General features: G+C 74.0%; 75 protein-coding genes and 6 tRNA genes. 50 read left to right on the top strand and 31 right to left on the bottom strand.

Going from position 1 to position 88092, the window contains the following annotated elements; translation table 11 throughout:
• Positions 1-113: 113 nt before the first annotated feature.
• Positions 114-1589 carry an aminopeptidase P family protein gene (locus tag ABZW10_RS28015; RefSeq protein WP_355370942.1) on the bottom strand — a complete coding sequence of 492 codons (1476 nt, stop codon included), beginning with the start codon at positions 1587-1589 and terminating at the stop codon, positions 114-116.
• A 232-nt stretch (positions 1590-1821) separates the two neighbouring features.
• Between ABZW10_RS28015 and ABZW10_RS28010 the strand changes: the two genes are divergently transcribed.
• From ABZW10_RS28010 to ABZW10_RS27990, 5 genes are read left to right on the top strand one after another with little or no spacing between them, the layout of a single operon-like run.
• A complete protein-coding gene (locus ABZW10_RS28010) occupies positions 1822-3576 on the top strand; it encodes an ABC transporter substrate-binding protein (protein ID WP_355370939.1) in 1755 nt (584 codons plus the stop codon).
• 14 nt (positions 3577-3590) lie between these two features.
• Positions 3591-4550: an ABC transporter permease gene (locus ABZW10_RS28005; RefSeq protein ID WP_355370936.1), complete on the top strand. Its 960-nt coding sequence runs from the start codon at positions 3591-3593 to the stop codon at positions 4548-4550.
• Complete coding sequence (locus tag ABZW10_RS28000; RefSeq protein WP_355370934.1) at positions 4547-5533, top strand: ABC transporter permease; 987 nt, start codon at positions 4547-4549, stop codon at positions 5531-5533. The genes ABZW10_RS28005 and ABZW10_RS28000 overlap by 4 nt, the downstream gene beginning before the upstream one ends.
• The gene (locus ABZW10_RS27995) at positions 5533-6534 is read left to right on the top strand and encodes an ABC transporter ATP-binding protein (RefSeq protein WP_355370932.1); all 1002 of its coding nucleotides are present in this window, start codon (positions 5533-5535) and stop codon (positions 6532-6534) included. Before ABZW10_RS28000 ends, ABZW10_RS27995 begins: the two co-directional genes overlap by 1 nt.
• A complete protein-coding gene (locus ABZW10_RS27990; RefSeq protein WP_355370930.1) occupies positions 6531-7526 on the top strand; it encodes an oligopeptide/dipeptide ABC transporter ATP-binding protein in 996 nt (331 codons plus the stop codon). Before ABZW10_RS27995 ends, ABZW10_RS27990 begins: the two co-directional genes overlap by 4 nt.
• A 348-nt stretch (positions 7527-7874) precedes the next feature.
• On the opposite strand, the gene soxR is transcribed toward ABZW10_RS27990, so the two are convergent.
• Positions 7875-8381: a redox-sensitive transcriptional activator SoxR gene (gene soxR / locus ABZW10_RS27985; protein ID WP_355370927.1), complete on the bottom strand. Its 507-nt coding sequence runs from the start codon at positions 8379-8381 to the stop codon at positions 7875-7877.
• A 47-nt stretch (positions 8382-8428) separates the two neighbouring features.
• Here soxR and ABZW10_RS27980 point away from each other — a divergent pair, with 47 nt between their 5' ends.
• Positions 8429-9895: an MFS transporter gene (locus ABZW10_RS27980; RefSeq protein ID WP_355370925.1), complete on the top strand. Its 1467-nt coding sequence runs from the start codon at positions 8429-8431 to the stop codon at positions 9893-9895.
• 131 nt (positions 9896-10026) lie between these two features.
• Here the strand turns inward: ABZW10_RS27980 and ABZW10_RS27975 are convergent, their stop codons facing one another.
• Positions 10027-12405, bottom strand: a complete 2379-nt coding sequence (locus ABZW10_RS27975) for an immune inhibitor A domain-containing protein (RefSeq protein ID WP_355370922.1) — start codon at positions 12403-12405, stop codon at positions 10027-10029.
• 272 nt (positions 12406-12677) lie between these two features.
• On the bottom strand, positions 12678-14756 hold the full coding sequence (locus tag ABZW10_RS27970) for a prolyl oligopeptidase family serine peptidase (protein ID WP_355370919.1): 2079 nt from the start codon (positions 14754-14756) through the stop codon (positions 12678-12680).
• A gap of 93 nt (positions 14757-14849) precedes the next feature.
• Here ABZW10_RS27970 and ABZW10_RS27965 point away from each other — a divergent pair, with 93 nt between their 5' ends.
• A complete protein-coding gene (locus ABZW10_RS27965) occupies positions 14850-16019 on the top strand; it encodes an aminotransferase class V-fold PLP-dependent enzyme (protein ID WP_355370916.1) in 1170 nt (389 codons plus the stop codon).
• Between the two features lie 35 nt (positions 16020-16054).
• Here ABZW10_RS27965 and ABZW10_RS27960 read toward each other — a convergent pair whose 3' ends face one another.
• On the bottom strand, positions 16055-16387 hold the full coding sequence (locus ABZW10_RS27960) for a metalloregulator ArsR/SmtB family transcription factor (RefSeq protein WP_355370913.1): 333 nt from the start codon (positions 16385-16387) through the stop codon (positions 16055-16057).
• A gap of 42 nt (positions 16388-16429) precedes the next feature.
• The gene (locus ABZW10_RS27955) at positions 16430-16804 is read right to left on the bottom strand and encodes a hypothetical protein (protein ID WP_344322143.1); all 375 of its coding nucleotides are present in this window, start codon (positions 16802-16804) and stop codon (positions 16430-16432) included.
• Positions 16805-17067: 263 nt separating this feature from the next.
• Here ABZW10_RS27955 and ABZW10_RS27950 point away from each other — a divergent pair, with 263 nt between their 5' ends.
• Positions 17068-19941, top strand: a complete 2874-nt coding sequence (locus ABZW10_RS27950; protein WP_355370959.1) for a DEAD/DEAH box helicase — start codon at positions 17068-17070, stop codon at positions 19939-19941.
• On the opposite strand, the gene ABZW10_RS27945 is transcribed toward ABZW10_RS27950, so the two are convergent.
• From ABZW10_RS27945 to ABZW10_RS27930, 4 genes are all read right to left on the bottom strand, one after another.
• Positions 19923-20363, bottom strand: a complete 441-nt coding sequence (locus ABZW10_RS27945; protein WP_355370910.1) for a transcriptional regulator — start codon at positions 20361-20363, stop codon at positions 19923-19925. The two genes, ABZW10_RS27950 and ABZW10_RS27945, sit on opposite strands and share 19 nt — an antisense overlap.
• Complete coding sequence (locus ABZW10_RS27940) at positions 20360-21154, bottom strand: hypothetical protein (protein WP_355370907.1); 795 nt, start codon at positions 21152-21154, stop codon at positions 20360-20362. The genes ABZW10_RS27945 and ABZW10_RS27940 overlap by 4 nt, the downstream gene beginning before the upstream one ends.
• A 133-nt stretch (positions 21155-21287) precedes the next feature.
• A complete protein-coding gene (locus ABZW10_RS27935; protein ID WP_355370956.1) occupies positions 21288-22187 on the bottom strand; it encodes a 5'-3' exonuclease in 900 nt (299 codons plus the stop codon).
• A 58-nt stretch (positions 22188-22245) separates the two neighbouring features.
• Positions 22246-23319 carry a cation diffusion facilitator family transporter gene (locus ABZW10_RS27930; RefSeq protein WP_355370904.1) on the bottom strand — a complete coding sequence of 358 codons (1074 nt, stop codon included), beginning with the start codon at positions 23317-23319 and terminating at the stop codon, positions 22246-22248.
• Between the two features lie 183 nt (positions 23320-23502).
• Between ABZW10_RS27930 and chrA the strand changes: the two genes are divergently transcribed.
• Positions 23503-24720 (top strand): chromate efflux transporter, encoded by a 1218-nt coding sequence (gene chrA, locus ABZW10_RS27925; protein ID WP_355370901.1) that lies wholly within the window; start codon positions 23503-23505, stop codon positions 24718-24720.
• Between the two features lie 48 nt (positions 24721-24768).
• Here the strand turns inward: chrA and ABZW10_RS27920 are convergent, their stop codons facing one another.
• A complete protein-coding gene (locus ABZW10_RS27920) occupies positions 24769-25506 on the bottom strand; it encodes a gamma-glutamyl-gamma-aminobutyrate hydrolase family protein (protein WP_355370898.1) in 738 nt (245 codons plus the stop codon).
• Between the two features lie 246 nt (positions 25507-25752).
• Here ABZW10_RS27920 and ABZW10_RS27915 point away from each other — a divergent pair, with 246 nt between their 5' ends.
• From ABZW10_RS27915 to ABZW10_RS27900, 4 genes are all read left to right on the top strand, one after another.
• Positions 25753-27117 (top strand): glutamine synthetase family protein, encoded by a 1365-nt coding sequence (locus ABZW10_RS27915; protein ID WP_355370954.1) that lies wholly within the window; start codon positions 25753-25755, stop codon positions 27115-27117.
• Complete coding sequence (locus ABZW10_RS27910; RefSeq protein ID WP_355370896.1) at positions 27114-28514, top strand: aldehyde dehydrogenase family protein; 1401 nt, start codon at positions 27114-27116, stop codon at positions 28512-28514. The genes ABZW10_RS27915 and ABZW10_RS27910 overlap by 4 nt, the downstream gene beginning before the upstream one ends.
• A 117-nt stretch (positions 28515-28631) precedes the next feature.
• A complete protein-coding gene (locus tag ABZW10_RS27905; RefSeq protein ID WP_355370951.1) occupies positions 28632-29387 on the top strand; it encodes a 3-oxoacyl-ACP reductase in 756 nt (251 codons plus the stop codon).
• A gap of 108 nt (positions 29388-29495) precedes the next feature.
• Positions 29496-30662: a DUF2510 domain-containing protein gene (locus ABZW10_RS27900; protein ID WP_355370893.1), complete on the top strand. Its 1167-nt coding sequence runs from the start codon at positions 29496-29498 to the stop codon at positions 30660-30662.
• Positions 30663-30799: 137 nt separating this feature from the next.
• On the opposite strand, the gene ABZW10_RS27895 is transcribed toward ABZW10_RS27900, so the two are convergent.
• From ABZW10_RS27895 to ABZW10_RS27885, 3 genes are all read right to left on the bottom strand, one after another.
• Positions 30800-31720, bottom strand: a complete 921-nt coding sequence (locus tag ABZW10_RS27895) for a lytic polysaccharide monooxygenase (RefSeq protein WP_355370890.1) — start codon at positions 31718-31720, stop codon at positions 30800-30802.
• A gap of 271 nt (positions 31721-31991) precedes the next feature.
• The gene (locus tag ABZW10_RS27890) at positions 31992-32414 is read right to left on the bottom strand and encodes a hypothetical protein (RefSeq protein ID WP_355370887.1); all 423 of its coding nucleotides are present in this window, start codon (positions 32412-32414) and stop codon (positions 31992-31994) included.
• A gap of 79 nt (positions 32415-32493) precedes the next feature.
• Positions 32494-33738, bottom strand: a complete 1245-nt coding sequence (locus tag ABZW10_RS27885) for an amino acid deaminase/aldolase (RefSeq protein WP_355370884.1) — start codon at positions 33736-33738, stop codon at positions 32494-32496.
• A gap of 100 nt (positions 33739-33838) precedes the next feature.
• On the opposite strand from ABZW10_RS27885, the gene ABZW10_RS27880 reads away from it, so the two are divergent.
• A complete protein-coding gene (locus ABZW10_RS27880) occupies positions 33839-34612 on the top strand; it encodes an SseB family protein (RefSeq protein ID WP_355370881.1) in 774 nt (257 codons plus the stop codon).
• A 58-nt stretch (positions 34613-34670) separates the two neighbouring features.
• Here ABZW10_RS27880 and ABZW10_RS27875 read toward each other — a convergent pair whose 3' ends face one another.
• The gene (locus ABZW10_RS27875; RefSeq protein ID WP_355370878.1) at positions 34671-35048 is read right to left on the bottom strand and encodes a DUF1844 domain-containing protein; all 378 of its coding nucleotides are present in this window, start codon (positions 35046-35048) and stop codon (positions 34671-34673) included.
• A 460-nt stretch (positions 35049-35508) separates the two neighbouring features.
• Here ABZW10_RS27875 and infC point away from each other — a divergent pair, with 460 nt between their 5' ends.
• From infC to ABZW10_RS27830, 9 genes are all read left to right on the top strand, one after another.
• The gene (gene infC / locus ABZW10_RS27870; RefSeq protein ID WP_355370948.1) at positions 35509-36234 is read left to right on the top strand and encodes a translation initiation factor IF-3; all 726 of its coding nucleotides are present in this window, start codon (positions 35509-35511) and stop codon (positions 36232-36234) included.
• A 139-nt stretch (positions 36235-36373) separates the two neighbouring features.
• A complete protein-coding gene (rpmI, locus tag ABZW10_RS27865; RefSeq protein ID WP_045701618.1) occupies positions 36374-36568 on the top strand; it encodes a 50S ribosomal protein L35 in 195 nt (64 codons plus the stop codon).
• 109 nt (positions 36569-36677) lie between these two features.
• Positions 36678-37073, top strand: coding sequence for a 50S ribosomal protein L20 (gene rplT / locus ABZW10_RS27860; protein WP_030395970.1), 396 nt, complete (start codon positions 36678-36680; stop codon positions 37071-37073).
• A gap of 98 nt (positions 37074-37171) precedes the next feature.
• Positions 37172-38038: an RNA methyltransferase gene (locus ABZW10_RS27855; protein WP_355370875.1), complete on the top strand. Its 867-nt coding sequence runs from the start codon at positions 37172-37174 to the stop codon at positions 38036-38038.
• Between the two features lie 116 nt (positions 38039-38154).
• Positions 38155-39258, top strand: coding sequence for an ATP-binding protein (locus ABZW10_RS27850; RefSeq protein WP_355370872.1), 1104 nt, complete (start codon positions 38155-38157; stop codon positions 39256-39258).
• A 248-nt stretch (positions 39259-39506) separates the two neighbouring features.
• A complete protein-coding gene (pheS, locus tag ABZW10_RS27845) occupies positions 39507-40628 on the top strand; it encodes a phenylalanine--tRNA ligase subunit alpha (RefSeq protein WP_355370869.1) in 1122 nt (373 codons plus the stop codon).
• Entirely contained in the window at positions 40628-43129 is a 2502-nt protein-coding gene (gene pheT, locus ABZW10_RS27840; protein WP_355370867.1) for a phenylalanine--tRNA ligase subunit beta, read from the top strand. Before pheS ends, pheT begins: the two co-directional genes overlap by 1 nt.
• A gap of 185 nt (positions 43130-43314) precedes the next feature.
• Positions 43315-44160 (top strand): chitosanase, encoded by an 846-nt coding sequence (locus ABZW10_RS27835; RefSeq protein ID WP_355370864.1) that lies wholly within the window; start codon positions 43315-43317, stop codon positions 44158-44160.
• A gap of 107 nt (positions 44161-44267) precedes the next feature.
• Positions 44268-44999 (top strand): hypothetical protein, encoded by a 732-nt coding sequence (locus tag ABZW10_RS27830; protein ID WP_355370861.1) that lies wholly within the window; start codon positions 44268-44270, stop codon positions 44997-44999.
• A 427-nt stretch (positions 45000-45426) separates the two neighbouring features.
• On the opposite strand, the gene ABZW10_RS27825 is transcribed toward ABZW10_RS27830, so the two are convergent.
• Complete coding sequence (locus ABZW10_RS27825; protein WP_355370859.1) at positions 45427-46302, bottom strand: 3-hydroxybutyryl-CoA dehydrogenase; 876 nt, start codon at positions 46300-46302, stop codon at positions 45427-45429.
• Positions 46303-46597: 295 nt separating this feature from the next.
• Here ABZW10_RS27825 and ABZW10_RS27820 point away from each other — a divergent pair, with 295 nt between their 5' ends.
• Positions 46598-47416, top strand: coding sequence for an SDR family oxidoreductase (locus ABZW10_RS27820; protein ID WP_355370856.1), 819 nt, complete (start codon positions 46598-46600; stop codon positions 47414-47416).
• Positions 47417-47486: 70 nt separating this feature from the next.
• Here ABZW10_RS27820 and ABZW10_RS27815 read toward each other — a convergent pair whose 3' ends face one another.
• Together ABZW10_RS27815 and ABZW10_RS27810 are read right to left on the bottom strand one after the other, a co-directional pair.
• Positions 47487-48485: a 2-dehydropantoate 2-reductase N-terminal domain-containing protein gene (locus tag ABZW10_RS27815; protein ID WP_355370853.1), complete on the bottom strand. Its 999-nt coding sequence runs from the start codon at positions 48483-48485 to the stop codon at positions 47487-47489.
• 50 nt (positions 48486-48535) lie between these two features.
• The gene (locus ABZW10_RS27810) at positions 48536-49432 is read right to left on the bottom strand and encodes a polysaccharide deacetylase family protein (protein ID WP_355370851.1); all 897 of its coding nucleotides are present in this window, start codon (positions 49430-49432) and stop codon (positions 48536-48538) included.
• Positions 49433-49710: 278 nt separating this feature from the next.
• Between ABZW10_RS27810 and ABZW10_RS27805 the strand changes: the two genes are divergently transcribed.
• From ABZW10_RS27805 to ABZW10_RS27795, 3 genes are all read left to right on the top strand, one after another.
• On the top strand, positions 49711-50598 hold the full coding sequence (locus ABZW10_RS27805) for an SAM-dependent methyltransferase (RefSeq protein WP_355370848.1): 888 nt from the start codon (positions 49711-49713) through the stop codon (positions 50596-50598).
• Positions 50595-51140, top strand: coding sequence for an HD domain-containing protein (locus ABZW10_RS27800; protein ID WP_355370845.1), 546 nt, complete (start codon positions 50595-50597; stop codon positions 51138-51140). Before ABZW10_RS27805 ends, ABZW10_RS27800 begins: the two co-directional genes overlap by 4 nt.
• Before the next feature lie 105 nt (positions 51141-51245).
• The gene (locus ABZW10_RS27795; RefSeq protein ID WP_355370842.1) at positions 51246-51755 is read left to right on the top strand and encodes an FBP domain-containing protein; all 510 of its coding nucleotides are present in this window, start codon (positions 51246-51248) and stop codon (positions 51753-51755) included.
• 69 nt (positions 51756-51824) lie between these two features.
• Here the strand turns inward: ABZW10_RS27795 and ABZW10_RS27790 are convergent, their stop codons facing one another.
• The 3 genes from ABZW10_RS27790 to ABZW10_RS27780 all read right to left on the bottom strand — a co-directional run bounded on the left by ABZW10_RS27790 (position 51825) and on the right by ABZW10_RS27780 (position 53033).
• Positions 51825-52076 (bottom strand): hypothetical protein, encoded by a 252-nt coding sequence (locus ABZW10_RS27790; RefSeq protein WP_355370839.1) that lies wholly within the window; start codon positions 52074-52076, stop codon positions 51825-51827.
• Between the two features lie 146 nt (positions 52077-52222).
• Positions 52223-52597: a S4 domain-containing protein gene (locus ABZW10_RS27785; RefSeq protein ID WP_355370836.1), complete on the bottom strand. Its 375-nt coding sequence runs from the start codon at positions 52595-52597 to the stop codon at positions 52223-52225.
• Positions 52598-52628: 31 nt separating this feature from the next.
• Complete coding sequence (locus ABZW10_RS27780; RefSeq protein ID WP_355370833.1) at positions 52629-53033, bottom strand: VOC family protein; 405 nt, start codon at positions 53031-53033, stop codon at positions 52629-52631.
• 105 nt (positions 53034-53138) lie between these two features.
• Here ABZW10_RS27780 and ABZW10_RS27775 point away from each other — a divergent pair, with 105 nt between their 5' ends.
• The 17 genes from ABZW10_RS27775 to cobA all read left to right on the top strand — a co-directional run bounded on the left by ABZW10_RS27775 (position 53139) and on the right by cobA (position 74756).
• Positions 53139-54362 (top strand): methyltransferase, encoded by a 1224-nt coding sequence (locus ABZW10_RS27775; protein WP_355370830.1) that lies wholly within the window; start codon positions 53139-53141, stop codon positions 54360-54362.
• A gap of 100 nt (positions 54363-54462) precedes the next feature.
• The gene (argC, locus tag ABZW10_RS27770) at positions 54463-55491 is read left to right on the top strand and encodes an N-acetyl-gamma-glutamyl-phosphate reductase (protein WP_355370828.1); all 1029 of its coding nucleotides are present in this window, start codon (positions 54463-54465) and stop codon (positions 55489-55491) included.
• The gene (argJ, locus tag ABZW10_RS27765; RefSeq protein WP_355370825.1) at positions 55488-56660 is read left to right on the top strand and encodes a bifunctional glutamate N-acetyltransferase/amino-acid acetyltransferase ArgJ; all 1173 of its coding nucleotides are present in this window, start codon (positions 55488-55490) and stop codon (positions 56658-56660) included. The genes argC and argJ overlap by 4 nt, the downstream gene beginning before the upstream one ends.
• A gap of 88 nt (positions 56661-56748) precedes the next feature.
• Positions 56749-57624, top strand: a complete 876-nt coding sequence (gene argB, locus ABZW10_RS27760; protein WP_355370945.1) for an acetylglutamate kinase — start codon at positions 56749-56751, stop codon at positions 57622-57624.
• On the top strand, positions 57621-58883 hold the full coding sequence (locus ABZW10_RS27755) for an acetylornithine transaminase (protein ID WP_355370822.1): 1263 nt from the start codon (positions 57621-57623) through the stop codon (positions 58881-58883). Before argB ends, ABZW10_RS27755 begins: the two co-directional genes overlap by 4 nt.
• A gap of 17 nt (positions 58884-58900) precedes the next feature.
• The gene (locus ABZW10_RS27750) at positions 58901-59449 is read left to right on the top strand and encodes an arginine repressor (RefSeq protein WP_350545237.1); all 549 of its coding nucleotides are present in this window, start codon (positions 58901-58903) and stop codon (positions 59447-59449) included.
• A gap of 187 nt (positions 59450-59636) precedes the next feature.
• Complete coding sequence (locus ABZW10_RS27745; RefSeq protein ID WP_355370819.1) at positions 59637-60830, top strand: argininosuccinate synthase; 1194 nt, start codon at positions 59637-59639, stop codon at positions 60828-60830.
• Positions 60831-60916: 86 nt separating this feature from the next.
• Positions 60917-62350, top strand: a complete 1434-nt coding sequence (gene argH, locus ABZW10_RS27740; RefSeq protein WP_355370816.1) for an argininosuccinate lyase — start codon at positions 60917-60919, stop codon at positions 62348-62350.
• 113 nt (positions 62351-62463) lie between these two features.
• Positions 62464-62721 (top strand): hypothetical protein, encoded by a 258-nt coding sequence (locus tag ABZW10_RS27735; protein ID WP_355370814.1) that lies wholly within the window; start codon positions 62464-62466, stop codon positions 62719-62721.
• A gap of 406 nt (positions 62722-63127) precedes the next feature.
• Positions 63128-63628 (top strand): GNAT family N-acetyltransferase, encoded by a 501-nt coding sequence (locus tag ABZW10_RS27730; protein WP_355370811.1) that lies wholly within the window; start codon positions 63128-63130, stop codon positions 63626-63628.
• Positions 63629-64198: 570 nt separating this feature from the next.
• Positions 64199-65239, top strand: a complete 1041-nt coding sequence (locus tag ABZW10_RS27725) for an ATP-binding cassette domain-containing protein (RefSeq protein WP_355370808.1) — start codon at positions 64199-64201, stop codon at positions 65237-65239.
• A complete protein-coding gene (locus tag ABZW10_RS27720; protein WP_355370806.1) occupies positions 65236-65979 on the top strand; it encodes a methionine ABC transporter permease in 744 nt (247 codons plus the stop codon). The genes ABZW10_RS27725 and ABZW10_RS27720 overlap by 4 nt, the downstream gene beginning before the upstream one ends.
• Before the next feature lie 59 nt (positions 65980-66038).
• Positions 66039-66869: a MetQ/NlpA family ABC transporter substrate-binding protein gene (locus ABZW10_RS27715; protein ID WP_355370803.1), complete on the top strand. Its 831-nt coding sequence runs from the start codon at positions 66039-66041 to the stop codon at positions 66867-66869.
• Between the two features lie 205 nt (positions 66870-67074).
• Positions 67075-67740 (top strand): GNAT family N-acetyltransferase, encoded by a 666-nt coding sequence (locus tag ABZW10_RS27710; RefSeq protein ID WP_355370800.1) that lies wholly within the window; start codon positions 67075-67077, stop codon positions 67738-67740.
• 226 nt (positions 67741-67966) lie between these two features.
• The gene (cbiE, locus tag ABZW10_RS27705; RefSeq protein ID WP_355370798.1) at positions 67967-69262 is read left to right on the top strand and encodes a precorrin-6y C5,15-methyltransferase (decarboxylating) subunit CbiE; all 1296 of its coding nucleotides are present in this window, start codon (positions 67967-67969) and stop codon (positions 69260-69262) included.
• A 471-nt stretch (positions 69263-69733) separates the two neighbouring features.
• Positions 69734-73405 (top strand): nicotinate-nucleotide--dimethylbenzimidazole phosphoribosyltransferase, encoded by a 3672-nt coding sequence (cobT, locus tag ABZW10_RS27700; RefSeq protein WP_355370795.1) that lies wholly within the window; start codon positions 69734-69736, stop codon positions 73403-73405.
• Positions 73406-73502: 97 nt separating this feature from the next.
• Positions 73503-74756, top strand: coding sequence for a uroporphyrinogen-III C-methyltransferase (gene cobA, locus ABZW10_RS27695; RefSeq protein ID WP_355370792.1), 1254 nt, complete (start codon positions 73503-73505; stop codon positions 74754-74756).
• Positions 74757-75010: 254 nt separating this feature from the next.
• On the opposite strand, the gene ABZW10_RS27690 is transcribed toward cobA, so the two are convergent.
• Positions 75011-77782 carry a SpoIIE family protein phosphatase gene (locus ABZW10_RS27690; RefSeq protein WP_355370789.1) on the bottom strand — a complete coding sequence of 924 codons (2772 nt, stop codon included), beginning with the start codon at positions 77780-77782 and terminating at the stop codon, positions 75011-75013.
• Between the two features lie 98 nt (positions 77783-77880).
• On the opposite strand from ABZW10_RS27690, the gene ABZW10_RS27685 reads away from it, so the two are divergent.
• Entirely contained in the window at positions 77881-78690 is an 810-nt protein-coding gene (locus ABZW10_RS27685) for an RNA methyltransferase (RefSeq protein ID WP_355370786.1), read from the top strand.
• A 365-nt stretch (positions 78691-79055) separates the two neighbouring features.
• Here ABZW10_RS27685 and ABZW10_RS27680 read toward each other — a convergent pair whose 3' ends face one another.
• Positions 79056-81266, bottom strand: a complete 2211-nt coding sequence (locus ABZW10_RS27680) for a protein kinase (protein ID WP_355370784.1) — start codon at positions 81264-81266, stop codon at positions 79056-79058.
• A 442-nt stretch (positions 81267-81708) separates the two neighbouring features.
• Here ABZW10_RS27680 and ABZW10_RS27675 point away from each other — a divergent pair, with 442 nt between their 5' ends.
• The gene (locus ABZW10_RS27675) at positions 81709-81909 is read left to right on the top strand and encodes a hypothetical protein (RefSeq protein ID WP_355370781.1); all 201 of its coding nucleotides are present in this window, start codon (positions 81709-81711) and stop codon (positions 81907-81909) included.
• Between the two features lie 326 nt (positions 81910-82235).
• Here the strand turns inward: ABZW10_RS27675 and ABZW10_RS27670 are convergent.
• From ABZW10_RS27670 to ABZW10_RS27645, 6 genes are all read right to left on the bottom strand, one after another.
• Positions 82236-82307 (bottom strand) — tRNA-Val (locus tag ABZW10_RS27670).
• 41 nt (positions 82308-82348) lie between these two features.
• Positions 82349-82420: transfer RNA gene (locus ABZW10_RS27665), tRNA-Val, on the bottom strand.
• 58 nt (positions 82421-82478) lie between these two features.
• A tRNA-Val gene (locus ABZW10_RS27660) sits at positions 82479-82550 on the bottom strand.
• Positions 82551-82577: 27 nt separating this feature from the next.
• Positions 82578-82652: transfer RNA gene (locus tag ABZW10_RS27655), tRNA-Val, on the bottom strand.
• A 34-nt stretch (positions 82653-82686) separates the two neighbouring features.
• Positions 82687-82760: transfer RNA gene (locus ABZW10_RS27650), tRNA-Cys, on the bottom strand.
• Between the two features lie 40 nt (positions 82761-82800).
• A tRNA-Gly gene (locus ABZW10_RS27645) sits at positions 82801-82873 on the bottom strand.
• Between the two features lie 292 nt (positions 82874-83165).
• Here ABZW10_RS27645 and ABZW10_RS27640 point away from each other — a divergent pair.
• From ABZW10_RS27640 to ABZW10_RS27630, 3 genes are all read left to right on the top strand, one after another.
• A complete protein-coding gene (locus tag ABZW10_RS27640) occupies positions 83166-84227 on the top strand; it encodes a chorismate-binding protein (RefSeq protein ID WP_355370778.1) in 1062 nt (353 codons plus the stop codon).
• A 106-nt stretch (positions 84228-84333) separates the two neighbouring features.
• A complete protein-coding gene (locus ABZW10_RS27635) occupies positions 84334-85164 on the top strand; it encodes an aminodeoxychorismate lyase (protein ID WP_355370776.1) in 831 nt (276 codons plus the stop codon).
• Positions 85165-85258: 94 nt separating this feature from the next.
• A complete protein-coding gene (locus tag ABZW10_RS27630; RefSeq protein ID WP_355370773.1) occupies positions 85259-86101 on the top strand; it encodes a GNAT family N-acetyltransferase in 843 nt (280 codons plus the stop codon).
• Between the two features lie 4 nt (positions 86102-86105).
• Here ABZW10_RS27630 and ABZW10_RS27625 read toward each other — a convergent pair whose 3' ends face one another.
• Complete coding sequence (locus ABZW10_RS27625) at positions 86106-86606, bottom strand: DsbA family protein (protein ID WP_355370771.1); 501 nt, start codon at positions 86604-86606, stop codon at positions 86106-86108.
• 167 nt (positions 86607-86773) lie between these two features.
• Here ABZW10_RS27625 and ABZW10_RS27620 point away from each other — a divergent pair, with 167 nt between their 5' ends.
• Positions 86774-87298: a hypothetical protein gene (locus ABZW10_RS27620; RefSeq protein ID WP_355370768.1), complete on the top strand. Its 525-nt coding sequence runs from the start codon at positions 86774-86776 to the stop codon at positions 87296-87298.
• 16 nt (positions 87299-87314) lie between these two features.
• Here the strand turns inward: ABZW10_RS27620 and ABZW10_RS27615 are convergent, their stop codons facing one another.
• Positions 87315-87884 carry a CGNR zinc finger domain-containing protein gene (locus tag ABZW10_RS27615; RefSeq protein ID WP_355370765.1) on the bottom strand — a complete coding sequence of 190 codons (570 nt, stop codon included), beginning with the start codon at positions 87882-87884 and terminating at the stop codon, positions 87315-87317.
• Positions 87885-88092: the final 208 nt, after the last annotated feature.

The following is an 88092-nucleotide window of genomic DNA, read 5'->3' as shown; positions in this document are numbered from 1 at the left end:
TCGTGGGCTCCGCCGTTGGGGGGGGGGGGGGCGGCCGGGGGGCGGGGCTGTACACGGCGGGGGGGGGGGGGCCGGGGGGGGGGGGCGCCCGGCGGCCCGCTCGACCGCGGTGCTCAGCCGAGCAGGTCGGCCATCCAGGCCTCGATGGCCGGCACCGTGCGGGGCAGCGCGCCGGACATCAGGCGCGCGCCGTCGGCGGTGATGACGAGGTCGTCCTCGATCCGGATGCCGAGGCCGCGCAGTTCGGCCGGCAGCGTCTCGTCGTCGGGCTGGAGGTAGAGGCCGGGCTCGACGGTGAGCACGTGGCCCTCCTCCAGGACGCCGTCCAGGTACGTCTCGGCGCGGGCCTTGGCGCAGTCGTGGACGTCCAGGCCGAGCATGTGGCCGGTGCCGCAGAGCGTGTAGCGGCGGTAGAGGCCGCTGTCGTCGGCGAGCGCCTCCTCCGCGCTGACCGGCAGGATGCCCCAGTCGGCGAGGCCCTCGGCGATGACCCGGGCGGCCGCGCTGTGGAAGTCGCGGAAGCGGGCGCCGGGGCGCAGCGCGTCGATGCCGGCCTGCTGGGCGGCGAGCACCAGCTCGTAGGCCTGCCGCTGGACGGGGGTGAAGGTGCCGCTGAGCGGCAGGGTACGGGTGATGTCGGCGGTGTAGAGGGTGTCGGTCTCCACACCGGCGTCGAGCAGCAGCAGGGCGTTGGGGTCGAGGGCGCCGTCGTTGCGGATCCAGTGCAGGACGCAGGCGTGGGCGCCGGTGGCGGCGATGGTCTCGTAGCCGATGCCGTTGCCCTCGGCGCGGGCGCGCAGGTTGAACACGCCCTCGATCCAGCGCTCGCCGCGGTGGTGGCGCAGCGCGGTGGGCAGGGCGCGCACGACGTCCTCGAAGCCGAGCACGGTGTGGTCGACGGACAGCTGGAGCTGCTCGACCTCCCAGGTGTCCTTGACCAGCCGCAGCTCGGACAGCACGGCGGCGAACAGGCCGTCGCCCTGGACGAGCTCGGGGGCGCCGGGGCGGTTGGTGGCGCCGTCGAGCGCGGGGTCGACGCCGGTGAGGACGCGGGTGGCGGGCTGCGGGCCGGTGAGCAGCTTGTCCAGCTCGTCGAGGTGCTCGACGCGCACGCCGGTGAGCCGGGCGGCCTCGTCGAGGTCGGGGCGGCGGCCGACCCAGAACTCGCCGTAGCGGCGGTCGCGGAAGAACTCGGCGCCGCGCACCGGGTCGCCGCCGCGCGGGGAGCGCGGGCGCAGGTAGAGGACGGGCTCGTGGCCGTCGGGGCCGGTGGGCTCCAGGACGAGGACGTGGCCGACCTGGTCCTCGCCGGTGAGGCCGGTGAGCCAGGCGTAGGCGCTGTGCGGGCGGAAGCGGTAGTCGACGTCGTTGCTGCGGACCTTGAGCTGGCCGGCCGGGACGATCAGGCGCTCGCCGGGGAAGGCGGCGGACAGGCGGCTGCGGCGGCCGGGGGTCACGGCGTACCCGGGGACGCGGTCCTCGGCGGGGAGCGGCGTGGCCGCCCAGGAGGTGCCCATGAAGGCGTTGAGGGCGGCCGAGACGGGGAGGTCGTGGCTTCCGGTGTTGAGGCCGGTCTGACGGAGAGTCACCGGGTGGCTCCTAAGCGGATGGTGCGGATGAGGGGGAGGTGGGGGGCTGCACGGACACATCTCGGTAACGGGCGGCGTCACCTCTTGTGCAGTGCAATTTCACATTACTATGTTACGGGTCACACCGCGGAGCGGCTAGACCCCCTGAGGTCGCCCTCCACGGCTGGTCCCGGATCCACCCCCGGGGCGGACGACGGGCCTTCACGGCGGCCCCCCACTGCGGAGATCAGATATGAACAGGCGTACCCAGACCGCCATCGCGGCGGCCATCGCGGCGGCACTCTCCCTCGGTCTCGCGGCCTGCGGCGACAAGGACAAGAGCGACACCTCGGACGGCGGCACCGCCGCCTCCACCAAGGCCCCGGGTGCCGCGGCCGGCTCGGTCGTCGGCGGTACGCCGGTCAAGGGCGGCACCCTGCACGTCCTCACCAACCAGGACTTCGCGCACCTCGACCCGGCCCGCAACTGGGTGCTGCCGACCATGGACTTCGGTACCCGGCTGCTCTACCGCACCCTGGTCACCTTCAAGGCCGAGCCGGGCCCCGCCGGCAGCGAGATCGTCCCGGACCTCGCCACCGACGTCGGCCGCCCCTCCGACGGCGGCAAGACCTGGACCTTCACCCTGAAGGACGGCGTCAAGTACGAGGACGGCACCCCGATCAAGTCGGCCGACATCAAGTACAACGTCGAGCGCTCGTTCGCCGCGGACCTCACCGGTGGCCCCGACTACGCCGCGCAGTACCTGGCCGGCGGCGAGAACTACAAGGGCCCGCTGACCGGCGAGCACCTGCCGAGCATCGAGACGCCGGACGACAAGACCATCGTCTTCCACCTCAAGCGCCCGGTCGCCGAGTTCTCCTACACCGCGACGCTGCCCACCTTCGCGCCGGTCCCGCAGTCGCAGGAGAAGGGCACCCAGTACGACCAGCGGCCGTTCTCCTCCGGCCCGTACAAGATCGACACCTATGACCGCGGCAAGCAGCTGGTGCTGGTCCGCAACAGCAACTGGGACACCTCCACCGACACCGTCCGCAAGGCATACCCGGACAAGATCGTGGTCACCCAGGGCATCAAGGGCGGCCAGGCCGACGACCGGATCATCGCCAGCGACGGCGCCGACGCCAACGCGATCGAGATGCCGTGGATGCGCCCCGAGTCGGTGCCGAAGGTGCTGCCCAAGGAGGACGTCAAGTCCCGCATGATCGCCGAGGTGACCGGCTGTACCGACAGCCTCTACCTCAACACCGCCAAGGCGCCGTTCGACGACCCGAAGGTCCGCGAGGCGATGATGTGGGCGGTCGACCGCGAGGCCCAGGTCACCGCGTTCGGCGGCCCGACGATGGCCGACGTCGCCACCACCTTCCTGCCGCCGTCGCTGGCCGGCGGCGTCAAGGGCGACCCGCTGAAGGTCCCCGCCGCCGGTGACCCGGAGAAGGCGAAGGCGATGCTGAAGGAGGCCGGCAAGACCGACCTCAAGCTCCAGCTCACCGTCTCGCTCGGCGACAAGGTCCGCGCCGAGGCCATCCAGCAGTCGCTCTCCAAGGCCGGCATCCAGGTCACCGTCAACACGGTCGACCCGTCCGCCTTCGCCGACACCATCGGCGACATCAAGAACGCCCCCGAGCTGCTGATCCAGGGCTGGTGCCCGGACTACCCGTCCGGCTCGACCTTCGCCCCGTTCCTGTTCGACGGCCGGACGATCAAGGAGAAGGGCAACCAGGGCAACTACAGCCAGTTCAAGGACCAGGCCACGATGGACGAGATGGACCGCATCGCGGGCCTGACGGACGTCGCGGAGGCCAACAAGGCCTGGCAGAAGCTGGACGAGGACATCATGAAGAAGGCCCCGGCGGTCCCGCTGATGTGGGAGCGCCGCCCGCTCCTGGTCGGCACCAACGTGGCCGGCGCGTTCGGCAACTCCGGTTACGCCGGGATGCTCGACATGGCCGTCATCGGCCTCAAGGACCCCTCGAAGAACCAGGGCTGAGGGGCCGTCGCCAGATGAGTACTACCACTGAGCCCGCCGCCGCGCCCGTCGCGGCGGCGGGCCCCGCGAAGCCCTCCGGGCGCGGGCCCTGGCGGCTGGTCTGGGACCAGCTGTGGGCCAAGGGCTCGGCCCGGTTCGGGCTGATCACCGTCGCCCTCCTGATCCTGATGGCGGTGCTGGCCGGCCCGCTGAGCTCGCTCGGCGGCTGGTCCCCCGAGGAGTTCGACAAGCGCGCCGTGGACGCCTACCTGGGCGGTCTGCCCAAGGGCGACTTCGGCGGCATGGGGGCGCGGCACTGGTTCGGCGTCGAGCCGGTCACCGGCCGCGACCTCTTCGCCCGGGTCCTGCACGGCGGCCAGGTGTCGCTGCTGATCGCCTTCACCGCCACCGCCCTCGTCGTGATCGCCGGCACCCTGGCCGGCATCGCGGCCGGTTACTTCGGCGGCCGCGTCGACGGCGTGCTGTCCCGGCTGATGGACCTCACGATGTCCTTCCCGTCGCTGATCTTCATGATCGCGATGATGTCGGTGGCCAAGGACGTCAACCGCATCCTGCTGATGACCACGGTGATCGGCCTGTTCGGCTGGCCCGGCATCGCCCGCGTGGTCCGCGGCCAGACCCTGTCGCTCAAGCACCGCGAGTACGTCGAGGCGGCCAAGGTCGGCGGCGCCCGCTCCTGGCGCATCCTCACCCGGGAGATCCTGCCGAACGTCTCCGGCCCGATCATCGCGTACACCACGCTGCTGATCCCCGGCATGATCGCCACCGAGGCCGCGCTCTCCTACCTCGGTGTCGGCGTCCGCCCGCCGACGGCCTCCTGGGGCCAGATGATCGCCGAGTCGATCGTCCACTACGAGACCGACCCGACGTACTTCATGATCCCGACGGTCTTCCTCTTCATCGCCGTGCTCGCGTTCACGCTGCTCGGTGACGCGCTGCGCGACATCCTCGACCCGAAGGGGGGCCGGTCGTGATCCTGTACCTCGGCCGCCGGCTGATCGGCGTGGTCGGCATCCTGCTGGCCATCTGCGCCATCACCTTCACCATCTTCTACCTGCTGCCCAACGACCCGGCGGCGGCCGCCTGCGGCAAGACCTGCAGCCCCGACCGGCTCGCCGAGGTCAAGGCGGCGATGGGCCTGGACAAGCCGGTCTGGGAACAGTTCGGCGCCTACCTGGCCGGCATCGTGGCCGGCCGCGACTACGGCACCGGCCCCAGCGCCGCCCACTGCGGCTTCCCCTGCCTCGGCTACTCCTACGAGTACTCGCTGCCGGTCTGGGACCTGCTCGTCGACCGCCTGCCGGTCTCCGTCTCGCTCGCCCTCGGCGCGGCGGTGCTCTGGCTGGTCCTCGGCCTCGGCGCCGGCGTCTCCTCGGCGCTGCGCAAGGGCAAGCCGACCGACAAGATCCTGATGGTGCTCTCGGTCGGCACCGCCTCGCTGCCCGTCTACTTCACCTCGATCATGCTGATCTGGGGCGTCGTGCGCAGCGCGGGCCTGCTGCCCTACCCCTCGTACCACAAGTTCACCGACAACCCGCTCGAGTGGGGCTCCAACCTGCTGCTGCCCTGGATCGCGCTGGCCCTGCTGTACGCGGCCCAGTACGCGCGGCAGAGCCGCAACTCGATGATCGAGGCGATGTCCGAGCCGTACATCCGCACCGCCCGCGCCAAGGGCATGCCGTCCCGCACGGTCACCGTCAAGCACGGGCTGCGCTCCGGCATGACGCCGATCCTCACCATCTTCGGCATGGACCTCGGCGGCCTGCTCGCCGGCGCCGTCATCACCGAGTCCATCTTCGGTCTGCCCGGCATCGGACGCCTCTTCTACGACGGGCTGCTCCGCTCCGACCAGCCCGTCATCCTCGGCGTCACGCTGCTCGCGGCCTTCTTCATCGTGGTCGCGAACCTGCTGGTCGACGTGCTCTACGCATTCGTCGACCCGAGAGTGAGGTACTGATGACCGCCCTTCTGGAGGTCGAAGACCTCAAGGTCTCCTTCAACACCCCGCGCGGCATCGTCCGGGCCGTGGACGGCATCAACTTCACCGTCGAGGCCGGGAAGACCCTCGGCCTGGTCGGGGAGTCCGGCAGCGGAAAGTCCGTCACCTCGCTCGCCGTCATGGGCCTGCACCGCGGTGCCGAGGTCGGCGGCTCGATCCGGCTGCACGGCCAGGAGCTCAACGGCCTCAGCGAGAAGGCCCTCGGCGCTGTCCGGGGCCGGCGGATCGCGATGATCTTCCAGGACCCGCTGTCCAGCCTGCACCCCTTCTACACCGTCGGGGAGCAGATCGCCGAGCACTACCGGGTGCACTTCAAGGCCTCCCGCAAGGCCGGCCGCCAGCGTGCGATCGAGATGCTCGCCGAGGTGGGCATCCCCGAGCCGGCCCGCCGGGTCGACGAGTACCCGCACCAGTTCTCCGGCGGCATGCGCCAGCGCGTGATGATCGCGATGGGGCTCGCCTGCGAACCCGAACTGCTGATCGCCGACGAGCCGACCACGGCGCTCGACGTCACCGTCCAGGCCCAGATCCTCGATCTGATCGCCAAGATCCAGCAGGAGCGCGGCCTCGGCGTCGTGATGATCACCCACGACCTGGGCGTGGTCGCCCGGGTCGCCCACGAGGTGCTCGTCATGTACGGCGGCCGCGCCGCCGAACAGGCGACCGTGGACCGGCTGTTCGCCGACCCGGCGCACCCCTACACCCGAGGGCTGCTCGACTCGCTGCCCCGCCTGGACGACACCGACGACGCCCCGCTGCGGGCCATCCCCGGCAGCCCGCCGTCGCTGATCGCCCCCGCCCCCGGCTGCTCCTTCGCTCCGCGCTGCGCCCGCACCACCGCCGCCACCGCCGAGGAACACGCCCGCTGCCTGTCCGAGCGCCCGCAGTTCGGTCCGCTCTCGCCCGGCCACCAGGCCGCCTGCCACCTGCCGCTGGTGCCGGAAGGAGCCCTGGGATGACCGCGACGACCGATTCGGCCCAGCCCCTGCTGTCCGTCCGGGACCTGGTGAAGACCTTCCCCGGACGCCGTTCGCGCACCGGCAAGGCCGGCGCCCCGATCCGCGCGGTGGACGGGGTGAGCTTCGACGTCGGCGCCGGCGAGACCCTCGGCCTGGTCGGCGAGTCCGGTTGCGGGAAGTCCACCACCGGGCGCATGATCGTCCGGCTGAGCGACCCGACCTCCGGAACCGTCACCTTCGACGGCACCGAGATCGGCGGCCTGAGCCAGGCCCAGCTGCGCCCGCACCGCAAGCACCTGCAGATGGTGTTCCAGGACCCGTACTCCTCGCTCAACCCCCGCCAGACGGTGGCCCGGATCATCTCCGAGCCGCTGCTGGTCCAGGGCACCGGCGCGGCCGACGCCCGCAAGCGGGCCGCCGAGCTGATGGAGCTGGTCGGCCTCATCCCCGAGCACCTGGACCGCTACCCGCACGAGTTCTCCGGCGGCCAGGCCCAGCGCATCGGCATCGCCCGCTCGCTGGCCACCTCGCCCCGGCTGGTGGTCGCCGACGAGCCGGTCTCCGCGCTGGACGTCTCCATCCAGGCCCAGGTGGTCAACCTGATGGAGCGGCTCCAGGACGAGCTCGGGCTGGCGTACATCTTCATCGCGCACGACCTCTCGGTGGTCAAGCGGGTCTGCGACCGGGTCGCGGTGATGTACCTCGGCCGGATCGTCGAGATCGGCGACAAGCACCAGGTGTACGGCAACCCCGCGCACCCGTACACCAAGGCGCTGCTCTCCGCGGTGCCGCTGCCGGACCCGGCGGCGGAACGGGAGCGCGAGCGGATCGTGCTGCTCGGCGACCCGCCGAGCCCGGCCGACCCGCCGTCCGGGTGCAGCTTCCACCCGCGCTGCCCGAAGGCCCAGGAGATCTGCCGCACCGAGCGTCCGCTGCTGCAGATCGCCGGTCCGGGCGGCCGTGAGGCGGCCTGCCACTTCCCGGAGAACTGAGCCGGGGCACGGTCTCGCGGCCGCGAGCGCCCGCCGATGGGCGCGCTCCCGGCCGCGGTTCGACCGCCGTACCGTCCGGCCACCCCCACGACGGGCGGTACGGCACCACCCGCGTGCGGAGCACCGTCTCCGCGCGCCCCACAGAACGCCCGGTCGGGCGCGGCGGGGAGCCTGATGAGGGCCGCGTCCGACCGGGTCCACCCGGCCACCTCCTGTGGCCGGGTGCGCCGGGCCTGCCGGACCGACCTGGGTCGTCGGTTCCGGCGGGCCCTTCGGCGTTCGCGGGCCCGGTGTTCAGGGCCCCGGCGTCCACGGCTTCGGCGTCCACGGCCCCCGGTGCCCACGGCCTCAGCCGGGGGCGGGGCCGGACTCCTCGGAGGGCAGCCGGCGCGGGCCGGGCCCGTCGGCGGCGAGCGCGTCCCGCGGGTTGAGCACCCGGCAGCGGCGCAGCGAGAGGCAGCCGCAGCCGATGCAGCCGGTCAGTTCGCTCTCCAGCCGCTCGATCTCCCGGCGCCGGGCCGCGAGCAGCGCCGCCCAGCGGCGCGAGATCCGCTCCCAGTCCCGCTTGTCCGGCATCCGGTCGGCGGGCAGCCCGGCGAACACCTCGGCCACCTCGGCCAGCGGGATGCCGAGCCGCTTGGCGACCAGGATCAGCGAGAGCCGGCGCAGCACGTGCCGGTGGTAGCGGCGCTGGTTGCCGGAGGTCCGTTCGGAGGCGATCAGCCCCTGGTCCTCGTAGAACCGCACGGCGGAGGCGGCCACACCGGCCCGCCGGGCGACCTCGCCGACGGTCAGCAGATCGGCCGGGCGGGGTCGGGGCTCCGGGCCCCCCGGGAGGTCCGCGGCGCCGTCCATGAGCCTCCTTGACTTCAAGTTCTCTTGAGCTACTAGCGTACCGAAGCGTGACCGAATCCTCGCCCGCCCAGACCGCCTCCACCCCCTCCGACCAGGGACGTCACCCTCCGGACACGGGGCCGCCGGCCTCCTCCGGCGGCTGGGGCGAACTGTTCTCCCGGCAGTTCGCCGCCCAGGCCTCGATCCTCGCCGGCGGTGTCGCCCTGTACGCGATGAACCTCTACTTCACCGCCGCCCTGCTGCCCTCGATCGTCGAGGACATCGGCGGTGCCCGCTACTACGCGTGGGTGGCGACCGGCTTCCTGATCTCCGCGGTGATCTCCGCGATGCTGGTCAGCCGGCTGCTGGCCCGGCTCGGGCCCTCGCGCGCCTATCTGGCCGGGTTCCTGGTGTTCGCCGGCGGCGCCGGGCTGACCGCGGCCAGTCCGTCGATCGAGGTGCTGATCGCCGGCCGGGTCGTCCAGGGCCTGGGCGGCGGGCTGATGGCCGGCCTCGGTTACGCGGTGATCCGCACCGCGCTGCCGGAGCGGCTGTGGACCAGGGCGGCCGGGCTGGTGTCGGCGATGTGGGGCGTCGGCACGCTGGTCGGCCCCTCGCTGGGCGGCCTCTTCGCCGAACTGGGCCTGTGGCGCGGGGCCTATCTGCTGCTGCTGGCGGCGGCCGTGGTGCTGGCGGTGCTGGCCCGGCGCTCGCTGCCCGGGCCGTCCGGGCCGGGGCGGGCGACCGAGCCGCTGCCGCTGGCCTCGCTGCTGCTGCTGACCCTGGCGGCGGCCACCTTCAGCATCAGTTCGACCGTGCCGCGCGGCTGGGCGACCGTGCTCTGCATCGTGCTGGGCCTGGCGCTGCTGGCCGGCTTCGTGCTGGCCGAGCGCGGCGGCGCGGCGACCGTCCTGCCGAAGCACACCTACCGGCGCGGCAACCACCTGAAGTGGATCTACCTGACCGTCGCGGTGTACTGCACGGGTGTGATGACCGAGACCTTCATCCCGCTGTTCGGCCAGGAGCTGGGCGGGCTGAGCCCGCTGGCGGCCGGGTTCCTGGGGGCGACGGTGTCGGTGGGCTGGACGTCCGCGCAGCTGTTCAGCGTCAACATGGGCTCGGAGCGGGCCCGGGAGCTGGCGATCCGGTGCGGCCCGGCGGTGCTGACGGCGGGCCTGCTGGCGTACGGCCTGCTGCAGACGGGCTCGGCCTCCGGCGGGCGGGTGCTGCTGTGGGCGCTGGTGCTGGTCGCGGGCGGGACGGGCATCGGCATCGCCTTCCCGCACCTGAGCGTCACGGCGATGCGCAGCACGGACGACGAGGCGGAGGGCGCCAAGGCGGCGGCCGGCCTCAACACCACCCAGCTGATCGCCTTCTCGGTGAGCTCGGCGCTGGCCGGGACGCTGGTGAGCATCGGCGGGGACTCCACGCTGGACGGCGCCCGGTACATGGTGTTCGGGCTCGGCGCGCTGACCGTGTTCGGCACCGTCACGGCCGCGATGAGCCTGCGGCGGGGGCGTGCGGAGGCGCGCTGAGCGGCAAGCGCGGCCGCCCCGGCCCTCCGTGGGGGAGGACCGGGGCGGCCGTTTCTTCCGTGGTACCTGTCTTCCACGGGAGACCCGGTGCTCAGGACACCGGGGGTACTGGGTGCGTCAGAACGCGCGGGTCAGGAGGCCGGGCCCACCCGGACGGTGGTGATCCGCCCGCCCTGGGCCTCGCGGACGACCTCGATCTTGGTGTTGGTGTCCGGGACGTTCACCGCGAGCTGCGGGGTGGCCGGGTCCCGGTAGACGCCGCTGTGGTCGTTGAAGACCGGGACGGCGGGCTTGGACTCGATCCGCACCGGGACGCCCGCCTTGTGCAGGGTGAACGCGGTGGTCGGCTTGAGCGAGAAGGTCGCGTCGTAGGTCTGCGCCCGGCCGTTGACCAGGGTGCCGTCGGCGAAGCGGACCGGCGTCGGACGGGCGTCGATCGGCAGGATCTGGCCGCCGCCCAGGTGGTCCTTGGTGTTGTTGTCGCCGTAGGCGGTGTCCCAGAGCCAGATGAGCACGCCCTCCTGGTAGGGGTAGTTGTCGACGATGTCCTTCTTGCCGTCGACGCCGGAGTAGCCGAAGTTGTACGGCCCGGTCTTCAGGAACTCGCCGTAGCCGGTGTAGCGGCGGTTCTCCACCAGGTAGGCGCGCGGGTGCTGCTGGACGAAGGTGCGGCCGGTGACGATGGTGAAGCCGGTGCTGACCCAGCCGGCCGTGCCGTTCTCGGCGCCGTCGGCGAACAGCTCGGTGCCGCCGGCGGTGATCTTCACCGCGTCGACCAGGACGCCCTTGCCGTGGGTGTTGCCGTCCGAGGTGACGTGGAAGCGCAGCCGGACGTTCTTCCCGGCGTAGCCGTCCAGCGGGATGTGCAGCTGCCGGTAGGCGCCGGACGTGCCGCTCAGGCCGGGGACGTTGGCGCTGGTGCTGCCGATCGGGGCGCCGTCCACGGTGCCGGGCAGGGCCGTCCAGCGCTGGCCGCCGTCGGTGGAGGCCTCGACGGTCAGGAAGTCGTAGTCCTGCTCGATGTCGTACCAGACGGCGGCGTCGAGCGCGGCCGGGCCGGTGACCGCGGTGAGGTCGACGTCGCGGGCCAGCGCGTTGTCCAGGTTGTCACCGGTCTGGCTCCACCACTGCTTTCCGCCCTCGCGCGGGTCGGCGAGGTCGGTGCTGGTGGTGCTGTCCGGCAGGTGGACCAGGACGGCCTGCGCCTGGTCGGTGTTGTAGCCGCTGACGCCGAGGGCGTGGCTGGAGCGGGTGGCGGCCTGCGCCTCGTCGTAGTTGAGCCAGCCGAACTGGAGCTTGCTCCAGGCGTCGAGGTCACCGGGGTAGGCGCCGGTGGTGTTGCGGCCCTTGCCGAGGTAGGAGCCGGAGGACATCAGCGACCAGAAGTTGACGCTGTTGTCGCCGCCGGTGGTGCTGTAGAGGTCGGGCAGACCGAGGTTGTGGCCGAACTCGTGGGCGAACAGGCCGACGCCGCTGTTCTCGCCCGCCTGGACGTAGTCGTAGACGTACAGGCCGGTGTCGCCGACCGGTGCGCCGCCGATCTTGTTGCCCTCCGGGCCGGTCTGGCCGGTCGGGTCCGGGAAGGTCCAGCTGCGGTGCGCCCACAGTGCGTCGCCGCCCTGGGCGCCGCCGCCCCAGGTCTCGTCGACGCCCGCGTGCACCACGATGACGTTGTCGAGGTAGCCGTCGGGCTGGGCGAACTCGCCGTTCTTGTCGTGGTCGTAGCGGTCGTAGACGTCGTACTGGGCCAGCTCGGCCTTGACGTCGGCGGCCGTGCGGCCCTTGGCGATCTCGCCGTCGTACCAGGCCTTGACGGCGTCCCGGATGAACTCCTGGCCCTGGGTCCAGGCGCCGGAGCCCTGCGGGCCCTTGTTGGAGCCGTAGCGGGCCTCGTTCCACGGCACGGTGACCCAGTCGCTGACGGTGCCCTCGACGTCGTAGCGGCCGGAGGACTGGGTGCGGTAGTAGTTGCGCATCGAGACCGCGCCGGGCGTGTCGTCGAAGAACATCTTCTGGTAGTACTGCCGGTTGAAGTCCTGGCTCCAGAGCGTGTGGTTGTCGCCCTTGCCCGGCTTGGGGATGCTGTTGTGCTGCGGCCCGGGCGTGCCCGCGTAGCGCGGCTGGCCGTTGTAGAGGGTGGAGTTGTCCACCTGGTCGCCGAACTGGGCGAGGATGACGAAGACCTTGTCCTTGCGCTGCTGCGCGAGCTGGACGTAGTCGTTGCCGACCCGCACCTTGGCGGGCGCCCGGCGGTCGGTGGTCTTCGCCACGGCGCCCTTGTTGACCTGCTCCAGCGCCTTGGTGCGCAGCGACTGGCGCTCGCGCTCCTGCGGGGCGAGCGGGGCGGGCGGGGCTTCGAGGCCGCCGGCCTCGGCGCCCGTGCCGCTCTCGGCGGTGAGGGCGGGCGTGGGGGAGGGGGTGGCGGCCTGGGCGGTGGTGGACCCGAGGAGGGTCGCCGCTATCGCGCTCGTGGTGAGCGCGGCCGCGAACGCCGCGGACAGTCTGCGCAACTGACCGGTCCTTTCCGGACGGGGGTGGTCGGGTGAGCGCAGGTAATATTTCACATGTCATGGGTCACACGGAAGGGCTTCGGGCGAGCCCTCGGTGCGCGGACGCGAGAGCGCCGCACGGCCCGGACGGGGGCCGTGCGGCGCTCGGGGGCCGTGGAGGGTCGGCCGGTCGTGTGCTCCGGTGCGACGCCGACCGGCGCCGGCACGCCGGACAGCAGCCCCGGGGCAGTTCCGGCGCCCGCCCCGGGGCTGCTTCGGCACGCGGCCGCGGATCAGCCCAGGGAGGCCCGCAGGAAGGCGAGTTCGGCCTGCGCCAGCTGCTCGTTCACGCCGCCCGGGGTCATGTGGGTGACGCCGGGCAGGGCCAGCAGGCTGTGCGGGCGGCCGGCCCGGGTGAGCGCCTGGGAGAGCAGCAGGGTGTGCGAGGGGTGCACGTTGTCGTCGGCCAGGCCGTGGATCAGCAGCAGCGGACGGGTCAGTGACGGTGCGTCGTCCACCAGGCAGTCGGCCGCGTAGCCCTCCGGGTTCTCCTGGGGCAGGCCGAGGTAGCGCTCGGTGTACGCGGTGTCGTAGAGCCGGAAGTCGGTGGGCGGGGCGCCCGCGCAGGCCGCGTGGAAGACGTCCGGGCGGCGCAGCACGGCCATCGCCGCGAAGTAGCCGCCGTAGGACCAGCCGCGCACGCCGACCCGGCCGAGGTCGAGGTCGGGGTGCTCGGCGCCGAGCGCGAGCAGCGCGTCCACCTGGTCCTCCAGCGCGACCTCGGAGAACCGGCGGAAGATCGTCCGGGAGAAGTCGGGGGAGACGAACGGGGTGCCGCCGTTGTCGACGGTGACCACCGCGAAGCCCTGATCGGCCCACCACTGCTTGAGCTGCCAGCGGCGCGGCTCGTTGGCCACCGCCTGGTAGCCGGGGCCGCCGTAGACGTCGAGCAGGACCGGCAGCTGCCGGCCGGCGACGTGTCCGCGCGGGTAGACCACGGCACTGGGCAGCGCGCGCGCGGTGACCCGGGCCAGCCGCGGCCGCACCCGGTAGGGCAGCGCGGCGGCGCGGTCCGTCAGGGCGGTCACGCCCTGCGGGGTGAGGGCCTCGCGGCGCACGCCGTCCTGGTCGGCCGAGGTGAGCAGCAGGGTGTCGCCGGCGGCCAGCGCGCTGTGCACGCCGGGGCCCTCGGAGATCCGCTCGGGGGCGCCGCCGTCGGGGTCGACGAGGTGGACGTGCTGGTCGAACGGGTCGCCCTCGCCGGTCTCGCAGAGCAGCTTGCCGCGCAGCCGGCCGACCACCCGGCGGATCTGCAGGCCGTCGGTGTCCAGCGGCTTGCCGTCCAGGGCCAGGCCGCGGGTGCCGGGGGTGTCGTGGACGGTGAGCAGCCGGCCGTCGTCCAGCCGGGCGGGGGTGCCGGGCAGGTCGTCGACCCAGAACTCGTCGGTGGTGCGGGAGAGTTCGACGGTGTTGCCGGTGGCCGGGTCGGCGCTCAGCAGCAGCACGTTCTGCTGCAGCCGGTCGGCGACGGTGAGCAGCAGCTCGTCGTCGCCGGCCCATTCGGCGGCGCACAGGTAGGGGAAGGCGACGGTGTCCCAGTCGAGTTCGACCCGGGTGCCGTCCAGGCCGAGCACCCAGAGCCGGACGTCGGCGTTGGCGCCGCCGGCCTGCGGGTAGGCGAACTGCTCGGGGGCCTGCTCGGGGTGGGCCGGGTCGGCGAAGTGGCGCGGCGGGACGGCGGACTCGTCCACCCGGGCGGCGAGCACGGCGGTGCCGTCCGGGCGCCACCAGTGGCCGCGGTGGCGGCCCAGCTCCTCGGCGGCGGCGAACTCGGCGACGCCCCAGCGGGCGCCGTCGTCCGGGCTCAGCCGCTGGCGGCCGGGCACGTCGGCCGAGGCGACGTAGAGCGCGTCGTCGGCGACGTAGGCGACGAGCTCGCCGGTCGCGTTCGGGCGGGGGTCGAAGGCCGGGCCGGCGGTGGGGAGCTCGGTGGTGCGGCCGGTGGCGGTCTCGGTGCGGAAGAGCCGGCCGTCCAGGGCGAACACGGCGACGGCGAGGTCGGGGGTGGCGGCGTAGGTGCCGATGCCGGCCGCGGTGAGCCGGCTGCGCTCGCGCAGCCGTCGCTCGACGGGCGGAAGGTCGGAGGTGGCGCCGGTGCGGCCGGGGGCGAGGGCGGTGGGGTCGGCGACCTCGCGCTCCTCGCCGGTGGCGAGGTCGAGGAGGTGGAGCCGGTCGAACGCGTCCTCGGGGCCACTGGAGCGCAGCAGCAGCAGGCGGGTACCGTCCTGGTTGAGCGAGATCGCTCGCGGGGCACCGAAGCTGAAGCGGCCGGTCCGGGCGCTGAGGGAGAGGTAGGAGTCGGTGATGGTCACCGCCCGATGGTCGCCGCGGGACCGGCTCGCCGACCAGTGGAACGACATGTGAAATGTCACACATCACGTGATCCAGGTAACAGGAGGAACGCAGTGACCGAGACCCCGCAGGCCGTCGCACCCCCCGAGCCACTGCCCGGAACCGAGGCGCTGTTCTCGCTGGACCCGGCGGTGATCCACCTCAACCACGGCTCCTTCGGCGCCCTCCCCGTCCCGGTCCAGGACCTCCAGCGCCGGCTGCACCGGGAGCAGGAGGCCGACCCGGACGGCTTCTTCGCCGACCTGCCCGAGCGGGTCGGCGCCGCCCGCGCCCGGATCGCCGCCGCCCTCGGCACCGAGCCCGAGCTGCTCGCCCTGGTGCCCAACGTCACCGACGCGATCGCCGTCACCCTGGCCAACGTGCCGCTCGCCGCCGGGGACCACGTCCTGGTCACCGACCACGGCTACGGCACCGTCACCGAAGCCGTCCGCCGGCGCGCCGAGGACGCCGGGGCCGAGCTGCGCACCGTGCGGCTGCCGCTGGACCTGCCCGACGGGGACGCGGTGCGCGAGGCGGTGCTGGCCGCGGTGACCGACCGCACCGCGCTCGCCGTCCTGGACGGCATCACCTCGCCGACCGCCCGCCGGATCGCCACCCCCGACCTGCTGCGCGCCCTGCGCGGGCGCGGCGTGACCACCGTGGTGGACGCCGCGCACGAGCCCGGCATGCTGGCGGGCCCGGTCCCGGCGGAGGCCGACTTCTGGTTCGGCAACCTGCACAAGTGGGCCTTCGCCCCGCGGGCCACCGGCGTCCTGGTGGTCCGCCCGGAGTGGGCCGGCAAGATCCGCCCGCTGATCCTCTCCTGGGAGGACCACCAGGGCTACCCGGCCTCCGTCGAGTGGCGCGGCACCCTGGACTACACGCCCTACCTGGCCGCCCCGGCGGGTCTGGACGTACTGGAGGCCTTCGGCCCGGGAGCGGTGCGCGCGCACAACGAGCAGCTGGTCGGGTACGGCGCCGCGCTGGTCGCCGCTCGCACCGGGCTGGCGCCGCTGCCGTCCTCGGCGGGGCTGTCGATGCGCGCGCTGCGGCTGCCGCCCGGGGTCGCCGAGACGCTGCCGCAGGCGCAGGAGCTGATGGCCGCGATGTGGCGCCGGCACGCCGTGCGGACGGTGGCGCGCCCCTGGCCGGGCGGCGGGGTGCTGCGGCTGTGCGGGCAGCTGTACAACCGGGCGCCGGAGTACGGGGTGCTGGCGGACGGGCTGGCCGGGCTGCTCGGGTAGCCCGGCGCCGGGCGCCCGCTGCCCGCCCGCCCGGCTCAGTCGGCGGCGGCGCGCAGCTCGGCGAGCAGCACGTGCTGGTCGGCGATGAGCCCGGTGAGGATCCGCCGCGCCGCCCGCAGCAGGTCGGCGACGTCCCCGCCGGCCAGCGCGTACACCACCGCGCTGCCCTCCCGGGTGGCGGTGACGATGCCGGACCGGCGCAGCACCGCGAGCTGCTGCGAGAGGCGGGAGGGCTCGACCTCCAGCGCCGCCAGCAGCTCGCGCACCGGCGTCGGTCCGGCCTGCAGCAGCTCCAGGACCCGGATCCGGACGGGATGGCCGAGCATCCGGAAGAACTCGGCCTTGGCCTGGTAGAGCACGACCGCCACGGCGCTCCCTCCCTGTTCGCCTCACCGGTGCGTCCCCGGCCGTCAGATCTCCAGCGCCGTCTCGATCCGCTTCAGCTGGTGGCGGGCCATCGCGAGGTTGGCGCGGCCGCGGTTGAGCGCGAGGAAGAGGAACAGGCCCCGGCCGCCCTGCGTGGTGAGCGGGCGGAGCAGGTGGTACTGGCTGGTCAGGGAGACCAGGATGTCCTCGATCTCGTTGTCGAGCAGGTTGAGGTGCTCCATCGCCCGCATCTTGGCCCGCACCACGTCGGTATTGCCCGCCGCGGCGACGTTGAGGTCCAGTTCGCCGCCGTCGCCGAGCGTGCCGAGCGCCATGCCGCTGCCGTAGTCGACCAGGGCGACGCCGATCGCGCCCTCGATCGCCATGGCCTCCTTGAGCGAGGTCTCCAGGTTCGCCATCGTCCGCACCTCCCGTGGGCCCGGTGGGTGTCACCGGGATGTGACACCGAATGTAGGCAGGCCGCACGGCGTGTCACCGTGGATGACCGGAGTCGTTCGAAGCTGGCCGTCCGATGACCGCTTGCAGACATTTGCAACTATGGATGTGAGAGAGAAGCGATCTCTTCCCCGGGAAAAACGGTGCTATCGATGTCAGCCCCGCCGGGTAACCTCTCGCTGAGATGCGAGATCACACCACCGACCCCCGCGACCCCCGGACGGCGATGAACACCCCTGAGCGCGAGTCCTCCGACGGCCGGGACCCCTCCGACGAGCGGGAACTCAGCCCCGCCGAGGCCTTCGCCGCCTCCCGCCGCCGGGCCAAGGAGCAGGCCACCGCCCTGTACGGCTTCCAGGAGCTCTACGACTTCCCGCTGGACGACTTCCAGCTGGAGGCCTGTCGCGCCCTGGAGGCCGGCGAAGGCGTCCTGGTCGCCGCGCCCACCGGCTCCGGCAAGACCATCGTCGGCGAGTTCGCCGTCCACCTCGCCCTCCAGGGCGGGCGCAAGTGCTTCTACACCACGCCGATCAAGGCGCTGTCCAACCAGAAGTACGGGGACCTCGTCCGGCGCTACGGCGCCGCCAAGGTCGGCCTGCTCACCGGTGACAACACCGTCAACGGCGACGCCCCGGTCGTGGTGATGACCACCGAGGTGCTCCGCAACATGCTGTACGCGGGCTCCAGCACCCTCGACGGCCTCGGCTACGTGGTCATGGACGAGGTCCACTACCTCGCCGACCGCTTCCGCGGCGCCGTCTGGGAGGAGGTCATCATCCACCTCCCCGAGTCCGTCACCCTGGTCTCGCTCTCCGCGACCGTCTCCAACGCCGAGGAGTTCGGCGACTGGCTGGACACCGTCCGCGGCGGCACCCGGGTCATCGTCTCCGAGCACCGGCCCGTCCCGCTCTGGCAGCACGTGATGGCCGGCAACCGGATGTACGACCTGTTCGCCAGCCCCGACCGGGACGGCCGCCCCAAGGGCAACGTGCGCAACCCCGGCAAGGCCGTCAACCCCGAACTGGTCCGCCTCGCCCGCAGCGAGCTCGACCGCAACCCGCGGGACAAGTTCGGCCGCGGCCGCGGCCGTTCCATGCCGAACGGCCGCCCCGGCCGGGTCTGGACCCCGGGCCGGGTCGACGTCATCGACCGGCTCGACGCCGAGGGCCTGCTGCCCGCGATCACCTTCATCTTCAGCCGGGCCGGCTGCGAGGCCGCCGTCCAGCAGTGCCTCTCCTCCGGCCTGCGCCTCAACAAGGACGTCGACCGCGCCCGGGTGCGCGCCCTCGTCGAGGAGCGCTGCGCCGACATCCCCGACGAGGACCTGCACGTCCTCGGCTACTTCGAGTGGCTGGACGGGCTGGAGCGCGGCATCGCCGCCCACCACGCCGGGATGCTGCCCCGGTTCAAGGAGGTGGTCGAGGAGCTGTTCGTCAAGGGACTGGTCAAGGCCGTCTTCGCGACCGAGACCCTGGCCCTGGGCATCAACATGCCCGCGCGCTCCGTCGTCATGGAGAAGCTCGTCAAGTGGAACGGCGAGACCCACGCCGACATCACCCCCGGCGAGTACACCCAGCTCACCGGCCGGGCCGGGCGGCGCGGCATCGACGTCGAGGGCCACGCCGTGGTGCTCTGGCAGCGCGGCCTCGACCCGGAGGCGCTGGCCGGCCTGGCCGGCACCCGCACCTACCCGCTGAAGTCCTCGTTCCGGCCGTCCTACAACATGGCCGTCAACCTGGTCGCCCAGTTCGGCCGGCACCGCTCGCGCGAACTGCTGGAGACCTCCTTCGCGCAGTTCCAGGCCGACCGCTCGGTGGTCGGCATCGCCCGCCAGGTCCAGCGCAACGAGGAGGGCCTGGAGGGCTACCGCGAGTCCATGACCTGCCACCTCGGCGACTTCGAGGAGTACATGTCGCTGCGCCGGCAGCTCAAGGACCGCGAGAACGAGCTCGCCCGCGAGGGCAGCAGCCAGCGCCGCGCCGCCGCCGTCGAGTCCATCGAGCAGCTCAAGCCCGGCGACGTCATCCACGTGCCCACCGGCAAGTTCGCCGGCCTCGCCCTGGTCCTCGACCCCGGCCTGCCGCCCGTCAGCCGCTCGCCGCGCGGCGGCCCGCGCCACCCCGACTACCAGGACGGGCCGCGCCCGGTGGTGCTGACCGCCGAGCGTCAGGTCAAGCGGCTCGCGATGATCGACTTCCCGCACCCGGTCGCCGCGCTGGACCGGCTGCGCATCCCCAAGTCCTTCAACCCGCGCAGCCCGCAGTCCCGCCGCGACCTCGCCTCCGCCCTGCGCACCAAGGCCGGCCACCTGGAGCCCGAGCGGTTCCGGCGCGGCCGCGCGGCCGCCGCCGACGACCCCGAGATCAGCCGGCTGCGCGCCACCCTGCGTCAGCACCCCTGCCACGGCTGCGACCAGCGCGAGGACCACGCCCGCTGGTCCGAGCGCTACCACCGGCTGCACCGCGACACCGAGCTGCTGGAACGCAAGATGCGCTCCCGCACGCACACCATCGCCCGCACCTTCGACCGGGTCTGCGGCCTGCTCACCGACCTCGGCTACCTCAGCGGCGACACCGTCACCGACGACGGCAAGCGGCTCGGCCGGCTCTACGGCGAACTCGACCTGCTCGCCTCCGAGTGCATCCGCGAAGGCGTCTGGAGCGGCCTCGCCGCCGCCGAACTCGCCGCCTGCGCCTCCGCGTTGGTGTACGAGGCCCGCCAGTCCGACGACGCCACCGCCCCCCGGGTCCCCGAGGGCGAGGCGAAGACCGCCCTCGGCCAGATGGTCCGCATCTGGGGCCACCTCGACGCCCTGGAGGAGCAGCACCGCATCAACACCGCCGAGGGCGTCGGCCAGCGCGAACCCGACCTCGGCTTCGCCTGGGCCGCCTACCGCTGGGCCCTGGGCCACTCGCTGGACTCCGTCCTGCGCGACGCCGACATGCCGGCCGGCGACTTCGTGCGCTGGACGAAGCAGCTGATCGACGTCCTCGGCCAGATCCAGGACGCCGCCGGCGAGGACGTCGAGCTCCGCAGGACCGCCCGCAAGGCCGTCGACGGCCTCCGCCGCGGCATCATCGCCTACTCCTCCGTCAGCTGACCCACCCCGGCAGAGCCCCGGGCTCCGAGTCCCCTCGGAGCCCGGGGCTCTGCCACGGCCGCTTGCGGCTCGTCGCGCTCAGGTCGGTGGGGGCCGGCGGCTTCGAGGCGGTGGACGAGGGCGCGCAGGGCGCGGAGTTCGTGGTCGAGGGCCTGGGCGCCGGTGGGGGTGAGGGTGATCCAGGTGCGGGGGCGGCGGCCGGCGTAGCCCTTGTTGACGGCGATCAGGCCGGAGTCCTCCAGGACCTTGAGGTGGCGGGAGAGGTTGCCGTCGGTGAGGCCCAGTTCCTGTTTGAGGAAGGCGAACTCGACGCTCTCGGCCTCGCGGGCGATCGCCAGGATCCCGAGCCGGACCCGCTGGTGGACGGTGTCGTCCAGGGCCAGGGTCGGGTGCCGCTCCTCGGTGTCGTCCGCAACGTTCATGGGGCGACCGTACGGGATCCGTCGGACGGTCGGCCCTCGGCGGTCCACTGGGCCAGGCCGGGAGCGAGCAGGACCGCGGCGAGCAGCAGGGCCTTCGGCTGGGCGCCGTTGGCCCAGGCGGTGTCGAAGTGGTCGAGCCAGGGCAGCCAGCCGTCGCCCCAGAGCCCCGAGAGGTAGGCGGTGAGCAGCGCGGTGTGGACGAGCCCGGTGACGGCGACCAGCCGGTCGTGCTCGGTGAGGCCGAGGAGGAGCAGGCCGGCGCCGACCACGTACCAGGGGGAGGCGTAGGTGTTGCCGAGGAGGGTGAGGCTGAACGGCGTCCGCCGCACGAACACCAGGACGACCGGGACGGCGGCGATCAGGACGGCGGCGGCGGCCGCGGTGCCGAGCCAGGCGCCGCGGTGCGGGACGATGCCGCGGCTCTCCCCGCGCCGCCGGTACCAGCGGGCGAGCACGAACCAGGCCAGCGGGAGGAGGGCGTACCAGAGGCCCCAGGCGACGAAGCGCAGGATCGCGCCGTCGAACTCGCCCTCCAGGCACGGGCCGTCGAGCGAGTGCGGTACGCAGAGGCCGATGTACTCCGAGTAGGCGAAGTAGGGGTACGAGGTGACGTCGCGTCCGTTGGCGGCGAAGTTGTAGGCCTGTCCGGCGATCGGCACGGCGGCCAGGGCGAGCAGACCGAGGCCGATCAGCGGGATGCCCGAGCCGCGCAGGCGGATCCGGGCCCGGGCCCGCAGGCTCTCCGTCGCGGCGAGCAGTTCCGCCGGGTCGTCCCGGTGCAGTGTGTCCATGTCCACCCCTGGTGATGCCGTGTCAGTGCGTCAACTTTGTAGTGCAAAGTAGATTGCAGTCAAGAGTTCACGGCATGGCAAAGCAAAGGGCCCGCCGCAGGGTGCGGCGGGCCCTTTGGGAGGGGACGGCGGATCAGCCGGTCAGGGCCTCCAGGACGCGGTCCAGCGAGGTGCCGAGGTTCCAGCGGGCGGAGAGGGACTCCAGGGTCATCGGGTCGAGCGGCTCGCCCGGCAGGGCGGGGTCGAAGCCGGGCAGCGGGGCGTCGGTGGCGACCCGGACCACGGTGGGCGCCACGTCCAGGTAGGCCGAGGCCTCCACGAGGTTGCGGCGCCGCGCCGGGGTCAGCCTGGAGCCGATGTCCCGGGCGGCGGTGCGGATGCCGGCGAGGTCGCCGTACTCGTGGATCAGCTGGGCCGCCGTCTTCTCGCCGATGCCCTTGACGCCGGGCAGGCCGTCGCTCGGGTCGCCGCGCAGGGCGGCCATGTCGGCGTACTGGGCGCCGCGCACGCCGTACTTCTCCAGCAGCAGCGCGTCATCGGTGACCTGCAGGTTGCCCATGCCCTTGACCGGGTAGAGCACGGTGATCGCGCGGGCGTCGTCGACCAGCTGGAACAGGTCGCGGTCGCCGGTGACGATCTGCACCGGCCCGGTGGCGCGCGCGGTCAGCGTGCCGATGACGTCGTCCGCCTCGTAGCCGGGGGAGCCGATCCGGGCGATGCCGAGCGCGTCCAGCACCTGCTCGATCACCGGGACCTGCGGGGCGAGCGTGTCCGGCACCTCCTCCTCGCCGTCCGTGGCGGCCTCGGCGACCCGGTGGGTCTTGTAGGAGGGGATGAGGTCCACCCGCCACTGGGGGCGCCAGTCGGCGTCCATGCAGGCGACCAGCTGGTCGGGCCGGTGGTCGTGGACCAGCCGGGCGATGAAGTCCAGCAGGCCCCGGACGGCGTTGACCGGCTCACCCTGCGGCGAGCGCAGGGTGTCCGGTACGCCGAAGTAGGCCCGGAAGTAGAGGCTGGCGGAGTCGAGCAGCATCAGTCGGGGTGCGGTCACGCCTCCGATCATGCCGTACCGGGCGGACACCGCGGCTCTCCTAGTGCTCGTGCGGCCCGGCGCGGTGCACCGGGCCGTGGGCGTCGGCGCAGTGCTCGGGGGTGAGGTCGCCGGGCGTGCTGATCTGCAGCAGCGCGCCGGCCTCGTCCTCGCCGACATGGTCGACCTGGAGGGTGCTGTGGGTGATGCCGTACTCGTCGGCGAGCCGGCGCTGGAGTCCGCGCCGCACCGCGTGGCAGTCGCCGCCCGGGGTGACCAGGATGTGCGCGGAGAGCGCCGGCTGGCCGGAGGTGATCTCCCAGATGTGCAGGTCGTGGATCTCCTCGACGAGCGGCTGGGCGACCAGCCGGTCGGCCACCGCGTCCGGGTCGACGCCGGCGGGCGCGGCCTCCAGGAAGATCCGCCCGGAGTCGCGGACCAGGCCGATGCCCGCCTTCAGCATCAGCGCGACCACGATGAGCGAGGCGATCGAGTCGGCCCGGGCGAAGCCGGTGGTCACCATGATCACACCGGCCACGGCGGTGGCGATGAACGCGTACAGGTCGGTGAGGACGTGCTGGAAGGCGCCCTCGACGTTCAGCGAGCTGCGGTTGGCCTTGGACATGCACCAGGTGGCGGCCAGGTTCACCACGATCCCGACCAGCGCGGTGACCAGCACCAGCGAGCCGGTCACCTGCGGCGGCTCGAACAGCCGCTTGACCGCCTCGTAGCCGAGCCAGGCGGACAGCACCAGCAGGGTGACGCCGTTGACCTGGGCGGAGAGGATCTCGGCGCGCTTGAGGCCGTAGGTGTAGCCACCGCGCGCCGGACGGGCGGCCAGTCGCATGGCGACGAGCGCGAGGACGATCGAGATGGCATCGGTGAGCATGTGCGCGGCGTCCGAGATCAGCGCCAGCGACTGGGCCGCGAAGCCGACCACCACCTCGCCGACCATGAACACCACGATCAGCGCGAGCGCGCTCACCAGCCAGCGGCGGTCGGCGTCGGCGGAGACGCCGTGCGAGTGGCCGCCGTGACCGCCGTGACCGCCGTGACCGCCGGGGCCGCCGGGGCCGCCGTGGTCATGCGCCTGGTCATGCCCATGATCATGACGGGAGTGCTCGTGGCCGGCCATCGAAGTCCTCTCCTGGAACTCATGAACGCGTGGGGGTAAGGGGCGGCGTGCGCGACCGCCCCGCACTCGAAGTGAACCGCAGATCGGACGAAGATCCAAAGGCTGCACTGGAGACCGTTGTCATTGCCGGGGGGTAACCCCCGTCCGGTATCGTCGCGCCGCCGCTGAACAGGGGAGACGCGCATGGAGACGACCGGACGGGTGAGTCTGGGAACGATCGCCCGCGAATGGGGCCGGATCGGCATCACCGGCTTCGGCGGACCGCCCGCCCACATCCTGCTGCTGCGCCGGCTCTGCGTGGAGCGGCGCGCGTGGCTCTCCCCGGAGGAGTTCGAGGACGGCATCGCGGCGACCAACCTGCTGCCCGGACCGGCCTCCACCCAGCTCGCGATCCTCACCGCCCGGCGGCTGCGCGGCACCCCGGGCGCACTGGTCGGCGGGGCCTGCTTCATCGCGCCCGGGCTCGCGCTGATCCTCGCCCTCGCGGTGCTCTTCCTGGCCGGCGACCCGCCGCGGTGGGTGCTCGGCGCCGCCGCCGGCGCGGGCGCGGCCGTCCCGGCGGTCGCGGTGCAGGCGGCCACCTCGCTGGTCCCCGTGAGCTTCACCCGGGCCGGCCGGGGCCGCGGCGCCCGCGCCCGCTGGGCCGGGTACGCGCTGGCCGGGGCGCTGGCGGCGGTGCTGACCGGGCCCTGGCTGGTCCTGGTGCTGATCGCCTCCGGCCTGGCCGAGATCGCGGTCCGGGACCGCGGACGGCGGCTCGCGCGGACGCGGGGGCACGGGCCGACGCAGGGCGGCGGAACCGGACGCGAACGCCCCCGCCGGACGCGGGCCGGCCTGCTGCCGCTCGCCGCCGGGCTGCCCGCGCTCGGCGGGCTCGGCGCGGTGGCCTGGGTGGCGTTCAAGGTGGGCGCGCTCTCCTACGGCGGAGGGTTCGTGATCATCCCGCTGATGCAGAACGACGCCGTCGACCGCTACCACTGGATGACCGACGGACAGTTCCTCAACGCCGTCGCCCTCGGTCAGGTCACCCCCGGTCCGGTGGTGCAGACCGTCGCCGTCGTCGGCTACGCGGCCGCCGGGATCGCCGGCGGGCTGCTCGCGGCGGCGGTCGCCTTCGCGCCGTCCTTCCTCCTCGTGATCCTCGGCGGCCGGTACTTCGACCGGCTGCGCGCCGATGCGCGGGTGCAGGACTTCCTCACCGGCGCCGGACCGGCCGTGATCGGCGCCATCGCCGGCTCGGCGCTGCCGCTCGCCGCCGCGCTCGGCCCCGGCTGGCAGTGGGCGGTGCTGGCCGGCGCGCTGCTCTGGCTGGTCGCCGCCCGGCGCGGAGTGGTGCTCGCCCTGCTGGCCGCCGGCGCGGCCGGGGTGATCGCCGCGGCCGCCGGACTGCCCCTGTCCTGATCCGCCCTGCCCCGATCCGCCCTGCCCCGGTCCGCTCCGCCCCCGGGGCTACCCCACCTCCACCGGCTCCAGCTGCACCGACCGGGCCGCCGTCGCCGCCCGCACCAGCGCCTGCATCACCCGCAGGTCGTCCCCCTGCTCCGGATGCCACTGCACCCCGATCGTGAACCCCGGCCCCTCCACCGCCTCCACCGTCCCGTCCGGTGCGTGCGCGCTCACCCGCAGCCCCGTCCCCAGCCGGTCCACCGCCTGGTGGTGGAAGGTCGGCACGGTCAGCTCCGGCTCCGGCAGCAGCCCGCCCAGCAGCGTGCCCGGCACCGGCCGCACCGAGTGCGTGCCGTAGCGGCCCGGCGAACCGGTGTGCACGTCCACCTCGACGACGTCCGGCAGGTGCTGGATCAGCGTGCCCCCGCACACCACGTTGAGCACCTGCATGCCCCGGCAGATCCCCAGCAGCGGCATCCCGGCCGCCAGCGCCGCCCGCAGCAGCGCGCTCTCCCAGACGTCCCGCTCCACCGTGTCGATGTCGCTCAGCGGGTGCGGGGGCTGCCCGTAGTAGGCCGGGTCGATGTCCGGCCCGCCCGCGATGACCAGCGCGTCGAGCCGGGCGAGGACCTCCGGCGCGCGCTCCGGGGCGTCCGGCGGCAGCAGCACCGCGATCCCGCCCGAGTCCTGCACGTACGCGGTGTACCGCTCGGGCACCAGGGCCACCCGGCGGTCCCGCCAGTCGCTCCAACTCGCGTCCACCAGATAGGTGCTGACGCCGACAAAAGGCCTGCGTTCCATGGCGCGCATTCTCCTCCCGCACCGTCTGATCCCTCGTCAACCTCGCACATCGGCGCGCCACACCCGCCCGCCCTCTTCCGCGCCCTCCGCGACAGGCCGTACGGTTCGCTGTGACCGCTTGGTCTCGCTGCGTGATCGAGGAGGAGGGCGTCCGCCATGTCCGACCGCACCACCGTGTCCGGCACCACCGCGCCCGGTACCACCGCGCCCGACGGCGCCGCGGCCGCACCCGGCGCCGTCCCCGGCATCCCGCCCCGCCGCGCCCCGCTGACCCTGAACGAGCTGCGCACCCTGGTCGACGCCGGAGAGGTCCACACCGTCGCCCTCGGCTTCACCGACATGCAGGGGCGCCTGCAGGGCAAACGCTTCGCCGCCCGCTTCTTCCTGGACGAGGTGGCCGAGCACGGCTCCGACGCCTGCGAGTACCTGCTCGCCGTCGACGTCGAACTCAACACCGTGGACGGCTACGCGCTCTCCTCCTGGGAGACCGGCTACGGCGACTTCGCCATGCGCCCCGACCTGTCCACCCTGCGCCTGACCCCCTGGCAGCCGGGCACCGCCCAGGTCACCGCCGACCTGGCCGGCCGCGGCGGCCACCCGGTCGCCGCCGCGCCCCGCCAGCTGCTGCGGCGCCAGATCGCCCGGCTCGCCGAGCACGGCCTGGCCGCGGACATCGGCACCGAGCTGGAGTTCCTGGTCTTCCGCGACACCTACGAACAGGCCTGGCAGGGCGGTTACCGCGGCCTCACCCCGGCCAACCTCTACAACACCGACTACTCGCTGCTCGGCACCGCCCGGGTCGAACCGCTGCTCTCCCGGATCCGCACCGAGATGGCCGGCGCCGGACTGGTCGTGGAGTCCGCCAAGGGCGAGTGCAACCTCGGCCAGCACGAGATCGCCTTCCGCTACGCCGACGCGCTCACCACCTGCGACCAGCACAGCGTCTACAAGACCGGGGCCAAGGAGATCGCCGCCCAACTCGGCTGCGCGCTCACCTTCATGGCCAAGTACGACCAGCGCGAGGGCAACAGCTGCCACATCCACCTGTCGCTGCGCGACGCCGTCGGCGCCCCGGCGTTCGCCGCCGACGACGGCCGGATGACCGACACCATGCGCCACTTCCTGGCCGGACAGCTGGCCGCGCTGCGCGAGTTCACCCTGCTCTACGCGCCGAACATCAACTCCTACAAGCGCTACCGCCCGGGCTCCTTCGCCCCGACGGCCGTCGCCTGGGGCCGCGACAACCGGACCTGCGCCTACCGGGTGGTGGGGCACGGCTCCGGGCTGCGGATGGAGAACCGGGTGCCCGGCGGCGACGTCAACCCGTACCTGGCGGTGGCCGGCATGATCGCCGCCGGACTGCACGGGATCCAGCGCAAGCTGGAGCTGCCCGCCCCCTGCCTCGGCAACGCCTACGCCGTCGACGGCTACGCCCGGGTGCCCGGCTCGCTGCGCGAGGCGGCCGACCTGTGGGGCGCGAGCGAACTCGCCCGCGCCGCCTTCGGGGACGACGTGGTCGAGCACTACCTGCACATGGCCCGGGTCGAACAGACCGCCTACGACGGCGCGATCACCGACTGGGAGCGCTACCGATCCTTCGAGCGGATGTGAGCACCATCGACACCACCACCGCCCCCGCCGCGGCCGGGCCCGCCGCCCGCGCCGTCCGCAACCCCGCCACCGGCGAGGTCCTCGGCACCGTCCCCGACACCACCCCCGGGCAACTGGACGCCGCCGTACGGCGCGCCGTCGAGGCGCAGCGCGGCTGGGCCGCCCTCGCCCCCGGCGAACGGGCCCGGCTGCTGCGCCGTTTCGCCGACCAGGTGGAGGTGCACGTCCCCGAACTGGCCGCCCTGGAGGTCACCGAGGCCGGCCACACCATCGGCAACGCCACCTGGGAGGCGGGCAACGTCCGCGACCTGCTGGAGTACGCGGCCGGGGGAGTGGAGCGGCTGACCGGGCGCCAGATCCCGGTGGCCGGCGGGCTGGACGTCACCTTCCACGAGCCGGTCGGCGTGGTCGGGGTGATCGCCCCGTGGAACTTCCCGATGCCGATCGCCGCCTGGGGCTTCGCGCCCGCGCTGGCCGCCGGGAACGCCGTCCTGCTCAAGCCCGCCGAGGCGACCCCGCTCACCGCGCTGCGGCTGGCCGAACTCGCGCTCGCCGCCGGGCTGCCGGAAGGCCTGTTCCAGGTGGTGCCGGGCGCCGGGCCGGTGACCGGCCGGGCGCTGGTCGACCACCCGGCGGTGCGCAAGATCGTCTTCACCGGGTCGACCGAGGTCGGCAAGGAGGTCGCCGCCCGCTGCGCGGCCCGGGCCAAGCGGGTCACCCTGGAACTCGGCGGCAAGAGTCCCAGCATCGTCTTCGCCGACGCCGACCTCGCCGGGGCCGCCGACCCGATGTCCTTCCTCGACAACTCCGGCCAGGACTGCTGCGCCCGCAGCCGGATCCTGGTCCAGCGCGAGGCCTACGACGACTTCCTGGCCCTGCTGCTGCCCGCCGTCGAGCGGATCCGCACCGGCGACCCGGCCGACCCGCGGACCGCCCTCGGCCCGCTGATCTCGGCCGCCCAGGTCCGCCGGGTGGCGTCGTACGTGACGCCCGACCTGCCGGTGCTGGCCCGCGGCGCGGTGCCGGACGGGCCCGGCTACTGGTACCCGCCGACGGTGCTGGCGCCCACCGGGGAGGACGTGCCGGCGGTCACCGAGGAGATCTTCGGCCCGGTCGCGGTCGTCCTGCCGTTCACCGACGAGGCGGACGCGCTGCGGCTCGCCAACGCCACCCGGTACGGGCTGTCCGGCTCGATCTGGACCCGCGACCTCGGCCGGGCGCTGCGGCTGGCCAGGGGCGTGGCGGCGGGCAACCTCTCGGTCAACTCGCACGCCTCGGTGCGGTACTGGACGCCGTTCGGCGGCTTCGGCGAGTCCGGGGTCGGCCGCGAGCTGGGGCCGGAGGCGCTGGCGCACTTCACCGAGACCAAGAACGTCTACATCCGGACCGAGGAGTAGGAGCACCCGGTGACCCAGCAGTCCCACCACCCCCGCGCGTCCGAGCAGTCGGAGCGGTCGGAGCGGTCCCCACGGCCGGAGCGGTCCGCGCAGCCCGCGGCGCCGGTCTGCCGCCGGCTGGTCGGCCGGACGGCCGTGATCACCGGCGCGGGCAGCGGGATCGGCCTGGCCTCGGCCCGCCGGCTCGCCGCCGAGGGCGCGACGGTGGTCTGCGCCGACGTCGACGAGACCACCGGCAAGGCGGCGGCCGAGGAGGTCGGCGGCCTCTTCGTGCACACCGACGTCACCGACCCGGCGATGGTCGAGGCGCTCTTCGACGAGGCCTACGAGACCTTCGGCAGCGTGGACGTCGCCTTCAACAACGCCGGCATCTCGCCGCCCGAGGACGACTCCATCCTCACCACCGAACTGGACGCCTGGCGCCGGGTGCAGGAGGTCAACCTGACCTCGGTCTACCTCTGCTGCCGGGCGGCGCTGCCGTACATGCGCCGCCACGGGCAGGGCTCGATCATCAACACCGCGAGCTTCGTGGCCCGGATGGGCGCCGCCACCTCGCAGATCTCCTACACCGCCTCCAAGGGCGGCGTGCTGGCGATGTCCCGCGAACTGGGCGTGCAGTTCGCCCGGGAGGGCATCCGGGTCAACGCGCTGTCGCCGGGGCCGGTGGACACCCCGCTGCTGCGCGAGCTGTTCGCCAAGGACCCGGAGCGCGCGGCCCGCCGGCTGGTGCACATCCCGCTGGGCCGCTTCGCCCGCCCGGAGGAGATCGCCGCCGCGGTGGCCTTCCTCGCCAGCGACGACTCCTCCTTCATCACCGCGAGCGAGTTCCTGGTGGACGGCGGGATCGCCGGCGCCTATGTGACCCCGCTGTAGGGCTTCCGGGGGCCGCGGCGCACCTTCTCACCGTAATCTCATCGAAAAGCCCGGAATTCGGGGTCCAGCTGATTTCGCGCTTATCCGGCTGCCTTTAGATTCATTCCCGTGAGTGAGCAGATCCCCGCCGGGTGGTACCCGGACCCGAAGGACATCACCAGCGACCCGAGACCGCAGCGCTGGTGGGACGGCAAGGGGTGGACGGCCAGCACCCGGCCCGCACCCTCGGACGCACCGCCGCCGGAGGCGCCGGCGGCCGGTGCTCCGGGGCCGGACGAGGCCGCCGGGCCCCAGGTGCTGGAGGGGGAGGTGCTGGAGAGCGGGCCGTCGGTCCGCTACCCGGAGCCGCCGCCCTTCGGCACCGCCTACGGCTCGCCGGTGCCGCCCGCGCCCCGCCAGCGGCGCAAGCCGTCCAAGCTGGTGATCGCGGCGGCGGTGGCGGCCGTGCTGGGCCTGGGCGTCGGCTCGGGCGTCACCTACCTGGCGATGGACGACCACGGCGACCGGCACCGCTCCGCGCGCCCGGCAGGACCGCCCGGACAGGAGGGCGACGGCCGGTGGCGCGGCCTGCCGGACTTCGGCGGCCCCGGCGACAACGGCCCCGGTGCCAACGGCAACCAGGGCAATGGCGATCAGGGCAACGGCAACGGCGGCAACCAGGGCAACGGCGGCAAGGGCAACGGCAACGGCGGCAACGGCAATGGCGGCAAGGGCAACGGCCCCGCCACCGGCAGCGACAAGGCCGTCGACCTCGTGAACCGGCTGGTCCTGCCCGTCCCCTCCGGCTGGGAGGGCGGCACCACCCCCGACGGCTACGCGGGGCTCAGCATCGGCCGCTACGACTGCGAGGGCGGCGGCACCTGTTCGCTCGGCGGCGCCAACACCGGCCGGATCGACGGCGGCGGCACCGATGTGCAGGCGGCGGCCAAGGCCGACATCGACAAGGCCGCCAAGGACTCCTACAACGAGATCCTCTCGCACGAGGAGCTCAAGTCCGAGGCGGTCAAGGTGGACGGCCGGGACGGCTACCTGGTCCGCTGGAAGGTGGACGCCGCCAAGGGCAACGACGGCTACGTGCAGACGGTGGTCTTCCCGTCCGCCGACGGCAAGTCGCTGGTCTCGGTGCACCTGGGCTTCGACATCGCCGCCAAGGCGCCGGACGTCGCGGTGATGGACACCATCGTCAAGGGCATCGGCGACTACAGCGGCAAGGTGCCGGCCCTCCCGGGTCTCCCCGGCGGTGCCGGCAACGGCAGCGGCACCGGGAACACCTGAGGCCGCGGTCTCGGCTCACGCACGGCGGCGGCCCGCCCGGAGGAATCCGGGCGGGCCGCCGCCGTTCTCAGTGCCGGTGGATCGGCCGGGGCGGGGCCGAACGGGGGATGGAGCGGCCCTGCCCCGGCTTCCGGCGGTCAGCCGTCGTGTCGCACAGCCTCGACCCGACGGCGCCGGAGCACCATGCCAGCCCAGCCGACGCCGATCGCGGCGGCACCGGTGAGCAGCAGCGGGCCGGTGGCGGAGCCGCCACCCACCGCCGCGCTGTCGGCCGCGACGACCTTGCCGGCGGGCTCCTCGGCGTTGCCGCCGTGCCCGTGGTGGGCGACGGTGGACTTGGACTGGCCGGCGGCGATCTGCGCCTCGCTGGGCGCGGCCGGGGCCTGGGCGGTGAGCGCCGACGCGGCGGCGGCGGTGCCGCCCTTGCCGAAGTCGACGTCGGAGCAGCTGTAGAACGCCTCCGGGCTGTCGGTGCGCTGCCAGACCATGTAGAGCAGCTGACGGCCGGTGCGCTGCGGCAGGGTGCCGGTGTAGTTGTAGTAGCCGTTGTCCGAGGTGCGGGAGGTGGCCACCTGGGCGACCGGGACGGCGTCGAGGTCGGACCACTTCAGCGGCTGGGTCGGGTCCCAGCTCTGCTTGGTGATGTAGATGGTCTGGTTGCCCTGGTGGGCGGCGGTGACCCGGAAGTTGAAGTTGACCTTGCCGGCGGAGACCGGGCTGGCCGGCCAGTCGGCGCGCGGCAGGTCCAGCGCCTTGTACTTGTCGCGGCCGGCGGAGCAGAGCTTGCCGTCCGGGATCTGCGCCTGGTGGGCGCCGTTGACGCTGGGGAGGTTGACCTCGTTCCAGTCGTACAGCGGCTGGGTGCCGCCGAGCGCGACGACGTCCTTGCAGATCTGCGACTTGGGCGTCTCCGGACCCTCCGCGTAGCAGGCCGCGACCCGGCTGACCGGGTTGGTGACGGTGCCGTGGGCGGAGGCCGTGCCGATGCCGACGGCCGAGACGGAGAGGAACGCGGCGCCGACGACGCCGACGGACATGGCGGTTCGCTTGATGGACATGGGGTGGGGACTCCTTGACCGTGAACCGGGCCGAGGCTGTGGGGGGAACTGCCGGGCACGTCTGCCCGAGGGGCCCGCCGACCCGGCGCGGCGCCCCTGGGGCGAGCGTATGATTGGACTAGACCAGCTGGCAATAGTGCGTCGTGGGCCACTTTTTGACGGAATGTGGCCCTTCGAGCAGCACAAAGGCCCGACGGGGCGCCTGCGTTAGGCATCCCTTCGGGCCTGCTTAAGGTGCGGCCAAGGTTCCCGTACGGCCGGCGGTGGGCGGTCAGATGTCGAGGCGGCCGATGTTCTGATGCTCGACCGTGCCCGCCTGGATGAGGATGCCGCCGCTCATCGTGCCGCCGCTGAACGTGTTCTGCACCGACCGCCCCGTCGGCTCGGGCTGCTTCGGGGCGAACTCGTCGAGGGCGGCGCGCAGTTCGACTGCTGCCCCGGGGTCCTGGCGCAGCAGCCGGCGGATCCGGTTGCGCAGCTCGGCCGTCTGGTCGCCGACCAGTTCCTCGTCGCCGTCCGCCCGGACCACCTCGACCCGGATCTCCTCCAGCTCGGCGGACACCTCCTCGGTGTCCCGGCCGCGCCCCAGCAGTCCCGCGAGCCGGGAACGTACCTGCGTCCAGGCCTCGGTGGCCATCAGTCCGACCACCGTCGTGGCGCCCGTGGTCACCAGCTGTGCGATCTCGGCCTCCACGGCCTCCCCCTTCGTCCGTTCCGTTCCGCCCTCCCACGGTAGTGGAACCGCGACCCCGCGTGGAGCGTGGGCGCGCCGCTCAGAGGAAGGTGTGCCCCTCGCCCCGGTAGGTCGGCACGGTGCGCACCACCGCGTCCCCCTCCACCAGGTGCAACTCGGCGAACCGCTCGCAGAGTTCCCCCGCCTTGGCGTGCCGGAACCAGACCCGGTCGCCGATCAGCAGGTCGTCGGCGGCGGCGCCGAGCAGCGGCGTCTGCACCTCGCCGGCCCCCTCCATCGGGTCGTAGCGCAGACCCGGCGGCAGGTAGGGCACGGGGGAGCGGTCCGGGCCGGCCGCGCCGGACGCCGGGTAGCCGCCGCCGAGCACGGTCACCACGCCCACCCCGGGGCGGCGCACCACCGGCTGGCCGAACAGCGCCGCCGGCCGGCCGCGGAACGCCCGGTAGTGGTCGAACAGCTGCGGCTGGTAGAGCCCGGACCCGGCCGCCACCTCGGTCACCGCGCGCTCGGCCACCGTCGACTCGACGCTGCCGGTGCCGCCGCCGTTGACGAACTCCAGCTCGGCCACCCGGCGCAGCAGCCGCACCGTGGCCGCCCGGCGCTCGGCCAGCTCGGCCCGCGCCCGCGCCTGCATCACCCGCACCAGCGCGGAGCGCACCGGGCGCCCGGGCACCGCGTCGCCCACCCCGGCGACGTGTCCCTCGTAGGCCATCAGCCCGACCACCCGGAAGCCCCGGCGCCGCTGCACCAGCTCGGCGAAGGCGGCCACGTCCTCGGGGGTGCGCAGCGGGGAGCGGCGGGCGCCGACCCGCACCCGGCCGCCGAGCAGGTGCAGCGAGGTGTCCAGCTCCAGGCAGACCCGCACCTCGGCGGGCCCGGTCCGGGCGGCGTCGACGAGGTCCAGCTGGGCGGGGTCGTCCAGCACCACGGTGACGGCGGCGGCGAGCTCCGGGTCGGCGGTCAGCGCGGCGAAGCCGGCCCGGTCGCTGGAGGGGTAGGCGAGCAGGACGTCGCGCAGCCCGGAGCGGGCCAGCCAGAGCGACTCGGCGAGGGTGAAGCTCATCACCCCGGCGAAGCCCTCGACGGTCAGCACCCGCTCCAGCAGGGCGCGGCAGCGCACCGACTTGCTGGCCACCCGGATCGGCTTGCCGGCGGCCCGGCGCACCAGGTAGGCCGCGTTGGCGTCGAAGGCCGCCAGGTCGAGGACGGCCACCGGGCCGTCCAGGTGGGCGGTGGCCCGGTCGTACCGGGCGCGGTCGGCGGCCGGCGAGGGGGCGTGGGCGGGGCGGGCGGCGCCTGCGGCGGAGGCTTCGAGCGTGGCCATGCGCGCAGACTGCCACAGCGGCTCTACCCGCGGGTAGGGGGCGGACGGGGGACCTTCGGTCCGTGTGGGGGCGCGGGGCCGGTGGCATAGGGTCGGCCGGGTGGACCGCAAAGACTTCTCCAACCCGGCGTTCGTCGGCAAGAACATCCCCGACCCGGGTTTCTCCGGCGACGACGGCACCGCCGACCCGGCGCTCGCCGCCGCGCTCGCCCGCTGGGCGCAGGACCGCGCCGCCGAGCCCGAGGTGCTCGCGGCGCTGACGCCCACCCGGCTGATGGTGCCGATCGTGGCGATCCTCGGCGAGGTCGAGGTGGACGCGAACGGGCACCGCCACGAGAAGACCAGTGACATGGCCGTCCCGGTGCTGGAGGCCGCCGACGGGCGGCGCGCGCTGCCGGCCTTCACCTCGCTGGAGTCGCTGGCCCGCTGGCGCGCGGACGCCCGTCCGGCGCCGACCGCCGCCCCGCAGGCCGCGATGGTGGCCTTCTCCGAGCGGGCGGACACCCTGCTGGTGGACCCGGCCGGGCCGGTGCCGTTCCAGCTGTCCGGGGCCCGGCTGCGGGCGCTGGCGGAGAACCGGCCCTACCTGCCGCCGGCCGCCGACCCGCAGGTGCGCGAGGCGGTCCGGGCGCTGCTGGCGGCCGAGCCGCAGGTGACGGCCGGGCTGCTGGCTCCGGCGGAGGACTCGGACGGGGTGCTCGCGGTCCTGCTGGACCCGGCGCTGGACCAGGCCGGGATGCAGGCGGCCGCGCAGCGGGTCGGGCAGGCGGTGGCCGCCGACCCGGTGCTGCGGGTGCGGCTGGACCGCGGGCTGGACCTGGCGGTGCTGCCGGCGAGCGCCGGGCTGCCGGGCGAGCCGCTCTACCGGCGGTAGGAACGGCACGGTTGCGTCTCGCGTGTCACGTGACACGCGGGACGCAACCGTCGGGGTCTCAGGAGTAGACCGGACCGGTGAACTTCTCGCCCGGCCCGGTACCCGGGGCGTCCGGGACGATCGAGGCCTCGCGGAAGGCCAGCTGCAGCGAGCGCAGGCCGTCGCGCAGCGGCGCGGCGTGGAAGTTGCTGATCTCCGGGGCGCCGGCGGTGACCAGTCCGGCCAGCGCGGTGATGAGCTTGCGGGCCTCGTCGAGGTCCCTGTCCTTCTCGCCGCCCTCGGCGAGGCCGCACTTCACGGCGGCGGCGCTCATCAGGTGCACCGCGACGGTGGTGATCACCTCGACGGCCGGGACCTCGGCGATGTCCCGGGTGAGGTCGTCGAAGCCGATCGCCTCGTCGTCCGCGGCGGGGTTCTGGGTGGGCTCGCTGCTCAAAGGTGGCTCGTTCCGTCGTGCCGGTGTCCGTACACAGGGAGCGTACAAGCCGGGGTGCGCGGGGGCGGAATAGCGTTCGACCCCCCGGCGCTGTATGCTTCGAGACTGACCGGCCAGACGTCCTCACGGAGGTCCGGCCAGCAAGTGGAGGCTCCACCCAGGAGGCCCGAGAGGGCAACCGCGAAAGTCTCCCACCTGATCGGCCTCACGGTCGACGGGTCCGGTCCGCGACAGGCGCCCAGTGTGCCGACAGTCGCCGCAGCGCCCCTCACCGGGTGCCGCCCCCGGTTGTGTGGAGCCCCGCTTGTACCGAGCGGGGCTTTTTTCGTGTCGCGGTGTGAACGGCCGAACGGAGCCGGGCACAGCGCAGCACGAATGAAGCCCCGCCCAGTGGTCGAGTCCACTACGTGCGACCGCCGTCCGACGGCCGCATCGCAGAAGGTGCAACCGAGGAGGCCCCATCAGCACCGAGCCCCGCATCAACGACCGGATTCGCGTCCCCGAGGTGCGACTCGTCGGTCCCAGCGGCGAGCAGGTCGGCATCGTGCCGCTTGCCAAGGCGCTGGAGCTCGCGCAGGAGTACGACCTCGACCTGGTCGAGGTCGCGGCGACCGCCCGGCCGCCGGTGTGCAAGCTCATGGACTACGGCAAGTTCAAGTACGAGTCGGCCATGAAGGCCCGTGAGGCGCGCAAGAACCAGGCGCACACGGTCATCAAGGAGATGAAGCTCCGGCCGAAGATCGACCCGCACGACTATGACACCAAGAAGGGTCACGTCGTCCGGTTCCTCAAGCAGGGCGACAAGGTCAAGATCACGATCATGTTCCGCGGTCGTGAGCAGTCCCGCCCCGAGCTGGGCTTCCGTCTGCTCCAGCGGCTCGCCGACGACGTCCAGGACCTGGGCTTCGTCGAGTCCTCGCCGAAGCAGGACGGCCGTAACATGATCATGGTTCTCGGCCCGCACAAGAAGAAGACCGAGGCGATGGCCGAGGCTCGCGCCGCCGCGGACGCCCGCAAGGCCGAGCGTCTGGGCCGCACCGCCGGTGCGGACGACGACATCGCCGAGTCCGACGAGCCCGCCGAGGCCCAGGACGCCGTCGAGGCCCAGGACGCCGCCGCCGAGACGGAGGCCCCCGAGGCCGCCGCTCCGGTCGAGCAGCCGGCCGAGGCCTCCCAGGGCGCCTGACCTCCCCAGGTCAGGAAGGTCCGGGAGACCGGCCACCAGGGTGACGGGGCACCCCGCCCGGTCACCGCAGATCCATCCTTCACGCCCGCGCGGCGCACACCGCGCGGGCGTGGACGGACCGACGAGGAGATACGGCGAAATGCCGAAGCAGAAGACGCACAGTGGCGCCAGCAAGCGCTTCAAGATCAGTGGCTCTGGCAAGGTGCTGCGCGAGCGCGCCGGCCGCCGCCACCTCCTGGAGCACAAGCCCTCCACGCTGACCCGCAAGCTGGCCGGGACGATCGAGCTGGCCCCCGCCGACGCCAAGAAGATCAAGAAGCTTCTCGGCAAGTGATCGCCCTCCCGCCCGGCGCGAGCCGCGTGCGGGGCAGCTGATCCTTCCCGACCCATTCGAATGACGGACCACGTGAAGTAGTCCGTGGTCCAACCCAAGGAGTAATCAAGTGGCACGCGTCAAGCGGGCAGTCAACGCCCACAAGAAGCGCCGGGTCATCCTGGAGCGCGCCAGCGGCTACCGCGGCCAGCGCTCGCGCCTGTACCGCAAGGCCAAGGAGCAGGTCACCCACTCGCTGGTCTACAACTTCAACGACCGCAAGAAGCGCAAGGGCGACTTCCGTCAGCTGTGGATCCAGCGCATCAACGCTGCGGCCCGTGCCAACGGCATCACCTACAACCGCTTCGTGCAGGGCCTGAAGGCCGCCAGCGTCGAGATCGACCGCAAGATGCTGGCCGACCTGGCCGTCAACGACCCGGGTGCCTTCGCCGCCCTGGTCGAGGTGGCCCAGAAGGCGCTGCCGGCCGACGTGAACGCCCCGAAGGCCGCCGCCGACGCCGCCTGATCTTCCGAGATCGGTTGAGCTCTGACCGGACCCGCAGGCTCGCCTGCGGGTCCGGTCCTGCTTTGCTCCCTCCTTCAGCGCCTCCGGAGAACGAGACCATGCCCAGCACCGACACCCCCCTGCTCACCTCCCTGCGTTCGCCCCGCGTGGTCGCCGCCCGGCGGCTCGCCAAGCGGAGCCAGCGCGGCAAGGAGCGCCGCTTCCTCGCCGAGGGCCCGCAGGCCGTGCGCGAGGCCGTCGCCTTCGGCAGGCTGCCGGGCACCGGTGAGCACGCCGTGGTCGAGGTCTACGCGACGCCGGACGCCGCCGAGCGGCACGCCGGCATCGTCGAGGCCGCCCTGGCCGAGGGGCTGCCGGTGCTGACCGCCACCGACGAGGTCGTCGCCGAGATCTGCGACACGGTGACCCCGCAGGGCATCGTCGCGCTCTGCCGCTTCATCGACACGCCCTTCGCCGACGTGCTCGCCGCACGCCCCCAGCTGGTCGCGGTGCTCGCCCACGTGCGCGACCCCGGCAACGCCGGTACCGTGCTGCGCACCGCCGACGCGGCCGGCGCGGACGCCGTGGTGCTCACCGACGCCTCCGTCGACCTCTACAACCCGAAGGCCGTGCGGGCCTCGGTCGGCAGCCTCTTCCACCTCCCGGTCGCCGTCGGCGTGCCGGTCGAGGAGGCGATCGGCCGGCTGCGCGAGGCCGGGGTGCGGGTGCTCGCCGCCGACGGCGCCGGGGAGCGCGACCTCGACCGGGAGCTCGACGAGGGCACCCTGGGCGCGCCGGGCGCATGGGTGTTCGGCAACGAGGCGTGGGGGCTCCCGGAGGAGACCCGCGCACTGACCGACGAGGTCGTGCGCGTGCCGATCCACGGCCACGCCGAGAGCCTCAACCTGGCCACCGCCGCCGCCGTCTGCCTCTACGCCTCGGCCCGCGCCCAGCGTTCGCCCGGCGGCTGCCGCGCCGAGCGCTGACCCGCGCGCCGGCCCGCGCCGGCAACTCGACGCGGGCCCTACTACCGGGGGCTGCGAGGCGCTAGGGTCTGCCTCGGTGGGGGGAAAGACACGGTGGGTAATCGGGGAGGACACCCATGGTCGGCAGCGGGGCAGAACTGGACCCGGACGACCTGCCGGACGGCCTGGTGGTCGCCGACGCCCTGGGCCGGGTGACCTGCTTCAACCGCGCCGCCGCCCGGCTGACCGGCGTGCTCCCGCAGGCCGCGCTCGGCAGCGAGCTGGAGGACGTCCTGCCGCTGGAGGACCTCGACGGCCGCCGCTGGTGGCAGCTGACCGACCCGTACGGCGGCCTGGCGGTGCGCACCGGCCAGCCGGAGCGCAACCTGCTGCTGCCCGGCGGCCGTGAGGTGCTGGTCTCCGCCCGCTACGTCCGCGCGCACCCGGGCGGCCCGCTGGAGCGGCTGGTGATCGCCCTGCGCGGCACCGAGGCGCGCCGGCGCACCGAGCGCAGCCACGCCGAGCTGATCGCCACCGTGGCGCACGAGCTGCGCTCGCCGCTCACCAGCGTCAAGGGGTTCACCGCGACCCTGCTCGCCAAGTGGGAGCGGTTCACCGACGGGCAGAAGCGGCTGATGCTGGAGACCGTGGACGCCGACGCCGACCGGGTCACCCGGCTGATCGCCGAGCTGCTGGACATCTCCCGGATCGACGCCGGCCGGCTGGAGCTGCGCAAGCAGGTCGTCGACCTGGCCGCCGCCGTACGCCGGCACGTCGAGCGCAAGGTCGCCACCGGCATCCCCGAGGACCGCTTCGACGTCCGGGTCAGCGAGCCGCTGACCGTGCTGTGGGCCGACCCGGACAAGGTCGACCAGGTGCTCGCCAACCTGCTGGAAAACGCGGTGCGGCACGGCGAGGGAACTGTCACCATCGAGGTGGCACCGGCCAAGGAGGTCGTCGAGGCCCCCGTCTGGGAGCGCCCCGGCGCCCCGCCCCGCATCGTGGAAGGCACAGCGGTCACCGTGAGCGACGAAGGCAGCGGCATCCCCGAGGAAGCGGTGCCGCGCGTCTTCACCCGCTTCTGGCGCGGCTCCAAGCGCGGCGGCACCGGGCTCGGCCTCTACATCGTCAAGGGCATCGTGGAGGCCCACGGCGGTTCGATCCGCGTCGACCGCGCGCCCGGCGGCGGCGCCCGGTTCCGATTCATCCTGCCCGCCGGGATCCCCGACTTCATGCTCTGAACGAGCGTGGACGGCAGGCACCGCCTGTCGCGGTCGGCCCACCGGGCGGGCTTGACGGCGGTCGCGCTACGCGCTGCGACTACACTCGACCTTTGGCGTTGTGGAACGCCCCGCGCGGCCGCGCCGCGGACACCCCGCCTCCCCGGTTCGGAGAACGGCTGCCCGTGCCCCGGCCACGCCGGGCGTGACACGAAGGCATGAGCCCCCTTACCTGAGCACGGACGAGCAGGAGCACGGGAAAGATAGAGATGTCGGCACCCAACAAGTCGTACGACCCGGTCGAGGTCGAGGCCCTCAAGCCCGAGGTGGTGGAGGCGGCCCGGGACGAGGCCGTCGCCGCGTTCGCCGCCGCCACCAGCCTCGACGAGCTGAAGCAGGCCAAGGTCGCCCACACCGGCGACCGCTCCGCCCTGTCCCTCGCCAACCGCGAGATCGGCGCCCTGCCCCCGCACGCCAAGGCCGCGGCCGGCAAGCTGATCGGCCAGGCCCGGGGCGCCGTCAACCAGGCGCTCGCCAAGCGGCAGGCCGAACTGGAGGCCGAGCGCGACGCCCGTGTGCTGGTCGAGGAGGCGGTGGACGTCACGCTGCCCTACGACCGCACCCCGCGCGGCGCCCGCCACCCGCTGACCACGCTGGCCGAGCGCATCGAGGACACCTTCGTCGCGATGGGCTACCAGGTCGCCGAGGGCCCCGAGGTCGAGGCCGAGTGGCTCAACTTCGACGCCCTCAACCTGGGCCCGGACCACCCGGCCCGCTCCATGCAGGACACCTTCTTCGTCCAGGCCCCGGACGGCTCCGCCGACTCCGGCGTGGTGCTGCGCACCCAGACCTCCCCGGTCCAGGCCCGCACCCTGCTCGACCGCGAGCCCCCCGTCTACGTGGTCTGCCCCGGCCGGGTCTACCGCACCGACGAGCTGGACGCCACCCACACCCCGGTCTTCCGCCAGGTCGAGGGCCTGGCCGTGGACGAGGGCATCACCTTCGCCGACCTCAAGGGCACCATCGAGCAGCTGGTCTCGACCCTGATCGGCGACGGCCTGGAGCTGCGCTGGCGGCCCTCCTACTTCCCGTTCACCGAGCCGAGCGCCGAGATCGACCTGCAGTGCTTCGTGTGCCGCGGCGAGTCGGTCGGCAACCCGGACCGCCCCTGCCGCACCTGCGGCTCCGAGGGCTGGATCGAGCTCGGCGGCTGCGGCGTGGTCAACCCGCGGGTGCTCGTCGCCTGCGGCGTGGACCCCAACCGCTACAGCGGGTTCGCCTTCGGCCTGGGCCTGGAGCGGATCCTGATGAACCGTCACAACGTCGCCGACATGCGCGACATGGTCGAGGGTGACGTGCGCTTCACCCTCCCGTTCGGGATGGAGATCTGATGCGCGTCCCGCTTTCCTGGCTGCGCGAGTACGTCGACCTGCCGGCCGGCGAGACCGGCCGCGACGTGGCCGAGCGGCTGGTCCGCGCCGGCCTGGAGGTCGAGACCGTCGAGCAGCTCGGCGGCGACCTCAAGGGCCCGCTGGTGGTCGGCGAGGTGCTCTCCATCGAGGAGCTGACCGGCTTCAAGAAGCCGATCCGGCACTGCTTCGTCAACGTCGGCGCCGCCAACGGCACCGGCGAGCCGCAGGAGATCGTCTGCGGCGCCAGCAACTTCGCCGTCGGCGACAAGGTCGTCGTGGTGCTCCCCGGCGCCGTGCTGCCCGGCCCGTTCCCGATCGCGGCCCGCAAGACCTACGGCCAGACCTCGGCCGGCATGATCTGCTCGGCCCGCGAGCTCGGCATGGGCGACGACCACAACGGCATCATCGTGCTCCCGCCCGAGTTCGAGCCCGGCACCGACGCCATCGAGCTGCTCCAGCTCGTCGACGAGGTGCTCGACATCGCCGTCACCCCGGACCGCGGCTACTGCCTGTCCATGCGCGGCGTGGCCCGCGAGGCCGCCGCCGCGTACGGGCTGCCGCTGGCCGACCCGGCGCTGCTCGACGTGCCGCCGGCCAACTCCTTCGGCTACCTGGTGAAGGTCAACGACCCGGCCGGCTGCGACCGCTTCGTGGCCCGTACCGTGGTCGGCCTCGACCCGGCCGCCAAGTCCCCGATCTGGCTCCAGCGCCGGCTCCAGAAGGCGGGCATCCGCCCGATCTCGCTGGCCGTCGACATCACCAACTACGTGATGCTGGAGGTCGGCCAGCCGCTGCACGCCTACGACAAGCAGCGCGTCGACGGCCCGATCGTGGTCCGCCGCGCCGAGGCCGGCGAGAGCCTCACCACGCTGGACGGCGTGAAGCGCACGCTGTCCGCCGAGGACCTGCTGATCTGCGACAACAGCGGCCCGATCGGCCTGGCCGGCGTCATGGGCGGCGCCTCCACCGAGATCCTCGACCCGGCCGCGGGCCCGGGCACCACCGAGGTGATCATCGAGGCGGCGCACTTCGACGCGGTCGCCATCGCCCGCGGCGCCAAGCGGCACAAGCTGCCCTCCGAGGCGTCCAAGCGCTTCGAGCGCGGCGTCGACCCCGAGGCCGCCCGCGCCGCCGCGCAGCGCGCCGTCGACCTGCTGGTGCTGATCGCCGGCGGCACCGCCGAGGCGGGCGTCACCGACATCGCCGCCCCGCACCCGGTGCGCACCATCACCATCGCCGCCGACCTGCCCGACCGGGTCGCCGGCACCGCGTACGGCCGCGAGACCGTCACCCGGCGCCTGCAGGAGATCGGCTGCTCGGTCGCCGGCGCCGACGTCCTGGAGGTCACCCCGCCGACCTGGCGCCCCGACCTCACCGACCCGTACGACCTCGCCGAGGAGGTCATCCGGCTGGAGGGCTACGACAACGTCCCCGCCCGGATGCCCACCGTCCCGCCGGGCAAGGGCCTGACCGAGGCCCAGCGGATGCACCGCCGGGTCGGCGTCGCACTGGCCGGCGCCGGCTACGTCGAGGTCAACAACTACCCGTTCGTCGGCGAGGCCGCCTTCGAGGCGCTCGGCCTGGAGGCGGAGGACCGCCGCCGGCGGACCGTCACCCTGGTCAACCCGCTGAACGACGAGGAGCCGGGGCTGCGCACCACGCTGCTGCCGGGCCTGCTCGGGGCGCTGCGCCGCAACGTCGGCCGCGGCAACACCGATCTGGCGATCTTCGAGACGGGCACCGTGTTCCTGCCGAAGGACGAGCGGTCGGTCGCCCCGCGTCCGGCCGTCGACCGCCGGCCCAGCGACGAGGAGCTGGCGGCGCTGGACGCCGCGCTGCCGCACCAGCCGCGCCGGGTCGCCGTCGCGCTGGCCGGCGAGCGGCTGCCCTCCGGCTGGTGGGGCAAGGGCGCGCCGGCGAGCTGGGCCGACGCCATCGAGGCCGCCCGCACGGTGGCCCGCGCCGCCGGCGTCGAGCTGACCGTGCGCCAGGGCCGGCTCATGCCGTGGCACCCGGGCCGCTGCGCCGAGCTGGTGGTGGCCGGCACCGACCGGGTGGTCGGCCACGCCGGTGAGCTGCACCCGCGCGTCGTCAAGGCGCTGGGCCTGCCGGAGCGCACCGCCGCGATGGAGCTGGACCTGGACCTGCTGGCCGCCGACGGCGCCGTGCGGGTCGGCGGCCCGGCGGTCTCCGGTTTCCCGGTGGCCACCCAGGACGTCGCGCTGATCGTCGACGACGCGGTGCAGGCCGCCGACGTGGAGGCCGCGCTGCGTGCCGGGGCCGGTGAACTGCTGGAGGCGATCCGGCTGTTCGACGTCTTCACCGGTGAGCAGGTCGGCGCGGGCAAGAAGTCGCTGGCGTACGCGCTGCGGTTCCGCGCCGGGGACCGGACGCTGACCGCCGACGAGGCGAGCGCCGCCCGCGAGGCGGCCGTCGCCGAGGCCGTCGCCCGCACCGGCGCGGTGCTGCGCGGCGCCTGACGCCCCGTCGGAAGGGCCCCGGCCGGATCACCGGCCGGGGCCCTTCCGCGTGCTGAGCCGTGCGATTGCGGACCGTCCCCTTGCGCCGCGCCCGGCGTGAACGCTTCAATCAAGTTAGGAAACTTTCCTAACTCCTCGTCGGGTCCGGCCGCCCCCAGGCCCGGACCAGGGAAACGGAGCGTCAGATGCGTACCCAGCACCGCACCGTCCGCACCGCCCGCCTCGCCCTCGCCGCCCTGCTGGCCGCCGCCCCGGCCACCGTCGCGGCCGCCGGCACCGTCCACGCCGCCCCCGTCGCGGGCACCGTCCGGCTCGCCGCCGTCGGCCTGGACGACCCACACAAGAAGGACATCGCCATGCAGCTGGTGTCCAGCGCCGAGAACTCCTCCCTCGACTGGAAGGCCCAGTACAAGTACATCGAGGACATCAACGACGGCCGCGGCTACACCGCCGGCATCATCGGCTTCTGTTCCGGCACCGGCGACATGCTCGAACTCGTCGAGCACTACACCGACCTCGCGCCGGGCAACCTCCTCGCCAAGTACCTCCCGGCGCTGCGCAAGGTCAACGGCACCGACTCGCACGCCGGCCTCGGCTCCGCCTTCGAGAAGGACTGGGCCACCGCCGCCAAGGACACCGTCTTCCAGCGGGCCCAGAACGACGAGCGCGACCGCGTCTACTTCAACCCCTCGGTCAAGCAGGCCAAGGCCGACGGCCTGCGCGCGCTCGGCCAGTTCGTCTACTACGACGCCATCGTGATGCACGGCCCCGGCTCCGGAAGCGACAGCTTCGGCGGCATCCGCAGCGCCGCCATGAAGAAGGCGAAGACCCCCGCCCAGGGCGGCGACGAGGCCACCTACCTCAAGGCCTTCCTGGACGCCCGCAAGGTCGTCATGAAGAAGGAGGCGGCGCACGCCGACACCAGCAGGGTCGACACCGAGCAGCTGGTCTTCCTCAACGCCGGGAACTTCGACCTCAACCCGCCGCTGAAGTGGAAGGTCTACGGCGACAGCTACGCCATCAACAGCTGACCCGCCGCCGGGCGGTGGCGGGTGCGTCCGGCGCCCGGCCGGGCCTCCCGCCACCGGCCCGTTTATTCGGATGACGCCCGAACGGACGCGCTGGTAGCGTCCCCGACGTGGCCAAGCTGAACCAGATCATCGCCGTCGAAAAAGGCGTCAAGTCGAAGTCCTTCCAGGAGCTGACGCAGTCCCACCAGGACCTGCAGAAGCCCCCGCTGCTGGCCGGCATCTCCCGGACGTACCAGCCCAAGGACGAGGAGGGCGAGCAGCTGCCCCCCGAGTCCACCCGCGTCCAGGTCAAGGCCGAGGACGTGCTGCGGGCCACGGCCACCACCCTGACCCGGCTGTTCGACGTCACCGCGACCAAGGACTGGGCCAATACCGAGGCCCGCGCCGACGTCGTCGTCGACGGTCGCACGCTGGTCGCCGCCGCGCCGGTCACCTACCTGCTCTTCCTGGAGAAGCAGCTCACCGACCTGCGGACCTTCGTCCGCAAGCTGCCCGTCCTGGACGCCGCCGAGGCCTGGAGCCACGACCCGTCCACGGACTCCTGGAAGACCGAGGCGGTGCGCACCATCCGCACCAGGAAGGTGCCGCGCAACCACGTCAAGGCCGAGGCCACCGAGAAGCACCCGGCGCAGGTCGAGGTGTACTACGAGGACGTCGCGATCGGCTACTGGACGACCGTGAAGTTCTCCGGAGCCCTGCCCGCCCGGCGGGTCAACGAGCTCCTGGAGCGGGTCGAGAAGCTCCAGCAGGCCGTCCAGTTCGCCCGCGAGGAGGCCAACGGCGCCGAGGTCGACGACCGGCGGGTCGGCGACGCGGTGTTCGGCTACCTGTTCGGGTAGCCCCACGAGCCCCCCGGGTGAGACCGGGGGTGGCGCGAAAAGCGCAAGCTGACACTGAAGTTGAAGCTGATACCGGGGAGACGGTGGGGGTTCGATTCCCTCCTCCGGCACCACGTGCCGGAGTGGCCCAAATGGCAGAGGCGCCCCGTAAGACTCAGACTCTCGCTCAAGTCTCAGCATTCGCCGCCGAGCGCCGGATCGACCGGGTGTGTGCTACAGCGTGGGATGCGGGTTCGACTCCCGTCTGCGCCTCTCCGCGGCGCGGTAGCTTCAATGGCAGAGCAACGCTGTGAAACTGACCCACACCCTTAAACGTGCCGGTGCGCAGCAATTGGGTGGCACACCAGGGGCCCGGGAGCTGGATACCGCTCCCGGGCCCCGTCACGTCCGCGCCGACCGCCGACCGCCGACGGCAGACCGTCGGGCGTCAGGCGGTGGCGGTCGCCGTGTAGTCGTAGAAGCCGCGGCCGGACTTGCGGCCCAGCAGGCCCGCGTCCACCATCCGCGACAGCAGCGGGGGAGCGGCGTACAGCGGTTCCTTGTACTCGTCATACATCGACTCGGCGATCGAGACGATGGTGTCCAGGCCGATCAGGTCGCACAGCCGCAGCGGGCCCATCGGGTGGGCGCAGCCGGCCTCCATGCCCTTGTCGATGTCGGAGGCGGTCGCCACCCCCGACTCGAACATCCGCACCGCCGACAGCAGGTACGGCACCAGCAGCGCGTTCACCACGAAGCCGGCCCGGTCCCGGGCCCGGATCGGGGCCTTCTGCAGCACCTCGGTGGCGAACGCCTCCGCCCGGTCGGTGGTGGTCGCCGAGGTGGTCAGGGTCGGGATCACCTCGACCAGCTTCTGCACCGGCGCGGGGTTGAAGAAGTGCAGGCCGATCACCTGTTCCGGGCGGGAGGTGGCGGCGGCCAGCTTCACGATCGGGATCGAGGAGGTGTTCGAGGCGAGGATCGCGTCCCGGCGCTCGACCACCCGGTCCAGGGTCTCGAAGATCTTCACCTTGATGTCCGCGCGCTCGGCGACCGCCTCGACCACCAGGTCGCGGTCGGCGAAGTCCGCCAGGTCGACGGTGAACGCCAGCCGGGACAGTGCCTCGTCCCGCTGCTCCTCGGTCAGCTTGCCGCGCTTCACGGCGGTGTCCAGCGAGTTGGTCAGCCGGGCGCGCCCGAACTCCAGCGCCTCCCCACTGGCCTCGGCGACCAGGACGTCCAGCCCCGCCCGGGCGAACACCTCCGCGATGCCCGACCCCATGAGTCCGCAGCCGATCACTCCGACGCGCGCGATGTCACTCACTCCGTTGCCCTTCGGTGGTGCTGGGGGTCGCCCAGCGACAGATGGCCCAGCAGCTGCTGTTCGGCGGTGCGGGACACCGGTATGTGCGGACCGGTGCACCGTCCCGACGACGTTACTACTCCCTACCGGCGAGTAGGTCATCCCCTCCCCGGCCGGCCCGGCGGCCGGCGCCTTCCCCCGAACGGGTGGGTCCGCCCGCGTCGCGGGGGCGCCCCGGCGACGCCCCGGCCGCCCGGACGACAGAATGCGGGGCCTGACCGCGGGGTGGTCACCAACGGACGGAGGGAGCACGGGCATGCCGACGGGATCGCTCACGGGACAGGTCGGCCTGGTCACCGGCGCCGGCCGCGGCATCGGCCGGGAGATCGCCGTCGGCCTCGCCGCCGAGGGCATGGCCGTCGGCCTCGTCGGCCGCACCCACGAGACCCTCACCGACACCCTCAAGGAGTGCGTGCGGCACGGCGCGCGCGGCGTCGCCGTCACCGCCGACGTCACCCGCCCCGGCTCGGTGCGCGAGGCCGTCCGCCTGATCGAACGCGACCTCGGCCCCGTCGACCTGCTGGTCAACAACGCCGGCCAGGTCGACCGCGCCGAGGTCCCGCTCTGGGAGACCGACGTCAACCAGTGGTGGCAGGTCGTCGAGGTCAACCTGCGCGGCCCCTACAACCTGCTGCGCTGCGTCCTGCCCGGCATGGTCCGGCGCGGGCGGGGGCGCGTCGTCAACCTCAACTCCGGCTTCGCGCTGCGCCCCGACGGCCACTACACCGCGTACGCCACCTCCAAGGGCGCGCTGCTCCAGCTCTCCGACAACCTCGCCGACTCGCTCGCCGAGCACCATGTGGTGATCCTCGACATCAGCCCCGGCGCGGTCGCCACCGACATGACCGCCGGGATGCCGATGTTCCGCGACACCAAGGACTGGGGCTCCATCCCGTACATGGTCGCCGTCACCGTGGACGCCGCCCGCGGGCGCTTCGACGCGCTGCACGGGCGCTTCCTGCACGCCGGGCGGGACGACCTCGGGGAACTCGTCCGCCGGGCCGAGGAGATCCGCGCGGCGGACGCCCGTACGCTGCGGCTGCGCCCCTACGGGCCCGGCGATCCGATGGGCTGACGCGCCGGACGGCCGGACCGTCGGCGCCACCGGTCGGGCACGCGGGCGGGCGAGCGGACGGCCGGCCCGGTCACAGGGCGGTGAGCACCGACAGCTCCTCGGCGGTGAGCGAGCCCGGCGCCCGGCCGGCGCGGGCGAACTCCCCGGCCAGCCGCTGCAATGCCTCGTTGAGCGGCGCCGGCACCCCGTGCAGCCGGCCCAGCAGCACGATCTCGCCGTTCAGGTGGTCGGCCTCGATCGAGCCGGTGCCGCGCGCCAGGCTCTGCCAGGACGACGAACCGCTGCGCTCCTCGCCGGCCACCGGCTCCAGCCGCAGCGTCGCACGCGCCAAGCGGACCTGCTCGGCCGGGTCCCGGTGGGCGATGCCGGCGGCCGCCAGCACGGCGACGCCCTCCGCGACCGCCCGCTCCCGCAGCGCCCGCAGCTCCTCGCCGTCGGTCCCACCGGCCACCGCGTCCAGCGCGTTGCCGAGGTTGCCGAGCAGCTTGGTGTACTTCCAGCGCATCACGTCCTGATCCACCGGGGCGCTGAAGCCCGAGGCGGCGAGGTCGGCGGCGATCGCGGCGGCCCGGGCGCCGCCGGTGCCGGACGGGTGGCCGCCCAGCCACAGCACCCCGCTCACCGGGGTGCCGCCCGCGCTCACCCGGCCGGGCGCCAGATGGGTGGACGGCATCCACACGCACATCGCCAGCACCTCGCGGAACAGCCGCAGGGCGAGACGCTCGTTCTCCACCCCGTTCTGCGCGCACACCAGCGGCAGCCGCTCGGCGGCCGTGCCGCCCCCGGCCACCGGGCACGGCGCCCAGGCGGCCAGCGCGGCGGCGGTGTCCTGCGTCTTCACGGCCAGCACCAGCACGTCGTCCGCCCGCAGCGCCACCTCCCGCGGCCCGCCGACGGCCGGGATCCGCAGCGTCCGCACCCCCTGCGGGGTGCCGAACCGCAGGCCGTCCGCGCGCAGCGCCGCCAGGTGCGCGCCGCGCGCCACCAGCACCACGTCGTGCCCGCCCTCGTGCAGCCGGGCACCGATCGTGCCGCCCACCGCACCCGCCCCGATGATGATGTACCGCATCCCCGAAGCATCGCACGTGCCCCGGGCGCCCCGCGGGCCCCGGGGAGCGGTCAGGCGCAGAGGCGGCTCGCGGTCACCGGGGCGAGGCCGGCCTTGCCGAGGCCGTCGAGGATGCCGGGCAGCGCGTCGACCGTGCAGCGGTGGCCCAGGTGCAGGGCGACCACCGAGCCGCCGCGCACCGAGCCGAGCACCCGGCGCTGCAGTTCGGCGGCGCTCGGGTCGGCGTAGTCGCGCGGGTCCACGTCGAAGGAGAGCACGTGCTCGTAGCCGACCGCCCTGGCCTGCTCCCGCACCATCGGCGTCGCGTACTGGGCGGCCGAGGGGCGGAACCAGCGGCCGATCGAGCCGGTCAGCCGCTGCAGCCGCTCCGCGCACTGGGCGATCTCCGCGCGGGCCTTGTCGGGTGTCATGGTCGAGATGTTCTGGTGGTTCTGGGTGTGGTTGCCCAGCTCGTGGCCGCCGTCCAGGATCCGGCGGGCCATCTGGGGCTGCTGGTCGAGCCAGCTGCCGACGACCATCACGGTGAGCCCGACGCCGCGCTGTTCGGCGATCTCCAGCAGCGCGGTGGCGAGCGCCGGGTCGCCGCTGCCGTGGAAGGTCAGCGCGACGTTGCGGCCGGTGCGCGGCCCGTACGCGACCTCGACCGGGGTGCCGGGCGCCAGCGGCGGCAGCACCGGCGGGGTGGGCGGCGCGGTGGCGTCCGCGGTGGGCGGGGCGCTCGCGGCGGCCGTGGCCGCGTCGGGTGCCGGCGAGGCCGGTCCCTCGCCGGCGGCCCAGGCCGGGTCGACGGTGCCCGACGGGTCCACCGGCCCCGGACGCGTGGCGAACGTCCCCGGGTCGGCCCGGCGTCGGCCGGTGTCGCCGCAGGCGGTGAGCAGGCCGCCGACGGCGGTGAGGGCGGCCAGTTTGACGGTGGTGCGCAGGACGGTGCGCCGGTCGGCAGTCATCGGCAGCCAGCATAGAGACGACGTCACCGGGTGGCGACCGCCGGCGCCGTCGGCCCGGAGTCGCTCGCGGACCGTCGTTGACGTGCACACACATCGCTGTTCGGATACTGCGGAAACCTGAACTTCCGCTGTTTGGGCGGCGTTTCGTCGGTTACGATCACGGCGCACCGCGCGGTGGGGGCCGCCACCGGCCGCCGGCCGGTCGCGGGGCGGGGGACAGGACAGGAACCGTCCGGCAGGGGACACTGCGGACGTCGTGGAACACCAGGGGGCGGCAGATGAGTGAGGACAGGACGGCGGCGCTGGGCGTCACCGGCACCGACTGGGACTGGGCGCGCGCCGAGGACTGGCAGCCGCCGACCGAACTGGACACCGGGGTCCCGCACACGGCCCGGATGTACGACTACTACCTCGGCGGCAAGGACAACTTCGAGGCCGACCGCACGGCCGCCGAGGCCGCCATCGCCGCCTATCCGGCGCTGCGGCTGCTGGCCCGCACCAACCGCGAATTCCTCGGCCGCGCCGTCGAGTTCGCGGCCGGCCGGGGCATCCGGCAGTTCCTCGACATCGGCACCGGCATCCCCGCCGTCGGCTCCACCAGCGAGGTCGCCCGCCGGGTCGCCCCGGACGCCCGGGTCGTCTACGTCGACAACGACCCGATCGTGGCCACCCACGCGCGCGCCCTGCTCGCCGGCCACCCGGCCGGCCACACCTCCGTCATCGAGGCGGACCTGCGCGAGCCCGAGGCGATCCTCGCCCACCCGGCCCTGAGCGCCGCCGTCGACCTCGGCGAACCGGTCGCCCTGATGCTGGTCGCCGTGCTGCACTTCATCCGCGACGAGGACGGCGCGGAGCGGATCGTGCGGACCCTGCGCGACGCGCTCGCGCCGGGCAGCGCGCTGATCCTCTCGCACGGCAGCCCCGACTTCGCCTCCCGGGAGAGCGCCGCCGAGGGCACCCGCGTCTACCGCAGCGCCAGCGCCCCGCTGGTGCTGCGCCCGCGCTCGGCCGTCGAACCCTTCTTCGGCGACTTCGAGTTCGCCGGCCCCGGCCTCGTCCAGCTCCCGCTCTGGCGCCCCGAGGCCGGTCACATCCGCACCGCCGACCTCCCCGACGGCTGGCAGGACGTCTCGGCCTACGCGGGCGTCGCCTTCAAGCGCGGATGACCGCCCGAACCCCGCCCCTGCCCGAGGCCGCGGCCGTCCTGCTGGCGGCCGTCGACGCCCCGCCCCGGCTGACGGCCCATCTCGGCCTGGTGCACGAGGTCGCCGGGACGATCCTCGACTGGTGCGCCGGGTACGGGGTGCCGGTGGACCGGGAGGCCGTGCTGTTCGGCGCGGCCACCCACGACATCGGCAAGGCCGTCCACCGCGAGGAGCTCTCCGTCCCCGGCTCGCTGCACGAGCGGGCCGGGTACGAGCTGCTGCTCGCCCACGGCGTGCCGCAGCGCCTCGCCCGCTTCGCCGGCACCCACGGCGGCTGGGGCGAGCCCGGCACCACCGTGGAGGACCTGCTGGTCAGTCTGGCCGACAAGGCGTGGAAGGACGGCCGGGTCCGCGACCTGGAGGACCGGGTGGTCGCCCGGCTGGCGCGGGCGGCCGGATGCGAGTCCTGGGAGGTGTTCCTCGCCCTCGACGACCTGCTGACCGGGATCGGCGCCGACGCCCCGCGGCGGCTCGCCGTCCAGGCCGCCCACCCGGTGGCCTGAGCGCGGCGGGGCGGCGGGGCGGCGGGCGGTTCGGGGCTCGGGGACGGTGGGGGCGCGCGGAAAATCGGGAGACGGGTGCGGCGGGGCGGTGTTAGCTTGCCGGGCATGCGAGCGCTGACCGACCCCGAGATCCGTGCGTCCTTCGTCAACTGTTCCAAGGGCGAGGCCCGGCGGCTCAACCTGCCCCGAGGGCTCGCCGAACTCCCCTGGGAGGACCTCGACTTCCTCGGCTGGCGGGACCAGGGCGCGCCCGACCGCGCCTATCTGGTCGCCGAGCACCGCGGCGAGCTGGTCGGCGTCACCCTGCGGGTGCCCTCGTTCCGGCGGAGCATGACCAAGACCAACGTCTGCTCGCTGTGCGTCACCGCCCACGCGGGTTCCGGCGTGGCGCTGCTCACCGCCCGCCGGGCGGGGGCGGCGGGGCGGGAGGGCAACACCGTCGGCACCTACATCTGCGCCGATCTCGCCTGCTCGCTCTACGTGCGCGGGCGCAAGAACTCCGCGGCGGTCACCCGCCCCAACGAGTCGCTCCCGCTGGAGGAGCAGATCGCCCGGACGCTGGCCAACCTGGACGCCTTCCTGACCCAGGTCCGCACCGACACCCTGGCCGCCTGACCCGCGTCGGCGCCGCCACCGCCGGACCGGCCGGCGACGCGGTGCGTCGCCGGCCGGTCCGCGGCGCGATCAGGCCCAGATGGAGAGGCGGGCCGTGTACGGCGGGAAGTCGAGGACGTCGCAGAAGTACGAGACCGCCTGGCCCCGGGCGACGTAGGCCCTGCCCGCGGCGTGGCACGCGTCACCGCTCGGGTACATGCCGACGTAGACGTAGCCGGTCGTCTTGGTGGTGGACGCCTGGGCGGCCGGGGCGGCCATCAGGCCGCCCGCCGCGAGCAGGCCGGCCAGGGCCATGGTGGAAACCGCCTTGCGCATTGCCATGCCGGTGCTTTCCTTCCTCGGACACGAGCGCCGGACTGCCCGCCCGGCGCTTCGCAGCGAGCCTCCTCCGTCGCCGGATCCAGGGCAATGGTCGAGACCAATTCGGCAGGAACCTGCCGTGGCCGGTGCGGCTGCCGGGGCAGTTGCTACCGCCGCCGCAGCTCGTCCATCTCCCGGCGGTCGCGCTTCGTCGGCCGCCCGGCGCCCCGGTCCCGCACGCCGGGCGCGGCGACGAACTCGCGCGCCGGGCGCGGCGGGCTGTTGTCCACCAGGCACTCCGTCGCGACCGCCGCGCCGACCCGCTTGCGGATCAGCTTCGTCACCACGACGACCCGCTCCCACCCCTCCACGCGCACCCGGACCTCGTCACCCGGCTTCAGCGCCTGCGCCGGCTTGGCCCGCTCGCCGTTGACCCGCACGTGCCCGGCCTTGCACGCCGCCGCCGCGGCCGACCGCGTCTTGGCCAGCCGCACCGACCAGATCCAGCTGTCCACCCGGACGCTTCCCTCGTCTTCGACCATCCTCCGAGCTTAGGGCCCTGGCCGCCGGGCGTCAGCGCCGGCCGGGCGCCTCCTGGACGGCCCAGCCGTTGCCGTCCGGATCGCTGAAGAAGACGAACGAGTTCCACACCTCGCCCCGCCCGTCCACCCGGTCCCCGTCGTCGAAGTGCTGCACCGGGCTCACCTCCACGCCCCGCGCCACCAGCTCCGCGTGCGCCCGGTCGATGTCCGGCACCACCAGCTGCAGTCCCTTCAGCGAGCCGGCCGGCGCGTCCGTCAGTCCCGTGCCCACCACGATCGAGCAGCTGGAGCCGGGCGGCGTCAGCTGCACCACCCGCACCCCGTCCCGGATCCGGCTGTCGTGGTCGACGGTGAAGCCGACCCGTTCCTCGTAGAAGAGCTTCGCCCGGTCGACGTCCGTCACCGGGACCACCACCACTTCGAGCTTCCAGTCCATGGCCGCGCCCCTTCCGTCGGGCCCTCCCAGTATCGGCCGCCGCCCCGGTCCGCGCTCGGGCGCCGGCCGTCCGGCCCGCGGCCCGGTCGGCTAGCCTGGGCGGCGATGAACCACCTCGCCACCACCGCCGCCGCGACCCCCTTCCCGACTCCGTGGGGCGGCCTCGACCTCACCCGCCACCCCGAGGACCCGCGCGAGCGGCTGCGCGCCTGGGACGCCGCCGACGAGTACCTGCTGCGGCACCTGGCCGGCGAGGCCGACTCCGCCGAGGGCCGGCCCACCGCCCTGGCCGGCCGCGCCGTCACCGTCCTCGGCGACCGCTGGGGCGCGCTGACCACCGCGCTCGCCACCGCCCCCGCCGAGCAGGCCCCCGCGCGGATCACCCAGATCAGCGACTCGCACCTCGCCCAGCGTGCCACCGCGGCCAACCTCGCCCGGGCCGGCGCCGGCGAGGGCGCCGCCCGGCTGCTCACCACCCGCGACACCCCGCCCGGGCGGACCGACGTCCTGCTGGTGCGCGTCCCCAAGAGCCTGGCCCTGCTGGAGGACCAGCTGCACCGGCTCGCCCCGGCCCTGCACCCGGACACGGTGGTCCTCGGCACCGGCATGACCACCGAGATCCACACCTCCACCCTGGAGCTCTTCGAGCGGATCCTCGGCCCCACCCGCACCTCGCTCGCGGTCCGCAAGGCCCGGCTGATCCTCTGCACCCCCGACCGGGCGCTCGACCCCGGCCCCAACCCCTGGCCGCACCGCTACGCCCTGCCCGGCGACATCGGCCCCGCCTCGGGCCGCACCGTGGTCAACCACGCCGGCACCTTCTGCGCCGACCGCCTCGACATCGGCACCCGCTTCCTGCTCGCCCACCTGCCCACCGCCGCCCCCGGGGCCCGGGTCGTCGACCTCGGCTGCGGCAACGGCGTGGTCGGCACCGCCGCCGCCCTGGCCGCCCCCGGCGCCCGGCTGGTCTTCGTCGACGAGTCCCACCAGGCGGTCGCCTCCGCCGAGGAGACCTTCCGCGCCAACCTCGGCCCGGACGCCCCCGCCGAGTTCCTCACCGCCGACGCGCTCGCCGACGCGGGCCTGCCGGCCGGCTCGGTGGACCTGGTGCTCAACAACCCGCCGTTCCACTCCCACCAGGCCACCACCGACGCCACCGCCTGGCGGATGTTCACCGGCGCCCGCCGCGCCCTGCGCCCCGGCGGCGAGCTGTGGGTGGTCGGCAACCGCCACCTGGGCTACCACGTCAAGCTGCGCCGGCTGTTCGGCAACTGCCGCACGGTCGCGGGCAATCCGAAGTTCGTGGTGCTCAAGGCCGTCAAGCGCTGAGCGGCGCCGCACCGGTCCGGCCCGCGGGCCGTCCTGCGCATACTCCTTGCATGAATGTTCCGTACTGCGTATATTCATGCCACGACGAAGGAGGAACGCCATGGCATTGCGAGTCGCCGTCGCCGGCGCGAGCGGGTACGCGGGCGGTGAGGTGCTGCGCCTGCTGCTCGGCCACCCCAAGGTGGAGATCGGGGCGCTGACCGGCGGCTCGAACGCGGGCACCCGGCTGGGGCTGCTCCAGCCGCACCTGCTGCCGCTGGCCGACCGGGTCCTGGAGCCGACCACCCCGGAGGTGCTGGCCGACCATGACGTGGTGTTCCTGGCGCTGCCGCACGGCCAGTCCGCCGCCGTCGCCGAGGCGCTCGGCCAGAACGTGCTGGTCGTCGACTGCGGCGCCGACTTCCGGCTGAAGGCCGCCGCCGACTGGGAGCAGTTCTACGGCTCCGCGCACGCCGGCACCTGGCCCTACGGCCTGCCCGAGCTGCCCGGCCACCGCGCCGCGCTCAAGGGCAGCAACCGGATCGCCGTCCCCGGCTGCTACCCGACGGCCGTCTCCCTCGCGCTGTTCCCCGCCTACGCGGCGGGCCTGGCCGAGCCCGAGGCGGTGGTCGTCGCCGCCTCCGGAACCTCCGGCGCCGGCAAGGCCGCCAAGACCCACCTGCTCGGCAGCGAGGTGATGGGCAGCGTCAGCGCCTACGGCGTCGGCGGTGTCCACCGGCACACCCCGGAGATGGCCCAGAACCTCACCCCGCTGGCGGGCGAGCCGGTCACCGTCTCCTTCACGCCCACCCTCGTCCCGATGCCGCGCGGCATCCTCGCCACCTGCTCCGCCAAGGCGAAGCCCGGGGTGGGCACCGAGGAGCTGCGCGCCGCCTACGCCGAGGCGTACGCCGACGAGCCGTTCGTCCATCTGCTTCCCGAGGGGCAGTGGCCGCAGACCAGCAGCGTCTACGGCTCCAACGTCGCGCTGGTGCAGGTCGTCCTGGACCCGGCCGCCGGGCGGATCGTGGCGATCAGCGCGATCGACAACCTGGTCAAGGGCACCGCCGGCGGCGCGGTGCAGAGCATGAACATCGCCCTCGGTCTGCCCGAGGAGCTGGGCCTTCCCGTGAACGGAGTCGCACCGTGACCGACCACCAGAACGTCGGCGTCACCGCCGCCCAGGGCTTCCGGGCCGCCGGCGTGACCGCCGGGATCAAGGCCTCCGGCACTCCCGACCTCGCGCTCGTCGTCAACGACGGGCCCTCGCTCGCCGCCGCCGGCGTCTTCACCTCCAACCGGGTCAAGGCCGCCCCCGTGCTCTGGTCCGAGCAGGTCCTCAAGGGCGGCACGGTCTCCGCCGTCGTCCTCAACTCCGGCGGCGCCAACGCCTGCACCGGCCCGCTGGGCTTCCAGGACACCCACGCCACCGCCGAGAAGGTCGCCGAGGAGCTGGAGCTCAACGCCGGCGAGGTCGCCGTCGCCTCCACCGGCCTGATCGGCGTGCGGCTGCCGATGGACATCCTGCTGCCGGGCGTCGGCGTGGCCGCCGCCGCGCTCAGCGCCACCGGCGGCGAGCAGGCCGCGATCGCCATCAAGACCACCGACACCGTGCACAAGACCGCCCAGGTCACCAGCCCGGCCGGCTGGACGGTCGGCGGCATGGCCAAGGGCGCCGGCATGCTCGCCCCGGGCCTGGCCACCATGCTGGTCGTGCTGACCACCGACGCCGAGGCGGACGCGGGCGTCCTGGACGCGGCGCTGCGCGGCGCCACCCGCACCACCTTCGACCGGATCGACTCCGACGGCTGCATGTCCACCAACGACACCGTGCTGCTGCTCGCCTCCGGCGCCAGCGGCACCGTCCCGGAGCGGGCCGAGTTCGACGAGGCCGTGCGCACCGTCTGCGCCGACCTGGCCCGCCAGCTGATCGGCGACGCCGAGGGCGCCAGCAAGGACATCCGGATCGACGTCACCGGCGCCGCCACCGAGCAGGAGGCCGTCGACGTCGCCCGGGTGATCAGCCGCAACAACCTCCTCAAGTGCGCCATCCACGGCGAGGACCCCAACTGGGGCCGGGTGCTGGCCGCGATCGGCACCACCGACGCCGCCTTCGACCCCGACCGCCTGGACGTCGCCATCAACGGCGTCTGGGTCTGCCGGGACGGCAGCGTGGGGGAGGACCGCGACCTGGTCGACATGACCGGCCGCGAGGTCGTCATCACCGCGAACCTCAACGCCGGCGAGGCCGGGGCCAGCCTGTGGACCAACGACCTCACCGCCGACTACGTGCACGAGAACAGCGCCTACTCCACCTGACCGTCGCCAGCAGAGCCGGGGAAGCAGAACAGTGCAGATCGCACCCAAGGGCGAACAGGCCCGCAACAACACCGCGTTGCCCAAGGCCATGACGCTCATCGAGGCCCTGCCGTGGCTGGAGCGCTTCCACGGCAAGACCGTGGTGATCAAGTTCGGCGGCAACGCCATGGTCGACGAGGAGCTCAAGGCGGCCTTCGCCAAGGACGTCGTCTTCCTGCGCTTCGCCGGTCTGCACCCCGTGGTGGTGCACGGCGGCGGCCCGCAGATCAACGCCCAGCTCGACAAGCTCGGCCTGGAGTCCTCCTTCACCAACGGCCTGCGGGTCACCACCCCCGAGACCATGGACGTGGTCCGGATGGTGCTCGCCGGGCAGGTGCAGCGCGAGCTCGTCGGCCTGCTCAACCAGCACGGCCCGTTCGCGGTCGGCCTGACCGGCGAGGACGCGCACACCATGACCGCCGTCAAGCGGTACGCGGTCGTGGACGGCGAGCAGGTCGACATCGGCCTGGTCGGCGACATCGTCAACATCGAGGCCGGCGCGGTGAAGGGGCTGATCGCCGACGGCCGCATCCCGGTGATCTCCTCGATCGCCCGCAGCACCGACGGCCACGTCTACAACATCAACGCCGACACCGCCGCCGCCGCCCTCGCGGTCGCGCTCGGTGCCGAGATGCTCGTCGTCCTCACCGACGTCGAGGGCCTCTACAAGGACTGGCCGCACTCCGACGACGTGATCAGCCAGCTCGACGCCTCCGAGCTGGAGGAGCTGCTGCCCACCCTGGGCAGCGGCATGCTGCCCAAGATGGAGGGCTGCCTGCGCGCCGTGCGCTCCGGCGTCGGCACCGCCCGCGTGCTGGACGGCCGGGTGCCGCACAGCCTGCTGCTGGAGATCTTCACCGACGAGGGAATCGGCACGATGGTCGTGCCGGACGACGAACCGACCGTGACCGGGGGACTCGCATGACTTCCGACGCCAGCACGACTTCCGACGCCGGCACGACCGCCGACGCCGGCACGACCGCCAACGCCCGGCTCACCGAGCGGTGGCAGCACGCCTTCACCGACAACTACGGCACCCCGCGGATCCCGCTGGTCCGCGGCGAGGGCAGCAAGCTCTGGGACGCCGACGGCAAGGAGTACACCGACCTGCTCGGCGGCATCGCCGTCAACGCCCTCGGCACCGCCCACCCGGCGGTCGTCGAGGCCGTCACCCGGCAGATCGCCACCCTCGGCCACGTCTCCAACCTGTTCATCGCCGAGCCCACCGTCGCCCTCGCCGAGCGGCTGCTGCACCTGGACGGCCGCCCCGGCCGGGTGTTCTTCTGCAACTCCGGCGCCGAGGCCAACGAGGCCGCCTTCAAGATCAGCCGCCGCACCGGCCGCACCCACCTGGTCGCCCTGCAGGGCGGCTTCCACGGCCGCACCATGGGCGCCCTGGCGCTCACCGGCCAGCCCGCCAAGCAGGACCCGTTCCGCCCGCTGCCCGGCGACGTCACGCACGTCCCGTTCGGCGACGTCGAGGCGCTGCGCGCGGCCGTCACCACCGAGACCGCGGCCGTCTTCCTGGAGCCGATCCAGGGCGAGAACGGTGCGATCCCGCTGCCCGACGGCTATCTGGCCGCGGCCCGTGAGATCACCTGCGCCACCGGCACCCTGCTGGTCCTGGACGAGATCCAGACCGGCGTCGGCCGCACCGGACACTGGTTCGCCCACCAGGCGTTCGAGGGCATCGAGCCGGACGTCGTCACGCTGGCCAAGGCGCTCGGCGGCGGCCTGCCGATGGGCGCGGTGCTGGCCTTCGGCGAGGCGGCCGAGCTGCTCACCCCGGGCCAGCACGGCACCACCTTCGGCGGCAACCCGGTGGCCGCGGCGGCCGGTCTCGCGGTGCTGGACACCATCGAGTCGCAGGGCCTGCTGGAGCACGCGCGCAAGATCGGGGACCGGCTGCGGCACGGTGTCGAGGCGCTCGACGACCCGCTGGTCTCGCACGTGCGCGGGGCCGGGCTGCTGCTGGGCATCGTGCTCACCGAGCCGGTGTCGGCGAAGATCCAGGCGGGCCTGCAGGAGGCCGGGTTCCTGGTGAACGCCGCGGTGCCGGACGCGGTGCGGCTGGCGCCGCCGCTGGTGCTGACCGAGCAGGAGGCGGACGCCTTCCTGGCGGCGCTGCCGGCCGTCCTGCGGGCCGTCCGCGAGGACGCCCCGGACGATGCGAACCGAGCGTAGTCCGGGAGAATAATCACATGACCGTACCCAACTCTGAGCAGTCCGCCGCCGGCCCGACGCCGCAGGTCCCGCAGACCCGCACCGCGCGCCACCGGAGGATCGTGGACCTGCTCACCCGCCAGCCCGTGCGCTCGCAGAGCCAGCTCGCCAAGCTGCTCGCCGACGACGGACTCGTGGTCACCCAGGCCACCCTCTCCCGGGACCTGGACGAGCTGGGCGCGGTGAAGATCCGCAACCGGGACGGCGCGCTCATCTACGCCGTCCCGGCCGAGGGCGGCGACCGCACCCCGCGCGCGCCGATGGGGGAGTCCGCCACCGAGGGCCGGATGGCCCGGCTGGCCGGCGAGCTCATGGTCTCCGCCACCGCCTCGGGCAACCTGGTCGTGCTGCGCACGCCGCCCGGCGCGGCGCAGTTCCTGGCCTCGGCGATCGACCAGGCGGAGGTGTTCGAGATCATCGGCACCATCGCCGGCGACGACACCGTCCTGCTGATCAGCCGCGACCCGGCCGGCGGCCAGGCCCTCGCCGACCACCTGATGCAACTCGCCCAGGCGAAGGCGCAGTAGCCCCGTTCCACCCTCCGCTCCACTTCCTGTGCGACCCTCTGTTCCACCCCGGTGGGCCCGGCTCCGGCCGGGCCCACCGGCGTATCCGGATCCCGCCTGGTGGACCGGGTTTTGAGTTTCATACGGAGTAGTGCATACTTATGCCTATCGCCGTAAGCCTGTTCGCACAGTTGTGAAGGAGAAAGCCGTGACCGAGCGCGTCGTACTCGCCTACTCGGGCGGTCTGGACACGTCCGTCTGCATCGGCTGGATCGCCGAGGAGACGGGCGCGGAGGTCATCGCCGTCGCCGTCGACGTCGGCCAGGGCGGCGAGGACCTGGACGTCATCCGCCAGCGGGCGCTGGACTGCGGTGCCGTCGAGGCCGAGGTCGCCGACGCCCGCGAGGAGTTCGCCGACGAGTACTGCCTGCCGGCCCTCAAGGCCAACGCCCTCTACCAGGGCGAGTACCCCCTGGTGTCGGCCCTCTCGCGGCCCGTCATCGTCAAGCACCTGGTCGCCGCCGCGCAGAAGCACGGCGCCACCACCGTCGCCCACGGCTGCACCGGCAAGGGCAACGACCAGGTCCGCTTCGAGGTCGGCATCAACTCCCTCGCCCCGGGCCTCAAGTGCATCGCCCCGGTCCGCGACTACGCGATGACCCGGGACAAGGCCATCGCCTTCGCCGAGGCCAAGGGCCTGCCGATCGCCACCACCAAGAAGTCCCCGTACTCGATCGACCAGAACGTCTTCGGGCGGGCCGTCGAGACCGGCTTCCTGGAGGACATCTGGAACGCCCCGATCGAGGACGTCTACGAGTACACCCAGAACCCGGCCGTCCCGCGCGAGGCCGACGAGGTCGTCATCACCTTCGAGGCCGGCGTCCCGGTCGCGATCGACGGCCGCAAGGTGACCGTCCTGCAGGCCATCGAGGAGCTCAACAAGCGGGCCGGTGCCCAGGGCATCGGCCGCCTCGACATGGTCGAGGACCGGCTGGTCGGCATCAAGTCCCGGGAGATCTACGAGGCCCCCGGCGCGATCGCCCTGATCACCGCCCACCAGGCGCTGGAGAACGTCACCGTCGAGCGCGAGCTCGCCCGCTACAAGCGGCAGGTCGAGCAGCGCTGGGCCGAGCTGGTCTACGACGGCCTGTGGTTCTCCCCGCTCAAGCGCGCCCTCGACGGCTTCGTCAACGAGGCCAACCAGCACGTCTCCGGCGACATCCGGATGGTCCTGCACGGCGGCCGGGCCGTCGTCAACGGCCGGAAGTCCGAGCAGTCGCTGTACGACTTCAACCTCGCCACCTACGACACCGGCGACACCTTCGACCAGTCGATGTCCAAGGGCTTCATCGAGATCTTCGGCCTCTCCTCGAAGATCGCCGCCCGGCGCGACCAGGGCTGATCCCGCCCCGGCCCCGGCCGCGCCCCCTCCCGGCGGCCGGCCGGGGCCACCCCCTCCACCTTCCGCACGTCAGTAAGGAGCCTGCGATGTCCGCCGACCAGCCCGCACCCGGTGGCGACGTCCGCCTCTGGGGCGCCCGCTTCGCCGACGGCCCGTCCGAGGCCCTGGCCAGGCTCTCCGCCTCGGTGCACTTCGACTGGCGCCTCGCCCCCTACGACATCGCCGGATCCAAGGCCCACGCCCGCGTCCTGCACAAGGCCGGCCTGCTCAGCGACGACGAACTCGCCGCCATGCACGACGGACTCGACCGGCTGCTCGCCGACGTCGAGGCCGGCACCTTCACCGGCACCATCGCCGACGAGGACGTCCACACCGCCCTGGAGCGCGGCCTGCTGGAGCGCCTGGGCCCCGACCTCGGCGGCAAGCTGCGGGCCGGCCGCTCCCGCAACGACCAGATCGCCACCCTCTTCCGGATGTACCTGCGGGACCACGCGAAGACCATCGGCGGCCTGCTGCTCGACCTCCAGCACGCCCTGGTCGGCCTCGCCGAGGCCCACCCGGACACCGCGATGCCGGGCCGCACCCACCTCCAGCACGCCCAGCCCGTGCTCTTCGCCCACCACGTCCTCGCGCACGTGCAGGCCCTCGGCCGCGACGCCGAGCGGCTGCGCCAGTGGGACGCCCGCACCGCCGTCTCCCCCTACGGCTCCGGAGCCCTGGCCGGCTCCTCGCTCGGCCTGGACCCGCAGGCCGTCGCCGCCGACCTCGGCTTCGAGGGCGGCTCGGTCGGCAACTCCATCGACGGCACCGCCTCGCGCGACTTCGTCGCCGAATTCGCCTTCGTCACCGCGATGATCGGGATCAACCTCTCCCGCATCGCGGAGGAGGTGATCATCTGGAACACCAAGGAGTTCGGCTTCATCACGCTGCACGACGCCTTCTCCACCGGCTCGTCGATCATGCCGCAGAAGAAGAACCCCGACATCGCCGAACTCGCCCGCGGCAAGTCCGGCCGGCTCATCGGCAACCTCACCGGCCTGCTCGCCACCCTCAAGGCCCTCCCGCTCGCCTACAACCGCGACCTGCAGGAGGACAAGGAGCCGGTCTTCGACTCCTGCGACACCCTCGAGGTCCTGCTGCCCGCCTTCACCGGCATGATGGCCACCCTCACCGTCCACCGCGAGCGGCTGGAGGAACTCGCCCCGGCCGGCTTCTCCCTCGCCACCGACATCGCCGAATGGCTCGTCAAGCAGGGCGTGCCGTTCCGCGTCGCGCACGAGGTCGCCGGCGCCTGCGTCAAGGAGTGCGAGGCCCACGGCATCGAGCTCGCCGACCTGACGGACGCGCAGTTCGCCGCCATCTCCGCGCACCTCACCCCCGAGGTCCGCACCGTGCTCAGCGTCCACGGCGCCATCGCCTCCCGCAACGGCCGCGGCGGCACCGCCCCCGACGCCGTCGCCGTCCAGCTCGCCGAGGTCAAGGCCGACCTCACCGCCCAGCAGGAGTGGGTGACCGGCTGACCACCGGAGGTCCACCCGGGGGAGGGGCGCGGCGGACGAACCGCCGCGCCCCTCCCGCGCGCACGCCACCGGACGCCCGTAACCGGCGGAGCCCCCGCCGGGTCAAGCACGGCATGTGCACCGAGCTCCCGCCCCACCCGTCCGCCGAGGACGAGGTCCTCGCCGGCCTGCGCCGTCGCCTGGTCCGCGAGGCCGTCGCCGCCCTGCCCGGACGCTGCCCGCAACTGGTCGCCGCCCTCGCCGAGGACCCGCCGCCGACCTACCGCGAGCTCGCCGACCGCCTCGGCATGCCGCGCGGCTCCATCGGTCCCACCCGCGCCCGCTGCCTCGCCTGCCTGCGCGCCCTGCTGCGCGCCGAGCGCCACGCCTGACCCGGCCCGCCGTGACCCCGCTCACCCGGGCCCCGCCGCCGTCGCCCCTTCTGCCGTCACCCCCGCGCCGTCACCGCCTCGGACGTGACGCCCGCCCCGTCCGCCCCTCCCGTCACCCGCCCGGCCGGGCGTGACCCTCGCCACGTCCGGCGGCCGTGAGGTTGAGCTGAGCTGACACACGGGTAAGGCGCTGGCGAACGCCGCTCTTGACGGTGACGTGCCCGCCCCGATACTGACCGTGGGCGCGTTGCCGCCGACACGGCCCCACCAGGGCCGTGCGGGCCGGTACGTTCGTGCGCCACCCCGGTCTGGGCGGATCCCCGGCCGGGACAACACCTCCGGCAGGGAAACCGGTGCGACACCCTCACGATCGCGCGCCGGAACAAGGATGGGGAGGCCCCCGCACATGGGCATGAGCGTCATCATTTCGACCGCCGACACGGACGACGCGGAGCAGATCCTCAAGCTCCAGTACCTCGGCTATCAGAGCGAGGCCGAACTCTACGGGGACTGGGCCATCGAGCCGCTGACCCAGACCCTGGACAGCATGCGCACCGAACTGACCGAGCAGCACGTCCTGGTCGCCCGCCTCGGCGACGAGGTCGTCGGCACCGTCCGCGGCCATGTCGGCGCCGACGGCATCGGCCGGATAGGGCGCCTGGTCGTCCACCCCCGCATGCAGCGCCACGGCCTCGGCGGCCGGCTGCTGGAAGCCCTCGAACAGCGGCTCGCCGAGCACGGCGCGGTGACCTCCTACCGGCTCTTCACCGGTCAGCGCAGCCTCGGCAACCTGCGCCTCTACGCCCGTCAGGGCTACCGGCAGACCACCGTCGAACAGGTCAGCGGCCGGCTCACCCTGGTGCACCTGGAGAAGCCCGCCACCGCCGTGCTCGCCGCCACCGCCTGAACCCCGCCCGGACCCCCCGACCGTCGCGGTCCTCGTCGGCGCCGCCACCATTCGGACCACGGTGGCGGCGCCGAGCCGCGTCGCCGCAGGTCAAGTCGATCACTGTCCGTATTGCGGACAGCGATGCCGAATAATTGGGGTTCCCCCGGCCCATCTGTTTTACTGGCTCACATGACTGCGACGACGAAATGGACCCCCACCGGCACACTGCCGGCAGGTGAGCGTGCCATGTGCCGTCGAATGTGTCACCGCTGAGGGCCACCGCCCCCGGCACCCGTTGAGAGTGCCAACCCTCGCGCCCCGAAGCGAGAACCCCGCGCCGCTCCCGTCCGTGTGAGCGCGCCCGCTCCCGCCGCACCCCTCCCCGCACCCGTCACCCCCCCACCCGTCCGCCCGCCCGCGGACACGGTGAACCGCCAGGGCCGCGCCTCCGCGCGGTCCGGACGGCCGACGGCCGCGACCGGGGGACGGCGGATCGCACCCCCCAGGCGTGACGCCGTCGCGCGTCGCCGACCGCACCCCCCGGTGCGGCGGCCGCCCGCCGCCCGCCCCCGACTTACGGAAGCAGTTGTGATCACCACCACGGACCTCACCAAGGTCTACCGATCCCGTGGCCGCGAGGTGACCGCCCTCGCCGGCGTCGACCTCCACGTCCGCCCCGGCGAGGTCTACGGAGTCGTCGGCACCAGCGGCGCCGGCAAGTCCACCCTCATCCGCTGCGTCAACATGCTGGAGCGGCCCACCTCCGGCACCGTCACCGTGGACGGCGTCGAACTCACCGCCCTCTCCGGCGGCGAGAACCGGGCCGGCAAGGAGCTGCGCGAGGCACGCCGCCGGATCGGCATGGTCTTCCAGCACTTCAACCTGCTCTCCTCCCGGACCGTCCAGCAGAACGTCGAACTCCCGCTGGAGATCATCGGCCTGGACCGCACCGAGCGCCGCCGCAAGGCCGCCGAGCTCCTCGATCTCGTCGGCCTCGCCGACAAGGCCCGCAGCTACCCCGGCCAGCTCTCCGGCGGCCAGAAGCAGCGCGTCGGCATCGCCCGCGCCCTCGCCGGCGACCCCAAGGTGCTGCTCTCCGACGAGGCCACCTCGGCGCTCGACCCCGAGACCACCCGCTCCATCCTCAAGCTGCTGCGCGACCTCAACCAGCAGCTCGGCCTCACCGTGCTGCTCATCACCCACGAGATGGACGTCATCAAGTCCGTCTGCGACTCCGCCGCCCTGATGCGCGGCGGCCGGGTCGTCGAGTCCGGCGCCCTCGGCGACCTGCTCGCCCGGCCGGACTCCGAGCTGGCCCGCGAACTCTTCCCGCTCGGCGAGTTCGGCACCGGCCACCCCGGCGCCACCGTGCTGGAGATCACCTTCCAGGGCGACACCTCCGCCCAGCCCTTCGTCTCCCAGCTCGCCCGCACCTACCAGATCGACATCAACATCCTCGGCGCCGCGGTCGAGACCATCGCCGGACGCATGGTCGGCCGGATGCGGGTCGAACTGCCCGGCAGCCACCAGGACAACGTGGTGCCCATCGGCTTCCTGCGCGAGCAGGGCCTGCAGGTCGACGTCCTCGACGCCGCCCGCACCGCGAGCACGAAGGGAGCGGCGGCATGACCTGGGACCAGATGCAGGAACTGATGGGGCCCGCCACCTGGGAGACCCTCCAGATGGTCGGCGCCGCCACCGTCGGCACCGTCCTGTTCGGACTGCCGCTCGGCGTGCTGCTGGTACTCACCGACAAGGGCGGCCTGCTGCAGAACCGGCCCGTCAACAAGGTGCTCGGCGCCGCCGTCAACATCGCCCGCTCGGTGCCGTTCATCATCCTGATGATCGCCCTGATCTCCTTCACCCGCTGGCTGGTCGGCACCTCCATCGGCTGGCAGGCCGCGACCGTGCCGCTCACCATCGGCGCGATCCCCTTCTTCGCCCGCCTCGTCGAGACCTCCGTGCGCGAGGTCGACCGCGGCCTGGTCGAGGCCGTCCAGGCGATGGGCGGCTCCACCTGGACCATCGTCCGCAAGACGCTGATCCCCGAAGCCCTGCCCGGCCTGGTCGCCTCCGTCACCACCACGATCATCACCCTGGTCAGCTACTCCGCCATGGCCGGCGCGGTCGGCGGCGGCGGCCTCGGCACCCTCGCCATCAACTACGGCTACTTCCGCTTCGAGACCGCCTTCATGTGGATCATCGTCGCCGAACTGGTGATCATCGTCACCGTCGTGCAGCTGATCGGCGACCAGGCCGTCCGCTCCCTCGCCCACCGCGGCCGCACCGGCGGACGGACCCGCCTGCTGCGCCCCCGCGTCCCCGCCGCCCGGGCCGCCGCCGACGAGAACGAGCTCGTCGCCCCCTAGACCTCCCGGCGTCCGAACCCGGACCCGGCTCCCCGGTACCACGCAGAAAGGCACTTTTCGTGCGCAACGTTCTGAAGTTCACCAGCGTCCTCGCCACCGCCGGCATCGCCCTCTCCCTCGCGGCCTGCGGCAGCAACGGCGACTCGAAGTCCTCCTCGGACCCGAACGCGCCGCTCACCGTCGCCGCCACCCCCACCCCGCACGGCCAGATCCTCAAGTACGTCAAGGACAACCTGGCGGAGAAGGCCGGCCTCAAGCTCACCATCAAGGAGGTCACCGACTACGTGACCCCCAACACCGCGGTGCAGGACGGCTCGGCCGACGCCAACTACTTCCAGCACGTGCCGTACCTGGAGGACTTCAACAAGAAGCACGGCACCCAGATCGTCTCCGTCGAGACGGTCCACCTGGAGCCGCTCGGCCTCTACTCCAAGAAGGCCAAGGCCATCGGCGACATCAAGGACGGCGCCACCGTCGGCCTGCCCAACGACGCCACCAACGAGGGCCGCGCGCTCAAGCTCCTCGCCGACAACAACCTGATCACCCTCAAGGACGGCGTCGGCACCGCCGCCACCCCCGCCGACGTCACCGGCAACCCGAAGAACCTCAAGTGGAAGGAGCTGGAGGCCGCCCAGCTGCCCCGCTCCATCGACGACCTGGACGCCGCCGTCATCAACGGCAACTTCGCCATCGACGCCGGCCTCAAGCCCACCAGCGACTCGCTCATCCTGGAGAAGGCCGAGGGCAACCCCTACGCCAACATCCTCGCGGTCAAGCAGGGCAAGGAGAACGACCCCCGGGTCAAGAAGCTCGCCGAGCTGCTCCACTCGCCCGAGGTGAAGAAGTACATCGACGACACCTTCAAGGGCGCCGTCATCCCGGCGTTCTGATCCACGCCGACCGCGCCACCGACCCGTCCCGCCGGACACCACCGGGCCCCCGCCGCAAGCAGGCGGGGGCCCGGTCGGGCAGTATGCACCAGTGACGGTCCGACAGACCCACTTCTGACGTACCGTCGTCCGGTCCGTGCACCGCGTGACAACCCGGCACCGGCGAGGCGTACGGTGTGTCCACGACCCGGCGAGGAGAGACGGCATGGCAGCGAGCTTCCCCGAGACCGCCATCAGCACCGAGAGGCTGCTGCTGCGCCCGCTTGCGGAGGACGACGCCCCCGGACTGGCCGCCATGATGGCCGACGAACTCGTCCTGGCCTGGACCGACCAGCCGCACCCCTGTACCGAGGCCCACGCCGTCGAGCTGGCCCGCACCCTCGCCCCCGCCCACCGCGCCGCCGGCCACGGCATCGTCCTCGCCGTCACCGAGCACCTCACCCAGCGCCTGGTCGGCCTCGTCGAACTCCGCAACACCGACTGGCGGCTGCGCTCCACCGAGATCTCCTTCATCACCGCCGCCTGGGCCCGCGGCGAGGGCTACGCCCCCGAGGCCGTCCTCGGCGTCGCCCAGTGGCTCTTCGAGGACCGCGGCTTCCTGCGCCTGGAACTGCGCACCGCCGCCGGCAACACCGCCGCCCAGCAGGTCGCCCAGAAGATCGGCGGCATCAGCGAGGGCGTGCTGCGCAGCGCCTGGATAGTGCGCGGCGAGGTGAGCGAGGTCGGCTCCGGGGCGCCCGCAGGTCAGCGGGCCGGGGGAGAGAGCCGCAGCGACCTCATCCTGTGGAGCCTGCTGCCCGAGGACCTCGAAGCGCCCGAGGCCCCGGCCCCCGCCTGGGCCGGGGGCGACCGCTACGTCCTGCGCGACTGAACCGTCCCCGCCCGGCCTGCGCCCGCCCGGCCTGCGCCCGCCCGGTCCCCACCAGCCCGGTCCCACCCGTGCGGTCCGCCCCGTTCGGTCCGCTCCGTCCGCCGCGCCCGTCGTGCACAGGTGTGCGAGATGTCCGCGCCGAGGGGATCGCACCCGGTAGCCTCTGACCGGCGCCGCACACCGGCGTCGCCTGTCGGCGCACGGATGGCGAGGGAGACGGCCGCAGATGGCTGACCGGATCACGGTCGTCGGGTGGGACGGAACACCGCTGACCGAGGCCGCCGCCGCGGCCCTCGCCGCGGCCACCCTGGTGGCCGGCGCCCCCTACCAGCTCAAGGCCCTCCCGGTACCGCCCGGCGCCGAACGCCTCGCCCTCGGCAGCATCCAGCTCGCCGCCCGCCGGATCGCCGAACACCGCGGCGCCGCCGTCGTCATCGCCGAGGGTGACCCCGGCTTCTTCGGCGTCGTCCGCACCCTGCGCCGCCCCGAGTACGGCCTCGAACTCGAAGTCCTCCCCGCCGTCTCCTCCGTCGCCGCCGCCTTCGCCCGCGCCGGCATGCCCTGGGAGGACGCCCAGGTCGTCAGCGCCCACGGCGGGCGGCTGCGCCGCGCCGCCAACGTCTGCCGCGCCCACCCCAAGGTCGCCGTCCTCAGCGCCCCCGGCGCCGGACCCAGCGAACTCGCCCTGATGCTCCGCGGCGTCCACCGCACCTTCGTCGTCTGCGAGGCCCTCGGCACCCCCGACGAGGACGTCACCGTCCTCACCTCCGACCGCGTCGCCGACCACATCTGGCGCGACCCCAGCGTCGTACTGGTGATCGGCGGCAGCAGCGCCGGCGGCCCCGGCGGCGGACCGCAGAGCGGCGCCGCCGGCGAAGCGGCCGGCTGGATCGCCGGACGCCCCGTCGGCTACCCCGGCCCCGACCGCGGCTGGGCGCTGCCGACCGACACCTACACCGGCACCGGGCGCACGCCCGGCGCCACCGACACGCTCCCGGCGCACGTCCGCGCGCTCGTGCTCGCCCGCCTCGGCGCGCGCCCCGGCGACCTCGTCTGGTCCGTCGGCGCCGGCAGCGGCGCACTCGCCGTCGAGGCCGCCCGCTTCGGCGCCGCCGTCGTCGCCGTCGAAGCCGACGCGGCCGCCTGCGCCCGCCTCGCCGTCAACGCCCGCCGCTACGGCGTCGAGGTCGAGACCGTCCACGGCCACGGCCCCGACGTCCTCGGCGAACTCCCCGAACCCGACGCCGCCGTCGTCGAGACCGGCGGACCGCAAGCCGTGCGCGCCGTCCTCTCCCGCCGCCCCGAACGCATCGTCGCCGTCGCCCGCACCCTCGCCGAGGCCGAGGAGGTCCGCCGCACCATCGCCGAGGCGGGCTACCGCGCCGACGGCGCGCTGCTCCAGTCCGCGCCCCTCCTCGCGCCCTCCGGTACCCCCGGCGCGGCCGGCGACGGCGGCCACGGGCTGCGCCTCGGTGTGGGCGACCCCGGCACCTTCCTGCTCTGGGGTGAGCAGAAAGCGTGAAGGCCCGGTGCCGCCCGCCCCGGCCGGACGGTGATCCAGGTCGCATCCGGACACCGATTCGAGAGGCGGCCCCGCCGGGCCGGTAGTGTGGCGTCCGGGACGGCTGCGGCCTCCGCCGGCCCGCGCGATCCGGCCTGTTCGTCGCCGATCCGACGCGGTACGGACCGGTACGGCTCGAAGTGTGGGCAATTCGACGGGCCGCCCGCCGGACCTGGAGAATGCCGTAGGGTCCGGTGCGGTCGTGCCGGTTGCCCCGGCTTGTCGTTGTTTCAGATGACGCGCCATCCCCCGCGGGTGGTGCGCGGGCCGGGGTGCCGCAGCGCGCCGGAAGGACTTCGGCCGCAGCGCCTCGGCGCGGCGGCCGTGTGTGGTTGAGGGGCGGGCCGGTGCAGGCCCGACCCGTGCGGATGGGCGCTGCGGTCGTTGATCGCGTCGCCGAGGGCGCGGCAGCGGCCTGGAAGGAGCTTTGACATGACCGATGGCGGCCACGTCCCGAACGAGGGACTGCCGGAGCACCTGCTCGCCGGGCCCGACCCGCTCGGCGGCCCCGAGGGCGCCGCGGCCGTCGCACCCGGACAGGGCGTCGCGACGGACGGCACCGGCCTGCCCGGCGCCCACCCGCCGCACGGCGTCCCCGCCCAGGGCACCCCGCTCGGCGCGCCCGGCATCCCTGGCGCCCCTGGCGCCCCTGGCATTCCCGACGGCGTCGGCGTCGGCGTCGGCGACGGCTGGACCGTCGACCCGGGCGCCCAGCGCCCCGCCTTCCACTTCGTCGACCAGCCCGACGGCCTCGACGACGAGGACGACGTCCTGCTGATGCCCGGCCCGCAGGGCTCCTGGGGCGAGCCGGCCGCCGACCAGCAGACCCCGCCCGGCACCCCCGTCGAGCCGTCCTGGCCCCCGCTGGACCCGCCCGTGCTCGGCGCCGCCCACGGCACCGCGCACGCCCAGGCCCCGCAGGTCCCGCCGCACACCCAGCCCGTGCCCGGCGCCCAGACCGTCCCCGTCCAGGGCCACGGCCCCGACGCGATGACGGCCGCTCAGCCGCCGCGCCGCCCGCTGCACGCCGGCCCGCCGATCCCGGACCCCTCCCTGATGACCGGCCAGGTCCCGGTCCGCTCGCTCGCCGACCGCGGCCCGTCGACCGGCGCCACGCCCGCTCACGGCATCCCGGTCGTGCCGGCCGCCGTCCAGCCGGAGCCGCAGGCGGTCCCGGTGGCCGCTGCGCCCGTGGCTCAGCCGGTGCCGGTCGCCCAGCCGGTCGAGACCGCCGCCCAGCCGGCCGCCGCGCCCGTCGAGCCTCCGGTTCCCGTGGCGGAGGCCGTCGCCGAGCCCGCCGTGTCCACCATGTCCGCCGAGCCGGTCGAGAGCGTTGCGGCCGTCGCGGCGCCCGCCGCGCCCACCGAGGCCGTGGTGCCCGTCGAGGCCGTCGCGCAGCCGGTCGCCCCCGCCGGGGTGCCGGAGACCGCCGAGCCGGCCGCCGCCCACGCCATCCCCGTCGCACCGGTCGCGCAGGCGGAGCCCGTGGCCGTGGCCACCGTCGAGGCCCCGGCCGACGCGGTCGTGGAGCAGCCCGCGCAGCCCGTCGAGGTCGCCGCCGAGCCGGTGCCGGGGGAGGCCTCCGCCGCCCCGGCCGGCCCGCCCCGCCGGATCTCCGCCTTCCTCGCCGCGCCGACCCCGCACGGTCTGCCGCAGGTCGAGGCCGTCGCGCAGCCCGCCCCGGCCGCCGCGCCCGTCGCCGTGACGGAGGCGGAGCAGTCCGCCCCCATAGCGGCCGCCGTCGAGGCTCCGGCCGAGCCCGTCGTCGAGGTCCAGGCCGAGCCGGCCGAGCACGCGGTGCCCGCTGTGCCCGCCCAGGCCGAGCAGTCCGTGGCCGAGCCGGCGGAGCCCGTCGCCGAGCCGGCCGAGTCGGTGGCCCCGGCCGCCGAGCAGGCCGTCACCGAGCAGCCCGCCGTCGTGCAGCCCGTCGTCGAGGCCCCGGCCGAGACCATCGCCGAGGCCGTCGCCGAGCCCGTCGCGGAGGCGGTTGCCGAGACCGCCGCCGGAACCGGCGAGATGCCCTCGGGCCGGCCCGTCGCCGTCCCGGTCGCCGAGGCCCCCGCGCAGGAGCAGCCCGTCGTCGAGCCGACCCCTGCGGAGCAGCCCGCCGAGGCCCCGGTCGCCGCCGAGGCCGCGCCGGCGACCGACGCGCCCGCCGAAGCCGGAGCCGACGCCGAAGCCACCGCGCCGACCGCCACCGCCGAAGCGGCCGAGGCCGCCACGCAGCCCGCCGAGCCCGCTGCCGTAGCCGCCGAGGCAACCGAGGCCGAGACCGGAGCCGAGACCGGAGCCGAGTCCGAGTCCGAGCCCGAGGACGCCGAAGCCGCCGTCGAGCCCGCCGAACCGCGCGGCCCGGCCGCCCCCGGCTACGACGACGCCGGCCGCGAGGCCGTCCACCAGGTCATCCGCGAGCGCCGCGACGTCCGCAACGGCTTCCGTCCCGACCCGATCCCGCACGAGGTGCTGATCCGCGTCCTGGAGGCCGCCCACACCGCACCCAGCGTCGGCTACTCACAGCCCTGGGACTTCGTGGTCATCCGCTCCGCCAAGACCCGCCGCAGGATGCACGAACTGGCCGAGCGTCAGCGCGAGGCGTACGCGGACACGCTCCCCAAGGGCCGCGCGAAGCAGTTCAAGGAAATCAAGATCGAGGCGATCCTCGAGACGCCCGTCAACATCGTGGTCACCGCCGACCGCACCCGCGGCGGCCGTCACACCCTGGGCCGCCACACCCAGCCGCAGATGGCCCCGTACTCGTCCGCCCTCGCGGTCGAGAACCTCTGGCTGGCCGCCCGCGCCGAGGGCCTCGGCGTCGGCTGGGTGAGCTTCTTCGACGATGAGGAGCTGGTCCGCGAGCTCGGCCTGCCCGAGCACCTGGAGGTCGTCGCCTACCTGTGCGTCGGCTTCGTCGACGCCTTCCCGGACGAGCCCGAGCTCCAGCAGCAGGGCTGGGCGAAGAAGCGCCCGCTGTCCTGGGTCGTCCACGAGGAGCAGTACGGCAACCGCGCCCTGCCGGGCGAGGAGCCGCACGACGCGCTCTCCGAGACCCTGCGCGGCATCCGCCCGCTGGACGCCAAGGCGCTCGGCGAGGCCTGGGACCGTCAGAAGCGGATGACCAAGCCGGCCGGCTCGCTCGGCATGCTGGAGATCATCTCCGCCCAGCTGAGCGGCCTGTCCCGCAAGTGCCCGCCGCCGATCCCGGAGCCCGCCTGCGTCGCGGTCTTCGCTGCCGACCACGGCGTGCACGCCCAGGGCGTCAGCCCCTGGCCGCAGGAGGTCACCGCCCAGATGGTCGGCAACTTCCTCGCCGGGGGAGCGGTGGTCAACGCCTTCGCCAAGCAGATCGGCACCGAGGTCTGCGTGGTCGACGTCGGCGTGGCGGCCGAGCTGCCGGACGCGATCCAGCAGGGCCGTACCACCGGTCTGCTGCCGCGCAAGGTCAAGCCCGGCACCGACGACATGACGCAGGGTCCGGCTATGACCCGCGAGGAGGCACTCAAGGCCCTGGAGGTCGGCATCGAGACCGCCCGCGATCTCGTCGCGGCCGGTAACAAGGCCCTGATCACCGGTGACATGGGCATCGCCAACACCACCGCCTCCGCGGCCCTGATCTCGGTGTTCACCGGCCAGGACCCGGCCGAGGTCACCGGCCGGGGCACCGGCATCGACGACGAGACGCATGCCCGCAAGGTCGAGGTCGTCCGGGCCGCCCTGGCCCTGCACCAGCCCGACCCGGCCGACCCGATCGGTGTCCTCGCCGCCGTCGGCGGCCTGGAGCACGCGGCCCTCGCCGGCTTCCTGCTCGGCGCGGCCAGCCTGCGCACCCCGGTCATCCTGGACGGCGTGATCGCCGGCTCCGCCGCGCTCGTCGCCAAGGCGATCGCCCCCGAGGTGCTGGCCGCCTGCATCGCCGGCCACCGCTCGGCCGAGCCCGGCCACCAGGCCGCGCTCGCCAAGCTCGGCCTGCGGCCGCTGATCGACCTCGACCTGCGGCTCGGCGAGGGCACCGGCGCCCTGCTGGCCCTCCCGCTGGTGCAGAGTGCGGCCCGTGCGATGCACGATGTCGCCACCTTCGACTCCGCCGGGGTCACCGAGAAGGCCTGACGCTCGTCCGAACCGCTCCGCGCACCGGCCCGAGGGCGCGCCGGTGCGCGGAGCGGCGCCGCACCCCCGCACCCTCACCGATCCAGGAGCACCACCGATGACCGCGCCCACCCCTCACCCCAGCACCGAGGGCCGCACCCCGTACCCCGTCGGCCTGCTGCTGGCCGGCCGCCGCGTCGTGGTGGTCGGCGGCGGGCACGTCGCCCAGCGGCGGCTGCCCGCCCTGCTCGCCACCGGCGCGGACGTGCAGCTGATTTCGCCGGCCACCACCCCGGCGGTCCAGGCGATGGCCGACGCCGGCGAGCTGACCTGGCACCGGCGGTCCTACCAGGAGGGCGACCTCGCCGACACCTGGTACGCGCTGGTGGCCACCGACGACCCGGCGGTGAACGCCACCGTCAGCGCGGAGGCGGAGCGCGAGCGGGTGTTCTGCGCCCGCAGCGACGACGCCTCCGCCGCCACCGCGTGGACGCCGGCCAGCGGGCGGGACGCCGGGGCGACCGTCGCCGTCCTCACCGGCGATCCGCGGCACTCGGCCGCGCTGCGCGACTCGATCGTCGAGGGACTGCGGGACGGCTCGCTCGCTGCCCGCCAGTACCGCGCGCACGGCGCGGGGGTCGCGCTGGTCGGCGGCGGCCCGGGCGACCCGGACCTCATCACGGTGCGCGGCCGGCGGCTGCTCGCGGACGCCGACGTGGTGGTGGCCGACCGGCTGGCGCCGCGCGAGCTGCTGGCGGAGCTGCCGGAGCACGTCGAGGTGATCGACGCGTCGAAGATTCCGTACGGGCGCTTCATGGCGCAGGAGGCGATCAACCGGACGCTGGTCGAGCACGCCAAGGCCGGCAAGTTCGTGGTGCGGCTGAAGGGCGGCGACCCGTACGTGTTCGGGCGCGGCGGTGAGGAGCTGCTGGCCTGCGCCGAGGCCGGGCTGCCGGTCACGGTGGTGCCGGGCATCTCCAGCTCGATCAGCGTGCCGGCGGCGGTCGGGGTGCCGGTCACCCACCGGGGGATGACGCACGAGTTCACGGTGGTCTCGGGGCACGTCGGGCCGGACGACGAGCGGTCGCTGACCGACTGGGGAGCGCTCGCCCGGATGACGGGCACCGTGGTGCTGCTGATGGCCGTGGACAAGATCGGCGCCATCGCGGCCCGGCTGATCGCGGAGGGGCGCGCCGCCGACACCCCGGTCGCCGTCGTCCAGGAGGGCACCACTGCCGCCCAGCGCCGCGTCGACGCCACCCTGGCCACGGTCGCCGCCACCGTCGAGGCGGAGGGCATCAAGCCCCCGGCGGTCATCGTCATCGGCGACGTCGTCAACGTCCTCGCCCCCGCCACGGCCGCCGGCGCCTGACCCCTCGGCTCTGCCGCCGGCCCGCCTGCGTCCGCCGGCCCGCCCGCCCGCGTCCGTCCGCCCGCCCGCGTCCGCCGGTCCGTCAGCACTTTGCAAACAGCTGCTGTTTGCAAAGTGCTGACGCGTGATCCCAGCTCAGCACCCTCGATGCTCGCGTTACGTGCACTTTGCAAAGTGTGGACTTTGCAAAGTGCACGGCCGAGTAGCCAAGCAGCCAAGCAGCCGAGCGGCAGCGGCCGAGCGACCACGCCCGGCTACTCCAGCGGCTGCTCCGTCCAGATCACCTTCCCGGTGGCCGTGTACCGCGTCCCCCACCGGTCCGCGAACTGGGCGACCAGGAACAGCCCGCGCCCGCCCTCGTCCGTGGTGGCCGCGTACCGCAGGTGCGGCGAGGTACTGCTGCCGTCCGACACCTCGCAGATCAGCGACCGGTCGAGCAGCAGCCGCACCTTGATCGGCCCCGTGCCGTACCGGATCGCGTTGGTCACCAGCTCGCTCAGGATCAACTCGGTGACGAACGCCGCGTCCGCCAGCCCCCACTGCTCCAGCCGCTCCGCGACCGCCGCCCGCACCCCGGCGACCGCCGCCGGATCCGACGGCACCTCCCACTGCGCCACCCGGTCCGCCGACAGCCCCCGGGTCCGCGCCACCAGCAGCGCGATGTCGTCCTGCGGCCGCTCCGGCAGCATCGCCCCCAGCACGTCCGCACAGGTCTGCTCCGGCGTCCGCGGCGGCCCCTCCAGCGCCGCCCGCAACAGCTCCAACCCCTCGTCGATGTCCCGCTCGCGGTCCTCCACCAGCCCGTCCGTGTAGAGCACCAGCCGGCTGTCCTCCGCCACCTCCAGCTCCACCGTTTCGAACGGCAGCACCGCCAGCCCCAGCGGAGGCCCCGTCGGCAGCTGGGGGAACACCACCGACCCGTCCGGGCGCACCAGCGCCGGCGGCGGATGCCCCGCACTCGCCACCGTGCACCGTCGCGCCACCGGGTCGTAGATCAGGTACAGGCAGGTCGCCCCGGTCACCGCCGCCGACACCCCGGTCGCCGACTCCTCCAGGTCGATCCGGTTCACCAGCTCGTCGAGGTGCCCCAGCAACTCGTCCGGCGGCAGGTCCAGCGTCGAGAAGTTGTGGATCGCCGTCCGCAGCCGCCCCATCGTCGCCGCCGCGTGCAGCCCGTGCCCCACCACGTCCCCCACCACCAGCGCCACCCGGGCCCCCGGCAGCGGGATCAGGTCGAACCAGTCCCCGCCCACCCCCGCCTGCGCCGGCAGGTACCGGTGTGCCACCTCCAGCGCGTTCTGCTCCGGCAGGCTGCGCGGCAGCAGGCTGTGCTGCAGCGTCACCGCCATCGCGTGCTCCCGGGTGTACCGGCGCGCGTTGTCGATGCACACGGCCGCGTGCGCGACCAGCTCCTCCGCCAGCGCCAGGTCCTCCTCCTCGAACGGCTCCGGCCGCTCCGAGCGCCAGAACCGGACGATCCCCAGCAGCACCCCGCGCGCCTTCAGCGGCACCCGCACCAGCGAGTGCACCCCGTCCGCCAGCACCCGCGCCGCCGCCTCCGGATCCTGCTCCCGCCACCCCGCGGACTCCGCCAACCGCGGCTCCAGCCCCGGCAGCCCGCTGTTCAACGCCCCCGCCAGCGGCGTCGACGGCCCCACCTCCAGCACCGTGCCGACCGGGTGGAACGGCACGTCCTCCCGCACCGCCGACAGCGCCGTCCGCCGCATCCGCAGCAGCGTGGGACCGGACGGCGGCTCGTCGCCCTCCAGCACCTGGTCGGCCAGGTCCACCGTGACGATGTCGGCGAACCGGCCGACCGTCACCTGCGCCAGCTCCTCCGCCGTCCGCGTCACGTCCAGCGTGCTGCCCACCGTGACCCCGGCGTCGTACAGCAGCCGCAGCCGCCGCTGCGCCACCTCGGCCCGCCCGGACAGCGCCAGCAGTTCCGTGGAGTCCCGCAGCGTCGCCACCGACCCCGGCGGCCCGCCGTCGCGGTCCGTCGGCCGTACGTTCACCGCCAGCAGCCGCTCACCGGCCAGCACCACCTCGTCACTGACGGCCCGCCCGTCCGCCAGCAGTTCCAGCGGCGCCGGTTCCAGGCCCAGCTCGGTCAGCGGACGGCCCTCGGCGTCCGGCGGCAGGTCCAGCAGCCGGCGCGCCTCGTCGTTGCAGAGCAGCAGCCGCCCGTCGTCGCCGATGATCAGCACGCCCTCGCGCACGGAGTGCAGCACCGCCGCGTGGTGCTCGTACATGCGGGTCATCTCGGCCGGCCCCAGCCCGCGGGTCTGCCGCTTCAGCCGCCGGCTGATCAGCGCCGTCCCGCCGGTCGCCAGTGCGAGCCCGGCGGCGGCCGTACCGAGCACCACCGGCAGCTGCCGCTCGCTGGCACTGCTCACATTGGCGACCGTGATGCCTGCCGACACCGCCCCGATCACCTGCCCGTCCGGGGCGTGCACCGGCACGATGGCCTGCACCAGCGACCCGAACGTGCCGGTGACCTGCTCGGTCACCACCTGTCCGTTCAGCGCGGGCTGGTAGTTGCCGATGATCTTGTGGCCGATCCGGGCCGGATCGGGGTGGGTGAGGCGGATGCCGTCGGTGTTGATCACGACGATGAAGTCCACGCCCGCGTTGATCCGAGCCGACTGCGCGGAGGGCTGCAGCAGCGCGGTCGGGTCGGGGGAGCGCAGCGCCGCGACGATGCCCGGCGAGTTGGCATAGGTCTGCGCGACCGCCACCGAGCGGTTGGTGGCCTCCTGCCGGGCGTCGTTGCGGGACTGCACCAGCAGGGCGACCACCGCCGCCACCACCAGCATCAGTACCACCACGACCTGCAGCGCGAAGACCTGCCCGGCCACCGACCGGACCCGGGCCGGTGCCGGCCGGGCCGTTCGTGATCGCTGGTGCCGACCGTGTGGGCGCCCACCGGGCGAGCCTGCGCCGGTGCCGGTGGACCGGGAGGCGGAGGTGGAACCGGCCGCACCGGGGTCCGACGGCGCCCAAGATCGACCCGGAAAACGGGCCATACGTCATATTTGCACTCCACGCGGCGGCGGGCCAAGGACGACCACGCCGCCCATTGGGCCGGTTGGCCTTCCCCGGCCCGACTTGGCAAGATCGCAGGGTGTCCGAACCCCGCACCATCACCGACCCCGCCGACCCGCGCCTCGCCGACTACACCGGCCTGACCGACGTCGAACTCCGCCGCCGCCGCGAACCCGCCGAGGGCCTGTTCATCGCGGAGGGCGAGAAGGTCGTCCGCCGCGCCCTGGCGGCCGGCTACCGGATGCGGTCGATGCTGCTGACCCCCAAGTGGCTGGACGTGATGGCGGACGTCATCGCCGAGGCCGACGCGCCCGTGCACGTCGTCGAACCCGCCCTGGCCGAGGCCGTCACCGGCTACCACGTCCACCGCGGCGCCCTCGCCTCGATGGAGCGGCAGCCGCTGCCGGACGCCGCCGAGCTGCTGGCCGGCGCCCGCCGGGTGGCCGTGCTGGAGGGCCTGGTCGACCACACCAACCTGGGCGCGATCTTCCGCAGCGCCGCCGCCCTCGGCATGGACGCCGTGCTGCTCTCGCCCGACTGCGCGGACCCGCTGTACCGGCGTGCGGTGAAGGTCTCGATGGGCGCCGTCTTCGCCGTCCCGTACGCCCGGCTGGACCCCTGGCCGGCCGCCCTGGACACGGTGCGCGCCGCCGGCTTCAGCCTGCTCGCGCTCACCCCGGCCGAGACCGCCGTCGACCTGGCCGACCTCGCCCCGCACCGCCTCCCCAAGGCAGCCCTGATGCTCGGCGCCGAGGGCGACGGCCTCACCCGCCACGCCCTGGCCGCCGCCGACCACGCCGTGCGCATCCCCATGGCCCACGGCGTCGACTCCCTCAACGTGGGCGCCGCCGCAGCCGTCGCCTTCTACGCCGTCACCGCCACCGCCTGACCTCCACCCCCCACAGGAAGTCGGGCCCGCCGACTTCCTGCTCCGGTGTGCCCCACCCCCTTCGGCGAAGCGCCGCGCTGCGGCAGGGCAGGTCGGCCCGGCCCCGGCGTGATTCCCATCGTGGGCGCCTTCGGTGAGGCGCCTGCTGCACGCACAGTCGGTCCGGCCGACTTCCTGCTCGGGAGTGCCCGCCCATCGTCGCCGCCTTTGGCGAGGCGCGTGCTGCTATGCGGAAAGTCGGGCCGGCCGACTTCCTGCTTCGGCGGGCTCGCGTGTTGTGGTCGCGGCTTGCCCTCGCCCGCCGCCGACCGGGTCTGGTGCGGCACCAAAAGTCGGCCCGGCCGACTTCCGGTTCCCTCCCCGGGTCAGCCGGCCGGGGCGGTGGGGGGTGCGGGGGCCGCGGCGGGGGGTGGGGTGGTGATCGGGGGCGTCATGGTGGGGGAGCCGGGCCAGGACTCCTCCAGGGTGCCGTCCGCGCGCAGCGTGTAGCGGGTGGACGTGGCGGCCCCGGTCTGGGCGACCCGCTCCTCCCGCACCAGGGCCCCGGCCTCCAGCCGCCAGGCCGCCGTCGCCTGCGGGTCCGCCGCCGACGAGCGCGAGGTCAGTGCGACCGGGGTGTCCCCGTTGAAGGCGAACAGCTGCACCAGGTCGACCGGCACCGACCCCTCCGAGCGCCGCAGGACGACCAGCGCCGCCGGGGCGCCCTTGTACCGCGCCGGGAGGACCGCGCTGAGCACGACCTGCGGCCCCGCGCCCGCCGAGTGGCCGTCGCGCAGGGCGATGGCCGGGCCGCCCGCCGGATCGGCGTAGGAGCGGTTCAGCCAGTCGACCACCGGACCCGCGCCCTGGGCGGGCGTCAGCGCGCCCTCCGCACCACCGCCCGCCGGGGCCCCGTGGGCCGCGGCCGCCAGCGGAGTGGTCGACGGCGCGATCCCGTCCGCCGAGAGACCCGCCCCGGTCGACGTCTCCGGAGCCGGGGCGGTCGCGGGCCCCGCGCCGGCCGTCGGGCCCGCCGCGGCGGTGGAGCTCGCCGGTGGCCGCAGCCCCTGCTTGTCCCGGTTCTCGCACCCCTGCGCCGCCGCGATGGCCAGCGCCACCCCGACCGTCACGGTCACGAACACCACCAGCCGCTGCCGCATCAGCCGCTGCCGCGCCGTCCCGGGGCGCCCCCCGGGGGCGGGCGTGTGCTGGCGGTCGCCCGCCCGGCCGCGCGGCCCGCCCGGTCGCTGCCGTCCCGGCCGTGCGGGCGGTGGGGTCTGCTGGCGCTCGCGCATCGGCCGGGTGGCCTGGGCCGCGTCGGGACGGGGGAGCGGCGCGGTGGCCGCCTGCCCGTCGCTCGGGGCGGGGGACCGTCGCGGCGCGCCGGCCGGCGCGCCCGCCGCCCGTGCCCGGGCGGAGGCGGCGGCGGCCTGCTCGGGCGCCCGCCCGGGCGCCGGGACCCCGCGCGGTGAGGCGGCGGCCGGTGCGGCCGGCACCGGCCCGGCCGGCCGCACGGGGTGCCCCGGGTGCCCCGGGTGCCCCGGGTGTGCAGGACGTCCCGGGTGCCCCGGTGCCCCGACTCGCTCCGTCCCGGGCCCGGCACCCCGGACGGCGCCCGCCCGGCCCACGCCCGGCACGCCACCGGCCGGACCGACCCCACCGGCCCCGACCCCGCCGCCCCCGGCGGCGGCCTGGCCGCGCGCGGCGGCCCCGCGACCCCGGCCGAAGGGCCCGCCGGAGCCGTGGCCCGCCGCGCCGCCCGGCATCGCGCCCGGGCCGGCCGCCGCACCGCGCGCCGCCAGTTCGCTCAGCCGCTCGTGCAGCGCCGCCGCGCCGGGCCGCTCGGCGGGCTCCTTGGCCAGGCAGGCCCGGATCAGCGGCGCGAGCTGCGCCGGCACCGCCGACAGGTCGGGCTCCTCGTGGACGACGCGGTAGAGCATGACTTCCGAGGAGGCCCCGGAGCCGAACGGGCTGTCCCCGGTGAGCGCGTACGCGAGGGTCGCGCCGAAGGCGAACACGTCGGTCGCGGGCGTGACGGCGGCCCCCCGTACCTGCTCGGGGGCGAGGAAGCCGGGCGAGCCGACGGCGGTGCCGACGTGGGTGAGCGTGCTGGCCCCGCGCGACCAGGCGATGCCGAAGTCGATGATGCGCGGCCCGCGCGGCGACAGCAGGATGTTGGACGGCTTGAGGTCGCGGTGGACGACGCCGGCCTCGTGCACCTTGACCAGCCCATCGGCGAGCGAGGCCCCGATCCGGGCGACCTCGGACCAGCCCAGCGGCCCCTCGTCCCCGACCCGCTTGTACAGCGACGGCCCGGGGACGTACGCGGTGGCCAGCCAGGGCCGGTCGGCCTCGATGTCGGAGCCCATGACGCGGGCGGTGCAGCCGCCGCGGATCCTGGAGGCGGCGGCGATCTCGCGAGCGAAGCGGGTGCGGAACTCGACGTCCTCGGCCAGCTCGGCGCGGATCAGCTTGAGCGCGACGCGCTGCCCCCTGCGGTCGGATCCGAGGTAGACCACGCCCATGCCGCCGGCTCCCAGCCGCCGGTGCAGGCGGTACGGCCCGACGATGCGGGGGTCCTCACGCCTCAGCCGCATCATCGCCATTCTCGTTTCCCCGTCAGACTGTGGGTGAGGCCCCGTCGGATGGGGCGTCGTCAGTTCCTGTCTGGCACAGCTTACGGACTGCCCGCTGCGGTGTGCTGATACGCAACACCTCAAGCCACCGTCCGATTGTCGGATCTTGCACTGACATTCGGGCGGTGTGCCGGCGAATCGTTTCTCGGGGTCGCCTCTCAGGGTTCCCCCTGGGACCGGGTCTCGGACGTCTCCCCCTGCGGTAGTACTACCCAGGTCTGATCGTCATCCTCCGGGAGGCCCGGAGAACAGTACGACGGCATGACGCCCGCCAACCCCCTCCCGCCATACCGTTGTTCTCAGCGGTGGACGGGGAGCTCGTCCCCCGAGGTAAGCCGTCCACCGCGTCCACGTGCACCACCGTCCATCCACCGGCCGAGCTCACGAAAGAGGAGTCAGGGGCATGGCACCGCAGCCCACGGGATCCACCTCCCGCCGACGTCGGCCGGCCTTCACCCAGCCCGGCGCCGCGGAGCCGACCCGGCACCCGGCGGTGGCGGTGGCGATGGCACTGCCCTGCGCGGTGCTGCTGGCCGTCCTGTTCGGCGGCTGGGAGCAGATGGCGAACCAGGCCCAGGCGGTGGCCGAACTGATCGGCCGCTGACCGGGCCGGGCACCTCGGTGCCCACCGAAACGGGCACTGATCCCCTGGGGACGGGGAGCCAGTGCCGCCGGGGAGGCCGCGCCCGCGATGACACGCGGACGGGCGAGGAGCGGCGCGCAGAGCGCCCCGGCAGGCGGAGAGGCCGCGTACGGACGTCGGTGAGGGCGACCGTACGCGGCTCTTCTGCGTCTTCCGTTCCTTCCGGGCAACGCTCCCGGGCAAGGCTCCCGGCCAACGCCTCCGGGAACACCGCGCGAGAACAGCTCGGGGAACGCCGAAACGGCCGGGGCCGCGACCCGTTCGAGTCGCGGCCCCGGCCGTCACTGTGCGCGATACTGGGATTGAACCAGTGACCCCTACCGTGTCAAGGTAGTGCTCTCCCGCTGAGCTAATCGCGCCTGGTAAGGCGGTCCTGCAGCAGGCCCTGAAGGACCCGACGTGCGCGATACTGGGATTGAACCAGTGACCCCTACCGTGTCAAGGTAGTGCTCTCCCGCTGAGCTAATCGCGCTGGTGCGGTGGTGTTCCGCGGCGAACCCCGGGATCCGAAGATCCTGGAGGATCCGACGTGCGCGATACTGGGATTGAACCAGTGACCCCCACCGTGTCAAGGTGGTGCTCTCCCGCTGAGCTAATCGCGCGGGGCAGGTGTCCGGCAGGGCCGGGCATGGTGCGCGATACTGGGATTGAACCAGTGACCCCTACCGTGTCAAGGTAGTGCTCTCCCGCTGAGCTAATCGCGCGGGGAGGCCACCCGGCGGAGCCGGGCGAGCCTCTTGGAGGTGGAGACGGGATTTGAACCCGTGTAGACGGCTTTGCAGGCCGTTGCCTCGCCTCTCGGCCACTCCACCAGGCAACACTCGAAGGACGATCTTACACTGTCCTTCGTCGAGCGGACGACGAGATTCGAACTCGCGACCCTCACCTTGGCAAGGTGATGCTCTACCAACTGAGCCACGTCCGCCTGTCTGCCGGGATCTTCACCGGTTTTCCCGGCTGCGCTCCCTGGCGACGTGTTGAACTCTAGCGGATTCCCGGGCCAGCTAAAAATCCGTTCCCGCAGCATGTCCGGCGGGCGGCCGTCGGACGCCGCGGCGCGGACCGGCCCGGACGGGCGCGGCGGCGGTGGAACGACACCCTGAGTGACACCCGCAGGTCACCCGGCGTACGCCCGCGCGACGGCCGATTCTGCTCGCGCCCCCCGACCTACACTTCAGGCACCGCAACCCCCCAGCAAAGCCCCGCGCAGGAGAACCGTGTCCGGCCACCTCGACCCCCAGCACCCCCTCGCCCGCTTCGGCGGCCGCCTCGCGACCGGGCTGCGCGACGTCACCTCCGACCCGGCCGCCCTGGACTCCGCCGGCTGGTGGGCCGTCGCGCACGACTTCGAGGGCCGGCTCACCTGTGCCCGCTTCGACGACGTCCGCCCGGCCCCCGCCCCGCCCTCCGGCGCCGGCTGGCACGGCCCGGCCGCCGGCTCCTGGCGCAGCTCGCTCGACCGCGCCGCCTACACCGCGGGCGTGCGCCGCATCCGCGAGCACATCGCGGTCGGCGAGGTCTACCAGGCCAACCTCTGCCGGGTGCTCTCCGCGCCGCTGCCCGACCCCGCCCGCTCGGACGTCGACGCCCTCACCGGCCTGCTCGCCCACGGGAACCCGGCCCCCTACGCCGGAACGATCCGGCTGCCCGGGCACGGCGTGGAGATCGCCACCGCCTCGCCCGAGCTCTACCTGCGCCGCACCGGCCGCACGGTCTCCTCGGGCCCGATCAAGGGCACCGGCCGCACCGAGCACGACCTGCTCGACAAGGACCACGCCGAGAACGTGATGATCGTCGACCTGGTCCGCAACGACCTCGGCCGGGTCTGCGCCACCGGCACCGTCACCGTGCCCGACCTGTGCGCGGTCGAGAAGCACCCCGGCCTGGTCCACCTGGTCTCCACCGTCGAGGGCACCCTGCGCCCGGACACCGGCTGGCCCGACCTGTTCGCCGCCACCTTCCCGCCCGGCTCCGTCACCGGAGCCCCCAAGTCCAGCGCCCTGCGGATCATCGAAGCCCTGGAGACCGCCCCGCGCGGCCCCTACTGCGGCGCCGTCGGCTGGGTCGACGCGGATCGCGGCGAGGGCGAACTCGCCGTCGGCATCCGCACCTTCTGGATCGACCGGAGCGACCCGGCGGCGCCCGAACTGCGCTTCGGCACCGGCGCCGGCATCACCTGGGGCTCCGACCCCGAACGCGAGTGGGCGGAAACCGAGCTGAAGGCCGCCCGGTTGGTCGCGATAGCGTCGGGCACCGAGCCCCGCCCCGACACCGACTGAACCCGACCCGACCCCGCCCCGGACCCGACCCGACCCGACCCGACCCGGACCGCGCCCGCCTCCGCCGCCGGCCGGCCCGCACCCCTCCCGCGAGGAGCACCCCGCGATGCAGCACCCGACCACCAGCTGGGTCAACGGCACCCTCGTCGACTCCGCCGACCCGGCCCTGTCCGTCCTCGACCACGGACTCACCACCGGCGACGGCGTCTTCGAGACCATGAAGGCCGTCGACGGCAAGGCCTTCGCCGTCACCCGCCACCTGGAGCGGCTCACCCGCTCCGCCCGCGGCCTCGGCCTGCCCGACCCCGACCACGACCTGGTCCGCGAGGCCTGCGCGGCCGTCCTCGCCGCCAACCCGATGCCGCTCGGCCGCCTGCGCATCACCTACACCGGCGGCACCGCGCCGCTCGGCTCCGAGCGCGGCGACACCGGCCCCACCCTGGTCGCCTCCCTCGGCACCGCCACCCGCCGCCCCGACACCACCGCCGTCACCGTCGTCCCCTGGCGCCGCAACGAGCACAGCGCCGTCGCCGGCCTCAAGACCACCTCCTACGCCGAGAACGTCGTCGCCCTCGCCGCCGCCCACCGCGCGGGCGCCTCCGAGGCACTGCTCGCCAACACCGCCGGCCGGCTCTGCGAGGGCACCGGCTCCAACGTCTTCGTCGTCCTCGACGGCCGCCTGCTCACCCCGCCGCTCGCCTCCGGCTGCCTGGCCGGCATCACCCGCCGACTCGTCGTCGACTGGTGCGGCGCCGAGGAGGCCGACCTCCCGCTCGACGCACTCCGGGAGGCCGAGGAGATCTTCCTGACCTCCTCGCTGCGCGACGTCCAGGCCGTCACCCGCGTCGACGACCGCGAACTGCCCGGCCCCGGCCCGGTCACCGCCAAGGCCATGGCCACCTTCGCCGAGCGCAGCGGCGACGACCTGGACCCCTGAGCACCGCCCCGCGCCGTCCCCGCCGGGAACCCCGCGGCGGGGACGATGCGTCCCGGCCGGTAGAAGAGCCGGACGGCGGGGAAGGGACCCCGACATGACCACCACGCTGCGCCCCGAGAGCCCGGAGACCCCCACCCCCGCCGGCGGCCGCACCCGGCGCTGGCAGATCTGCGTCAACGGCCGCCCGGTCGGTGGCCTGCGCACCACCGCCGTCCCGCGTGGCAGTCAAGTCTGGGGCGAGATAGCCGAGTTGGAGGTCAGCAGCGGGCGCGGCCGGGGGCGCGGAACGATCGGCGCGCTGGCCGCCGAGGAGGTGCTGCGCGGCTGGGGCTGCACCCGGGTGGACGCCGACATCCCCGAGTCCGCGCAGGTCGCCCGCTCGCTCGCGGTCACCCTCGGCTACACCGAGCGGATGCGGAACATGGTCAAGCGGCTGGACGCGCCGCCCGCCCTGCCGCCCGGCGTCACCGCGCGCCCGATCGGCGCCGAGGAGTTCCCGGCCTGGCTGGCCGACTCCAAGGCCGGCTACCTGGAGGACCTGCGCTCCTCCGGCCTCGGTGCGGAGGAGGCCCGCGCCAAGTCCGACGCCGACCACGTGAGACTGCTGCCGCAGGGCGCGGACACCGCGGGCGTCGCGCTGCGCCGCCTGTACGCGGCGGGGGAGGAGCCACTGGGTTCGCTCTGGCTGGCGCTGCGGCTGCGCGACCTGCCCGACGGCGCCCCGCTGGCCTGGGTCATGGTGGTCGAGGTGGCGGACGCCCACCGGGGCCGCGGCCACGGCCGGACGCTGATGCGCCTCGCCGAGCGCGAGTGCCTGGCGGCGGGCGTCCGCGACCTCGGGCTGAACGTCTTCAGCGCCAACGAGGTCGCGATCCGCCTCTACGAGTCGCTCGGCTACCGGGTCACCAACCGGGTGTTCGGCAAGCCGCTGCTGTGACGGGTCAGGACGCCCGCGCGGCCTCGACGGCGGCGATGACGCGCTCCAGCAGGCCGTCCTGGCTCTGCCCGCCGTCGAAGCGCTGCCCGGCGACCACGTACGTCGGCGTGCCCGTCACCCCGATCGCCCGGCCCTCGGCCTGGTCGGCGTCCACGGTCAGCATGTGCCGCCCGTCCACCAGCGCGGTGTCCACCTCCTCGGCGTCCACCCCCACCTGCCCGGCCACCTCCAGCAGCACCTGGGTGCCGCGCGCCTCCAGGTCCTCGACCCGCTCCAGCAGGGCCTCGACGAACGGCCAGCCGAGGCCCTGCGCGAAGGCCTCCTCGGCCGCCTCGGCGGCGGGGTAGGCGTGCTTGTGCTTCTCCAGCGGGAAGTGCCGCAGCTCGATCGGCAGCGCGTCGCCGTAGCGGGCACGCAGCGCGCGGACGTCGCCCAGGGCGGTGCGGCAGTCCGGGCACTGCAGTTCGCACCAGAACTCGAGACGGGGGAGGGAACCTTCGATCATGCCCCCAGTGTTCCATCAGTGGGGCCCGTGACGTTCCGGCGGCCGGGCCCGGCCGATTCGCCAGACCGAGGTAGTGGGAGGTCCGACGAGATGATCAGTCCGATTGGCAGTCCGACATCCGGAGCGACGCCCGGAGCGCCCGGGACGACGGCCGCGGGGAGGCGGCCGTGCTGACGGCGGCGGTCGCCTTCGCGCTCACCGCGGGCGGCGTGGCGGTGGCGGGCCTGCGTGCCTACCGCCGGCGCTTCCTCTCCGCGACCCGCTGGTTCGCCGTCGCGCTGCTGCCCGCCGGCCTCTATCTGACCGGCCTGTTCCCGGTGGCCCGGACGATCGGCGACGAGATCGCCGACTGGGCGGTCAAGCTGGTCTTCGACCCCCGGGTGTGGACCGGCATCGTGCTGCTGGCGGTCTCGGCGGGGCTGCTCGTCACCACCCGCTGGGTGGGCCGGCGCGGCGCCGTGACCGAGGGACGCGAGAGCGCCGCCCCCGCCGCCGGGCCCGCTCCGGTCCGTCCGGCCGTGGCACCCGCCGGCCAGGGCGCCCAGGCGGAGCCGAAGCGCGCCGAGAAGGCCAAGGGCGCCGAGAAGGCCAAGGGCGCCGAGAAGGCCAAGAGCGCGGGAAAGGGCAAGGGCGACGACGGGCTCGGCGAGTTCGCGGACATCGAGGAGATCCTGCGCCGCCGCGGCATCTGAGCCCGGTGCGCGGCGCTCAGGCCGAGGGGACCGTCTCCGCCGAGCGCTGGCGGGCCCGGTAGGCGGCCACGTGCAGCCGGTTCCCGCAGGTCCGGCTGTCGCAGTAGCGGCGCGAGCGGTTGCGCGAGAGGTCCACGAAGACCCGCGCGCAGTCCGGCGCCTCGCAGCGGCGCAGCCGCTCGCGCTCGCCGGCGGTGAGGATGAACGCCAGCGCCATGCCGATCTCGGCGGCCAGGTGGTCGCTGAGGGCGGCGTGCGGTGCGAAGTAGTGGATGTGCCACCCGTGGTGGTCGTGGTTGGTCAGCCGGGGCGTGGTGCCGGCCGCCGCGACCAGGGCGTTGACCAGCTCGGCGGCCTCCTCGGTGGACTCCGTGCCGAAGACCTCGCGCAGCCGGGAGCGCAGCCGGTGCACCTGGTGCAGATCGCCGTCGGTCAGCGAGTCGACCTCGCTGATCTCCTGCCGGACCACGAAGGCGTCGAGCGCGGCCACGTCGGGCAGCAGTTCGGTGCCGCACACCTCGGGTGCGGTGTTGAGCAGCTCGACGAGGATGCTCAGTGCGCACTCGGTGTCATGGGTGATCAGCACGGGCGGCTCCTCGCGCGGAGGGGGCCGTGGGCACCCCGCGACTACGGGTCATTCCCCGACCTTACCGGGGTGGTGCGACGTGCGGCGGTGGCTTCCGTCGAAGATGCGTACGGATCCCGTCACTCTGTGCGGAGATTTCCGCGGAAAACGGCCGCGCCCGGCATCGGAGCCGGCCATCCCGCGGGATGGCCGGCTCCGATGCCGGGCG

Source organism: Kitasatospora sp. NPDC004723 (assembly GCF_040609255.1).
In the GTDB taxonomy this organism is placed as follows: Bacteria; Actinomycetota; Actinomycetes; order Streptomycetales; family Streptomycetaceae; genus Kitasatospora.
Note: the sequence above shows the minus strand (reverse complement) of the source record. Positions and strands in the feature narration are given on the sequence as shown.

Coding starts and splice junctions, on each gene's coding strand:
- ABZW10_RS27720 (WP_355370806.1), top strand. CDS start 65,236: ATGACCTGGGACCAGATGCAGGAACTGATGGGGCCCGCCACCTGGGAG.
- ABZW10_RS27730 (WP_355370811.1), top strand. CDS start 63,128: ATGGGCATGAGCGTCATCATTTCGACCGCCGACACGGACGACGCGGAG.
- cobT (WP_355370795.1), top strand. CDS start 69,734: ATGACCGATGGCGGCCACGTCCCGAACGAGGGACTGCCGGAGCACCTG.
- chrA (WP_355370901.1), top strand. CDS start 23,503: ATGGAGACGACCGGACGGGTGAGTCTGGGAACGATCGCCCGCGAATGG.
- ABZW10_RS27775 (WP_355370830.1), top strand. CDS start 53,139: ATGAACCACCTCGCCACCACCGCCGCCGCGACCCCCTTCCCGACTCCG.
- ABZW10_RS27675 (WP_355370781.1), top strand. CDS start 81,709: ATGGCACCGCAGCCCACGGGATCCACCTCCCGCCGACGTCGGCCGGCC.
- cobA (WP_355370792.1), top strand. CDS start 73,503: ATGACCGCGCCCACCCCTCACCCCAGCACCGAGGGCCGCACCCCGTAC.
- ABZW10_RS27895 (WP_355370890.1), bottom strand. CDS start 31,720: ATGTCCATCAAGCGAACCGCCATGTCCGTCGGCGTCGTCGGCGCCGCG.
- ABZW10_RS27800 (WP_355370845.1), top strand. CDS start 50,595: ATGACCGCCCGAACCCCGCCCCTGCCCGAGGCCGCGGCCGTCCTGCTG.
- ABZW10_RS27635 (WP_355370776.1), top strand. CDS start 84,334: ATGCAGCACCCGACCACCAGCTGGGTCAACGGCACCCTCGTCGACTCC.
- ABZW10_RS27885 (WP_355370884.1), bottom strand. CDS start 33,738: ATGGCCACGCTCGAAGCCTCCGCCGCAGGCGCCGCCCGCCCCGCCCAC.
- pheS (WP_355370869.1), top strand. CDS start 39,507: ATGTCGGCACCCAACAAGTCGTACGACCCGGTCGAGGTCGAGGCCCTC.
- ABZW10_RS27625 (WP_355370771.1), bottom strand. CDS start 86,606: ATGATCGAAGGTTCCCTCCCCCGTCTCGAGTTCTGGTGCGAACTGCAG.
- cbiE (WP_355370798.1), top strand. CDS start 67,967: ATGGCTGACCGGATCACGGTCGTCGGGTGGGACGGAACACCGCTGACC.
- ABZW10_RS28005 (WP_355370936.1), top strand. CDS start 3,591: ATGAGTACTACCACTGAGCCCGCCGCCGCGCCCGTCGCGGCGGCGGGC.
- ABZW10_RS27820 (WP_355370856.1), top strand. CDS start 46,598: ATGCCGACGGGATCGCTCACGGGACAGGTCGGCCTGGTCACCGGCGCC.
- ABZW10_RS28010 (WP_355370939.1), top strand. CDS start 1,822: ATGAACAGGCGTACCCAGACCGCCATCGCGGCGGCCATCGCGGCGGCA.
- ABZW10_RS27950 (WP_355370959.1), top strand. CDS start 17,068: ATGAACACCCCTGAGCGCGAGTCCTCCGACGGCCGGGACCCCTCCGAC.
- ABZW10_RS27795 (WP_355370842.1), top strand. CDS start 51,246: ATGCGAGCGCTGACCGACCCCGAGATCCGTGCGTCCTTCGTCAACTGT.
- ABZW10_RS27780 (WP_355370833.1), bottom strand. CDS start 53,033: ATGGACTGGAAGCTCGAAGTGGTGGTGGTCCCGGTGACGGACGTCGAC.
- ABZW10_RS27990 (WP_355370930.1), top strand. CDS start 6,531: ATGACCGCGACGACCGATTCGGCCCAGCCCCTGCTGTCCGTCCGGGAC.
- argC (WP_355370828.1), top strand. CDS start 54,463: ATGGCATTGCGAGTCGCCGTCGCCGGCGCGAGCGGGTACGCGGGCGGT.
- ABZW10_RS27815 (WP_355370853.1), bottom strand. CDS start 48,485: ATGCGGTACATCATCATCGGGGCGGGTGCGGTGGGCGGCACGATCGGT.
- ABZW10_RS27630 (WP_355370773.1), top strand. CDS start 85,259: ATGACCACCACGCTGCGCCCCGAGAGCCCGGAGACCCCCACCCCCGCC.
- ABZW10_RS27735 (WP_355370814.1), top strand. CDS start 62,464: ATGTGCACCGAGCTCCCGCCCCACCCGTCCGCCGAGGACGAGGTCCTC.
- argB (WP_355370945.1), top strand. CDS start 56,749: ATGACGCTCATCGAGGCCCTGCCGTGGCTGGAGCGCTTCCACGGCAAG.
- ABZW10_RS27995 (WP_355370932.1), top strand. CDS start 5,533: ATGACCGCCCTTCTGGAGGTCGAAGACCTCAAGGTCTCCTTCAACACC.
- ABZW10_RS27955 (WP_344322143.1), bottom strand. CDS start 16,804: ATGGCGAACCTGGAGACCTCGCTCAAGGAGGCCATGGCGATCGAGGGC.
- ABZW10_RS27940 (WP_355370907.1), bottom strand. CDS start 21,154: ATGGACACACTGCACCGGGACGACCCGGCGGAACTGCTCGCCGCGACG.
- ABZW10_RS27680 (WP_355370784.1), bottom strand. CDS start 81,266: ATGCGGCTGAGGCGTGAGGACCCCCGCATCGTCGGGCCGTACCGCCTG.
- ABZW10_RS27750 (WP_350545237.1), top strand. CDS start 58,901: ATGACCGTACCCAACTCTGAGCAGTCCGCCGCCGGCCCGACGCCGCAG.
- ABZW10_RS27755 (WP_355370822.1), top strand. CDS start 57,621: ATGACTTCCGACGCCAGCACGACTTCCGACGCCGGCACGACCGCCGAC.
- ABZW10_RS27850 (WP_355370872.1), top strand. CDS start 38,155: ATGGTCGGCAGCGGGGCAGAACTGGACCCGGACGACCTGCCGGACGGC.
- ABZW10_RS27930 (WP_355370904.1), bottom strand. CDS start 23,319: ATGGCCGGCCACGAGCACTCCCGTCATGATCATGGGCATGACCAGGCG.
- ABZW10_RS27935 (WP_355370956.1), bottom strand. CDS start 22,187: ATGCTGCTCGACTCCGCCAGCCTCTACTTCCGGGCCTACTTCGGCGTA.
- argH (WP_355370816.1), top strand. CDS start 60,917: ATGTCCGCCGACCAGCCCGCACCCGGTGGCGACGTCCGCCTCTGGGGC.
- ABZW10_RS27810 (WP_355370851.1), bottom strand. CDS start 49,432: ATGACTGCCGACCGGCGCACCGTCCTGCGCACCACCGTCAAACTGGCC.
- ABZW10_RS27790 (WP_355370839.1), bottom strand. CDS start 52,076: ATGGCAATGCGCAAGGCGGTTTCCACCATGGCCCTGGCCGGCCTGCTC.
- rpmI (WP_045701618.1), top strand. CDS start 36,374: ATGCCGAAGCAGAAGACGCACAGTGGCGCCAGCAAGCGCTTCAAGATC.
- ABZW10_RS27785 (WP_355370836.1), bottom strand. CDS start 52,597: ATGGTCGAAGACGAGGGAAGCGTCCGGGTGGACAGCTGGATCTGGTCG.
- ABZW10_RS27690 (WP_355370789.1), bottom strand. CDS start 77,782: ATGGCCCGTTTTCCGGGTCGATCTTGGGCGCCGTCGGACCCCGGTGCG.
- ABZW10_RS27920 (WP_355370898.1), bottom strand. CDS start 25,506: ATGGAACGCAGGCCTTTTGTCGGCGTCAGCACCTATCTGGTGGACGCG.
- ABZW10_RS27945 (WP_355370910.1), bottom strand. CDS start 20,363: ATGAACGTTGCGGACGACACCGAGGAGCGGCACCCGACCCTGGCCCTG.
- pheT (WP_355370867.1), top strand. CDS start 40,628: ATGCGCGTCCCGCTTTCCTGGCTGCGCGAGTACGTCGACCTGCCGGCC.
- ABZW10_RS27710 (WP_355370800.1), top strand. CDS start 67,075: ATGGCAGCGAGCTTCCCCGAGACCGCCATCAGCACCGAGAGGCTGCTG.
- ABZW10_RS27835 (WP_355370864.1), top strand. CDS start 43,315: ATGCGTACCCAGCACCGCACCGTCCGCACCGCCCGCCTCGCCCTCGCC.
- soxR (WP_355370927.1), bottom strand. CDS start 8,381: ATGGACGGCGCCGCGGACCTCCCGGGGGGCCCGGAGCCCCGACCCCGC.
- ABZW10_RS27855 (WP_355370875.1), top strand. CDS start 37,172: ATGCCCAGCACCGACACCCCCCTGCTCACCTCCCTGCGTTCGCCCCGC.
- ABZW10_RS27805 (WP_355370848.1), top strand. CDS start 49,711: ATGAGTGAGGACAGGACGGCGGCGCTGGGCGTCACCGGCACCGACTGG.